The sequence below is a fragment of the Zafaria sp. Z1313 genome, from assembly GCF_050563205.1.
GTDB lineage: Bacteria > Actinomycetota > Actinomycetes > Actinomycetales > Micrococcaceae > JAZDCJ01.
On sequence record NZ_JBNWUK010000004.1, the window covers coordinates 1 to 111709 of the forward strand.

The 111709-nt window shown below is 72.5% G+C and carries 95 protein-coding genes and 2 pseudogenes (1 of these 97 cut by a window edge); 48 read left to right on the plus strand and 49 right to left on the minus strand.

The window, feature by feature from the left end; translation table 11 throughout:
* On the minus strand, window positions 1–1159 hold a 1159-nt coding region (locus ACQ3I4_RS05805; protein ID WP_430633170.1), incomplete at its 3' end, for an IS256 family transposase.
* Window positions 1160–1234: 75 nt separating this feature from the next.
* Here ACQ3I4_RS05805 and ACQ3I4_RS05810 point away from each other — a divergent pair.
* The 3 genes from ACQ3I4_RS05810 (at window position 1235) to ACQ3I4_RS05820 (ending at window position 2183) form a co-directional block, all read left to right on the plus strand.
* Entirely contained in the window at window positions 1235–1636 is a 402-nt protein-coding gene (locus ACQ3I4_RS05810) for a hypothetical protein (RefSeq protein ID WP_430633070.1), read from the plus strand.
* An 80-nt stretch (window positions 1637–1716) separates the two neighbouring features.
* Window positions 1717–1866, plus strand: a complete 150-nt coding sequence (locus tag ACQ3I4_RS05815; protein ID WP_329863580.1) for a hypothetical protein — start codon at window positions 1717–1719, stop codon at window positions 1864–1866.
* A complete protein-coding gene (locus ACQ3I4_RS05820) occupies window positions 1866–2183 on the plus strand; it encodes a hypothetical protein (RefSeq protein ID WP_329863582.1) in 318 nt (105 codons plus the stop codon). Before ACQ3I4_RS05815 ends, ACQ3I4_RS05820 begins: the two co-directional genes overlap by 1 nt.
* Before the next feature lie 36 nt (window positions 2184–2219).
* Here ACQ3I4_RS05820 and ACQ3I4_RS05825 read toward each other — a convergent pair whose 3' ends face one another.
* Complete coding sequence (locus ACQ3I4_RS05825; RefSeq protein WP_329863584.1) at window positions 2220–4109, minus strand: ABC transporter ATP-binding protein; 1890 nt, start codon at window positions 4107–4109, stop codon at window positions 2220–2222.
* Between the two features lie 180 nt (window positions 4110–4289).
* Between ACQ3I4_RS05825 and ACQ3I4_RS05830 the strand changes: the two genes are divergently transcribed.
* A complete protein-coding gene (locus ACQ3I4_RS05830; protein WP_329863586.1) occupies window positions 4290–4547 on the plus strand; it encodes a hypothetical protein in 258 nt (85 codons plus the stop codon).
* A 10-nt stretch (window positions 4548–4557) separates the two neighbouring features.
* Window positions 4558–5025 carry a MarR family winged helix-turn-helix transcriptional regulator gene (locus ACQ3I4_RS05835; protein ID WP_329863588.1) on the plus strand — a complete coding sequence of 156 codons (468 nt, stop codon included), beginning with the start codon at window positions 4558–4560 and terminating at the stop codon, window positions 5023–5025.
* 24 nt (window positions 5026–5049) lie between these two features.
* Here ACQ3I4_RS05835 and ACQ3I4_RS05840 read toward each other — a convergent pair whose 3' ends face one another.
* The 5 genes from ACQ3I4_RS05840 to ACQ3I4_RS05860 form a co-directional block, all read right to left on the minus strand.
* Entirely contained in the window at window positions 5050–6345 is a 1296-nt protein-coding gene (locus ACQ3I4_RS05840; RefSeq protein ID WP_430633071.1) for a glycosyltransferase, read from the minus strand.
* 68 nt (window positions 6346–6413) lie between these two features.
* Window positions 6414–8654, minus strand: coding sequence for a glycoside hydrolase domain-containing protein (locus tag ACQ3I4_RS05845; RefSeq protein WP_430633072.1), 2241 nt, complete (start codon window positions 8652–8654; stop codon window positions 6414–6416).
* Between the two features lie 59 nt (window positions 8655–8713).
* Window positions 8714–10606, minus strand: a complete 1893-nt coding sequence (locus ACQ3I4_RS05850; RefSeq protein WP_430633073.1) for an SIP domain-containing protein — start codon at window positions 10604–10606, stop codon at window positions 8714–8716.
* A 2-nt stretch (window positions 10607–10608) separates the two neighbouring features.
* Window positions 10609–11652: a FecCD family ABC transporter permease gene (locus ACQ3I4_RS05855; protein WP_430633074.1), complete on the minus strand. Its 1044-nt coding sequence runs from the start codon at window positions 11650–11652 to the stop codon at window positions 10609–10611.
* Complete coding sequence (locus tag ACQ3I4_RS05860; protein ID WP_430633075.1) at window positions 11649–12644, minus strand: FecCD family ABC transporter permease; 996 nt, start codon at window positions 12642–12644, stop codon at window positions 11649–11651. Before ACQ3I4_RS05860 ends, ACQ3I4_RS05855 begins: the two co-directional genes overlap by 4 nt.
* 26 nt (window positions 12645–12670) lie before the next feature.
* Here ACQ3I4_RS05860 and ACQ3I4_RS05865 point away from each other — a divergent pair, with 26 nt between their 5' ends.
* Window positions 12671–13438: an MBL fold metallo-hydrolase gene (locus tag ACQ3I4_RS05865; RefSeq protein WP_329863598.1), complete on the plus strand. Its 768-nt coding sequence runs from the start codon at window positions 12671–12673 to the stop codon at window positions 13436–13438.
* Here ACQ3I4_RS05865 and ACQ3I4_RS05870 read toward each other — a convergent pair.
* The gene (locus ACQ3I4_RS05870; protein WP_430633076.1) at window positions 13435–14469 is read right to left on the minus strand and encodes an ABC transporter substrate-binding protein; all 1035 of its coding nucleotides are present in this window, start codon (window positions 14467–14469) and stop codon (window positions 13435–13437) included. The genes ACQ3I4_RS05865 and ACQ3I4_RS05870 overlap by 4 nt on opposite strands.
* Before the next feature lie 147 nt (window positions 14470–14616).
* Between ACQ3I4_RS05870 and ACQ3I4_RS05875 the strand changes: the two genes are divergently transcribed.
* Entirely contained in the window at window positions 14617–15525 is a 909-nt protein-coding gene (locus ACQ3I4_RS05875; protein ID WP_430633077.1) for an SDR family NAD(P)-dependent oxidoreductase, read from the plus strand.
* 538 nt (window positions 15526–16063) lie between these two features.
* Here ACQ3I4_RS05875 and ACQ3I4_RS05880 read toward each other — a convergent pair.
* The 6 genes and pseudogenes from ACQ3I4_RS05880 to ACQ3I4_RS05905 form a co-directional block, all read right to left on the minus strand.
* Window positions 16064–17368 (minus strand): annotated as a pseudogene (locus tag ACQ3I4_RS05880) (S8 family peptidase); the annotation flags it as partial.
* 219 nt (window positions 17369–17587) lie between these two features.
* Window positions 17588–18343, minus strand: a complete 756-nt coding sequence (locus tag ACQ3I4_RS05885) for an ABC transporter ATP-binding protein (RefSeq protein WP_430633078.1) — start codon at window positions 18341–18343, stop codon at window positions 17588–17590.
* Window positions 18340–19386 carry an iron chelate uptake ABC transporter family permease subunit gene (locus ACQ3I4_RS05890; RefSeq protein ID WP_329863607.1) on the minus strand — a complete coding sequence of 349 codons (1047 nt, stop codon included), beginning with the start codon at window positions 19384–19386 and terminating at the stop codon, window positions 18340–18342. The genes ACQ3I4_RS05885 and ACQ3I4_RS05890 overlap by 4 nt, the downstream gene beginning before the upstream one ends.
* Window positions 19379–20362 (minus strand): ABC transporter permease, encoded by a 984-nt coding sequence (locus ACQ3I4_RS05895; protein ID WP_329863609.1) that lies wholly within the window; start codon window positions 20360–20362, stop codon window positions 19379–19381. The genes ACQ3I4_RS05890 and ACQ3I4_RS05895 overlap by 8 nt, the downstream gene beginning before the upstream one ends.
* A 91-nt stretch (window positions 20363–20453) precedes the next feature.
* On the minus strand, window positions 20454–21443 hold the full coding sequence (locus ACQ3I4_RS05900) for a siderophore ABC transporter substrate-binding protein (protein WP_430633079.1): 990 nt from the start codon (window positions 21441–21443) through the stop codon (window positions 20454–20456).
* Between the two features lie 293 nt (window positions 21444–21736).
* Window positions 21737–22864 (minus strand): mechanosensitive ion channel family protein, encoded by a 1128-nt coding sequence (locus ACQ3I4_RS05905; protein ID WP_430633080.1) that lies wholly within the window; start codon window positions 22862–22864, stop codon window positions 21737–21739.
* 299 nt (window positions 22865–23163) lie between these two features.
* Here ACQ3I4_RS05905 and ACQ3I4_RS05910 point away from each other — a divergent pair, with 299 nt between their 5' ends.
* The 6 genes from ACQ3I4_RS05910 to ACQ3I4_RS05935 all read left to right on the plus strand — a co-directional run bounded on the left by ACQ3I4_RS05910 (window position 23164) and on the right by ACQ3I4_RS05935 (window position 29400).
* The gene (locus ACQ3I4_RS05910) at window positions 23164–23709 is read left to right on the plus strand and encodes an AMIN-like domain-containing (lipo)protein (protein WP_430633081.1); all 546 of its coding nucleotides are present in this window, start codon (window positions 23164–23166) and stop codon (window positions 23707–23709) included.
* 98 nt (window positions 23710–23807) lie between these two features.
* Window positions 23808–24809: a PhzF family phenazine biosynthesis protein gene (locus ACQ3I4_RS05915; protein WP_430633082.1), complete on the plus strand. Its 1002-nt coding sequence runs from the start codon at window positions 23808–23810 to the stop codon at window positions 24807–24809.
* A gap of 20 nt (window positions 24810–24829) precedes the next feature.
* Window positions 24830–26341, plus strand: a complete 1512-nt coding sequence (locus ACQ3I4_RS05920) for a DHA2 family efflux MFS transporter permease subunit (protein ID WP_430633083.1) — start codon at window positions 24830–24832, stop codon at window positions 26339–26341.
* A gap of 56 nt (window positions 26342–26397) precedes the next feature.
* A complete protein-coding gene (locus ACQ3I4_RS05925; protein WP_430633084.1) occupies window positions 26398–27342 on the plus strand; it encodes an amino acid-binding protein in 945 nt (314 codons plus the stop codon).
* Complete coding sequence (locus ACQ3I4_RS05930) at window positions 27339–28079, plus strand: TetR family transcriptional regulator (RefSeq protein WP_430633085.1); 741 nt, start codon at window positions 27339–27341, stop codon at window positions 28077–28079. The genes ACQ3I4_RS05925 and ACQ3I4_RS05930 overlap by 4 nt, the downstream gene beginning before the upstream one ends.
* Window positions 28080–28152: 73 nt before the next feature.
* Entirely contained in the window at window positions 28153–29400 is a 1248-nt protein-coding gene (locus ACQ3I4_RS05935; RefSeq protein WP_430633086.1) for an acyl-CoA dehydrogenase family protein, read from the plus strand.
* On the opposite strand, the gene ACQ3I4_RS05940 is transcribed toward ACQ3I4_RS05935, so the two are convergent.
* The gene (locus ACQ3I4_RS05940; protein WP_329863627.1) at window positions 29390–30175 is read right to left on the minus strand and encodes an alpha/beta fold hydrolase; all 786 of its coding nucleotides are present in this window, start codon (window positions 30173–30175) and stop codon (window positions 29390–29392) included. The genes ACQ3I4_RS05935 and ACQ3I4_RS05940 overlap by 11 nt on opposite strands.
* 59 nt (window positions 30176–30234) lie before the next feature.
* On the opposite strand from ACQ3I4_RS05940, the gene ACQ3I4_RS05945 reads away from it, so the two are divergent.
* The 3 genes from ACQ3I4_RS05945 (at window position 30235) to ACQ3I4_RS05955 (ending at window position 33542) form a co-directional block, all read left to right on the plus strand.
* Window positions 30235–31443 carry an acetyl-CoA C-acyltransferase gene (locus ACQ3I4_RS05945; protein ID WP_329863629.1) on the plus strand — a complete coding sequence of 403 codons (1209 nt, stop codon included), beginning with the start codon at window positions 30235–30237 and terminating at the stop codon, window positions 31441–31443.
* Window positions 31444–31646: 203 nt separating this feature from the next.
* Window positions 31647–31847: a hypothetical protein gene (locus tag ACQ3I4_RS05950; protein ID WP_329863630.1), complete on the plus strand. Its 201-nt coding sequence runs from the start codon at window positions 31647–31649 to the stop codon at window positions 31845–31847.
* A gap of 231 nt (window positions 31848–32078) precedes the next feature.
* Window positions 32079–33542, plus strand: a complete 1464-nt coding sequence (locus ACQ3I4_RS05955; RefSeq protein ID WP_430633087.1) for a DUF5129 domain-containing protein — start codon at window positions 32079–32081, stop codon at window positions 33540–33542.
* A gap of 28 nt (window positions 33543–33570) precedes the next feature.
* Here the strand turns inward: ACQ3I4_RS05955 and ACQ3I4_RS05960 are convergent, their stop codons facing one another.
* Window positions 33571–33783, minus strand: coding sequence for an MmcQ/YjbR family DNA-binding protein (locus ACQ3I4_RS05960; protein ID WP_430633171.1), 213 nt, complete (start codon window positions 33781–33783; stop codon window positions 33571–33573).
* 196 nt (window positions 33784–33979) lie between these two features.
* Between ACQ3I4_RS05960 and ACQ3I4_RS05965 the strand changes: the two genes are divergently transcribed.
* The gene (locus tag ACQ3I4_RS05965; protein WP_430633088.1) at window positions 33980–35383 is read left to right on the plus strand and encodes an NAD-dependent succinate-semialdehyde dehydrogenase; all 1404 of its coding nucleotides are present in this window, start codon (window positions 33980–33982) and stop codon (window positions 35381–35383) included.
* A gap of 37 nt (window positions 35384–35420) precedes the next feature.
* Here ACQ3I4_RS05965 and ACQ3I4_RS05970 read toward each other — a convergent pair whose 3' ends face one another.
* On the minus strand, window positions 35421–35732 hold the full coding sequence (locus ACQ3I4_RS05970) for an META domain-containing protein (RefSeq protein WP_430633089.1): 312 nt from the start codon (window positions 35730–35732) through the stop codon (window positions 35421–35423).
* A gap of 107 nt (window positions 35733–35839) precedes the next feature.
* Here ACQ3I4_RS05970 and ACQ3I4_RS05975 point away from each other — a divergent pair, with 107 nt between their 5' ends.
* The 5 genes and pseudogenes from ACQ3I4_RS05975 (at window position 35840) to ACQ3I4_RS05995 (ending at window position 42414) form a co-directional block, all read left to right on the plus strand.
* Window positions 35840–37099: an AI-2E family transporter gene (locus ACQ3I4_RS05975; protein ID WP_430633090.1), complete on the plus strand. Its 1260-nt coding sequence runs from the start codon at window positions 35840–35842 to the stop codon at window positions 37097–37099.
* A 359-nt stretch (window positions 37100–37458) separates the two neighbouring features.
* Window positions 37459–38100, plus strand: a pseudogene (locus ACQ3I4_RS05980) (NAD(P)-dependent oxidoreductase); the annotation flags it as partial.
* A gap of 175 nt (window positions 38101–38275) precedes the next feature.
* Window positions 38276–39409 carry an L-talarate/galactarate dehydratase gene (locus tag ACQ3I4_RS05985; protein WP_430633091.1) on the plus strand — a complete coding sequence of 378 codons (1134 nt, stop codon included), beginning with the start codon at window positions 38276–38278 and terminating at the stop codon, window positions 39407–39409.
* 87 nt (window positions 39410–39496) lie between these two features.
* The gene (locus ACQ3I4_RS05990; RefSeq protein ID WP_430633092.1) at window positions 39497–40231 is read left to right on the plus strand and encodes a FadR/GntR family transcriptional regulator; all 735 of its coding nucleotides are present in this window, start codon (window positions 39497–39499) and stop codon (window positions 40229–40231) included.
* A gap of 161 nt (window positions 40232–40392) precedes the next feature.
* Window positions 40393–42414 (plus strand): DUF222 domain-containing protein, encoded by a 2022-nt coding sequence (locus ACQ3I4_RS05995; protein WP_430633093.1) that lies wholly within the window; start codon window positions 40393–40395, stop codon window positions 42412–42414.
* An 86-nt stretch (window positions 42415–42500) separates the two neighbouring features.
* Here ACQ3I4_RS05995 and ACQ3I4_RS06000 read toward each other — a convergent pair whose 3' ends face one another.
* From ACQ3I4_RS06000 to ACQ3I4_RS06015, 4 genes are read right to left on the minus strand one after another with little or no spacing between them, the layout of a single operon-like run.
* Window positions 42501–42902 (minus strand): universal stress protein, encoded by a 402-nt coding sequence (locus ACQ3I4_RS06000; RefSeq protein WP_430633094.1) that lies wholly within the window; start codon window positions 42900–42902, stop codon window positions 42501–42503.
* Window positions 42899–44416 carry a tripartite tricarboxylate transporter permease gene (locus tag ACQ3I4_RS06005; RefSeq protein WP_430633095.1) on the minus strand — a complete coding sequence of 506 codons (1518 nt, stop codon included), beginning with the start codon at window positions 44414–44416 and terminating at the stop codon, window positions 42899–42901. Before ACQ3I4_RS06005 ends, ACQ3I4_RS06000 begins: the two co-directional genes overlap by 4 nt.
* Window positions 44417–44440: 24 nt before the next feature.
* Window positions 44441–45001, minus strand: coding sequence for a tripartite tricarboxylate transporter TctB family protein (locus ACQ3I4_RS06010; protein WP_430633096.1), 561 nt, complete (start codon window positions 44999–45001; stop codon window positions 44441–44443).
* A gap of 44 nt (window positions 45002–45045) precedes the next feature.
* The gene (locus tag ACQ3I4_RS06015; RefSeq protein WP_430633097.1) at window positions 45046–46044 is read right to left on the minus strand and encodes a tripartite tricarboxylate transporter substrate binding protein; all 999 of its coding nucleotides are present in this window, start codon (window positions 46042–46044) and stop codon (window positions 45046–45048) included.
* A 132-nt stretch (window positions 46045–46176) separates the two neighbouring features.
* Between ACQ3I4_RS06015 and ACQ3I4_RS06020 the strand changes: the two genes are divergently transcribed.
* From ACQ3I4_RS06020 to ACQ3I4_RS06040, 5 genes are all read left to right on the plus strand, one after another.
* Window positions 46177–47061 (plus strand): LysR family transcriptional regulator, encoded by an 885-nt coding sequence (locus ACQ3I4_RS06020; protein WP_430633172.1) that lies wholly within the window; start codon window positions 46177–46179, stop codon window positions 47059–47061.
* 130 nt (window positions 47062–47191) lie between these two features.
* Window positions 47192–48166, plus strand: a complete 975-nt coding sequence (gene kdgD, locus ACQ3I4_RS06025; protein WP_430633098.1) for a 5-dehydro-4-deoxyglucarate dehydratase — start codon at window positions 47192–47194, stop codon at window positions 48164–48166.
* A gap of 27 nt (window positions 48167–48193) precedes the next feature.
* The gene (locus ACQ3I4_RS06030; RefSeq protein WP_430633099.1) at window positions 48194–49807 is read left to right on the plus strand and encodes an aldehyde dehydrogenase (NADP(+)); all 1614 of its coding nucleotides are present in this window, start codon (window positions 48194–48196) and stop codon (window positions 49805–49807) included.
* A gap of 4 nt (window positions 49808–49811) precedes the next feature.
* The gene (locus ACQ3I4_RS06035; RefSeq protein WP_430633100.1) at window positions 49812–51140 is read left to right on the plus strand and encodes an enolase C-terminal domain-like protein; all 1329 of its coding nucleotides are present in this window, start codon (window positions 49812–49814) and stop codon (window positions 51138–51140) included.
* A gap of 103 nt (window positions 51141–51243) precedes the next feature.
* A complete protein-coding gene (locus ACQ3I4_RS06040) occupies window positions 51244–52191 on the plus strand; it encodes an AEC family transporter (RefSeq protein ID WP_430633101.1) in 948 nt (315 codons plus the stop codon).
* Window positions 52192–52321: 130 nt separating this feature from the next.
* On the opposite strand, the gene ACQ3I4_RS06045 is transcribed toward ACQ3I4_RS06040, so the two are convergent.
* Entirely contained in the window at window positions 52322–53602 is a 1281-nt protein-coding gene (locus tag ACQ3I4_RS06045; RefSeq protein WP_430633102.1) for an ABC transporter substrate-binding protein, read from the minus strand.
* Between the two features lie 278 nt (window positions 53603–53880).
* Complete coding sequence (locus ACQ3I4_RS06050; RefSeq protein ID WP_430633103.1) at window positions 53881–54912, minus strand: LacI family DNA-binding transcriptional regulator; 1032 nt, start codon at window positions 54910–54912, stop codon at window positions 53881–53883.
* Window positions 54913–55057: 145 nt separating this feature from the next.
* On the opposite strand from ACQ3I4_RS06050, the gene ACQ3I4_RS06055 reads away from it, so the two are divergent.
* The 5 genes from ACQ3I4_RS06055 to ACQ3I4_RS06075 are packed head-to-tail and all read left to right on the plus strand — an operon-like array spanning window position 55058 to window position 61595.
* Window positions 55058–56224 (plus strand): Gfo/Idh/MocA family protein, encoded by a 1167-nt coding sequence (locus tag ACQ3I4_RS06055; RefSeq protein ID WP_430633104.1) that lies wholly within the window; start codon window positions 55058–55060, stop codon window positions 56222–56224.
* Window positions 56221–57459, plus strand: coding sequence for a dihydrodipicolinate synthase family protein (locus tag ACQ3I4_RS06060; RefSeq protein ID WP_430633105.1), 1239 nt, complete (start codon window positions 56221–56223; stop codon window positions 57457–57459). The genes ACQ3I4_RS06055 and ACQ3I4_RS06060 overlap by 4 nt, the downstream gene beginning before the upstream one ends.
* Window positions 57456–58343: a sugar phosphate isomerase/epimerase family protein gene (locus tag ACQ3I4_RS06065; protein WP_430633106.1), complete on the plus strand. Its 888-nt coding sequence runs from the start codon at window positions 57456–57458 to the stop codon at window positions 58341–58343. Before ACQ3I4_RS06060 ends, ACQ3I4_RS06065 begins: the two co-directional genes overlap by 4 nt.
* A gap of 49 nt (window positions 58344–58392) precedes the next feature.
* Window positions 58393–60426, plus strand: coding sequence for a DUF6807 family protein (locus ACQ3I4_RS06070; protein ID WP_430633107.1), 2034 nt, complete (start codon window positions 58393–58395; stop codon window positions 60424–60426).
* Window positions 60423–61595: a M24 family metallopeptidase gene (locus ACQ3I4_RS06075; RefSeq protein WP_430633108.1), complete on the plus strand. Its 1173-nt coding sequence runs from the start codon at window positions 60423–60425 to the stop codon at window positions 61593–61595. The genes ACQ3I4_RS06070 and ACQ3I4_RS06075 overlap by 4 nt, the downstream gene beginning before the upstream one ends.
* Here the strand turns inward: ACQ3I4_RS06075 and ACQ3I4_RS06080 are convergent.
* From ACQ3I4_RS06080 to ACQ3I4_RS06095, 4 genes are read right to left on the minus strand one after another with little or no spacing between them, the layout of a single operon-like run.
* Window positions 61582–62505, minus strand: coding sequence for an NAD-dependent epimerase/dehydratase family protein (locus ACQ3I4_RS06080; protein WP_430633109.1), 924 nt, complete (start codon window positions 62503–62505; stop codon window positions 61582–61584). The genes ACQ3I4_RS06075 and ACQ3I4_RS06080 overlap by 14 nt on opposite strands.
* Window positions 62506–62514: 9 nt before the next feature.
* Window positions 62515–63912, minus strand: a complete 1398-nt coding sequence (locus ACQ3I4_RS06085) for a Gfo/Idh/MocA family protein (RefSeq protein WP_430633110.1) — start codon at window positions 63910–63912, stop codon at window positions 62515–62517.
* Window positions 63913–63970: 58 nt separating this feature from the next.
* Complete coding sequence (locus ACQ3I4_RS06090) at window positions 63971–64951, minus strand: carbohydrate ABC transporter permease (RefSeq protein WP_430633111.1); 981 nt, start codon at window positions 64949–64951, stop codon at window positions 63971–63973.
* Entirely contained in the window at window positions 64944–65873 is a 930-nt protein-coding gene (locus tag ACQ3I4_RS06095) for a carbohydrate ABC transporter permease (protein WP_430633112.1), read from the minus strand. The genes ACQ3I4_RS06090 and ACQ3I4_RS06095 overlap by 8 nt, the downstream gene beginning before the upstream one ends.
* Before the next feature lie 292 nt (window positions 65874–66165).
* Here ACQ3I4_RS06095 and ACQ3I4_RS06100 point away from each other — a divergent pair, with 292 nt between their 5' ends.
* Entirely contained in the window at window positions 66166–67365 is a 1200-nt protein-coding gene (locus ACQ3I4_RS06100; RefSeq protein ID WP_430633113.1) for a mandelate racemase/muconate lactonizing enzyme family protein, read from the plus strand.
* A gap of 3 nt (window positions 67366–67368) precedes the next feature.
* Here the strand turns inward: ACQ3I4_RS06100 and ACQ3I4_RS06105 are convergent, their stop codons facing one another.
* The 4 genes from ACQ3I4_RS06105 to ACQ3I4_RS06120 form a co-directional block, all read right to left on the minus strand.
* Window positions 67369–68811, minus strand: a complete 1443-nt coding sequence (locus tag ACQ3I4_RS06105) for a rhamnulokinase (protein WP_430633114.1) — start codon at window positions 68809–68811, stop codon at window positions 67369–67371.
* 4 nt (window positions 68812–68815) lie between these two features.
* A complete protein-coding gene (locus ACQ3I4_RS06110) occupies window positions 68816–70852 on the minus strand; it encodes a bifunctional aldolase/short-chain dehydrogenase (RefSeq protein WP_430633115.1) in 2037 nt (678 codons plus the stop codon).
* A gap of 77 nt (window positions 70853–70929) precedes the next feature.
* Window positions 70930–72102, minus strand: a complete 1173-nt coding sequence (gene rhaI, locus ACQ3I4_RS06115) for an L-rhamnose isomerase (protein ID WP_430633116.1) — start codon at window positions 72100–72102, stop codon at window positions 70930–70932.
* Window positions 72099–72503: an L-rhamnose mutarotase gene (locus ACQ3I4_RS06120; RefSeq protein ID WP_430633117.1), complete on the minus strand. Its 405-nt coding sequence runs from the start codon at window positions 72501–72503 to the stop codon at window positions 72099–72101. The genes rhaI and ACQ3I4_RS06120 overlap by 4 nt, the downstream gene beginning before the upstream one ends.
* Before the next feature lie 202 nt (window positions 72504–72705).
* On the opposite strand from ACQ3I4_RS06120, the gene ACQ3I4_RS06125 reads away from it, so the two are divergent.
* A complete protein-coding gene (locus ACQ3I4_RS06125) occupies window positions 72706–73749 on the plus strand; it encodes a LacI family DNA-binding transcriptional regulator (protein WP_430633118.1) in 1044 nt (347 codons plus the stop codon).
* A gap of 33 nt (window positions 73750–73782) precedes the next feature.
* Here the strand turns inward: ACQ3I4_RS06125 and galK are convergent, their stop codons facing one another.
* The 7 genes from galK to ACQ3I4_RS06160 are packed head-to-tail and all read right to left on the minus strand — an operon-like array spanning window position 73783 to window position 84712.
* Window positions 73783–74967 carry a galactokinase gene (galK, locus tag ACQ3I4_RS06130; RefSeq protein WP_329862027.1) on the minus strand — a complete coding sequence of 395 codons (1185 nt, stop codon included), beginning with the start codon at window positions 74965–74967 and terminating at the stop codon, window positions 73783–73785.
* Entirely contained in the window at window positions 74964–76112 is a 1149-nt protein-coding gene (gene galT / locus ACQ3I4_RS06135; protein ID WP_329862028.1) for a galactose-1-phosphate uridylyltransferase, read from the minus strand. Before galT ends, galK begins: the two co-directional genes overlap by 4 nt.
* A 54-nt stretch (window positions 76113–76166) precedes the next feature.
* Window positions 76167–78284: an alpha-galactosidase gene (locus ACQ3I4_RS06140; protein ID WP_329862029.1), complete on the minus strand. Its 2118-nt coding sequence runs from the start codon at window positions 78282–78284 to the stop codon at window positions 76167–76169.
* Complete coding sequence (locus ACQ3I4_RS06145; protein ID WP_329862030.1) at window positions 78275–81520, minus strand: glycoside hydrolase family 2 TIM barrel-domain containing protein; 3246 nt, start codon at window positions 81518–81520, stop codon at window positions 78275–78277. Before ACQ3I4_RS06145 ends, ACQ3I4_RS06140 begins: the two co-directional genes overlap by 10 nt.
* 11 nt (window positions 81521–81531) lie before the next feature.
* Window positions 81532–82422 carry a carbohydrate ABC transporter permease gene (locus tag ACQ3I4_RS06150; RefSeq protein WP_430633119.1) on the minus strand — a complete coding sequence of 297 codons (891 nt, stop codon included), beginning with the start codon at window positions 82420–82422 and terminating at the stop codon, window positions 81532–81534.
* On the minus strand, window positions 82419–83324 hold the full coding sequence (locus ACQ3I4_RS06155) for a carbohydrate ABC transporter permease (protein WP_329862032.1): 906 nt from the start codon (window positions 83322–83324) through the stop codon (window positions 82419–82421). The genes ACQ3I4_RS06150 and ACQ3I4_RS06155 overlap by 4 nt, the downstream gene beginning before the upstream one ends.
* 23 nt (window positions 83325–83347) lie before the next feature.
* Window positions 83348–84712, minus strand: coding sequence for an ABC transporter substrate-binding protein (locus tag ACQ3I4_RS06160; RefSeq protein ID WP_329862033.1), 1365 nt, complete (start codon window positions 84710–84712; stop codon window positions 83348–83350).
* 219 nt (window positions 84713–84931) lie between these two features.
* On the opposite strand from ACQ3I4_RS06160, the gene ACQ3I4_RS06165 reads away from it, so the two are divergent.
* From ACQ3I4_RS06165 to ACQ3I4_RS06175, 3 genes are all read left to right on the plus strand, one after another.
* Window positions 84932–85813, plus strand: a complete 882-nt coding sequence (locus ACQ3I4_RS06165) for a DeoR/GlpR family DNA-binding transcription regulator (RefSeq protein ID WP_430633120.1) — start codon at window positions 84932–84934, stop codon at window positions 85811–85813.
* Window positions 85810–86967: a CdaR family transcriptional regulator gene (locus ACQ3I4_RS06170; protein ID WP_430633121.1), complete on the plus strand. Its 1158-nt coding sequence runs from the start codon at window positions 85810–85812 to the stop codon at window positions 86965–86967. The genes ACQ3I4_RS06165 and ACQ3I4_RS06170 overlap by 4 nt, the downstream gene beginning before the upstream one ends.
* 106 nt (window positions 86968–87073) lie before the next feature.
* On the plus strand, window positions 87074–88345 hold the full coding sequence (locus ACQ3I4_RS06175; RefSeq protein ID WP_430633122.1) for a glycerate kinase: 1272 nt from the start codon (window positions 87074–87076) through the stop codon (window positions 88343–88345).
* Here the strand turns inward: ACQ3I4_RS06175 and ACQ3I4_RS06180 are convergent.
* Window positions 88333–90435: an SH3 domain-containing protein gene (locus tag ACQ3I4_RS06180; RefSeq protein WP_430633123.1), complete on the minus strand. Its 2103-nt coding sequence runs from the start codon at window positions 90433–90435 to the stop codon at window positions 88333–88335. The two genes, ACQ3I4_RS06175 and ACQ3I4_RS06180, sit on opposite strands and share 13 nt — an antisense overlap.
* A gap of 190 nt (window positions 90436–90625) precedes the next feature.
* Here ACQ3I4_RS06180 and ACQ3I4_RS06185 point away from each other — a divergent pair, with 190 nt between their 5' ends.
* Window positions 90626–91009 carry an RNA-binding S4 domain-containing protein gene (locus ACQ3I4_RS06185; protein ID WP_430633124.1) on the plus strand — a complete coding sequence of 128 codons (384 nt, stop codon included), beginning with the start codon at window positions 90626–90628 and terminating at the stop codon, window positions 91007–91009.
* A gap of 107 nt (window positions 91010–91116) precedes the next feature.
* Here the strand turns inward: ACQ3I4_RS06185 and ACQ3I4_RS06190 are convergent, their stop codons facing one another.
* Window positions 91117–91620, minus strand: a complete 504-nt coding sequence (locus ACQ3I4_RS06190; protein WP_329862039.1) for a ferritin — start codon at window positions 91618–91620, stop codon at window positions 91117–91119.
* 157 nt (window positions 91621–91777) lie between these two features.
* Between ACQ3I4_RS06190 and ACQ3I4_RS06195 the strand changes: the two genes are divergently transcribed.
* Window positions 91778–93475 (plus strand): ABC-F family ATP-binding cassette domain-containing protein, encoded by a 1698-nt coding sequence (locus tag ACQ3I4_RS06195; protein WP_329862040.1) that lies wholly within the window; start codon window positions 91778–91780, stop codon window positions 93473–93475.
* 33 nt (window positions 93476–93508) lie between these two features.
* Here the strand turns inward: ACQ3I4_RS06195 and ACQ3I4_RS06200 are convergent, their stop codons facing one another.
* Window positions 93509–94924: an NAD(P)/FAD-dependent oxidoreductase gene (locus ACQ3I4_RS06200; RefSeq protein ID WP_329862041.1), complete on the minus strand. Its 1416-nt coding sequence runs from the start codon at window positions 94922–94924 to the stop codon at window positions 93509–93511.
* 69 nt (window positions 94925–94993) lie between these two features.
* On the opposite strand from ACQ3I4_RS06200, the gene ACQ3I4_RS06205 reads away from it, so the two are divergent.
* Window positions 94994–95557: a DUF1697 domain-containing protein gene (locus ACQ3I4_RS06205; RefSeq protein ID WP_329862042.1), complete on the plus strand. Its 564-nt coding sequence runs from the start codon at window positions 94994–94996 to the stop codon at window positions 95555–95557.
* Here the strand turns inward: ACQ3I4_RS06205 and ACQ3I4_RS06210 are convergent.
* Complete coding sequence (locus tag ACQ3I4_RS06210) at window positions 95554–96807, minus strand: CynX/NimT family MFS transporter (protein WP_329862043.1); 1254 nt, start codon at window positions 96805–96807, stop codon at window positions 95554–95556. The genes ACQ3I4_RS06205 and ACQ3I4_RS06210 overlap by 4 nt on opposite strands.
* 3 nt (window positions 96808–96810) lie before the next feature.
* On the minus strand, window positions 96811–97362 hold the full coding sequence (locus ACQ3I4_RS06215; RefSeq protein ID WP_329862044.1) for a TetR/AcrR family transcriptional regulator: 552 nt from the start codon (window positions 97360–97362) through the stop codon (window positions 96811–96813).
* 88 nt (window positions 97363–97450) lie between these two features.
* On the opposite strand from ACQ3I4_RS06215, the gene ACQ3I4_RS06220 reads away from it, so the two are divergent.
* Window positions 97451–99067: an MFS transporter gene (locus ACQ3I4_RS06220; RefSeq protein ID WP_329862045.1), complete on the plus strand. Its 1617-nt coding sequence runs from the start codon at window positions 97451–97453 to the stop codon at window positions 99065–99067.
* A 28-nt stretch (window positions 99068–99095) separates the two neighbouring features.
* Here ACQ3I4_RS06220 and ACQ3I4_RS06225 read toward each other — a convergent pair whose 3' ends face one another.
* From ACQ3I4_RS06225 to nirB, 4 genes are all read right to left on the minus strand, one after another.
* Window positions 99096–100622 (minus strand): HNH endonuclease, encoded by a 1527-nt coding sequence (locus ACQ3I4_RS06225; RefSeq protein ID WP_329862046.1) that lies wholly within the window; start codon window positions 100620–100622, stop codon window positions 99096–99098.
* A 114-nt stretch (window positions 100623–100736) separates the two neighbouring features.
* On the minus strand, window positions 100737–101921 hold the full coding sequence (locus ACQ3I4_RS06230) for a uroporphyrinogen-III synthase (RefSeq protein ID WP_430633173.1): 1185 nt from the start codon (window positions 101919–101921) through the stop codon (window positions 100737–100739).
* A gap of 47 nt (window positions 101922–101968) precedes the next feature.
* A complete protein-coding gene (gene cobA / locus ACQ3I4_RS06235; protein WP_430633174.1) occupies window positions 101969–103009 on the minus strand; it encodes a uroporphyrinogen-III C-methyltransferase in 1041 nt (346 codons plus the stop codon).
* Complete coding sequence (gene nirB / locus ACQ3I4_RS06240) at window positions 103009–105672, minus strand: nitrite reductase large subunit NirB (protein WP_329862049.1); 2664 nt, start codon at window positions 105670–105672, stop codon at window positions 103009–103011. The genes cobA and nirB overlap by 1 nt, the downstream gene beginning before the upstream one ends.
* 393 nt (window positions 105673–106065) lie before the next feature.
* Between nirB and nirD the strand changes: the two genes are divergently transcribed.
* The 3 genes from nirD to cspE all read left to right on the plus strand — a co-directional run bounded on the left by nirD (window position 106066) and on the right by cspE (window position 107707).
* Window positions 106066–106476 (plus strand): nitrite reductase small subunit NirD, encoded by a 411-nt coding sequence (gene nirD / locus ACQ3I4_RS06245; protein WP_329862050.1) that lies wholly within the window; start codon window positions 106066–106068, stop codon window positions 106474–106476.
* Window positions 106473–107255 (plus strand): sirohydrochlorin chelatase, encoded by a 783-nt coding sequence (locus ACQ3I4_RS06250; protein ID WP_329862051.1) that lies wholly within the window; start codon window positions 106473–106475, stop codon window positions 107253–107255. Before nirD ends, ACQ3I4_RS06250 begins: the two co-directional genes overlap by 4 nt.
* Window positions 107256–107503: 248 nt before the next feature.
* Window positions 107504–107707 (plus strand): transcription antiterminator/RNA stability regulator CspE, encoded by a 204-nt coding sequence (cspE, locus tag ACQ3I4_RS06255; protein ID WP_329862052.1) that lies wholly within the window; start codon window positions 107504–107506, stop codon window positions 107705–107707.
* A gap of 95 nt (window positions 107708–107802) precedes the next feature.
* Here the strand turns inward: cspE and ACQ3I4_RS06260 are convergent, their stop codons facing one another.
* Both ACQ3I4_RS06260 and ACQ3I4_RS06265 read right to left on the minus strand, forming a co-directional pair.
* Window positions 107803–108120: a hypothetical protein gene (locus ACQ3I4_RS06260; RefSeq protein ID WP_430633125.1), complete on the minus strand. Its 318-nt coding sequence runs from the start codon at window positions 108118–108120 to the stop codon at window positions 107803–107805.
* A complete protein-coding gene (locus tag ACQ3I4_RS06265; protein WP_329862054.1) occupies window positions 108117–108779 on the minus strand; it encodes an ArsR/SmtB family transcription factor in 663 nt (220 codons plus the stop codon). Before ACQ3I4_RS06265 ends, ACQ3I4_RS06260 begins: the two co-directional genes overlap by 4 nt.
* 146 nt (window positions 108780–108925) lie before the next feature.
* On the opposite strand from ACQ3I4_RS06265, the gene ACQ3I4_RS06270 reads away from it, so the two are divergent.
* The 4 genes from ACQ3I4_RS06270 to ACQ3I4_RS06285 form a co-directional block, all read left to right on the plus strand.
* Window positions 108926–109930 carry an LLM class flavin-dependent oxidoreductase gene (locus tag ACQ3I4_RS06270; protein WP_329862055.1) on the plus strand — a complete coding sequence of 335 codons (1005 nt, stop codon included), beginning with the start codon at window positions 108926–108928 and terminating at the stop codon, window positions 109928–109930.
* A gap of 138 nt (window positions 109931–110068) precedes the next feature.
* Window positions 110069–110614 (plus strand): hypothetical protein, encoded by a 546-nt coding sequence (locus tag ACQ3I4_RS06275; protein ID WP_329862056.1) that lies wholly within the window; start codon window positions 110069–110071, stop codon window positions 110612–110614.
* Between the two features lie 36 nt (window positions 110615–110650).
* The gene (locus ACQ3I4_RS06280; RefSeq protein WP_329862057.1) at window positions 110651–110956 is read left to right on the plus strand and encodes a hypothetical protein; all 306 of its coding nucleotides are present in this window, start codon (window positions 110651–110653) and stop codon (window positions 110954–110956) included.
* A 117-nt stretch (window positions 110957–111073) separates the two neighbouring features.
* Window positions 111074–111709, plus strand: partial view of a LysR family transcriptional regulator gene (locus tag ACQ3I4_RS06285; RefSeq protein ID WP_329862058.1) — the 5' portion only. It continues 285 nt past the right edge of the window; the window shows 636 of its 921 coding nt (coding positions 1–636); it begins with the start codon at window positions 111074–111076; the stop codon falls past the right edge of the window.

Consider the following 111709-nt stretch of genomic DNA (forward strand, 5'->3'; position numbering starts at 1 on the left):
GCCCCGTCGGGTCAAGCGACCGGGTCACGAGATACAGGCATTTCAGCGCGGCAGCGTCGTTGGGGAAGTGCCCGCGGGCACGGACGGCGCGCCGGTAGCGGGCGTTGAGCGACTCGATCGCGTTCGTGGAGCAGATGATGCGGCGGATCTCGACGTCGTAGTCCAGAAACGGGATGAATTCCGCCCATGCGTTCTCCCAGAGCTGCCGGATCGCGGGATACATGGTGCACCACTTCTCGGCGAACTCCTCGAACCTGGCCCTCGCGACAGCTTCGTTGACGGCGGTATAGACCGGCTTGAGGTCGCGGGCGATCTGGTCCCAGTACTTCCGCGACGCGTATTTGAACGTGTTGCGGATCAGGTGGATGATGCATGTCTGCACCGTCGTCAGCTCCCACGTCGTGTTGATCGCGTCCGGGAGGCCTTTCAGCCCGTCGCAGACGACGATGCAGACGTCCTCGACGCCGCGGTTCTTGATCTCGGTGAGCACGCCGAGCCAGAACTTCGCGCCCTCACCACCGTCGCCGGCCCAGATCCCGAGGATGTCGCGTTCCCCGCCCGTGGTGACGCCGACGGCGACGTAGAACGGTTTGTTGCGCACCTGCCCGTCCCGCACCTTCACGACGATCGCGTCGATGAACACCACCGGGTAGACGCGGTCCAACGGACGGTTCTGCCACTCGGTCATCTCCTCGATCACCTTGTCGGTGATCTTCGAGATCGTGTCCTTCGAGACGCTGGCTCCGTAGACATCGTCGAAGTGCGCCGCGACCTCACCGGTCGTGAGCCCGCGCGCGGTCAATGACAGCACGATCTCGTCGATCCCGTCCAGCCGACGCTGCCGCTTGCGCACGATCCTCGGCTGGAACGACCCCTCACGATCCCGGGGAACGTCGATCTGCACTGCACCGACCTCGGTCATCACGGTCTTCGCCCGCGTCCCGTTACGGGCATTCTCGCCGGTGCTGGGCTGGTGCTTGTCATAACCGAGGTGCTCGGTCATCTCGACCTCGAGCGCAGTCTCCAGCACCCGCTTCGTTAGCCCGGCGAGCAGCCCGTCCGGGCCGACCAGGCTGACGCCCTTCTCCTTCGCTTCCGCGAGCAGCTGCTCCGCGATCTGCTGCTGATCGATGATCTCTCCCGTCACAGGATCAATCATCTCGATGACATCGGTCATCGCCTTTCCTTTCGGTCAGGCCAGGACCAGATACACCGTTCGTCTGACACTCCCGGCTTGGCAGCCGCTGCAGCAGTATTCATCCCAGGGATCGGATGGGTTATCGGAGGATTGGTAGCCGCAGCGGGCATCACTTCTTGGATTCTCAACTACCACCAAAGAACAGGTTGGTGGCCTGGTCAACGAGGGGTGATGAATCGCTTCGCGAAGATCACCGCCGTAACTGCCAGCGCGTACATCTGGCTGGCCAAGGCCAAAAAGACAACCAAACCGTCCGGTAAAGAGACGGCAAATAACGTCCCGAGCTGGGCTGTTGGCAAGAGGCGACTTCCGGGAGAGACACCTAGCCAAGCGGCCTCACGTATCGTCAAGCAGTATGGACCCAAGCACGCGACATCGGCGGCTACGAAGTCCTACATTCAGCAAATCAAGAAGCATCTCTCACGGACCGGAAAGTAGGTGGCACCTTGCAGATGTGGATTGCCGTGCACAGATACTTGAGCAGGTACACGTACGGGAGCGATGCGAGGAACACGCACATGCTGGGCTACTTCACCAGCCGGGAGCTCGCCGAGCGTGCCGTGGCCAACCGCCGAACTGAGCCCGGCTTTCGAGACTATCCGGACGACTTCGAGATCGTACAGGTCACACTGGACTCGATCATCGACCCACCGATCAGGATGAGCTGATGCCCGGGAAGACTTTCGAATCCACTGAGACCGGTCAGCGGTCTGAGCGTGTGTGGTGTCTCAAGCTCGTGCAGAAGGAACACAACCGGTTGAACGGCCACCCGGAAGCGCTCTACGGAGTCTTCTCCACACGCGAGAAGGCCGTGGAGGCGCGAGACATCCTGATCCGAAAGAAGGGGCGCAGACCGGGCAAGTTCCGAATCGTCATGGAGGATGTCGACTCCGAATACGACGAAGGCGGCTTCTTCGAGTACGTCATGACGCCGCCACCCGGCCGGCGGGGCAGGAAGCTGTTCGCAGAAATCAAATGGGACTAGAGCCGGGTTCCACCGTCACCTCCGCACGAGGGCCTCCTACGCGGAGACGGGCTCGCGCCGCCCCGCCAGCCGGGCGTAGCGTCCGCCCGCCGCGAGGAGCTCCTGCGGCGTGCCGCGCTCGGCGATCCGCCCGTCCTCGAGGACCACGAGCTGGTCCGCGTCCTCGATGGTGGAGAGCCGGTGGGCGATCGTCAGGGTCGTGCGGCCCTCTGCGAGCCGGTCCAGCGCCGCCTGCACCTCCGCCTCGGTCGAGTTGTCCAGGGCCGAGGTGGCCTCGTCGAGGACGAGGACCTTCGGGTTGCGCAGCAGGGTGCGGGCGATGGCCAGGCGCTGCTGCTCGCCGCCGGAGAAGCGGTGGCCGCGGGCGCCGACCACGGTGTCCAGCCCTTCGGGCAGCGAAGCCACGAGGGAGGCGATGCGCGCCGCCGCGAGGGCGTTCCACAGCTGCGCCTCCGTGGCGCCGGGCGCGGCGAGCAACAGGTTCTCGCGGATCGAGGCGTGCTGCAGGTAGGACTCCTGGGAGACGACGCCGACGATTCCCGCGAGGTCGTCCGGGTGCAGCTCCCGCACCTCCACCCCGTCGATCGACAGACGGCCCGCGCTCGGGTCGAAGAGCCGCGGCAGGAGGGCGCCGAGCGTGGACTTGCCGGATCCCGTCGGCCCGACGACGGCCGTCGTGGTCCCGGCCCCGAGGACCAGGTCGATGCCGCGCAGGACCGGGGCCCCGTCGTCGTACGCGAAATCCACGCCCTCGAAGCGGACCTCGCCCCGCACGGCGCGCGGATCCAGCCGCACGGGGCGCACGGGAGGGGCGACGTCCGGGACCAGGTCGAGGTACTCGAAGATGCGGCTGAAGAGCGCCATCGCGGTGACCCACTGCACGCCGACGTTGAGCAGTCCCATGATGGGACGGAAGATCGCGCCCTGCAGGGCCGTGAACGCCACGAGCGTGCCGATCGTCATGCCGCCGGAAACGGCCGGGAATCCCGCCGCGAGGTAGATGACCGCGGGGATCGCCGCGAAGACGATCCCCATGGTGGCCATGCGCCAGCGGCCGGCCAGCTGCGAGCGCAGCTCCAGGCCGATGAGCCGCTCGGAGGACTCCGCGAAGCGCGCGGCGTCCCGGCCCGTGGTCCCGAGGGTCTTCGCCAGGCGGACGCCGGAGACGGAGAGCCCCTCCTCGACGAAGGTGTGCAGGCCGGCCAGCTCGCGCTGGCGCTCCGCGGTGATGTCGCGGCGCAGCAGGGCCACGCGGCGGCTCAGGTAGATGGCCGGGGGCAGGACCAGGAGGGACAGCAGGCTCAGCTGCGGGGAGAGGGCGATCATCGCGACGGCGGTCGCGACGGCGGTGGTCAGGTTCGAGGCCACCGACGTCGCGGTGCTCGTCACGACGGACTGCATGCCCGAGATGTCGTGGGTGAGCCGGGATTGGACCTCGCCCCCACGGGTCCGGGTGAAGAAGCCGAGCGATTGGCGCTGGACGTGGGTGAAGAGCGCGGTGCGCAGGGCGTGCATGACGCGCTGGCCCATGCGCGTGGCCATCCAGGTCTGGACGACGCCGATCACGGCGGTCGCGGCGGCGACGGCCACGAGCCCGCCGGCGAGCCAGGCCAGGAGCGCGGTGTCCTGGTGCGGCAGCGCGTCGTCGATGATGGCCCGGACCAGGAAGGGCTGGGCGAGGCCGATCACCGAGGACGCGCTGATGAGCAGGACGACGACGGCGAGGGTGCCGCGGTGGGGGGAGAAGAGCGCCGCGATGCGGCGCAGGCTGACCGGGTGGCTCGTGAGCTGGCTGCGGTCGGCGGGGTCGACGCGTGCGGGGCCGCGGCCGCCGGACGCGCCGGGAAGTTCGGGACCGTCCTGGCTGCGACCGCCGGATCGGCGGGAGCGGGACGGGGTGGCAGCGGAATGAAGGGTCGCTGTCATGGGACACCACCTCCAGTGGGTGACGGGTGCGGGTTCCGCACCGGGTAATACCGAGGTTACCTCACAATGTGGTTGCAGGTCAAATGTTCAACCTCCGCGCGGGGTCCCTCCCGGCACCCGGAACCTAGAATGGAGGTGACGGGAAACCCCCGCCCACGGCAGGAAAGCCAGGTGGTCGCCATGGCCCGCGCAATCGAACACCCCTCCGAGAACCCGATCGGCCCCATGCAGCGCCACGGCCCCTTCACGGCGCACGCCGCGGCGGACAGTCCCGGTCAGCCGCACCTCGCCGGAGCGCAGATCCCCGGCCCGGGAGCGGGCCGGCTGCTCGCCGGCCAGGACGGACGTTTGCCGGACGACGCCGCCGATCCGCTCGAGCGCGAAGGCCACCTCCCCGGCGCCCGCGGCTTCCTGAGCCGGCTGACGCGGCGCCGATAGACTGGGGCGCATGTCCGCCTCGCCGTCCGACTCCCCAGACCTGGGCGAGCTGTTCCACACCGCCTTCCGCGGCCTGCGCCGGCTCTGGGCCGAGCAGCTGGCCCCCTACGGGCTCACGCCGCACCAGTGGCGGGCCCTGCATGCGGTCGTCGGGCACGCCGACGACGCCGGGGCCGCGCCCGGAGTGCGCCTCAAGGACCTCGCCGCCGCCCTCCGGATCGCCCCGCGCTCGGCCACCGAGGTCGTGGACCTCCTCGAGGCCCAGGACCTGGTCCGGCGCCGCCCCGACCCCGTGGACCGCCGGGCCGTCCTCGTCGACGTGACGCAGAAGGGCGCGCGCCTCCACGCGGCCGTGAGGGAGTCGCGGCGCACGAGCAGCGACGAGTACTTCTCCCGGCTCGACGCCGCCGACCGCCGCGAGCTCGCCCGCCTGCTGGCCGGCCTGCGCTCGGCCTCCGACGACCAGGCGCCCGCCTGACCGCCGGGGGCCGGCCGCTCGCGGCTAGGCGCTCATGGCCCGCACCGCGAGCCCTGCCCGCGTCATGAGCGCGTCGAAGACCCGCATCCGCCCGAAGCGCAGGGCGTAGCCGCGCGCCCGCGCCGCGCGTTCCGCCCGTTCCCGCCCCGTGAGCGTCAGCGCGGCGTCAAGGGCCCGGGCGATCGCCGCCGGATCGCCCGGGGGCACCACGAGCGCGGTGTCGCCGACGGCTTCGAGCGTGCCGCCGACGTCCGTCGTGATCACGGGGCCGCCACCGGCCAGCATGGACTCGGCGAGCGTGATGCCGAAGGTCTCCACGAACTCCGGCAGCGGCTTGGTCGCCAGCACGTAGGCCGCGCTGCCCGCCATGATGTGGGGCTTCTCGGCGTCGTCGACGTCGGTCAGGAACGTGATCCGCTCCGCGGCCGGGGAGGCGGCGGCGACGGCGCGCAGCTGCTCCTCCCCCGGGCCGCGTCCGACGACGACGAGCCGCGTCCCGGCCGCGGCGCGGCTCGCGGCGAATCCCGCGATGAGGTCGTCGATGCCCTTGGCCGGCATGAGCCGGGACAGGGACAGCACGTATCCGCCGGGTTCGAGCCCGCGCGCGTCCAGGACCCGGGCGGTCTCGGCCGGGTCCAGGGTGGTCCACGCCGCGGTGTCGATGGCCGGGTAGGAGACGCCGACGCGCTGCCGGCACGCCGCGGCGAAGCGCGTGCCGTGGCGGATATCGAGCTCTGCCGCGGCCTCCACGATCGCCTCGATCGTGTACCGGGAGACGGCCACGCACTGGTCCTGGGAGAGGTAGGCGGACAGCAGGCGCGCGGCCGCGCCGAAGTCGTCGGCCGCCACGGCGGCCCGCACCACGTTGGTGATGTCGCTCCCGACGGCCTCGGCGATCGTCGTGACGTTGACGGGCAGTCCCGTGGCCCGCGCCGTCGTGAGCGCATCCGCGACGGCGAGGGTGTGCGGCATGAGGTACAGGCTCATGGCCACGGTCGGCACGCCGTCGGTGAACAGCTCGACGAGCCGGCCCGTGAGCGCCGTGAGGTGGCGCCCGTCGGGGATCTTGTAGTCGCCGACGGGCTCCGGCCGCTCGACCGTGATCCCGTGCGAATACCCCAGGATGCGGTCCGCCGGCTTGAGCGGCAGGCCCGTGGCCTCGAGCAGCCCGATCGGCCACGTGAGGATCCGCACGTCGTCGAAGCCGCGCAGCAGGGCGGCCTCGGCGAGGTTGCGGGCCTCGACCGAGTGGCCGCAGATCACGGGGTCGGCGCGGACCACGATGACGAGGCGCCGCGTGGGGAGGGTGCTGCTGACCATGGCGGTCTCCTTCTCTTCCGATGCCGGCGGCGCCTCGTGGCGCCGCCGTGTGGTGCCGTGGCGGGGGTCTAGCCGGGCGGGACGAGGAATACGGATCCGGAGGGCGGGCGCTCCCGCACGCCCCAGGACCCGGGGCGGTCGCCGAGGCGCAGTTGAAGGCTCCGCGCCGCGGCCAGCTCGGTGGACGTGGTCCAGGTGCGTTCCAGGGGCCGGCCGTCGAGCCGGGCCTCCTGGACGTACTGCACGGGCCCGCCCGGCTCCGGGGCGCGGAAGCCCAGCGTCTCGATCGACAGCCCGCCGCCGGGGACCTCGAGCCGCGCGGAGCGGAACGACGGCGGGCCCAGCAGCACGATCCCCTGCCCGGCGACGGGGAACAGGCCCAGCGCCGCCCAGACGTACCAGGAGCTCAGTCCCCCGGAGTCGTCATTGCCGGGCAGCCCGCCGGGACCGGTGCCGAACTGGTTCATCACGGCGGCGTGCACGACCTCGGCCGTCCGGTCGGGGCGGCCGGCGTAGTGGTAGGCCCACGGGGCGTCCAGGTCCGGCTCGTTGTTCAGTCCCTCGAAGCGCCCGAGCGCGTACCCGGCCTCCATCTCCGGCGCCCCCGGGCGCCGGCCGGGCTGGCGCACGGCGGAGGCGCCGAAGCCGAAGAAGCGGTCCAGCAGCCGGGTGAAGGCCGCGTCGCCGCCCGCGAGCGCGATCCGGGAACGCATGTCCGGCAGGAGCCGGAACGAGTAGTTCCACGCGCCGCCCTCGTAGTAGGTCGAGGGGCGCAGCAGGCCCGTGGAGGGATCAAAGGCGTTGCGCCACCACGTCGCCGGCTCGTCGAGCTCCGCCGCCAGGTGGTGGTCGCCGACCCGGCGGGCGATCTGCGCCGCGCACCAGTATCCGACGGCGAGGTCCAGCGTGTGGCTCAACGGCTCGGCGGAGCCGTGGAGGAGGAAGTCCTCGCCGTAGCCGCGGCGCAGGTCGTGGTGCAGGTGGACGAGGGCCCGGTCCCAGTCCAGCCCGGGCAGCCCGCGCGCACAGAGCTCGGCGAGGAAGGTGTGGGCGAGCGCGCTGCCCTGCCGGGAGAAGCGGTCGGCGCCGCGGGCCATCCGGTAGCCGATCGGGAAGTTGCCTTCCTCCTCGCAGATCGTCACGAGGGCGTTGGCGAGCTCGACGGCGCGGTCCGGGAAGAGGAGCGCCAGGAGCGGCAACTGCGTGCGGTAGATGTCCCACAGCGTGCACAGGTCGAACGCGAACGCCCCGTGCCCGGGCCAGAACGGGCTCTCGTCGGGCGCGAACGCCGGCTTGACGAGCGAGTGGTAGAGGGCGGTCGAGAACACGGTCTGACGTCCGGCGTCGTCCGCGTCCACCCGCACCGCGCCCAGGTGCGCGTCCCACGCCGCCCGGGCCGCCCCGGAGACCCGGGCGAACGCGCCGGGGCCGGATCCCCCGTCCCGCTCGAGGTTGGCCCGCGCCTGCTCGGGGCCGCGCAGGGAGAAGCCGATCCGCACCTCGACGGGCGCCTCGGGCGCGGCCGCCCCCGCCCACAGGAGCCCGAAGCCCCGCAGCGTCGTGGGCCGGATCGCGTCGAAGTCGAGCCGCGAACCGCCGCGCATCAGGCGGCGGTCGTACCAGAGCATCTGCTGCCAGCCCAGGGCGTCGCACTCGATGTGCACGGAGAGCGGGGCGCCCTCGACGACGATGCGGCCCTGGGCGACGCCCGGCGCCACGAGCTCCAGGTGGGCGCGCAGCGGCACCGTCTCACCGTGCGGGATCGCGAGCCCGCCCTGGGAGAAGTCGACGACGATCCGCGCGTCCTCGTGGCGCGGGAAGACGTAGCGGTGCACGACCGACTTGGGCCCCGCGACGAGCTCGGCCCGGACCCCGGAATCCAGCGTGGCCGCGTAGTAGCCGGGGACCGCCCGCTCGTCGCCGAGGCCGTAGGCGGTGCCGAGCGCGTCGAGCGGCTGGAGCATGGGCGTGACGCGGAAGTAGTTGTAGTACTTGCGGATCGCGCCCGTGCCCGATTGCTGGAAATGCGTGAAGCCGCTCGCCTCCTGGCGGGACCGGATCTCCTCGGGCACGCCCTCCGTCGCGAGCCCGTACCGGCCGTAGCCCGTGGGATAGGCGCCCGAGTACGCGCACGCCGAGACCATGCCGAACGGGTAGGCCGCGCCCGGGTGCGTGTTGCCGATCTGCGGCTTGGGAAACCACCACGTCGCGGCCAGGCCCACGGGCTCCGGCAGAGCCGTGGGGGCGGTCCCGATGAACGGATCGACCGCCGCCGCCGGGCCCGCCGCGCGGGGCGCGTGCTCTTCCATGGCCCCACGCTAGGCGCGGGACGTGTCGCCCCTGTTTCGCGCCGGTAAAGCCGCGGAGACTAGCCTTCCGCCTTGCCGCGGCGCCAATAGCCCATAAAGGCGACCTGCTTGCGGTCGATCCCGACGTCGCGGACGAGGTAGCGGCGCAGCTCCTTGATCACGCCCGCCTCGCCGGCGATCCACGCGTAGAACGGCGCCGAGGTGCCCTGCGTGGTCTCCCACAGGATCGTCGCATCCACGTCGACGTCCTCCGGCTCGGCCGGCGCGCCGGCGGCGCCCTCCGCGCCCGCCTCCGGCGCGCGGACGGCCTCGCGCACCGCGGCGTCGAGCAGCTCGCCGTGGGCGCGGCCCTCGCGCGGGAGCCAGCGCACCGCGACGCCGGAGCGGCTCGGGCCGTCCAGGACGTCCGCGGCCGTCGGGACCTCGATGAGCGCGTCGCCCGTGAAGCCGGCCGGGAGGGCGTCGAGGATGGAGCAGATCGCCGGCGCGGCGGTCTCGTCGCCCGCGAGCAGGAGGCGCCGGGCGGCGCCGGGACGGAACTCGATGCCACCGTAGTCCGGACCCGTCAGACGGCCGTTGGGGCCGAGCAGCGTCAGCGGGTCCCCGGCCACCGCGCCGGCCGCCCACACGGACGCCGGACCGCCGACGAGCCGGCCGTCCTCCTCGTGGACGTGCATGACGAAGTCGATGTCGATCTCGGGCCCGTCGCCCAGGTTCCCGGGGTGGCCCGCGGCGCGGTGCGCGCGGATCGTGTAGGTGCGCATGGAGCCGCGGACCGCCGGATCCAGGGCGAGCCACGCGCGGTACCAGCCCGCTGCCTCGTCCTCCGAGATCGTGCCGTCCGGGCGCAGTGAGGCGAACGGGTCGTCCCCGCCGGCCGGGGCGCCCTCGGGCGGGATGATGGCCTTGACCCGCACGTCCAGCGGGTGCCCGCCGACGCCGAAGTGGGCCAGGTCCTCCCCCGTGAAGGTGATGCGGCGGAAGCCCGGGCCGAGGTCCTGGACCGCGCCGACCGTGAGGCGGTAGGCGAGGGTCGGGCAGACCTCGGCGGAGGGGCGCGCGGACGGCGCGGCCCCGGCGTCGTCCGCGGCATCCGCGGCGTCGCCGGCCTCCGCGGCGAGCTCCGCCATGGCCTGCGCCGCGTCCCCCGCCGAGCCGGGCTCGACGACGCGGTTGCGCCCGATCGGCAGCACGAGCGGCGTGCCCGCGACCGGGTCCGGGATCACGCGGCACTCCATGCCGAACACGTCGCGCACGACCTCTTCCGTGACGACGCCGGCCGGGGAGCCCTCGGCGACGATCCGCCCCTTCTTCAGGGCCACGAGGTGGTCGGCATAGCGGGCGGCCAGGTTCAGGTCGTGGAGCACGATCGCCACGGTGGTGCCGCGGCTGCGGTTCAGCTCGGAGACGACGTCGAGCACCTCGAGCTGGTGGGAGACGTCGAGGAAGGTCGTGGGCTCGTCGAGGAGGAGCAGCTCGGTCTCCTGCGCGAGCGCCATCGCGATCCAGACGCGCTGGCGCTGGCCCCCGGAAAGCTCGTCGATGGGCCGCTCGGCGAGCTCGGCCGTGCCCGTGGCGGCGAGGGCGCGTTCGACGGCGGCGTCGTCGTCCGCGGACCAGCGGCGGAACCAGCCCTGGTGCGGGTAGCGGCCGCGGCCCACGAGCTCGGCGACCGTGATCCCGTCGGGCGCGATCGGCGACTGCGGCAGCAGCCCGAGCACGCGCGCGACCTCGCGGGCGGGCTCGGTGTGGATGTCCTTGCCGTCGAGCAGCACGGTGCCCCCGGCCGGCTTGAGCAGCCGCGAGAGCCCGCGCAGCAGGGTCGACTTGCCGCAGCCGTTGGCGCCCACGATCATCGTGATCTTCCCGGCCGGCAGCTCGAGGGTCAGGTCCTCGACGATGCGGGCGTCGTCGTAGGACAGCGTCAGTTCGTTCGCCTGCAGGGTGGTCATGGTCAGCCTCCGGTTCCTCGGGAGTTGGAGCGCACCAGCAGCCAGAGGAGGAACGGTGCGCCGAGCGCGCCGGTCACCACCCCCACGGGCAGGCTGGTTGCGCCGAATGCGTTGGAGCCCGCGAACTCCGCGCCGAGCACCAGGACGGCGCCGGTGAGCGCGGAGCAGAGCAGGCTGGGCCGCCCGCCGCAGAGCATGCGGGCGATCGGGCCGGACAGGAACGCGACGAACGCGAGCGGTCCGGTGACGGAGATCGCCGCGGCGCACAGGGCCACGCCGATGACGACGATGCCGAGCCGCGTGGCACGGACGTTCAGTCCCAGCGCCGCGGCGGAGTCGTCGCCGAGGGCGAGGATGCGCAGCCGCGCGGAGGCGAACGCCGCGAGCGGGAAGAGCACGGCGAGGGCCGCGGCCAGGATCCCGGCGCGCTCCCACGTGCTCGTGTTGAGCGAGCCGACGAGCCAGTGCAGGGCCTCGCCCGCCGTGCGCACGTCGGTCCGGGTCAGCAGGTAGTTGATGACGGCCTGGAGCATCGCGGCGAAGCCGATGCCCATGAGGATGAGCCGCCCGCCCGTGTGCCGGCCGGAGTCCGCGAGGGCGTAGAGGGCCAGCGCGACGGCGAGGCCGCCGAAGAACGCGAGCGCCCCCAGCGCGGGACCCTGCAGGGAGAAGACGAGGATGCCGACGACGGCGGCGGCCGCGGAACCGTAGCCGACGCCGATCACGTCGGGGCTCGCGAGGGGGTTGCGCAGGAGCGTCTGGAACGTCGAACCGGACGCGCCGAATGCCGCGCCGGCGAGGATCCCGACGACGGCTGCCGGCAGCCGGTCGTCCATGACGATGAAGCTCACGCCCGGGATCGTCCGGCCGCCGAGGACGGCGAGGAAGTCCGGCAGCGACACCACGAAGGTGCCGAGGAGGACCTTGCAGAAGAAGAGGACGACGACGGCGCCCGCGAGGGCGGCGGCGACGGTGCGGGTGCGGCGGCGCGAGGCGTGGCCGGGGGCCGGGACCGCGCGCTCGGCCCGGGTCGCGGGGGCGCTCACAGGGTCACCTGCTTCCGGGTGCGGATGAGCCAGATGAAGACGGGGGCGCCGATGACGGCCGTCATGACGCCGACCTGGACCTCCGACGGCGGCAGCAGGACGCGGCCCGTGACGTCGGCGAGCAGCAGCAGGACGGGCCCGGCGAGGAGCGAGAGCGGCAGCACGGTGCGGTAGTCGCCGCCCGTGAGCGCGCGGACGGCGTGCGGCACGACGAGGCCGACGAAGGCGATCGGCCCGGCCAGCGCCGTGGCGCCGCCGCAGAGCAGGACGATCCCGAGACCGGAGACGAGACGGGCGCGGCCGATGCGGATCCCGAGGCCGCGGGCGGCGTCGTCCCCGAGAGCGAGGGCGTTGAAGAGGCGGGCCGAGCCGAGCGCGATCAGCGCGCCGACGGCGAGGAAGCCGGCGACCTGGGCGGCGTCCTCGAGCGGGCGGGCGGCGAGCGTGCCGACCTGCCAGAAGCGGAAGCCGTCCAGCGCGGTGCGGCTCGTCAGGAGCACGGCGTTCATGAGGCTCGTGAGCCCCGCGGCCAGGGCGGCGCCCGCGAGGGCGAGCTTGACCGGCGTCGCACCCTCCCTCCCGATGCTGGCGACGAGGTAGACGACGACGGCGCCGAGGGCGGCGCCGGCGAACGCGAACCAGATGTACCCGGTGAGGCTTCCGATCCCGAAGAAGGAGATGCCCGCGACGACCGCGAGCGCCGCGCCGGCGTTGATGCCGAGGATCCCCGGGTCGGCGAGGGGGTTGCGGGTCACGCCCTGCATCGCGGCGCCGGCGAGGCCCAGGGCGGCGCCGACCATGAGCCCGACGACGGTGCGGGGAATGCGCGTCTGGACCACGACGTGGTCTCCGTTCTCCGGGTCCGTCGCCGTGAGGGCCTCCCAGACCGTGGACAGGCTCAGGGGCCGGGCCCCCACCGCGATCGAGAGGAAGACGGCGGCGACGAGCACGGTGAGCAGGACGGCGCCGAGCAGGGGTGCCTTGGCCCTCATGCCGTGCTCCTTCCTAGACTGGGGCCATGCAGCCCGAGATCACCGTGTTGACCGCCCCGAACCCGGGTCCCATGACCCTGGACGGAACCAATTCCTACATCCTGCGCGCGCCGGGCTCCGGCTCCACGGTGGTCGTGGACCCCGGGCCGGACGAGGCCGGACACCTCGCCGCGCTCGCGGCGGCCGGCCGCGTCGAGCTCGTGCTGATCACCCACCGGCATCCCGACCACACGGCGGGGATCGACGCCTTCCACGCGCTGACGGGCGCGCCCGTGCGCGCCGCGCTGGACGGGTTCTGCCGGGACGCCGGGCCGCTCGCCGACGGCGAGGTGCTGCGTGCGGGCGGCCTGGCCCTCCAAGTGGTCGCGACCCCGGGGCACACCTCCGATTCGCTGTGCTTCTTCGCCGCCGACGACGGCCCGGGGTCGATGCTGACCGGGGACACCGTCCTGGGCCGCGGGACCACGATCCTGGACTTCCCGGACGGGACGCTGGCCGACTACCTGGCCAGCCTCGACGTGCTCGACGGCTTCGCCGAAGCGGCCCTGCTCCCCGCCCACGGGCCGGCGCATCCGGCCCTGGGCCCCGTCGTCGCCGCCTACCGGGAGCACCGGCTTGAGCGGCTCGAGCAGGTGCGCGCCGCCGTCGCATCCCTCCAGGCGGCGGGCGGCCCGGCCGCGCCGGGCGTCGCCGAGGTGGCCGACGTCGTCTACGCGGACATCGACCCCTCGGTGCGCGGCGCGGCCGAGCATTCCGTGGCGGCCCAGCTGGCCTACCTCTTCGGAGACCGCTAGTTCTTCGCGGCCTCGGCCGCCTCGACGGCGAGCGGGACGAACTCGTCGAGGGCCCACACGAGGCTCAGCGGGTTGGACGCCGAGATCGCGAGCGTGAGCTGGTCATCGCTCGTGGCGATCAGCCCGCCGTTCTTGATGCCCGGGATCTGCCCGATGAGCGGATCGGCGGCGATGGCCTCGTTCGTGGTCCCGGCCGGGACCCAGGTGAAGAAGACGTCCGACTCGAGCTCGTTGGCCCGCTCGGCGGCCCACGGGAAGTAGAACTGCCCCGACGGCGTGTTCTCCTCGACGACCGGCGCCTGCGTCATGCCGAGCGCGGTGAGGAAGCGGGGGCGGTTGTCGCCGCCGGCGTAGACGCTCAGGCTGCCCTCGGTGACCGTGAGGTCTCCCGCGATGAAGGTCGTGTCCTGGAAGACGGGGTTCGCGTCGGCGGCCGCGGCGATCTTGGACTCGACGTCCGCGATGACCTGCCCGGCCTCGGCCGACTTGCCGAGGGCCTCGCCGATGGCCTGCGTGGAGTCCTGCCACTGGGCCGTGTAGTTCTCGGCGAGCGGGCCCACGACGGGGGCGATCCTCGAGAGCTTGTCGTACTCCTCCCGCGTCAGGCCGGAGTAGGGGGCCAGGATGACGTCCGGGGCGACCTTGGCGATCTCCTCGAAGTTGATGCCGTCGGTCGGGTCGTACTGGACCGGGGCGTTCTCCGAGCCGATCGGGGCGCCGAGCTCCTCGAGCCTGGCGTCCTTCCAGTCGGTCGAGCCGTTCTCGTTCTGTCCCCAGATGTCCAGGTCCATGCCGGCGGGAACGACGCCGAGGGCCAGCGCGATGTCCGCATTGACCCACGAGACCGTGGCGACGCGCTCCGGCTGGGCCTCGATGACGGTCTCGCCGTAGAGGTGCTCGATCGTCACGGGGAAGGCGTCGGCCGCGGGCGCGGTCGTGCCGGGATCGGCGTCCGTGGAACCGCAGGCGGAGGCGCCGAGGACGACGGCGGCTGCGGCGGCGATCAGGGACGCGCGGCGGGTGATCTTCATGGGAGTCCTTTGGGTGTTGGGGTGGGTCGGAACGCGAACAGGGAATGACCCGCTCGGTAAGGTTAGCCTTGCAGAACCTCATGACGCAAAGGTCTCCTACCGTATTGTGGCGCGCGCAACACCCGGCGGCGCGTTACAGTCGGCATCATGACGATCCGCGAGCGGCATCCCGAAGCACACTTCACCCACGTTCCGCAGGCCACTGCGCTCGTCACGGGCTCCACGGCGGGGATCGGCGCGGAGTTCGCCCGGCAGCTGGCCTCCCAGGGCCACGCCCTGGTCCTCGTCGCCCGCGACGCCGCGCGCCTCGAGTCCTCCGCCGCATCGCTGCGGAGCCGCTTCGCCGTCCCGGTCGAGACGATCACGGCGGATCTGCTGACGGACGACGGCGTGGAGGCGGTCGCCCGGCGCCTCGCCTCGGTGGACTCCCCCGTCGCGCTCCTGGTCAACAATGCGGGTCACGGACTGCGCGGCAATTTCGCGGACAACGAGCTCTCCGACGAGCTGGACCTGCTGCGCATCCACACGCAGGCCCCGCTCGTCCTGGCCCACGCCGCGCTGCGCGCGATGGGCGCCGCGGGCGGCGGGCGGATCATCAACGTCGCGTCGATGGCGGCGTTCACCCCGCACGGCACCTACTCGGCCGCCAAGGCGCTCATGGTGTCCTTCAGCCGCTGGGCCAACGAGTACTACCGCCCCCGCGGCATCACGGTCACCGCGGTGTGCCCGGGGTACGTGCGCACCGAGTTCCACGAGCGGATGAGGCTCGAGCACCTGCGCGTCCCCCGCTTCGCGTGGCTGCAGCCGGACGAGGTCGTCCAGGCGGGGCTCGCCGACGCGGCGGCCGGCCGCGCCGTCTCCATCCCGACCCTGCGCTACAAGGCGGGAGCGGTCCTGGCCCGGCTCCTGCCCGACGCGCTGCTGGCCCGGGTGGGCCGCGGGTGGCGGCCCACGCAGGAAAAGTCCCCCGTCCCTCACCAACCGTCAGCGAGGTGTCGTCGATGCGGAACAGCGTGGCGAGCGAGCCGTCCTCGACGCCGCGGAAGCGGATGGTGACCGTCTGGCCCTTGTAGGCGTTCAGGTTCACGGTCTTGAGCGAGTAGCCGCTGGACTTGTCCAGGTTGGAGAAGGCCGCGACGGTCGTCGTCGTGGATCCGGAGACGACCTGCACCGAGAGGGTGTCGTACTTCATCGACGCCGTCGTCTCATTCGAGAGCACGTGCAGGTGGAAGCCGAGCTGCGCGGTGCCCGTGCCGGACGGGACGGCGACCTGCTGGTCCAGGGTGTAGGTGTTGGCGTTGCCCCAGCCGTTCAGGCCCGCGAAGCGCGTGCCGGTGCGGGCGGCCGAGCCGGACTCGAAGGTGTCGGCGTGACTCGAGGTCCAGCCGGTGGAGCCGGACTCGAAGCCCGGGTTCTGCAGGAGCTGGCCGGCGCCCGGAGTGGGGTTGCTCCCGCCGCCCAGGGCGTTCATGACCTTGGCGGCGTCGACCAGGCCGGCGCCGCAGCCGATCGTGCAGCCGCCCGGCATGGCGCGCGTCCCGTTCTTGAGGGCCGTCTCGACGGCGGCCGGGGTGAGCGAGGGGCTCTTGGCCTTCATCATCGCCACGATGCCGGCGACGTGCGGGGTGGCCATCGAGGTGCCCTGGTAGAAGGCGTAGCCCTGGCCGGCCGGCACGGTGGAGCCCGTGTTCACGGTGGAGAGGATGCCGCCTCCGGCCACGCGGGTGTCCCCGCCGGGCGCGGTGACGTCGATCGCCGACCCGAAGTTGGTGAAGTAGGACGGGCCGCCGGAGGGGTTGGAGGAGGCCACGGTGACCACGTTGTTGCAGTTGGCCGGACGGACGTTGGCCGCGTTCTGCGCCTCGTTGCCGGCCGCGACGACCACGGTGGTTCCGCGCGAGACGGCGCCGTTGATCGCGTTCTGGTAGGTCGTGCCGCAGGCCCCGCCGCCGCCCAGGGACATGTTGATCACGTGGGCCGGGTTGGGGTTGGCGGGGACGCCGGAGACGGCGCCGCCGGAGGCCCACGTGATGGCGTCGGCGATGTCGGAGAGCATGCCGCCGCACTTGGCCAGGACGCGGACGGGGACGATCTTCGCGTCGGGGGCCGTGCCGGCGACGCCCGTGGAGTTGTTGCTCACGGCGGCGACGGTGCCGGCGACGTGGGTGCCGTGCCACGAGGAGGAGCCGCCCTGCGAGGATCCGCACTCGCCGGCGTTGTACCAGTCGCCCTCGTCGAGGGGATTGTTGTCGCGCCCGTTGCCGTCGCGGGCCGCGGCGGGATCGGAGACGAAGTCGTAGCCGGGCAGGACGTTGGCGTTCAGGTCGGCATGGGAGGTGATGCCCGTGTCGAGCACCGCCACGACGCTGCCGGCGCCGCGGGAGACGTCCCAGGCCGCCGGCATCCGCAGCCCGTTCGCCCCGTGGTAGCCCCACTGCTCGCCGTAGCGCGCGTCGTTCGGCGTCCAGGAGATGGTCATCCGGGCGTCCGGCTCGACCGATTCGACGAGCCCGCTCGCGGCGAGCTCCTGCATGAACTCCTTCGACGCGGCGGCGTCGAGGGGCTTGTCCGCCTTGATGACGAACCCGCCCGTGGACAGGGCCCGCAGCTCCTTGACCGAGGTGCCGGCCCCGCGGGCGGCCTTGCCCCAGGCCTTGGCGCGGCCTTCCCTGGCCGCGGAGGACGGCGCGTCCTTGTAGTTGACGATGAACTGCTCGTAGCTCTCCCCGGGCTCGACGGCACCGAGGGCGACGCCGGCCGGCGCCGCGGCGACGGGGAGGGTCGGGGCGGGTGCGGCGGCCGCGGGGGCGAGGGCGCCCGACGTCAGGCCCGCGGCGCCGACGACGGCTGCCGCCGACAGGGCCAGGGCACGGGTGAAGCGAGTGGCATTCGATGCCATGGTGCACTCCTTGAAGGTGTCGATGGATGACGGCCGACCGGACGGTGATCAGGCGCCGGAGGGCGCGTACTACGGATCGTAGCCATCGATTGACAGGAATTGAAAGACTTCTCAAGGAAGTATTTGAGAAATTTTGAACGCTTCGGTCGATGTTCCACATAGTTCATCAAGGCAACCGAAGTCCTCGCTTCAGGAGGTGCGCAGGCGGCGTTCTGCCGGCTAGTAGTAGACGGCCAGCGCCCCGTTCGGCCCGTCGATGACGTGCACCGGGGTGTCGAAGACGCGGGTCAGCACGTCGTCGACCATGATCTTCTCCGGGGGCCCGAACTCGACGACCCGGCCGTCCTTGACCGCGCAGATGTGGTCCGCGTAGTGGCCGGCGAAGTTGATGTCGTGGATGACGATCACCACGGTCTTGCCGAGCTCGAGCGCCGCCTGGCGCAAGTGCCGCATCATCTGCACCGAGTGGCGCATGTCGAGGTTGTTCAGCGGCTCGTCCAGGAGGACGTAGTCGGTGTCCTGGGCCAGCACCATGGCCACGTAGGCGCGCTGCCGCTGCCCGCCGGAGAGCTCGTCGAGGTAGCGGCCCTCCAGCCCGGTGAGGTCCAGGAAGTCGATCGCCCGGCTCACGACGGCCTCGTCCTCGCGGGTCAGCCGGCCCTTCGAGTAGGGGAAGCGGCCGAAGCCCACGAGCTGGCGCACGGTCAGGCGCGTGATGAAGTGGTTCTCCTGGCGCAGGATCGAGACGATCCGGGCGAGGTCCTTCGAAGCCGTGGAGACGACGTCGTACCCGGCGATGGTGATGGTCCCCTCGTCGAGCCCCAGGAGCCGCCCGATCATGGTCAGGAGCGTGGACTTGCCCGCCCCGTTGGGCCCGACGAGGGCCGTGACGCCGCCGGCGGGGATCTCGAGGTCGACGGGACCGATCGCCACGTCGGTGCCGTAGTTCTTCCTGACCTTGCTGAGCGTGATCACAAGCGGCCCTTTCGGAGGATGACGTAGAGGAACACGGATCCGCCGACGAGCTCGATGATGATCGAGACGACGCCTTCGGCGTAGAAGACGTTCCGCATGATGAAGTAGGCGCCGGAGAGCACCACGAACCCGGTGAGGAACGCGATCGGGAAGACGTAGCGGTGGTCGTAGGTATCGGCGAATTGGTAGGCGAGGGTCGCGACGAGGAAGCCGAGGAAGGTCATCGGCCCCACGAGCGCCGTCGAGACGGCCATGAGGATGGAGACGAGCAGCAGCACGCGGATCGTCTCGAAGCGGTGGTTGAGCCCCAGGTTCAGGGTCGCGTCCTTGCCGAGGCCGAGGACGTTCAGGCGCCGCGCCCCGAGGAGCAGGAGCCCGCCGGCCGCGACGCACAGCGGGATCGCGATCGGCAGGTAGTCCGCGTCGGCCTTGGCGATCGAGCCGAAGAGCCGGGCGGTGAGCAGGTCGAACTCGCTCGGGGTGAGGAGGCGCTGCATGAAGGTGGAGACGGAGCCGAGCCCGCCGCCGATGATGATGCCGATCAGGAGCATGATCTGCAGGTTGCCGTAGCGGCCGGAGAGCAGCCAGCCGTAGAGCAGGAGCGAGAGCCCCACCATGAGCGCGACCTGCAGGACGAACTGCCCCGTGCCCCGGAAGGCCACGAGCCCCGCCGCGCCGAGCGCGTAGACGGCCGTGGTCTGCACCGCGACGTAGAGCGACTCGAAGCCCATGATCGAGGGCGTGATGATGCGGTTGTTGGCGACGGTCTGGAAGGAGACGGTGGCGACGGCCTGGCAGAAGGCCACGACCGCCATGACCACGACCCCGAGCGTGCGCCGCTCGGCGATCCGCCAGAAGCCGTCGCTGCCGAACGGCATCGGATTGGCCCAGGCCAGGAGGCCGAACGCGAAGCCGACGGCGAGGACGGCCAGCACGCCGAGGACGATCCAGTAGCGCCGCCGGGCGCGGTGGTCCGGGAACGGCCCGGAGGCGCGTTGCGGTGCGGGTCCGGCCGGGGCCGGCAGGGTGCGCGCCTCAGCCACGGCGGCGCTGCCTCAGCAGGAGGGCGATGAACACGACGGCCCCGACGATCCCGAGGACCAGGGAGACCGGGACCTCGAACGGCATGATGATGGTCCTTCCGACGAGGTCGCAGACGGTCGTGATGGCGATGCCGAGCAGGCAGACCCACGGCAGGTTGGAGCGCAGGTCGTCGCCGCGGAACATCGAGACGATGTTCGGCACGATGAGCCCGAGGAAGGGCAGGTTGCCCACGACGACGGTGACGACGCCGGTCGCGACGGCGATCAGGCCCGTGCCCATGAGGATGATCCGGTTGTAGTTCAACCCGACGTTCGTGGAGATCTCCTCGCCGAGGCCGGCGACGGTGAGCCGGTCGGCGAGCACGAACACGGCCACCCCGACGAGCAGCACGATCCACAGGACCTCGTACTGCCCGCGCAGCACCGACGTGAAGCTCCCGGCGAACCAGATCCCGAGGCTCTGCAGCATGTCGGTCTGCAGGGCGAAGAAGGTCGAGACGGAGCCGACGACGGCGCCGAGCATGATCCCGACGATCGGCACGATGAGCGAGGAGCGCAGCGAGACGCGGCGCAGGAAGAGGAAGAACACCATGGTCCCGACGAAGGCGGCCGCGATGGCGCCGGACATGCGGGCCAGGATGGACGCCCCGGGGAAGAGCACCATGACGGTCAGCAGGCCGAGGCCCGCCCATTCGGTGGTGCCGGTGGTCGTGGGCTCGACGAAGCGGTTCTGGGTCAGCAGCTGCATGACGAGGCCGCACATCGCCATCGCCGCGCCGGCGAGGACCAAGGCGATGGTGCGGGGGATGCGCGTGATGGCGAACATCTCGTTGCCGTCCTCGGCGCCGAAGACGTCGTAGACGCCGGTCGCGAGGGACAGGGCGAGCAGTGCGGCGACGCCGAGGACGCCGAGCAGCAGCTTGACGTCGAAGAGCCGCCCCTTGGCCTGGGCGCGGGGCGCGGTGCTGGTGGTCACGGTGGGGCCGTCCGGGTTCGGTGGGTGCGCGGACGGCCGGCGGCGGGCCCGTGGGATGCGGGCTCCGCCGCCGGCCGGCGGCCGGGCGTGGCTAGTTCTTCGCCTCAAACGCGTCGGCGACGGCGTTGAAGAACTCGGTGTAGGTCTGGATGCCCTCGTTCGTGTAGGTGTCGGCGGGCATGTAGACGATGTTGCCGTCCTTGACCGCGTCGACGTTCTTCAGGGCCTCGGAACCCGCGAGCACCTCATTGGCGGGCACGTAGGCCCCGTCCTCGCTGCCGACGGCGGCGTCGCGGTCCATGGCCAGGATCCAGCCCGGGTTCGAGTCGGCGATGGCCTCGACGGAGATGTCGTCGCCCTGGTGGTCCGTGCTGGACTCGGAGACCTCGAGGGCCGGGGTCAGGCCGAGGATGTCGAAGACCGGGCCGAGGGTGCGGCCGACGGAGGGCGCGGCGTAGCCGATCTCGCCGCCGGAGGTGATGACGGCCATGACCGTATCGTCGGCCTGGTAGGCGGCCTTGGCGCGCTCGATGGCGGCCTCGAAGTCGGCCACGAGCTGCTCGGCCTCGGCCTGCTTGCCGAAGATCTCGCCGAGGACCGTGGTCTGGCGCTTGAGCTCGGCGTCGAACGGCTCGCCGTCGCGCGGGTCGAGGTTGATCACCGTGGCGTCCGGGACGAGCTCGCCGAAGTCCTTGGCGTAGTCGGCGAACCGCTGGCCGTTGATGATGAGGTCCGGCTCGACGGCGACGACGGACTCGAGGTCCGGCTCGCGGTGGTTGCCGAGGTCGACGATCGAGGCGTCCTTCGTGTAGGCGATGGTGTCCGGCATGAGGGCGACGGCGGCGGCGCTCAGCTCGATGCCCCAGTCGGAGAGGGTCTCGAAGGTACGGTTGTCGGTCGCGACGACGGAGGAGAACGGCGGGGTCAGCGTGTGCGTGCCGGTGTTGTCCTGGACCTCGATCGCCGCGGCGGCGCCGGCATCCTGCGTGGATTCGGTGGCGGGGGCCTGGCCGCCGCAAGCGGCGAGGGAGAGGGCGAGGACGCCGGCGACGGCGCCGAGGCGGAAACGAGAGGCGTTCATGATGTCCTTATCAGCGAGCGGGGCCATTTAGGCACGAAAGCCTTTCTAAATGGCGAAGGCAAGACAAACCTAAGCGTGCCTCCGTTGAGACTTCAAGTGCATCCCTCGACGCCCCGGAGGGCCGCGGCCGGACGCCCCAGGCGACTCCGGAGCCGCGGAATCCGCGCCATCCCGCGGCTGTGGCGACCCCGTCGCGGGGGCCGCGCCCCGGCGTCGTTCCCCGACGGCTGTGGGCCATCTCACGCCTGTTACCGGCCCCGGCCGGGGCTACTGGCGGGTCGGGCGCCCCGGCGCTAGGCGGGCGGCCGGGGACCGACGGGCTTCGGCAGCGCCTCGGGGTATTTTTCCTGGAGCTCGGCGACGAGCCGCTCGCGCAGCTCGCCGCGCAGGGAGGCGAGGTCGGCGGCGTTGCGGGCGCTGACGAAGATGCTGATCTGCATCATGCCGCCGGCGGCGTCGGCGACGGTGACGGATCCGTGGCGCCCGTCCCAGAGCTCGCTCGCCTCGAGCAGCTGGGAGACCCGGGCGCGCAGCCGCTCGACCGGCGCCTGCCACGTCAGGTCAAGCAGGATCGAACCGCTGAGCTCCGTGGAGCCGCGGGACCAGTTCTCGAACGGGTTCGTCGTGAAGTGCGTCGAGGGCAGGATCAGGCGCCGTTCGTCGGCGAGCAGCACGACGACATAGGTCAGCGTGATCTCTTCGATGCTTCCCTGTTTCCCTTCCACGAAGACGACGTCGTCCACCCGGATCGCGTCGGTGAAGGCCAGCTGGAGGCCGGCGAACACGTTGGAGAGCGTGCCCTGGACGGCGAGGCCCGCGACCACGGAGATCAGGCCGGCCGAGGCCAGGATGCCCGCACCGAGCGCCCGGACCTGGGGGATGAGCAGCAGGATGCCGGCGACGGCGAGGGTGAGGACGACGGCGGTCGCGACCCGGCGCAGCAGACTCACCTGGGTGCGGAGCTTGGAGAGCCGGCGCGGGTTCGGACTCTCGCGGCGGTACTTGGCCAGGAGCGAGTTCTCGACGAGGTGCAGCAGGACGGTCGCGAGCCACGCGATCGCCCCGATGAGGCCCACGAACATGAGGAAGTCGGAGGCCTCGCGCCACGACGCGTCCGGCGCCGTGGCCTGCAGGGCGCTGAGCGCGCCGGCGAAGGACAGCACGAGCGTCGTGGGGATGCGGCAGCGGTTGATGTCCGAGCGCAGCACGGGATGCCGGCTCAGGATCCGGTTCACGATGAACGCGGCGACGTAGCTCACGACGACGGCGGCGAGGACGGCCACGCCGACGGCGATCCACGGCAGCGCCTCGGCGGGCACGCCGCTGGCCTCGACGGAGTCCGTGATCGCCTCGAGCGGTTCGCTTCCCGCGCCGGGGAGCGACGGCAGGGAGGACGGCACCAGGGTCGGGATGTAGGGCATGGCTCCAGCGTTCCACATCGTCGCGGCACTCGGCGAGGAGCGCGGTGGCACCCGTTCCGTGACCTCGGCCACCGCTCCGTGACCGCGGGCCGCCCCGGAGGGCCCGGCGCACCCCGTTCCGCAACCTTCGCGCGCCCCCGTCCGCGACCTGCGCGGCGCCGCGCCCCGCCGTCGTCCGGGGGCACGCCGTGACCCACGGTCACGAAAATGCGGCACTTGGAAATACCTCTGGCGCGGGACGCGCAGCGGGCGCACCATGGGCACGTCACACCAACCACCCCCTGAGGGAGATGAGCATCATGAAGACCCTTCGAGCCGGAATCGCCAGCGCGCTGCTGGTGGCCGGCCTCGGGCTGGCGCCCATTGCGCCGGCCGCCGCCGCACCCTATTGCGGCATCACGTGGGGATCGCTCGCGGAGACCCGCGCCGCGATGTCCACGGCGCAGCTCACCGGCGTCCGCGCCGGCCGCCACGGCTGCTTCGACCGCCTCGTGTTCGACCTGCGCGGCAAGGCCCGGGGCTACGACGTCCGCTACGTCACGGCCGTCTACACCGAGGGCGAGGGCCGCCGCGTTCCCCTGACGGGAGCCGCCGACCTGCAGATCGTCGTCCGCGCCCCCGCCTACACCCCGGCCGGCCGGCCCACGTACCTGCCGGCGAACCGCAACCAGGCCGTGCCCGTGGCCGGCTACTCCACCTTCCGCCAGGTGGCGTTCCTCGGCAGCTTCGAGGGACAGACCTCGTTTGGGCTCGGCGTCCGCGCCCGCCTGCCGTTCCGCGCGTTCGTCCTGGACGGGCCGGGGACCGGATCCCGGCTCGTCGTGGACGTCGCCCACCGCTGGTAGGCCGCCGACGACGGACCGCACCGCGGCCCGGGCCCCACGCGGGGCCCGGGCCGCGTCATGGAGGTGCCGTGGCGCGCCGGGCGTGCCACGATGCTCCTATGAGCTCCCGCCCGTACCTGCAGGTCGACGTCTTCACCGCCGCCAAGTACCGGGGCAACGCCCTGGCCGTGGTGCTCGACGGCACGGGACTGGACCCCGCGGCGATGCTGGGATTCGCGGCGTGGACCAATCTCGCCGAGACGACGTTCGTGCTGCCGCCCACGGCTCCCGGCGCGGACCTGCGGGTGCGCATCTTCACGACCACGACCGAGCTCCCCTTCGCCGGCCATCCCGTCCTCGGAACCGTCCACGCGTGGCTCGAGTCCGGGGGTGTCCCGGCCCGGCCGGGCGAGGTGGTGATCGAGTGCGGGGCCGGCCCCGTCCCCGTGCGCCTCGGCCAGGATGCGGACGGCGAGCGCGTGCTGTCCTTCCAGGCGCCGGCGTTGCGGCGCACGGGCCCGCTGGATCCGGACGTCCTCGAGTGGGCGGTGGCCGGTCTGGGCCTGTCTCCCCACGACGTGCTGGCGCACCAGTGGGTCGCCAACGGGCCGAACTGGGCCGGCCTGCTCCTGCGCGACGCCGAGGCCGTGCTCGGACTCGAACCGGACTTCGCCGCGCTCGCGGGCCTCGAGGTCGGCGTCATCGGCGCCTACGGGGCGCCGGGCAGCGCCGCCGGCTCCTATGCCGGGACGGCGTACGACGACGGGGCGCGCCCCGGGCGTCCCAAGGGCGCCCGGGCGGAGCTCGAGCCGCTCCCGGCGTCCCCTGGTGAAGCGGCCGGCGGGGCCTTCCAGGCGGCCGTCGCCTCGGCCCCGGCCGACTACGAGGTCCGCGCGTTCTGCCCGGGCGAGGGACTCCCGGAGGACCCCGTGACGGGAAGCCTCAATGCGGGCCTCGCCCAATGGCTCATCCCCAACGGCTTGGCCCCCGAGCACTACACGGTGCGCCAGGGCACGCGGCTGGGCCGGACGGGCCAGGTCGGCGTGGCCCGCGACGCGGAGGGGATCTGGATCTCCGGCCGCGCCGTCACGTGCATCACGGGGAGCGTCGAGCTGCCCTGAACGGGAGTACGCTTCCTCCAGTGAGCACAGCCCCCTCCCCCGCGCCGGCCACGGAGCGCGAATCCTGGACCGCCCTCTGGGCGCTCGTCATCGGCTTCTTCATGATCCTCGTCGACTCGACGATCGTCTCCACGGCGATGCCGGCGATCATGCGCGGCCTGGACACCGACATCAACGGGGTCATCTGGGTCAACAGCTCCTACCTCCTGGCCTTCGCCGTCCCCCTGCTCATCACGGGCCGGCTCGGGGACCGCTTCGGCCCCAAGAACGTCTACCTCCTCGGGCTCGCCGTCTTCACGGCCTCCTCGCTGTGGTGCGGGCTCGCCGCGGACGTGGGGACGCTCATCGCTGCCCGCGTCGCCCAAGGGCTGGGCGCCTCGCTCATGACCCCGCAGACGATGACGTTCATCACGAGGATGTTCCCGGCCGAGCGGCGCGGCAGCGCGATGGGCCTGTGGGGCGCCGTGGCGGGCATCGCGACCTTGGCCGGCCCCATCCTGGGCGGCGTGCTCGTCGACACGCTCGGCTGGGCCTGGATCTTCTTCGTCAACGTGCCCGTGGGGCTCATCGCGCTGGCCCGCGTGTGGACCAAGGTGCCGCAGCTGCCGCGGCACAGCCACCGCTTCGACCTGCCCGGCGTCGCGCTGTCCGCGGTGGCGATGTTCCTGATCGTCTTCGGCATCCAGGAGGGCAACACCTTCGGCTGGGGCGAGATCGCCCGGGGCGTCACGGTGTGGCACCTCATCGGCGCGGGCGTCGCCGTGCTCGCCGCGTTCCTTCTCTGGCAGCGGCTGAACCGGCACGAGCCGCTGCTGCCGCTCGGGCTCTTCCGCGACCGCAACTTCTCCCTCGCCAACGTCGCGATCGCGTGCATGGGGCTCGCGATCACGGCCATGAGCTTCCCCATGATCCTCTACCTCCAGTCCGTCCGCGGGCTCACGCCGACGCTCTCGGCCCTCATGATCGCGCCCATGGCCGTGCTCGCCGGCGTCCTGGCCCCGCTCGCAGGCCGCCTCGTGAACCGGCTCGACCCGAAGCTCCTCGCGGTGCCCGGATTCCTACTCTTCGGCGGCGCGATGCTCTGGTACGGCGCCGTCATGGGCCCCGCGACGCCCTACTGGCTCCTGCTCCTGCCTCCCGTCGTGATGGGGCTCGGCAGCGCGCTGATCTGGCCGTCCGTCTCGCTCACGGCGACGCGCGACCTGGGCCCCGCGGAGGCCGGTGCCGGCTCGGGCGTCTACAACACCACGCGCCAGGTCGGCGCCGTGCTCGGATCGGCCCTCATCGCCGCGCTCATGCAATTGCGCATCACGGCGGAGAGCGAGGCCGCCGTGGCCGCCCTGCGGCAGGACGCCGCGGACGGCGCGGCGTCCGTCGTCGTCTCCGCCGAGGGACCGCTCGGGCAGTCCGTCCCGGAGTTCCTGCACGCGGCCTTCAGCACGGCGTTGGGGCAGTCCCTCTTCCTGCCGGGCCTCGTCGCGGTCGCCGCCGCCCTGGTCTGCGTCTTCTTCCGCCGCCCCGGAACGATCTGACACGGGCGATACGCCGCGGAAACGCGTGCGTGACATCGGCGGGCGATGCTGGGTCCATGGTGAGACTCACGGGCCGTTCGGGCCTCAAGCGCCGCGCGTCACCGGCCCATCCCCTGGCCTGCTCCGAGTGCGGGCAGCTGCCCGAGCCGGAACGCGCCCGCCGGACGGTCGCGCTCGTCGCCGCCGTGCTGCCGGTCGAGCTCGCGGTCCACGCGGCCCTGCTGCACCTGCACCTGCCCTTCACCGCCAAGGTCCTGCTGCTCACCATCACGGCGACGGCGCTCGCGATCTGGGTCGCGGAACCCTCGGCGGCGCGGCTGCTGCGCGGGTTCCTCCACGCACCGCACGTGCGCCGCCACGAGGAGCTGCACGCGGCGCAGGCGCTGTGGCGGCTGCGCTTCGGGCTCCCCGACCGGGCCGGGGCGCTCGAGCGGGTGACCCACGAGCTCGCCGTGCTCGACGCCAACATCCTCTCCATCCACGTCCACCCGCTCGCCACCGTGGGGGGCGAGGTCCTCGACGAGCTCGTCGTCTCCGCACCCGCGGGGCTCGCGGAGGCGGAGCTGCTCGCGGCCCTGCGCACCGCGGGGACCCGGCACCCGGCGGCCTGGCCCACGACGCCGCTCTCGCTCGCGGACGCGCAGACGCGCAGCCTGGGCCTCGCGGCACGCGTCGCGGCGGACCCGGACGTGCTGCCCGAGGCCGTGGCCGAGCTGCTGTCGGCGCGCGTGGCGCACGCCGGGACGATCCGCTGCGCCGATCCGGCGTGGGACGGCCGCCCCACGGGCCCGCCCGGCTCCTTCGCGGCGGACGCCGCCGACGGGGAGGTCCTGCGCCTGCCCACGGCGACGGGCGCCCCGCTCACCGCCTACCGGCCGGGCGAGCCGTTCACGCCGGCCGAGTCCTCCCGCGCCCACCGCCTCGCCGAGCTCGCCGAGGCCGTCGCACACAGCCGCGGCGGGCGTCCCGGGGCGGGGGGCGTGCTAGATTCTCGGGCATGACGGCCCCCTCCGCGATCCCCGAAGACGCCTTGCGCCTGCTCGTGGAGCAGGGTTTCGATGCCACGAGCGTCGACCAGCTCGCGGCCGCGGCGGGCATCAGCCGCAGCACGTTCTTCCGCCGCTACGGCACCAAGGAGGACATGGTCTTCGCCGACCTGGAGTCCGTCCTCGCCGAGCTCGAGCGCACGCTCGCGGCGGCCGGGCCGCACCCGGGCCACGCGGCCGTCGCGGGGGCGCTCGGCGTCTTCGACCACCACGCGGCCCGCCCCGAGGCGTCCCTGCTGCGCCACCGGCTCCTGCAGGAGGTCCCGGCGCTGCGCGACCGCGAGCTCGTGAGCACGCACCGCTACGAGCGCGCCTTCCGCCACGGCCTGGCCGGTGCGTTCCGGCCCGTGGCCGCCGCGGCGGGCGAGGCCGTTCCCCCGGCCTGCATCGCGTTCTGCGCGGGCGTCGTCGCCGTCCACAACGCCTACCTGCGGCGCTGGCTCTCGACGCGCGGTGCGGGCCTGCGGGCCGAGCTCGAGGGCGAGCTGCGCGCGCTGGCCGGCCTCTTCGCCCCGTACTTCGCGGTCCCCGGCTCCGGGGGCCCGGGCTCCGCCGGAACGGCGCCGGACGCGCCGGCGGGACCGCCACCGGGAACGACGCCGGGGCGGGGCCCCGTCGTCGTCACCGTCCTGGACCCCGGCGCGGGGAGCGAGGACATCGTCGCCGAGGTCCGGCGGGCCCTCGGCGTGTGACACCGCGTTCCTTGACGTGAAACGCAGTGTCATGGATGCTGGTGGGAGGCAACCCCACGACGAAGGACCCTCCATGACCTCCTCCCCCGCGACCGGTACGCGCCCCACGGCCCCCTTCCCCGACGGCACGGTCGAGCCCGGATACGAGCTCTGGGGCGATGTCGACGTCGACCCCGCGGGCGTCTTCGACGACGTCCCGGAGGCCGACCGCGCCTACTGGGACCGCGCCCGCCGCTTCAGCCTCGAGGAGGTGCGGCCCGTCATCGACGACTACTGGAACCGCGCCGACTACCCGTTCCACCTCGCCACGCGCCTCGGCGAGCTCGACCTCCTGCGCGACGGCGTCGACGTCGACGGCTACCCGCGGATGTCCCCGCTCGCCGCGGGACTCGTGAACATGGAACTCAGCCGCGGCGACGGCTCGGTGGGCACGATCGGCGCGGTCCAGGCCGGACTCGCCCTGCGCTCCGTGGCGCTGTGCGGCTCGGCGGAGCAGATCGGGCAGTGGGTCCCGAAGCTCGCCCGCGCCGAGGTCCTCGGGGCGTTCGCGCTCACCGAGCCGACGCACGGCTCCGATTCCGTCTCCCTCGAGACCCGCGCGACGCGCGTGGACGGGGGCTACGTCCTCAACGGCGAGAAGAAGTGGATCGGCAACGGCTCCACGGGCGGCATCACCGTGGTGTGGGCGCGCGACGACGAGGGCGACGTGCGCGGCTTCATCGTCCAGCAGGAGTGGGAGGGCTACACCGGCACGACGATCGAGAACAAGCTGAGCCTGCGCGCCATCTGGCAGGCCCACATCCGCCTCGAGGACGTGTTCGTCCCCGACAGCCACGTCATGCCGGGCGCCCGCACGTTCAAGGACACCTCCAAGGTCCTCTTCGCGACCCGGCTCGGCGTCGCCTGGTCCGCCGTCGGCCACGCCATGGCCTGCTACGAGACGGCCGTGCAGTACGCGGGCCAGCGGATCCAGTTCGGCCGCCCGCTCGCCGCGAGCCAGATCATCCAGGAACGCCTCACGCGCATGCACTCCGAGCTCGCGACGATGCAGCTCATGGTCCGGCAGATGACGCGCAGCGAGGAGGCCGGGACCCTGAGCCCCGTGCAGGCCTCGCTCGCCAAGTACACGTGCACGCGCACGGCCCGGCAGATCGCCTCCAACGCGCGCGACCTGCTCGGCGGCAACGGGATCCTGCTCGACAACCGGATCGCCCGCCACTTCGCCGACCTCGAGGCCATCCACACCTACGAGGGCACCGAGACCGTGCAGGCGCTTATCATCGGGCGCTCCATCACGGGGCACTCGGCCTTCACCGGTTGAGCAGGAAGGGACGCAGATGCCCCAGGACCTCGTCCGCCGGGAAGAGCGTGGACGCGTGCGTGCGGCCGGGCAGCTCGGCGAAGCGGGCCGCGGGCATGAGCTCCGCGGCGCGGCGGGCATCCTCGAGGCGCCCGCGGTCGCGGCCGCCGGCCATCAGGAGCGCGGGCAGCTCCAGGCGGGCCAGCTCCTCCTCCGGCAGCCCCTCCTGGACCTCCGTCCGCTCGAAGTAGGCCACGAGCGCTTGCGGGTCGTTGGCCAGGAACGCGGCCCGCGTGGCCGGATCAAGCGGGCGCCCGGCGGCCGCGAAGCCGTCGACGAACGCCTGCATGCCGCCGTCGCGCAGGGCATCGAGGTAGCCGTCGAAGAAGATCCTCTCGACCTGTCCGGCGGCGGAGCGGAAGGTCCCGCCCAGGCTCGCGATCCGCTCCACGCGCTCCGGAGCGCCGGCGGCGAGCGAGAACGCGGTGCGTCCGCCGAAGGAGTACCCGACGACGGCGGCGCTGCCGATCCCGGCCGCGTCCATCGCGGCGAGCACGTCCGAGGCGACGAGCTCCATGGCGTACGCGCCCGGATCGTGCGGCTTGCCGCTGCGGCCGTGGCCGCGCAGGTCGGCCCGCAGGACGGTGAAGTCCTCCTTGAGCGCCTTGACGTAGCCCAGCCCGCGCCAGATCGCCCGGGACAGCGCCGAACCGTGCAGCAGCACGACGGCGGGGCCCCGGCCCTCGACGTCGAAGGACACGCGCGTCCCGTCCAGTGGATTCGTGGTCTCGGCCATGCCTCCACCCTATCCACCACCCCGTCCCCGGCCCCCACCCGCTCCCAGGAGGGAACACCATGAGCCACGCCACCGACGGCGACACCCCCGTCATCCTCGCCGGGGCCCGCACGCCCTTCGGCCGCTTCCGCGGGGCGCTGTCCCCGCTGACCGTCAACGAGCTCGGCAGCCACGCCATCCGCCACGCCCTGCTGCGCGCCGGGATCGGGCCCGAACGCGTGGGCCACGTGATCGTGGGCCAGGTCGTCCTCGCCGGGGCCGGGCAGGGACCGGCGCGCCAGGCGGCCCTCGGCGCCGGGATCGGCTGGAACGTGCCCACCGTGACCATCAACAAGCTGTGCCTGTCCGGGCTCACGGCCGTCATCGACGCGGCGCGCCTGATCCGGACCGGCGAGGCCGCGTTCGTGGTCGCGGCGGGACAGGAGTCCATGTCCAACGCACCGCATCTGGCCCCGGGGCTCCGCTCCGGCGTCGTCATCGGCGAAGCGCCGCTGCGGGACTCGCTCCAGCACGACGGCCTGCAGGACCCGTTCACGGGCGAGCTCATGGGCGCGGCGACGGACCGCGGCAACGCCGAGCGCGGGATCGGACGGGCCGGGCAGGACGCCTTCGCGGCCCGGTCCCACCAGCGCGCCGAGGCCGCGCGCGCCCTGCTCGCCGAGGAGATCGCGCCCATCGAGGTTCCGCAGCGGCGGGGCGCGCCCATCGTGGTCGCCGAGGACGAGGGCATCCGCCCCGGGACGACGGCGGAGCAGCTCGCCGGGCTGAAGCCCGCCTTCTCCACGGCCGACGACGCGACGATCACGGCCGGCTCCAGCTCGCCGCTCTCCGACGGCGCGGCGGCGGTCGTCGTCGCCTCGAAGCGCGCCGCCGAGGCCGCGGGACTGGCCTGGCTGTGCGAGGTCGGAGCGCACGGGCAGACGGCGGGCCCGGACGGCTCGCTGCACTCGCAGCCGAGCGACGCCATCCTGGCCGCCCTCGCCCGCGAGGGCCTCTCGCCCGGGGACCTCGACGCCGTCGAGGTCAACGAGGCCTTCGCCTCCGTGGTGCTGCAATCGGCCGCCGACCTCGGACTCGACCCGGAATCCATCAACCGCGAAGGCGGCGCGATCGCGCTCGGCCACCCCGTCGGCGCCTCCGGGGCGCGGCTCGTCCTGCACCAGGCGATGGCGCTCGCGCGCACGGGAGGAACCGGCGTCGTCGCCCTCTGCGGCGGAGGCGGCCAGGGCGACGCCCTGGTGCTGCGCTCGATTCACAGTGCGTTGTGACCCATTTTTCAGGGAACGCCAAGCTTCGGGCCCTAGTTTTATAGATACCTCATGAAGGTGCGAGTGATGAGAGCACCGGCCGGATATCGACATCCCCCCAAAGTCGACCGGCCGGTGCTCACCCCTTTAAGCGGACCCCTCGACACCTCCCCGCATCGGGGACACACTGGGATCATCAGGCACGCCGAGACCAGGAGCCCACCATGAGCGCACACCACGGCGACGTCCCCGGCGAGGACGAGGTTCCGCTGCCCGGCGACGTCGAGAACATCGACGCCATCGCGAAGGCCGAGGAGGCCGCGGCCCAGGACGCCCTGGTCCGCAAGCACGACCACGACGAGGAGCTCGTCGAGGAATGGGAGGACGAGTCCTTCCCGGCCTCCGATCCGCCGTCGAACTACTAGGGCCCGGAGGGCTCCCACCGTCCTCCGACCGCACGCACAGCGGACTCCAAGAAAGGGCCCCTAGGCTGAAACCACCTTCTCAAGGTGCGAGTGATCAGAAGCACCGGGTATCCGCGGTTTGTCGCCTCCTTGTCCGCGGACGCCCGGTGCTTCATTCGTTTCCCGGGTCCGGCCGGACCGGGGCCCTGGTATAGCGTGGAGATGGACAAATCCGCACCGAGGAGGACATCCATGCGTTCCACCATCCAGCGGCTCGCCCTCGCCGCCGTCGTCGCACTGGCCGCGCTCTTCGGCCTTGCCCCCGCGGCCTCCGCCGCCCCGCCCACCGAAGTCGTCGTCGAGGACACCGCCGGGGTGCTGGACCGTGCGACGCTCGACCCGGCCCTGGCCGAGGTCGACTTCTACTCGCCGACGAAGGTCGTCGTGTTCACGCAGGAGGGCCGCGGATCGGACAACTTCAACGAGCGCGTCCTCGCCTACGCCCGCGAGCACCATCCCGAATGGCTCAGCGCCGACGGCCAGAAGTGGGCGGACGGGCTCTACCTCGTCGGGCTCGACCCGGTCGGGCGGCACATCGGCACCTACATGGGTGACGACCGCGCCATCCCCCTCTCCCAGCGCGAGGACATCCAGGAATCCACGTTCGACCTGCTGCGCGACGCCCAGTGGACCGACGGCATGATCAAGGCGGTCGAGGAGGGCGCCCAGCGCATCGACCGGCCTTGGTACCGCTCCCCCGCCCTCTACGTCGCCGCCGGCAGCGTCGGCGGCGTCGCCCTGATCGGCGGAGGCGGAGCGCTCGCGGTCCGCGCGTCGTACCGCCGCCAGTTCGGGGCGGCCCTGGAGCGGGGCGATGCGAGCTACCGCAACGTCACCCTGGACCTCGAGGCCACGGAGCTGCACGCCCGCACGATCCCGGATTCGTCCCGCTACGGGGCACTCGTGCTGGAGCGCTACCGGGACTTCCACGCGAAGTACGACTCGGTGCACGCCCGTCGCGGGGAACTCACGGCCAGGACTCCCCAGCAGCGCTCCACCAAGAAGTCGGTCAACCAGGCCAAGGCCTGGGCCGACGACGCCGTGACGCTCGACGGCCTCGACGACGCGATCCGCGACACCAACGACCTGCTGAACAAGAACTCCCGCTGGGCCGAGGCCTGGCGGCGGCAGGCGGAACCGTTCTCCGACGAGCTCGAGACGATCGACACGCTCTTCACGGGAGACAACGCAGAGCTCCGCGGCTCGGCGACGGGAGTGGCCCTCACGGGCTTCGCCCTGCGCTCGCTCCAGCTCGTCGAGGACACGGGGGCCGAGCTGGCCGAGGACCGGATCACGCCGGACGACGCCCTCGACCGGCTGCGCGACGCCCGCACGGAGCTCTCGGAGCTGCTCTCGTCCCACGCCGAGGCGGTCATCGAGCAGTACACGAAGTCCTCCTCGGAGGCGGAGACCATGCGCCAGGAAATGGACAAGGCGCAGAAGAGCGCCTCCCGGACGCCGCGGCGCAGCGGCGTCGGCATCCTGGACACCGCCTACCCGGGACACGTGTACTACTCGCTCCCGGCCTTCTCGCTCGGCTACCAGTCGGGCACGCAGCAGGTCGACTCGAGCCGCGTCTCCGCGTCCTCCTCCAGCACCGGCTACGGCTCCAGCGGCGGCAGCTTCTCGGGCTCGGGCAGCTCCTCGCGGTTCTAGCCCCCTGCACCGGGGAGGCCCGGTGTCCTCACGCGCCGCGGACCGCGCCGGCGATGCGGTGCGATTCGTCGAGCAGTTCCTCCAGCTCGGAGGGATCGACGCGGTCCAGGCGGACCAGGACGAGCGCCGGCGAGCGCTCGTGGTGCGGCGTCCAGAAGAACGTCTCCGGGTCGGAGGCCGCCAACGCCTCGCGCTCGGTGGTCTTCACGGTGAGGACCCCGTCCTCCCACATCCGGGCCATCAACGTGCGGGCGAACCAGGCCGGCTGCCCCCAGCGTGGCACCACCCCGGGATGCCGGCAAGGCCCTCCGTGATGCGGTTCACTTTTGCCGCGAATCGCGACATGATGGGGTTTACCGTGGCATTTCAACCGTTGCGCCACGGGCATGCCCCGAACCACCAAGCAGCCAGAACACCCCAGCAGAAGGAGACCGGCCGTGAGCTCCACCGCCACCGCATCCACCGAACCCGGGTACCGAGTCGTCAACCCCGCCACCGGTGAGGTGGTGGAGACGTTCCCGACCGCCTCCGACGCCGAGGTCCAGGAGGCGCTCGCCGCCTCGGCCGACGCCTTCGACGCCTGGCGGGGCCGCCCGCTCGCCGAACGCGCCGCGATCGTGTCCCGCATCGCCGAGCTGTTCACCGAGCGCGCCGACGAGCTCGCCGCGATCATCACCGAGGAGATGGGCAAGCCGCTCTCGCAGTCCAAGGGCGAGGCCGAGTTCTGCACGGACATCTTCAACTACTTCGCCACCGAGGGGCCGGGCCTCGCCGCGGACCAGCCGATCAAGACGTTCTCCGGCGGCCAGGCCGTGGTCCAGAAGCTGCCCGTCGGCCCGCTGCTGGGCATCATGCCGTGGAACTACCCGTACTACCAGGTGGCCCGCTTCGCGGCCCCGAACCTGGTCCTCGGCAACACGATCATCCTCAAGCACGCCGAGTCCTGCCCGCGCTCCGCGCTCGCGATCCAGCAGATCATGGACGACGCCGGCGTCCCGGCCGGCGTCTACCAGAACGTGTTCGCCTCCCACGCGCAGATCGCCGACATCATCGCCGACGAGCGCATCCAGGGCGTCTCGCTGACCGGCTCCGAGCGGGCCGGCGCGATCATCGGCGAGCTCGCCGGGAAGAACCTGAAGAAGGCCGTGCTCGAGCTCGGCGGATCGGATCCCTACGTGGTCCTCGACGCCGACGACGTCAAGGCCGCCGCCGCGGCTGCCTGGGAGACCCGCATGGAGAACACGGGCCAGGCCTGCAACTCCAACAAGCGCATGATCGTCATGGAGGACATCTACGACGAGTTCGTCTCCGAACTGACCTCCCTCGCCTCCGCCATGAAGCCCGGCGACCCGGCCGCCGACGAGGACGGCGCCTACGGCCCGCTCTCCTCGCGCGCCGCCGCCGAGGGGCTGGCCCGGCAGGTCCGCGACACCGTCGAGCAGGGCGCCACCCTGCACGTCGGCGGCACCATCTCCGACGGCCCGGACGCCTACCTCGCCCCCGCCGTCATCACGGGCGTCACCGAGGGCATGCGCGCCTACTCCGAGGAGCTCTTCGGGCCGGTCGCCGTGGTCTACAAGGTCGCCTCCGACGAGGAGGCCCTCCGGCTCGCCAACGACACCCAGTACGGCCTCGGCGGCGCCGTCTTCAGCACGGACCCGGACCGCGCGCGCAAGCTCGCCGAGCGCCTCGACGTCGGCATGAGCAACGTCAACGCCGCCGCCGCCGAGGGCGCCGAGATGCCGTTCGGCGGCGTCAAGCGCTCCGGCTTCGGCCGCGAGCTCGGTCCGCTCGGCATGGACGAGTTCGTCAACAAGCGCCTGCTCTACATCGCCGAGTAGGCGGGCGCCGGCTTGGCCGGGACGCGCCCCTGCCCAGCTAGGCCGGGATCGGCTGGGCGGGGAGGGACCCAATCAGGGAGGATCCGGCGTCGTACACCTCCAGCGCGTCCACGAGGACGCGGACGGTGGCGATGCCCTGGAGCCACGTGTCGACTCCCTCGCAGTACATCATCGTGGACGCCATGGGCCCGACGGCCACCGCATCGCCGTCGGCCCGTTCCCAGCGGCCCATGAGCCGGTTGCAGCCGTCGGATCCGTACGCGCGGCCGTCCGCCTCGAAGCGGAGCCAGGGGCTGCCGCGCTCGTCGGAGCCCCACTGGAACGTGGTCAACGTGGTCTCTGCGTCCATGGGGCCACGGTACGGGCGCCGCGGGATGCGCGCTACCCCGGCGGAGCCTGCCTCCAGGCGGGCCGGGCGCCGTTAGAGTGGGGGAAAGTCCATCCACAAGGAGAACCATGACGTTCCGCCCCTTCCGCAAGCGCCGTACCCGCCGCGCCGCCCGCGCGCTGCACTATGACGCCGCGGCCCCCGTCGCCGCCGGCCGGGCCGCCGTCGCGACGCGCGCCGGTGCCGCGCCCGACGCGGCGGGCGACCCCTTCTCCGGGATCGCCCCGCCCCCGGAGCGGGTGGCGCGGCTGTGGAGCGACAACCTCGGGCGGACCGCCACGCGCGCGGCCCAGATCCTGCTCGTCCTCGCCCTCGCCGCCGTCGGCGTCGCCGGCCTGCTGCAGGTGACCCTCGCCGCGCTGCCCGTGCTGATCGCCCTGATCCTCGCGAGCGCCCTCTGGCCGCTCGTGTGGCTGCTGCGCAAGGCGATGCCGGCGATGCTCGCGGCCTGGACAGTGTTCCTGGGCTCGCTCGTGGTCCTCGGGGGGATCGGCACGGCCCTGTTCTTCGCGGTCCGCGCCGAATGGCCCACGCTCCTCGAGCAGGGCATCGCGGGCTTCAACCAGCTCATGTCCCTCATCGAGGACCTGCCGTTCACCATCACGCAGGAGCAGATCGACGAGGCGCTGGAGACGGCCACGTCCTTCCTGACCAGCAGCCAGTTCGGCGCCGGCGCGTTCGCCGGGCTCTCGGCCGCGACGAGCTTCTTCGCGGGGCTCGTGCTGCTGCTCGTGATCCTGTTCTTCTTCCTCAAGGACGGCGACCGGATCTGGGAGTTCTTCCTGTCCTGGATCCCCGCCGAACAGCAGCCCAAGTGGCGCGACTCGGGCCACCGGACCGTCGAGACGCTCGGCGGCTACATCCGCGGCACGGCGACCATCGCGGCCGTCGACGCGGCCGGCATCGGCATCGCGCTCGCGATCCTGCAGGTGCCCCTCGCCCTGCCGCTGGCCGTGATCGTGTTCATGACGAGCTTCATCCCGATGGTCGGCGCGACGTTCGCCGGCATCCTCGCGACCCTCGTCGCGCTCGTCGCCAACGGGCCGGTCATCGCGCTCGTCGTGCTCGGCGTCGTGATCCTCGTGAACCAGCTCGAGGGCAACTTCCTGCAGCCCGTGGTCATGGCGCAGGCCCTGAACCTGCACGCGCTCGTCATCCTGCTCGCCCTGACGGTCGGCACCGTCCTCGGCGGCCTCGTCGGCGCCGTCCTGGCCGTTCCGCTCACGGCCGTGGCCTGGGCCGTGATCAAGATCTGGACCGGGCGGGACCGCGAGGAGCTCGAGGCCGGGAAGCGGGGCGGGGAGGGCCGGAAGAGGACGACGGCGTAGCCCGGCTCACGTCGCCTGCCCTGCCGCCGGGCGGGTCCGGCGGCAGGTGAGGCCGCCGCGGGGCGGCTTCCTCCATGCCGCCCCGGCATCCTCCGATGCCGAGACGGTGTTGGACGCGGCCGGCCGCTCGTCCCTAGTGTTCAATCATGGACACTTCCGCCACGCCCCTGGCCTTTGAGGCAACCGCCATCCTGCGCGTCGGCGCCGTCAATCCCGCCGTCGCGAACGCGTTGGACGGGGAGTTCGGCGCCTTGGTGCTCCCCGACGATCCGGCGGAGCGCGACGCCTTCCTGGACCGGCACGGCGCGGACGTGCGCGTCGCGGTCTGCTCGGGCCGGGCGGGCGTGGACGGCCCCCTCATGGCGCGGCTGCCCGCGCTCGAGGCGATCGCCAACTTCGGCGCGGGCTACGACGCCACCGACATCGCGCAGGCCACCGACCGCGGGATCGTCGTCTCCAACACCCCGGACGTGCTGACCGATTGCGTCGCGGACACGGCGATCGCCCTCTACCTCGACACGCTGCGCCGCTTCAGCGCCTCGTCGCGCTTCCTCCGCGAAGGCCGGTGGAACCAGGGGTCCTACCCGCTCTCTTCCCGCGCCACCGGGCGGCGCGTCGGGATCCTGGGCCTGGGGCGGATCGGGCGGGCGGTCGCGGACCGGCTCGAGGCCTTCCGCTGCGAGATCCACTACCACAACCGCCGCCCCGTGGACGGCTCGCCCTACACCTACCACGCTTCGGTCCACGAGCTCTGCGCCGCCGTCGACGTCCTCGTCGTGGCCGCGGCCGGGGGGCCGGATTCCGTGGGCCTCGTGGATGCCCGCGCGCTCGAACTGCTCGGCCCCGAGGGGCACCTCGTCAACATCGCCCGCGGCACCGTCGTGGACGAGGACGCGCTCGTCTCCGCCCTGGCCGGCGGCCGGCTCGGCGGCGCCGGGCTCGACGTCTTCGCCCGCGAGCCCGACGTCCCCGACGAGCTGCTGGGACTCGAGTCCGTCGTCGTCCTCCCCCACGTCGGCAGCGCCACGCGCGAGACCCGGCAGGACATGGCGGAGCTGACGCCTGGCCAACCTGCGGAGCTTCCTCGCGAGCGGCCGGCTGCTGACGCCCGTGAACGCCTGAACCCACTCCCGCGAACCACTTGTAGAATAAGTTGGCTACTTATACTATTGGTTCATGAGCTACTCACCCGACACCATCCGCCACGTCAAGCTGTCCACCGCGACGCTCCCGCTGGCCACGCCCATCTCCGATGCCAAGGTCTTCACGGGCCGCCAGAAGCCCATGACCGAGGTGGTCTTCCTCTTCGCCGAGATCACCACCGAGCAGGGCCACGAGGGCCTCGGCTTCTCCTACTCGAAGCGCGCCGGCGGCCCGGCCCAGTACGCCCACGCCCGCGAGGTCGCCGAGACGATGATCGGCGAGGACCCCAACGACATCGCCAAGCTGTACAACAAGCTGCTGTGGGCCGGCGCCTCCGTGGGCCGCTCGGGCGTGGCCACCCAGGCCCTCGCCGCCCTCGACATCGCGCTCTACGACCTCAAGGCCAAGCGTGCCGGCCTCCCGCTGGCCAAGTTCCTCGGCGCGCACCGCGACTCCGTGCGCACCTACAACACCTCCGGCGGCTTCCTCAACGCCACGATCGAGGAGGTCAGGGAACGCGCGAGCCGCTCGATCGAAGAGGGCATCGGCGGCATCAAGATCAAGGTCGGCCTCCCGGACGGCGCCGAGGACCTGCGCCGCGTCGCCGCCGTCCGCGAGCACATCGGACCCGACGTGCCGCTCATGGTCGACGCCAACCAGCAGTGGGACCGCGCCACCGCGCTGCGCATGGGACGCAGGCTCGAGGAGTTCGACCTCGTCTGGATCGAGGAGCCCCTCGACGCCTACGACGCCGAAGGCCACGCCGCCCTCGCCGCCGCGCTCGACACCCCGATCGCGACCGGCGAGATGCTCGCCTCCGTCGCCGAGCACGAGCGCCTCATCGCGGCACGCGCGTGCGACATCATCCAGCCGGACGCCCCGCGCGTCGGCGGCATCACCCAGTTCCTGCGCCTCGCGACCCTCGCCGACCAGGCCGGGCTGGACCTCGCCCCGCACTTCGCGATGGAGATCCACCTGCACCTGGCCGCGGCCTACCCGCGCGAGCCCTGGGTCGAGCACTTCGATTGGCTCGATCCGCTGTTCAACGAGCGCCTCGAGACCCGCGACGGCCGCATGATCGTCCCCGACCGCCCCGGCCTCGGCTTCACGTTCAGCGAGCAGGCCCGCGCCTGGACCACCGACACGGTCGAGTTCGGCACGCGCTGACCCCGAGCACCCCGGACAACGGCGGGGCGCGGCTCCCGGCGGCGCCCCGCCGTCGTCCTCCCTTCCCCGTATGACAACCTAGGATCCATGGCTTCGAATCTGACCACCCGGCTCGTCGAGACCCTGCGCGCGCGGATCGTCGAGGGCGAGATCGCGCCCGGCGACAAGCTCCCCAGCGAGAGCACGCTCATCGCAGAGCACGGCGTGAGCCGCACGGTCGTCCGCGAAGCGATCTCCAGGCTCCAGGTCGAGGGACTCGTCCATACTCGCCGCGGCTCCGGCAGCTTCGCCCTGACCCCGCCCCCCGAACCCGGGGCCAGCGGGACGCGGCCGGCGCGTTCCCTGGAGGAACGCCTCGAGCTCCTGGCCTACCGGGCGGCCATCGAGTCCGAGACCGCGGGACTGGCCGCCCGGCGCTCCACCGAGGCGGGGCTTCAGGCCCTCCGGCTCGAGCTCGAGGCCTTCGACGCCGCCGCGGACAGCCCGTCCGACGCGCTCGCCCACGACTTCGCCTTCCACCGCGGGATCGCGGCGGCCGCCGGCAACGCGTACCTGCTCGATGCCGTCGACGCGCTCGGAGCGCAGATGATCGCGATGCCGCGGCAACGCCTCGAGGGGGCGCCGACCGGCGGCCGACCCCCCGCCGCCGGGCGTACGGTGGGACCCGCGGACGGGCCGGCGACGAGGCACGCGAGCGTGGCGTCCGAGCACGCCGCGATCCTGGCCGCCTTGGAGGAAGGCGACGCCGCGGCCGCAGCCGCCGCCATGCGCACGCATCTGGCCAACTCGGGGCGGCGCCTGAAGGGATCGAGCGGGCTGTAGACCGAACGTGGCACGGAGAGAGCGCGGCAGCAGGGCGGTCACTTCGGCTCGGCCACCCCTGCATTCCCTCATTGGCCCTCCACAACGGTGATGGGAACATTCTTTCCCACAGTCTCGATGATTCTACCCATTCTGTCGTATGTGGGTTCTAGTGTTGTTGCATGTTCAGCTACCGTTTCTGGATCGAGGGCGCGGACCCGGCCACGCTCGGCGTAGACGAGGATCCCGCCGACACCGCCGCCGGCGCGCCCGAGGGCGCGGGTGAGGGCACGGCGGCGCGGATTCCGGTGGACGGGGTGTATCCGCTGCCCGGGATCGACCGGACGGTCGCGGGGTACCGCAACGGGCGGATCGTGGTCCTGGACGAGGACCGCTTCACGGCCACGCACGGCAGGATCCTCGCCACCGGGCTGGCCCGGGCCCGCGCGGCCGTGGAAGCCGAGACCGTGAAGGTCCTGGCGTTGACCGCGGACGCGTTCGCCCGCACCACGCCCGCCCCGGGCTGGGAGGCCTCGCTGGCCGGATCCGAGATCGCCGCGGCCACCGGACAGGACGAGGGCCCGGCCACCGGCCGGATCCACGAGGCCCTGCAGTTGCGCGGGGAGCGCCGGGCGAGCCTGCGGGCCCTGGAGGACGGACTCGTCAGCCCCGAACACGTGCGCACCATCCTGCGCGCCTGCGAGGGCCTCCAACCCCTCCCCGTCACCGCCCCCGCCCCCGGGGCCGGGGAACACGCGTGGGAGGCCTACCGCAGCGCCCGCGCCGCGGCCGGGGAGAAGGCCGCCCGGGCCAGGGACAGGATGGAGGCCGCGCTGCTCGCCCACGCCCCCGGGCGCCCCCCACGCCTGCTCGCGGCCAAGGCCCGCCGCCTGCGCCCGAGCCTGGACGAGGTCGCCCCGCCCGAACGCGCCCGCCGCGCGCAAAGACACCGCCGGACCTGGCTCGCCCCCGAGGACGACGGGATGTGCACCCTCGGGATCCGCCTCGACGCCGTCTCCGCCCACGCCATCCACGACCGCCTTCACCGCATCGCCCGCTCGATGCGCAACCAGCCCGGCGAAACGCGCACCATGGACCAGCTCCGCGCCGACGCCGCGACCGAGCTCCTCCTGTCCGGCACCGGCACCACCCCCGGCACCGCCGCGATCCGCCCCGAGATCATGATCATCCTGCCCCACACCGCCCTCACCGCCCTACCCCCCAACCACGACAACAACACCAACCCCGCCGGCCCTGGAGTCCAGGCGCCGCCGGGCGGGCTGGCCGGGAACGGGCTCGTGGCCGGATGCGCGGAACTGGCCGGCTACGGCCCGATCGACCTCGAGACCGCCCGCGCCTACGCCGCCCGCGCCCGGACCTGGGAACGGCTCTACGCCGCCCCCGACGGCACCTCCCTCGTCGCGATGGGCCGCAGCAGCTACCGGCCCACCAAGGACCAACGCCGCCTGATCGCCGCCCGCACACCCCTGTGCACCCACCCCGGCTGCACCCGCCCCGCCCTCCAATCCGACACCGACCACGTCACCGAATGGCAACACGGCGGAACCACCGACCTGGACAACCTCTCCCCCGCCTGCCCCAAACACCACACCTACAAGACCATCGGCGCCTGGCGCACCACCCTGCACCCCGACGGCACCACCACCCACACCTCACCCACCGGAACCACCTACACCACCACCCCCGCCATCCCCTGGACCACCACCCCAACCCCGGCCCCGACATCGGCGGCGGCACCACCGGCGTCGGCGACGGAGGGGACCTCAGCGGAGGCAGCGGCACCAGCGTCCGGGACACCATCGACACCAACGGCATCAGCACCAGCGCCGACGTCATCGGCATTACCCGCGACAACGGAGCCGGTCGAACCCTCGGAGAACGCCAATCACCACGACGCCGACGCCGACGACGGGCCCGGGCTCCGCCACGACGAACACGACATCGCCCCGCTACGCCAAGCCATCAACGACAACCCCGCCAAACTCCCCGACACCCCTCCACCGGACCAGACGCCACCACCCGCCACGGCGTCGATCCCCGGCACCACGACCTCCTCGACACAGCCGAATCCCGACGTCACCGGCGGCGCGACTCCGCCGACCGAGACTCCGGCCGAAACCCCGACGGACGCCGGCGCCGACGCGCCGTACACGCCGCCAACCCCCGAGGAGCCACCCTTCTAACAACGTCGGCCCGACACACGAAAGGGCCGGCACTGGAAACATCCAGCACCGGCCCCTGGTAGGGCCCCGAAGCGCCTTCTGGCGATTCAGCGCCTCGAGTTCGCCTTCACGGCCAACACGGGCCGATCTGCCTGGAGCAGGATCCGCTGGGCATGGGAGCCCATGATGAACTTGCCGACCTGGCTCCTGTGCCGCAGCCCGATCACGATGAGCGAGACGGCATGCTGTTCCGCCAATTCGAGGATCTCCTCCGCCAGATCGTCACTATGCGTCGAGGACAGGACCTGCAGGTCGACGCCTGCCCCGCGAGCCGCGGCCTCGACACGGCCGAGGTCCTCCGGACTCGCAACGGCCTTGTCCACGAGTGCGCCTTCGCGCTGGGAGTTGACGAGCAGCAGCGCTTCGCCGCGCAGCTTCGCCTCTGCGATGCCGGCGTCGACGGCGGCCTCGCCGGCCGGCGTGGGAACGTATCCAACGAGGATGCTCATGCGTTTTCCTTTTCAACGATGGGGGCTGCGGCCTTGCGGCGGCGCAGCGCGGACTGAACGAGCGGCATCACGGCCACGATGACGAAGAGCACGAGCAGCGTCGCCGAGATCGGCCGGGTCAGGAACCCGGTCAGGTCGCCCTCGAACACGAGGAGCGAGCGGCGGAGGCTGGCCTCGAGGAGCGAACCCAGGACGAACGCCAGGACGAGCGGGCCGGGTTCGAAGCCGGTTTTCTTCATGAGGTACCCGACGGCCCCGAAGAACACCACGAGGACCACATCGAACATCGAGTTGTTGATCGTGTAGGCACCCAGCATCGTGATCAGCACCGTGACCGGGGCCAGGATGGCGGCCCGCACGCGGAGGATCCGGACGAAGATCCCGATGAGGGGAATCGACATGATGAGCAGCAGGATGTTGCCGATGTACATCGAGTTCACGACGCCCCAGAAGAGGTCCGGGTGCTGTTCAACGAGCTGCGGGCCCGGGGTCACCCCCTGGATCAGCAGGGCGCCGAACATCAGCGCCATGGTGGCGTTCGCGGGAATGCCGAGCGTCAGGAGCGGAATGAACGAGCTCGTGGCGGCCGCGTTGTTGGCCGTCTCGGGACCGGCCACGCCCTCGATCGCCCCCTTGCCGAAGCGCGAGGGGTCCTTGGCCCGCTTCTTCTCCATGGCGTAGGCGGCCATCGAGGAGATGGTGGCTCCGCCTCCGGGCAGGATGCCGAGGAAGAAGCCCAGGACGGAGCCGCGGCCGATCGCGCCTCTGGACTCGCGCAGGTCCTTCCGCGACGGCCACACGTTGGTGACTTTCGACGGCGCCTTGGCCGCACGGTGGCGTTCCTCGAGGTTGTAGAGGATCTCACCGAGGCCGAAGAGGCCCATCGCCACGGGAACGAAGTCGATGCCGTCGGCGAGGCTCAGGTTTCCGAACGTGAAGCGCTCGGCCCCCGTGAACACGTCCCGGCCCACCGTCGCGAGGAGCAGCCCCACCGCGGCCGCGATGAGCGCCTTGATCCGGGCGCCGTTGCTGATCGTGGCGACGAGGAGGATGCCCAGCAGCGCGAGGGCCGCATACTCGGCCGGGCCGAAGTCGAGGGCGAATCCGGCGACGAGCGGCGCCAGGAATGTCAGTCCGACGATCGCCACGGTGCCGCCGATGAAGGAGCCGACGGCGGCGATGCCGAGGGCCGTCCCGGCCCGGCCCTGCTTGGCCATCATGTAGCCGTCGAAGACGGTGACCACGGAACTGGCTTCGCCGGGCAGCCTCAGGAGGACGGACGTGATGGTTCCGCCGTACTGGGCGCCGTAGAAGATGCCGGCGAGCATGATGATCGCCGTCACCGGCTCGATGCCGTAGGTCAGCGGCAGCAGGATGGCGATCGTCGCGGCCGGGCCAAGCCCGGGAAGGACGCCGATCAGCATGCCGATGACGACGCCGATCAGGCAGTAGAGGAGGTTGGTGGGGTCGAGGACGACGCCGAAGCCGTCGAGGACCGGTTGCAGGGAATCCATGCCGTTTCCTTGGTCTCGGGTGCGTCAGAAGAGGTGGGGGATGGTGGTCCCCAGGGCGAGGATGAAGATCGCATAGAAGCCGGCGACGACGAGGAGCGAGTACAGCACGGCCGCACGCCACGTCTCCCCGCCCAGGAGCTTCATCCAGACCAGGCACAGGAGCAGCGAGGGGATCTCGAAGCCGATCACGGGCATCAGCAGGACGAGTCCGATGAGCGTCGCGAATCCGGCCGCGGTCAGCCAGGACAGCTTGGAGAACTTCTCGCCGTCCCCGCCGTGGCGGCCCACGACGATCTGCACCGCCCCGAAGACGACGATCGCCAGCGACATCACGAACGGCCAGAGCCCCGGCCCGGGAGCGGCGGGTGTCCCCAGACCGAGCCCGGCGGCGAGGGCCATCCCCGCGCCGCCGAGCGCCGTCGCGAAGAGGGAGGAGATCAGGTTGGACAGCCCTCCGGCCGGCGGTGGGGCTTCCTCCTCCCACAAGGCGGCGAGCTGTTCCGGGGTCAACGGATCCGGTTCCGCCGCGGACTCCACGGGATCGTTGGACTGGGGGCCGGGGCCCTCGTGGATGGTCTGGTTCATGGTCTTCTCCTGCCCTGGGGGCTGCGCCGGTCGCCGGTCCCTGCTCAGTTCCCGGTCAGGGAGATGCCGTGCTCCTCGGTGAGGGCGCGGTACTTGTCCGCCAGCTCGGTCCACTCCGTGACGACCTCGTCGCCGGAGATCTCGTGCGGGGTCAGCAGGTTCGACTCGTTGAAGCTCTTGTAGGCGTCCTGGCCGACGGCCGAGTCGACGGCGGCCACGAGCTTGTCCTTGACCTCCTGCGGCAGTCCCTTCGGTGCCGCGAGGGCGCGGAACTGGGAGACGGGGACATCGTAGCCGGACTCGACGGCGGTCGGGACGTCGGGGAGGAACTCGTTCCGTTCGGCGGAGAAGACGACGAGCGGGGTCACCTTGCCGGCGTCGATCTGGGCCTTGGCCTCGCCCAGCTGGACCGTGGCGACCTGGACCTGGTTGCCCAGGACGGCGGTCAGCGCGGGCGCGCCGGAATCGAACGGGACGGCAGTGCCCTTGATCTCGGCCTGCTCGAAGAGGACGGCCTGGGCGAGCTGCGAGCCCGTTCCGACGCCGGTGGTGCCGTAGGTGACGGAGCCCGAGGCCTCCTTCAGGTCGTCGAGCGACTCGAAGCCGGACGCGGTGCTCGCGACGAGGACGTAGTCGTCCTGGGAGAGGCCCTTGATGACGTCGAGCCCGTCGAGGTCGACGGCCTCGTTCTCGCTCACGGCCAGCGGCGTGATGGTGATGAGCGAGGCGTTGAGGAGGACGAGGTTGTACCCGTCGGCCGCCTGGCCGGCGGTCTCCTTCGTGGCGAGCGCGCCGTTGGCACCGGGCTTGTTCAGGACGGGGACGGCGACACCGAGCTCGCTCGAGATGCCATCGGCGATCGAACGCGCGATCAGGTCGGTGGAACCACCCGCGGCCTGGCCCACGGTGATGGTGACGGGGCCGGTCGGGAAGTCGGCGGCGTCGGCGCCGCCGCCCCCGACGTTGCCGCCGCATGCCGTGACGGCGAGGACGGCGGAGGCGGCGGCAAGGGAAAGAACGGTCCTACGGGAAGGGAACTGCATCGTTGGGCTCCTTGGCTGTGGGGGTCCGTGACCTGTGAGCGTCGTCACGAACTGTTCGCGGATCGAGCCTAGAAAGCGATTATGATGCATGTCCAAGCCCATTACTGCATTGACTAATACCCGGAGGGCATGATGTTCACCCTGGACCAGGTCCGCAGCTTCATCGCCGTGGCCGAAGAGCTGCACTTCGGGCGCGCGGCCGAACGCCTGAACATGACCCAGCCGCCACTGAGCCGACAGATCCAGAAGCTCGAGAAGGCGGTCGGGGTGGAGCTCCTCGAGCGCGACAACCGCAAGGTCTCGCTGACCGCGGCGGGACTCGCCTTCCTGGCGGACGCCCGGCGGCTCGTCGTCTCCGCAGACCAGGCGCCGCTCACCGCCCGCCGGATCGCCGAGGGTCAGGCCGGCGTCGTCCGGATCGGCTTCACCGCCGCCACCGGCTTCAGCCTGCTCGGCCCCCTGCTGTCGCAGATCTCCGACGAGCTGCCCGGGATCGACGTCGACCTGCGCGAACTCGTGACGGGTGAGCAGGTCCAGGCCCTGCAGAACGGCGAGCTCGACCTCGGGCTGGCCCGCCCGCCCTTCGACACCGAGCTCTTCCAGTCGCGACTCCTCCTCTCCGAATCGCTCCTGCTCGCCGTTCCGGCAGGCCACCCCCTGGACCGCCTGCGCCGCCCCGTCGGCGAGGGCGACCTCGGCGACGTGCCGCTCATCATGCACTCCCCCACCAAGGCCCGGTACTTCTACGATCTCGCCGTGCGCCACATGCCGGTCCAGCACGGCAACGTGGTCCACACGGTGAGCCAGATCCTCACCATGGTCGCCCTCGTGGCCGCCGGGCGCGGCGTCGCCTTCGTCCCGGAGTCCGCCCGGCTCCTGGGGATCGACGGCGTCTCCTACCTCCGGCTCGAGGGCGACGAGCGGGACGTCGTCCAGCTGCACGCGATCTGGCTCAAGGGATCGCGCAACCCGGCACTGCAGCGGCTCCTCGGACTCCTGGCCCGCCCCGTCGACTGAAGCCAGTCGATGCCGTGTGGGTATCAATCCATACAAAAAGGGGCTTGGACAGGCATCATGTGCCGTTCCTAGGGTGGAGCACGAACCCATCCGATGCCGCGCACGGCACCAGATCAAAGGAAGATGCACCGTGGCCCAGTACACGCCCCAAGAGCTCGCCGATCGTCTCAAGGACGGACTCCTGTCCTTCCCCGTCACGGCCTTCACCGCCGAGCTGCAGGTGGACGAGGCGGCCTACCGCCGCCACCTGGACTGGCAGTCGAGCTTCGACGTCGCCGGGCTGTTCGCCGCCGGTGGCACCGGGGAGGGCTTCAGCCTGAGCCCGGCCGAGTCCGCCGCCGTCGTCCGCATGGCCGTCGAGGAGGCAGGCGACCGCGTCCCCGTCCTCGCCTCCGCCGGAGGGGCCACGAACCAGGCCGTCGAGAACGCCCGCGCCGCGGCCGAGGCCGGGGCCGAGGGCCTGCTGCTGCTCCCGCCCTACCTGACCGAGTGCGACCAGGCCGGGCTGGAGGCCCACGTGTCGGCCGTCTGCGAGGCCTCCGACATCGCCGTCATCGTCTACAACCGCGCCAACGCCATCTACTCCGCCGACACGGTCGCCCGTCTCGCCGAGCGCCACCCGAACTTCATCGGCTTCAAGGACGCCACGGGCGACATCGAGCACGTCACGCGCGTCGTCGCGAAGAACGGCGACCGCCTGTTCTACCTCGGCGGCCTGCCGACCGCCGAGACCTTCGCGCTGCCGATGCTGCAGCTGGGCATGAGCACGTACTCCTCCGCGATGTACAACTTCGTCCCCGAGTTCGCCCTCGAGTTCTACGCCGACGTGCGCCGCCTGGACCGCGCCGCCGTCACCGAGAAGCTCAACCGCTTCGTCCTTCCCTACCTCGACATCCGCGACCGCGTGAAGGGCTACGGCGTCTCGATCGTCAAGGGCGGCCTGATCGCCGTCGGACGCGACGCCGGCCCCGTCCGCCCGCCGCTGCAGGACCTCACCGAGGCGGACATCGCCGACCTGTCCGCGTTGATCGACGCCGCGGGCATCCGCCCGGACGCGGCCGACGGCCTCCCGGCCGTCCTGAGCGCCGCCGCCCCGACCGCCTGACCCGGATTACCCAGCAAGGAGCAGCACATGCCCACCACGCAGGCCACCCTCGCCGGCCACTCGATCATCGCCGGCACCGAGACGCCCGGCACCAACGGGACCGTCAACGGCTTCGACCCCGCCACCAACGAGGCCCTCGAGCCCGCCTACACGCTCATCGATGCTTCTCAGCTGGCCCGGGCGACCGCGGCCGCCGAGGAAGCGTTCGAGTCCTTCAGCACGCTCGACCCGGAGACGCACGCCGCGTTCCTGGAGCGGATCGCCGACAACATCGAGGCCGTCGGCGACGAGCTCGTCGCCCGCGCCATGCAGGAGACGGGGCTGCCGCAGGCCCGCCTCACCGGCGAGCGCGGACGCACCACGGGACAGCTGCGGCTCTTCGCCGCCGTCGTCCGCCAGGGAGACCACCGCGGGGTCCGGATCGACCCCGCCCGACCGGACCGGACGCCGCTGCCCCGTGCGGACATCCGGCAGCGCAAGATCCCGCTGGGTCCCGTCGCCGTGTTCGGGGCCAGCAACTTCCCGCTCGCCTTCTCCACGGCGGGCGGCGACACCGCCTCGGCCCTGGCCGCCGGCTGCCCCGTGGTCTTCAAGGCCCACAACGCGCACCCGGGCACGAGCGAGATCGTCGGCCACGCGATCGCCGACGCGGTCCGCGATCTGGAGCTGCACCCGGGCGTCTTCTCCCTGATCTACGGCCCCGGGGCCAGCGTCGGCCAGGCCCTCGCGGCCGATCCCGTGATCAAGGCCGTCGGCTTCACGGGATCCCGCGGCGCGGGCACGGCGCTCATGTCCACGGCCGCCGCGCGCCCGGAACCGATCCCGGTCTACGCCGAGATGAGCTCGATCAACCCGGTGTTCTTCTTCGACGGGGCGCTCGCGGGCGACCTCGACGCCCTCGCCACCGCCTACATCGGCTCCGTCACCGGGTCCAGCGGCCAGCTCTGCACCGCGCCGGGGCTCGTGTTCGTGCCCGCGGGCGCGCGGGGAGACGCGTTCGTGGAGGCCGTCGGCCGAGCCATCGCCCCGGCCCCCGGACAGACCATGCTGACCCGCGGCATCGCCGGTTCGTGGACGGAGGGAGTCGACGCGCTCGGCGCCCAGTCCGGCGTCGGACTCGTGGGCCGCGGGACCGAAGGAGGGACGGAGAACGCCCCGGCACCCGCGGTCTTCGGGGCCGACGTGCCCACGTTCCTGGCGAACGAGGTCCTGCACGCCGAGATCTTCGGCGCCGCATCGCTCATCATCCGCTACCGGGACGCCGCCGAGCTCGTCGCCGCGGCGCGCCGCCTCGAGGGCCAGCTCACCGCCACGCTGCACCTGACGGATGAGGACCACGCCGTGGCCGCACCGCTGCTGCCCGTCCTCGAGCGCAAGGCAGGCCGGATCCTGGCCAACGGCTGGCCGACGGGCGTCGAGGTGGGCCACGCCATGGTCCACGGCGGCCCCTTCCCGGCCACCTCGGACTCGCGGACGACGTCGGTCGGCACCCTCGCGATCGATCGATTCCTCCGCCCGGTCGCCTACCAGAACCTCCCCGACGCCCTCCTGCCCGAACCGCTGCGCGAGGCCAACCCCTGGGGGCTGAACCGCCGCGTCGACGGCACGGTCGAGGTCTCCGCCGAGAACGAGGGGCGGTAGCGGCATGGCGCAGGCTCCCGTCGTCGCCGGCGTCGAGGTGGTGCCCGTCGCGGGGCACGACTCGATGCTGCTGAACCTCTCCGGCGCCCACGGCCCCTTCTTCACGCGGAACATCGTGATCGTCACGGACTCCGACGGCCGCACCGGGCTCGGCGAGGTCCCGGGCGGCGAGAAGATCCGCTCCACGATCGAGGAGGCCGGCGCACTCGTCGCAGGACGCCCCGTGGCCCGGTTCCGGTCCCTGCTCCGCGAGGTCGCCGCGGCCTTCGCCGACCGCGACGCGGGCGGGCGCGGGCTGCAGACCTTCGACCTGCGCACCACGGTGCACGCCGTGACGGCGCTCGAGTCCGCCCTGCTGGACCTGCACGGGCAGTTCCTCGGCGTCCCCGTCGCCGAGCTGCTCGGCGACGGCCAGCAGCGGGACTCCGTGCCGATGCTCGGCTACCTCTTCTACGTCGGGAACCCCGACGCCACGGACCTGCCGTACCTGCGGGAGCCGGACGGAGCCGACGCCTGGGAACGCGTGCGCCGCGAGGAAGCCATGACACCCGAGGCCATCGTCCGGCTCGCGGAGGCCGCGCAGGCACGCTACGGCTTCCAGGACTTCAAGCTCAAGGGCGGCGTCCAGTCCGGCGACGCCGAGGTCGACGCCGTGACGGCGCTCAAGGAGCGCTTCCCCGACGCCCGGATCACGCTCGACCCCAACGGCGGCTGGCTCCTCGAGGAGGCGATCCGCTTGGGCCGGCGCATGCAGGGGGTCGTCGCGTACGCGGAGGATCCGTGCGGCGCGGAGGGCCGCTTCTCCGGCCGTGAAGTGGTGGCGGAGTTCCGCCGGGCCACCGGGCTGCCGACCGCGACCAACATGATCGCCACCGACTGGCGCGAGATGGCGCACGCCGTCCGCGCGGGAGCCGTCGACATCCCGTTGGCTGATCCGCACTTCTGGACCATGGCCGGCTCCGTCCGCGTCGCCCAGCTGTGCAAGGAGTTCGGCCTGACGTGGGGCTCGCACTCCAACAACCACTTCGACGTCTCCCTGGCGATGTTCACGCATGTCGGCGCCGCGGCCCCGGGCGAGATCACCGCACTGGATACCCACTGGATCTGGCAGGACGGGCAGGGTCTCACGCGGGATCCGCTCCGCATCGAGGGCGGCGAGATCCGCGTCCCGGACGCCCCCGGGCTGGGGATCGAGCTGGACCGCGAGCGGCTCGACGCGGCGCACGCGCTCTACCTCGAGCACGGCCTCGGCGCCCGCGACGACGCCGTCGCCATGCAGTACCTGGTCCCGGACTGGCAGTTCGACCCGAAGCGGCCGTGCCTGGTGCGCTAGGAAGAACACCCTATACGCCACGCCCCGTCCCCGCAGATCCGCGGGGGCGGGGCTTCGCCGGGTCCGGCTCCTTGCCGAGGCCCCGAGCCGAGAGGAAAGCGCCATGGACGGAGTGCTCATGGGATTCGGGGTGGTCCTGTTCATCGTGCTGGCAGGCTTCGCGGCGGCGGCGCTCGTGCCGTCCCGGGCGGCCGCCATGCAGGAGGGCATGACGCCGGCGGTCTACTACATCACCAATCCGGCCCTCATGCTCATGCTCATGGCGGAGACGGACCTGGCCTCGGTGGCCGGCGTCTACACGCCGATCGCCCTCGCGACGGCCGCGACGGCGGGACTCGCGTACGCCGTCGTCTCCCGGTTCGCCCTGAGGCGCCCGGCCGAGCGGACCGCCGTCGGCGCGATGGCGGCGTCCTACGTCAACGCGGGCAACATCGGGCTTCCGATCGCCCTCTATGCCGTCGGCAGCGCCGCGCCCGTGGTCGCCGTCCTGCTCGCCCAGCTGCTCGTCGTCGCGCCGGTCTACCTCGCGGTGTTCTCCTGGTGCGCACGCCGTTCTCCGGAGGCGGACGACGCCGGACGGGGAGCCCTGTGGGGCAGCCTCGCCCGGTCCTTCGCGAACCCCGTGACCGTGGCGACGGCGGCCGGCGTCCTCCTGTCGCTGTCCGGGTGGCGCCTCCCGGACGTGGTCTGGACGCCGGTGCAGATGCTCGGCAACGCCTCGATCGTGATGCTGCTGCTGATCTTCGGCATGAGCCTGCGCGGCCAGGCGCCCCTCTCCCAACGCTCCCTCGCAGCCGACGTCGCATTGGCCACCGTCGTCAAGCTCGCCGTCATGCCGCTCACGGCCTGGCTCCTGGCCCGGTTCGCGTTCGGCCTCGACGGCGTGGAGCTGCTCGGCGTCGTCGTGATGGCGGCCCTGCCGACGGCGCAGAACGTGTTCCTGTTCTCCGCGCAGTTCCGGATGCCGACCCTGCTCGCCCGCGACGTGATCCTCCTCAGCTCCCTGCTCGCCTTCCCGGCCATCCTGCTCGCGGCCTTCCTGCTCTCGTAGGCCGCACAGGCCAAGGGCCGGTTCCCGGGGGAACCGGCCCTTGGCCTACCGGAGGGACCCGCCGCGGCGGTGAGGGGTGCGAACCAGCCAAGGCCGCCGCGCCGGGTCCCGGGTTGGGGGTTTCCGCGGATCAGGAGAGCTCGGAGCGCATCTCGTTGATCATGTTCTCGGCCGCCTGCTCCGGCGTCTGCCGCTTGAAGAACACCTCGAGCTCGTAGCGGTAGAGGATGTCCTGCAGCCCGCTGAAGCCGATCGGCGGGATGGCCTCGGCCTCGCCGACCTCGTCCTCGATGTCCGCGATGAACTCGGCGGAGCGGGCGTCGGCGCCCTCGAGCGTGGCCACGACCTTCTCGCGGACCTCGAGGTTCGACGGCAGGCCTCGGTCGGCCAGGTTCAGCATGGCCGCTTCCTCGGAGTTGACCATGAAATCGATGAACTTCTTGACCTCTTCCGGATGCCTGGTCCGGTTCGTCGCGGACATGAACATGGAGGACTTGTAGAAGATGTCCGCCCCGCCGGGTTCGCCGGAGATGCCCGGGAAGCGCAGCGGGACGAGTTCCTCGCCCGAGGCGCCGGAGAGCGCGTTGAGCTGATTGGTCCACCACATGCCGAGCGCCGCCACGCCGGTGCCCGTCAGGGACTGGTCCGGTCCCGGGGACTGGTCCTCGGCGATGCCGGAGGCCGACGGGGTCGAACCGTTCTCCATCAGGCCGAGCAGCATCTCGAGGTAGGAGACGGCCTCGGGGGCCTCGAAGCCGAGCTCGCCCTCCGCCGTCGTCAGCGACTTGCCGTGCTGGCGCAGCCAGAACTGGAAGCCCGCGGGCTCGTTGGGACCGGTGGCGCCGTACTTTCCGTCCACGTTCTCGGTGATCTGGCGCGTGATGTCGGCGAAGTCGTCCCAGGTCCACGTCTCGTCGTCCGGAAGCGGAACGCCCGCGGCCTCGAAGATCGCCGGATTGGCGACCATGGTCATGGCGTTGATGCCTGTCGTGATGCCGAACAGGCCCTCGTCGGTGCGGCCGTTCTCGATCGCCGCCTCGTCGAACTTGGAGACGTCGACGCCCTCGAGGTCCAGGAGCGCGCCGCGGTCGGCGTACTCGCGGAGGTACTTGTCGTCCATCTGGATGATGTCGGGGGCATCGTTGGAGGCGACCTGGGTAGCGAGCTTGTCCCAGTAGCCGCCCCAGTCGCCGAACTCGCCCTTGACCTTGATGCCCGGGTTCTCGGCTTCGAAGGCCTCGATGATCTTCTGCGTGGTCGCGGCGCGGGACTCGGAGCCCCACCAGGAGAAGCGCAGGGTCACCTCGCCATCGGCCGAGGGCGTGCCGCCTCCGCCGCCACAGGCCGTCAGGGCCAGCGCCGAGGCCGCCGCCACGGCGGAGATCCTGGCCAGTCGAGTGAAAGTCTTCATGGGTTCCTCTTCGTTGAGTTCATAGCGTGCGGGGTGGTCGTCGAGCGCGGGACCGAACGGTGCCGGACGCCTTCCCCGGCCGGGCGTCGCACCGAGCTGGGAAAGCGGTTTCCAACAATGTAGATGTGACCGCCATCACGGGTCAAGCGTTCAACCCCCTCCACCCCGTTACCTTTTGTGCATCGAGCGATCCACGCCGCGACTCGCACCCCGGCGTGCCGCGCCGAAGCCGTCGCGGCACCCTCCGCCGTCCACCGCGGGCGCCACGGCCACCGGCGTCAGGCCGTGGCGCGCCGCTCGACGCGGGCGGTGCTCTCCCGCAGGACGGGCTCGCCGACGACCACCGAGCGCTCTCCGACTCCGGCGACGGCCAGGATCAGCTCGCCCGCGGACCGCCCCATCTCCTCGAGCGGGAGCCGGACGGTGGAGATCGACGGATGCATGTCGGCGAGCGTGGGGATGTCGTCGAAACCGGCGATCGCCACGTCGTCCGGCACCCTGAGGCCCGCCTCGCGGAGCGCGGTCAACGCGCCGAGCACCATGACGTCGTTGGCGCAGAACACGCACAACTGCTCCGCACCGGCCCCCACGGGCAGGGCCTCGAGCAGTTCCCGCAGGGACGCATGGCCGCCGTCCCGCGTAAAGGCGCCCTCGAGCACCGCCTCGGGCTCGAACCCGGCCTCCCGCAGGCGGCCGACGAAGCCCTCGACACGGTCCCGGGCCGTGACGAGCGAGGAATCTCCCGCCAGGACGGCGAAGCGGCGGTGCCCGAGCCCGAGCAGCTCGTCGGCCAGCAGCCCGGCGGCCCCGGCGTTGTCGACCTCGATGCCTCCCGCGCCGGGCAGCGGCTGGCCGATCATGGCCACGCGTCCGCCGTTGTCCTGGTAGCGGCCGATCGCGGCGGCCAGGACGTCGTCGTCCTCGAGCCCGCGCGAGCCCGCGAGCAGGATGCCGTCCGTGCGGTGGGACATAAAGGCGCGGACCGCGGCGAGCTCGGCCTCGCCGTCGCGGTCCGTGCTCGAGAGCAGCAGCTGGTAGCCCGTGCCGGCCAGTCCATGCTGGACGCCGCGGGCGATGGAGGAGAAGTAGGGGTCGGCGATGTCGTGCACGATCAGGCCGACGAGGCCGGCCGAGCTGCGGGCGAGCGCCTGGGCCTGCGCGTTGGGGAAGTAGCCGAGTCGCTCGGCGGCCTCCCGCACGCGGTCGGCGATGACCTCCGCGGGCTTGCGCGAGGATCCGTTGAGCACACGCGAGGCCGTGGCCTGGGAGACCCCGGCCTCCTTCGCGACGTCGGCAAGACGCACGACCATGGCAGAAACCGCCTTCCGGCCCACCGAGGCGGACCCACTCGTCCCGTTTGTGACAGTTGACACATCGAACCTCTCGAGATTACCGTGGAAAGCGCATTCCCACCTATTTCCCCATTCTATTCCACTCGTCGTAGGAGTCCCCACCATGCCTGAGAACCGCGTTCTCCGCATCGCCATGAACGGCATCACCGGCCGCATGGGATACCGCCAGCACCTGCTCCGCTCCATCCTGCCGATCCGCGAGCAGGGCGGCATCACGCTGGCCGACGGCTCCGTCGTCCAGGTAGAGCCCATCCTGATCGGCCGCAACGAGGACAAGATCAAGGAGCTGGCCCGCCTCCACAAGGTCGAGCACTGGAGCACCGACCTCGACGCCGTCATCAACGACCCCACCGTCGACATCGTCTTCGACGCCTCGATGACGAGCCTGCGCCACGCGACCCTGTCCAAGGCCATCGCCGCGGGCAAGCACCTCTTCACCGAAAAGCCCACCGCCGAGACCCTGGACGAGGCCGTCGACCTGGCCCGCCAGGCCCGTGCCGCCGGCGTCACGGCCGGCGTCGTCCACGACAAGCTCTACCTCCCGGGCCTCGTCAAGCTGCGCCGCCTCGTGGACGAGGGCTTCTTCGGCCGCATCCTGTCCCTGCGCGGCGAGTTCGGCTACTGGGTCTTCGAAGGCGACGTCCAGTCCGCCCAGCGGCCGTCCTGGAACTACCGCCTCGCCGACGGCGGATCGATGACCACCGACATGTACTGCCACTGGAACTACGTCCTCGAGGGCATCATCGGCCAGGTCAAGACCGTCACCTCCCACACGGCGACCCACATCCCGGTCCGCTGGGACGAGCAGGGCAACGCCTACGAGGCCACGGCCGACGACGCCGCGTACGGCATCTTCGAGCTCGAGACCCCGGCCGGGGACCCCGTGACCGCGCAGATCAACTCCTCCTGGGCGGTGCGCGTCTACCGCGACGAGCTCGTCGAGTTCCAGATCGACGGCACCCACGGATCCGCCGTCGCCGGCCTGAACAAGTGCGTCGCCCAGCAACGCGCCCACACCCCCAAGCCCGTGTGGAACCCCGATCTTCCGGTCAACGAGTCCTTCCGCGAGCAGTGGCTCGAGGTCCCGGCCAATGAGGACCTGGACAACGGCTTCAAGCGGCAGTGGGAGGAGTTCCTGGCCGACGTCGCCGCCGGCCGCGAGCACCGCTTCGGCCTGCTCTCCGCGGCCCGGGGCGTCCAGCTGGCCGAGCTCGGGCTTCGCTCGGCCGCCGAGCGCCGCACCTTCGACATCCCGGAGATCGTGCTGTGACCGCCGCGACCGCCACGACCGGGCTCCCCACGCTGCTCCTGCCCTCGGCCGACGGCGCACCCCGCAGCTACCGCCTCTCCGCCCCGGGTGAATGGACCCGGCCCACCGCGCCGATCACCTCGCGCAACGTCTACGCGGCGGCCCACGTCGTCCCGCGCATGGACGCCGAGAACACCCCCGGCTCCCCGGCCGACCTCGACTGGGACGCGACCCTGGCCTACCGCCACGAGTTGTGGTCCTACGGGCTCGGCGTCGCCGACGCCATGGACACAGCCCAGCGCGGCATGGGCCTGGACTGGACCGCGACGCGGGAGCTCATCCGGCGCTCCGCAGCGGAGGCCGCGGCGGTCGTCGCCGAACGCCGCCCCGAGCTGGAGGGCAAGTCGGTGCGCGACCTGGTCTCCTGCGGCGCCGGGACCGACCAGCTCGACCCCGCCGGCATCACGCCGGGCGCGGACGGGCTCCGCGCCGTGGCGGACGCCTACCTGGAGCAGCTCGCCGTCGTCGAGGAATCCGGAGCCAAGGTCATCCTCATGTGCTCCCGGGCCCTCGCCCGCGCGGCGTCGACCCCGCAGGACTACCTCGACGTCTACGGCCGCCTGCTGCGCGAGGCCTCCCGGCCGGTCGTCCTGCACTGGCTCGGCACCATGTTCGATCCCGCGCTGGCCGGGTACTGGGGTTCGGAGGACACGGCCGCGGCGACCGCGACGTTCCTCGACCTCATCCGCGATCACGCCGAGAAGGTCGACGGTGTCAAGGTCTCCCTCCTCGACGCGGGGCACGAGGTCGAGCTGCGCGCCCAGCTCCCGGCCGGCGTCCGGCTCTACACGGGCGACGACTTCAACTACCCGGAACTGATCCACGGCGACGGAACGCACCACTCGGACGCCCTGCTCGGCATCTTCGCGGCGATCTATCCCGCCGCGTCGACGGCCCTGCAGGCGTACGACGCCGGGGACGCCGAGCGCGGGCGCGCCATCCTGACCTCCACCCAGGACCTGGGTCGGCAGATCTTCGCCGCACCGACCTACTACTACAAGACCGGCGTCGCGTTCCTGTCCTGGCTCAACGGCCACCAGTCCGGCTTCCAGCTCGTTGGAGGCCTCCACGCCGGCCGCTCGCTGCCGCATCTGGTCCGCGTGTTCACGCTGGCGGACCAGGCCGGGCTCCTGCTCGATCCCGAACTCGCCGCCCGCCGGATGGGCGCCCTGCTGGAAACCGGAGGAGCCGCATGAGCTTCGAACTGTCCCTGAATACCGGTACGACGCCGAACCTCACCCTCGCCGAGGCCGTCCGCCACACCGCCGAGGCCGGGCTCGGGCACATCGGCGTCTGGCGGCACCTCGTCGCCGACGCCGGGGGCGCCGAGGCCGCGGCGCGGATCGTCTCCGCCGCCGGGCTCACCGTGTCCACGCTGTGCCGGGGCGGCTTCCTGACGGCATCGGACCCCGCCGGCCAGGCGGCGGCCCTCGAATCCAACCGCGCGGCCATCCGCGAGGCCGCGGCGCTCGGCACCTCCGAACTGATCATGGTCGTCGGCGGGCTGCCCGCGGCGGCCCACGTCCTCGGCGGCGCCGGGGACCGGGAGGACCGCGGCCTCGACGCGGCGCGGGAGCGCGTCGCCGACCGGATCGCCGAGCTCGTGCCCTACGCGGCCGAACACGGCGTGCGGCTCGTCCTGGAGCCGCTCCATCCGATGTACGCGGCGGACCGGGCCGTGCTGAGCACGCTCGGCCAGGCCCTGGACCTCGCGGCTCCGCACCCGGCCGAGACCGTCGGCGTCGTCGTGGACACCTTCCACGTGTGGTGGGATCCGCAGCTGCGCGGGCAGATCGCCCGGGCCGGGGCGGAGGGGCGCCTGGCGAGCTACCAGGTCTGCGACTTCAACCTCCCGATCGCCGCGGACGCCCTGAAGTCCCGTGGAATGATGGGCGACGGGTACATCGACTTCGGCCCCGTCTCGGCGTGGGTCGCCGAGGCCGGCTACCGCGGCCCCGTGGAGGTGGAGATCTTCAACGAAGAGGTCAACACCCAGGACGCCGCGCTGACCCTGGCCACGATGCGCGAACGCTACGCGGAGCTGGTCCTGCCGGCCCTGCACGCGGCCGTCCCGGTCTGACCCGCCCGCCCCGACCGACCCCTCGGCCCCCGAACCGGAAGTGGAACCCATGAGCGAGACCCCCGCCCCCGCCGTCGTCCTGGTGGGCCTGAACGGCTTCGGCCGACAGCACCTGGCCAATCTGCACCGCCTGGCCGGCGAGGGCCGGCTGCGCTTCGCCGCCGGGATCGACCACCGCGATCCCGGGCCGGAGGTGGTGGGCGAGGGCGTGCCCGTCTTCGCCTCCCTCGGCGAGGCCGCGGTGGCGGGGATCCACCCCGACGTCGTCATCGTCTCCACGCCGATCGCGACGCACGCCGAACTCGGCCACGAGGCCCTCGCGCTCGGGGCGGACCTGCTCGTGGAGAAGCCGCCGACGGCGACGCTCGAGCAGTTCCATGCCCTCGAGCGGGCGGCCGCGGACGCCGGCCGCCTGGTCCAGGTCGGGTTCCAGTCCCTCGGCTCGCACGCGCTGCCCGCGATCGCCTGGCTGCTCGCCTCGGGCCGGATCGGGACGCTGCGCGCCGTGGGCGCCACGGGGGCCTGGCTGCGCACCGAGGGGTACTACGCGCGCGCGCCCTGGGCCGGCAAGCGCGTCCTGGACGGCGTGCAGGTGGTCGACGGCGTCGCCACGAATCCGCTGGCCCACGCCGTGCAGACGGCCCTGGTTCTCGCCGGCGCCCGCGGGCCCGCGGACGTCGAGGAGCTCGAGCTCGAGCTGTTCCACGCGCACGCGATCGAGGCGGACGACACCACGACGATCCGCCTGCGCACCGCCGCGGGCATCCCGCTCACGTGCGCGCTCACGCTCTGCGCCCCCGTGCAGGAGGACCCGTTCATCACGCTCTTCTGCACCGAAGGCACCGCCGTGCTGCACTACACGCGCGACGAGCTCACGGTCACGGGTCCCGACGGCGCCGTAGAGACCACGGCCTACGGCCGGACCAACCTGCTCGAGGACCTGCTCGACGTCCGCGCGGGCCGGTCCCCCGCGCTGTTGAGCCCCCTGGCCTCCGCGGGCGCGTTCATGCGCGTCCTCGAGGCGATCCGCACGGCCCCGGACCCGTCCCCGATCGCGGCGGAGCACCTCGAGCAGCACGGCGAGGGAGCCGAGCGCCACCCCGTCGTCCCCGGGATCGCGGGGTACCTGGACCGCGCCGTGAAGTCCCAGGCCTCCTTCGCCTCGCTCGGCGCGCCCTGGGCGGGCCCCGCCGCCGTCTCGGGGTCCCTCGAGGTCGCCGGAACCGTCGTCGCCGAGGTGCGCACGGGCGCCGATATCGCCCCCACGAATTCGCCCCGCCCCTTCCTGCACCCGGTCCGCACCCTCGCCGGCACCGTCGTGACCGCGCAGCAGCCCCTCGACCACACGTGGCACCTCGGCGCCGGCGTGGCCCTTCAGGACGTCGACGGGAGCAACTACTGGGGCGGACGGACCTACACGCGCGCCGCCGGCCGCTACGTCTGGCGCGCCGACCACGGCCGCATCGCCACCGAGTCGCAGTCCATCGCCCCGTTCGGCGGCGGGTCCCGGCTCGCCGCGCGGCTGCGCTGGGACGGGTACGACGGCGGGGCGCAGCTGGCCGAGGAGCGCACCGTCACCGCGGTGCCGGCCGCGGGAGGCTGGGAGTTCGGCCTGGACTTCGCCCTGTCCCCCGCAGGGACAGGGGCCGTGTCGCTGGGAAGCCCCGGATCCAACGGCCGCGATCGCGGCGGCTACGGCGGGTTCTTCTGGCGGCTGCCGGAGCTCGAGGACGTGGAGGTCTTCACGGCGCAGGACTCCGGCGAGGACGCGGTGCACGGCAGCGTGGCCCCCTGGCTCGCGGTGAGCGCCGTGTTCCGGGGCCCGGATGGTCCCGGCTCCGGCTCCGGCTCCGGCTCCGAGGCGACGCTCGTGTTCGCGGCGCCGGACGACGACCCGTGGTTCGTCCGCTGCTCCGGCTACCCGGGGATCGGCCGCTCGATCGCCTGGGAGGAGCCCGTCGTGGCCTCCCCCGGCGCACCCGTGTCCCGTTCCGTGCGCGTCCTCGTGCTCGACGGGCGGCTGGATCGCGCCGCGGTCGAGGCGCTCGACTGGTCCGGCGTCGCCGCGGGGGCCCGGCGATGAGCGCCGAGGCCACGACGGACCGTGCCGGGACGACCCGGGACCGCGTCGCCAAGCACGCCCGCATCACGGCCCTCCTCGACGCCCGCGGGGCGGAGGCGATCGAGCTGGCCTCACCCGCGTCCCTCGCCTGGTACCTCGACGGGGCGCGCACGCACGTGAGCCTCGCCGGGCCGCCCATCGCCCGCCTCGTGGTGCATCGCGACGGCGCCGAGCTGGGGGTCTTCGCCAACGAGGCCGGGCGGCTGGCGGGCGAGGAACTGGGAGGAGGAGAGCTGGAAGGAGTCGAACTGGCGGGCGGGTTCCCGCTGTCCCTGCACCGCATCCCCTGGCACGGCTCCCTGGATCCCGCGGCCTGGTGGCCTGGTTTCGAGGCCTCCACGACCGGCCGGCACGTCACCGGTCCGGACCGTGCCGGCCGGCGCCTGATCGCGGAGGAGGACGCCGCCGTCGAGCTGCGGGCCGCCCGCGCCGTTCTGCTTCCCGGCGAACTGGCCCGCTACCGCGCCTTGTGCCGCGACGCCGCGGAAGTACTGACGGACGTCCTGAGCGGCGTGGGCCCGGACACCACGGAGCGCGCGGTCGCGGCGCGCCTGGGCGCCGGCCTCATCGAGCGCGGGGCCGATCCCGTGGTGCTGCTCGTGGCCGGAACCGAGCGGCTCGCCCACCGCCACCCGCTGCCCACGGACGGCCCGCTGGGCCGCCGGGCCATGGCCGTGGTCTGCGCCCGCCGGGCCGGACTGATCGCCAACGTCACGCGCTGGGTCGCCTTCGGCCCCACCGTCGCGCGCGAGGAAGAAGCGGACGAGGCCATCCTGCGCGTCGAGGCCGACGTCTTCGCCGCCCTGGCCCCCGGCGTTCCCCTCGCCTCCCTGCTGGACGTGCTGCGCGCAGCCTACCCCCGGCACGGCTTCGCCGACGACGAGTGGACCCGGCACCACCAGGGCGGCGCCGCCGGCTACAACGGGCGCGATCCGCGGCTGGCCCCGGGAGTGGCGGACGTCGTCGCCGCGGGGCAGGCGTTCGCCTGGAACCCGTCGGCGCCCGGCGCCAAGGTCGAGGACACGGTCCTGCTGGGAACGGACGGCATCGAGGCCCTCAGCGTCGATCCGCGGTGGCCCGTGGTCGACGTCGAGGGCCTCGCCCGCCCGGCCGTGCTCAGGAATCCCTGACGGAGGCGATCGCGAGCTCGGTGCGCCAGCTGCGCTTCGGCTCCCAGCCGATGACGCGGCGGGCCTTGTCGATGCTGAAGGCCGGCGAGGTGCCGCCGAGCCCCGCGGCGACCTCCGCCAGCTCGGGGAAGAGCTCCGGCACAACCTCGTTGAGCGGCCGGCGGGCCAGGGCGTCCGCGGCCCCGACGAAGAACGTCTCCCCGTTCTCGATGAGGTGCATCTTCTCCAGCAACAGCAGGAGGAAGTCGGTGACGTCGCGCGCGTCGACGTAGTTGAAGAGCGCGGGCGCCGCGAGCGACGGGTCGTCGAGGCGCTGGGCGACGGTGTGGCCCTGCTGGGTCGGAGCACCCCGCCATTCCTCGGGTGCGATCACGTAGCAGGGCCGGAAGGACGCGAAGCGGATGGCGTCCCCGTGGGCGGCGGCGAACATCGCCGCGACCTGCTCGGCGACGTGCTTGGACAGGCCGTAGGCATGCCAGGGCCGCGGGACGACGTCCTCGTCGAGCGGGAGCCGGGGCGGAACCCAGCCGGCCGGCGAGCCGTAGCCCATGATGGACGGGCTGCTGGCGACGACGACCTTGGAGGCGCCCGCGGCGACGGCGGCCGCGGTGACGTTGTGGGCGATCCCAGCGTTGGTCTGCAGGATCACCGCCTCGGGCGCGCTGAACGGCACCGCGATCGCGGCGAGGGAGACGACGGCTGACGGTGCCGCCGCCGTGAAGGCCGCCACCGTGGCGTCGGCGTCCAGGAGGTCGACGTCGAGGTATTCGACGCCGTCGACCGGATCGGCCGGCGCCGCGCGGTCGACGCTGAGGACGTCATGGCCCGCCGCGGCGAACCCCGCGACGACGCTGCGGCCGAGCCGGCCGGACCCTCCGGTGACCAGGATCCTTCCAGTGCTTGTCGGCATCTCGTCCTCCTAACGGGCGGCGACGGATGCGGCCGCGGGAACGGCGAGCCGGTCCAGGCCGAGATCCGCGATCGAGACGGGCAGCCGCGTCGCGAGCGATTCGTTGCCCGCGATGCCGACGGCGATCGCCGCGACGCCGTCCGCGAGCCCGGCGGGACGGCGGAAGGGATCCAGCCCGGGGCCCCGGAAGAGGTCGGCCAGCAGCAGCCGGTCCCCTCCGCCGTGGGAGCCCTCGCCGTTGACGATCTCGAGCTCGCGCGCTTCTTCCCAGTGCCTGTGCAGGACCAGGCGCTCTCCCCGGGATCGGACGCGCCCGTCCTGGCCGTCTTCCGTGACGGACGGGTCCACGGGAGAGCCGCCGGCGGCGGGAAGCACGGCGGCGCGCTCGACCACCTCGAGCTCGAGCCGGCCCTCCGTTCCGTTCACGGCCACGCGGTAGCCCTCCCACGGGCTGTGGGCGTTGAGGGAGTAGCTGAGGACGGCACCGCGGGCGTAGCCGACCGTCAGCGCGAGGTTGTCCTCGATCGTGATGCCCTCGGAAAAGACGTTCAGGTCCCGCCGGTAGCCGTCGTGGTGCTCGTTCTCCAGGTACAGCCCCGCCAGGCGGGCGTCGCTGCGCAGGTCCAGGGCGAACGGATCGGCGTCGGACCCGTCGCGGGTGCCGCGCCCGGCCCCGGGGTCCACGCCCCGGGCGGCCGCGTTCTCCGCGCCGTAGAAGCGGAGGCCGCCTGCGGCGTAGACGCGGTCCGGGGCGTCGTCGAGCCACCAGTTGACCAGGTCGAAGTGGTGGCTGGACTTGTGCACGAGCAGGCCGCCCGAGTTCTCCTTGACCCGGTGCCAGCGGCGGAAGTAGTCCGCGCCGTGGACCGTGTCCAGCATCCAGGAGAAGTCGATCGAGGTGACCTCGCCGACCGCGCCCTCGAGCAGCGCGGCCTTCAGGGCGGTGTTCCTCGGGGAGTAGCGGTAGTTGAAGGTCACGGTCACGCGGCGCCCCGTGCGCTCCACGGTCTCGGCGATGCGTCGCGCCTGGACGGCCGTGGTGGTCAGCGGCTTCTCGACGATCGCGTCGGCGCCGGCCTCCAGCGCCGTGCAGACGAGGTCCGCGTGGGTGAAGTCCGGGGTCGTGATGACGACGGCGTCGATCCCGTTCCCGCGGACGTAGGCCGCCAGTTCCGCGGGATCGAACGAGCCGATCGTGGCGCCGTGGGTCTGCTCGATGACGTCGGTGTAGTACTCGACGCGTCCGGGGTTGGTGTCTGCGAGCGCCACGAGCTCGGCGACGTCGGCGTGTTCGCCGAGGATGGCCTCGATGTACATCTGGCAGCGGTTGCCGGTGCCGACGATCACGTAGCGGGTGCGGCGCTCACCGGGGGTCGGCACGGCGCGGGGGGTCTCGGTGGGGCTCACGGTGGAGGGATCCTCTTCTGCTGGACGGGCGGGGCGGAGTGGGAGGGCGGGACCGGGCCTACTTGATGCCGGTGGTCGCGATGCCCTTGACCAGGAACTTCTGGCCGATGAGGAAGGCGATGAACACCGGCAGCAGGGTCACGATCGACATCGCGAACAAGGCGCCCCAGTTGGATTCGCCCGTGGCGTCGACGAAGGTGCGCAGGGCGACGGGCACGGTGAACATGTCCGGGTCGGTCAGGTAGATGAGCGAGGAGAAGAAGTCGCTCCAGGTCCAGATGAACGTGAAGATCGTGGTGGTGGCCAGGGCGGGGACCATGAGCGGCAGGATGACCTGCAGGAAGGTGCGCGGGTGGCCCGCGCCGTCGATGCGGGCAGCCTCGTCCATCTCCTTGGGGATGCCGCGGATGAACTGCACCATGAGGAAGATGAAGAACGCGTCCGTCGCGAGCAGCTTGGGGACGATGAGCGGCAGGAAGGTGTTCACCCAGCCGAGCTGGCTGAACATGATGTACTGCGGAACGATGATCACGTGGATCGGCAGCATGATCGTCATGAGCATGAGCGCGAAGAAGGTCTTCTTGAACCGGAACTCGAGCCGGGCGAACGCGTAGGCCGCCATGGAGCAGGAGACCAGGTTGCCGAGGATGGAGCCCAGGACCACGATCGCCGAGTTCAGCATGAAGTGGCTGAAGGGGTGGGACAGGGCGTTCCAGCCGTCGGTGTAGTTCTCCCACTCGAACGTCTGCAGGAAGAGCCCGGGCTCGCGGAAGATGACGTCGGAGGGCCGCAGGGAGCTGACCACCATCCACAGCAGCGGGTAGATCATCAGGGCGCCGGCGGCGATCATCACGGTGTGCTTGACGATCGAACGGACGCGGGCCTTGGCGGCGTCGGTCTTGCGCTGGCGCTCCTTGAGCGCATCTGCGGCGGGATCCGTGCGGCGGCCGGAGCCGCCGTCGAACCCTGTGGCGGCGGACGCCGCGAGGGCGGCGTCGGACGCGGACGTGGTGGCGGGGATCGCGGTCTGGTTAGTCATCGTAGAACACCCAATACTTGGAGGCGAGGAAGTTGATGGCGGTGAAGGCGCCGACGATCAGCACGAGGAGCCAGGCCATGGCGGAGGCGTAGCCCATGTCGAAGCGGCCGAATCCCTGCTGGTAGAGGTACAGGGTGAAGAACATCGTGGAGTCGCTCGGGCCGCCCTTGCCGCCGGAGATGATGAACGCCTGCGTGAAGGACTGGAAGGCTCCGATGATCTGCAGGACCAGGTTGAAGAAGATGATGGGGCTCAGCAGCGGCAGCGTGATCTTGAAGAACTGGCGCACCTTGGTGGCGCCGTCGATCGAGGCCGCCTCGTAGTACATCGAGGGGATCTGCCGCAGCCCGGCCAGGAAGATGATCATGGGCGAGCCGAACGTCCACACGTGCAGCAGGATGAGCGTGCTCAGCGCGGTGTCCGGGTTGGAGATCCAGCCGGGTCCCTCGATCCCGAGCATGGCCAGGAACTGGTTCACGAGTCCCGTGGTGCCGAAGATCTGCTTCCACAACACCGCGATGGCCACGGAGGAACCGAGCAGCGAGGGAAGGTAGAACACGGAGCGGTAGAGGGCCAGGCCGCGCATGCCGCGGTCCAGCAGGAGCGCGATCGCGAGGGCCGCGACGAGCTGCAGGGGTACGCCGACGAGGACGTAGACGAACGTGACGCGCAGCGAGTTGTGCAGGCGCGCGTCCTCCATCATGCGGATGATGTTCTCGAAGCCGATCCACTGCGGGGCCTGCAGCAGGTTGTAGTCCGTGAAGGACAGGTACAGCGACATCAGCATGGGCCCGAGCGTGATGGCGACGAGCCCGATCAGCCAGGGCAGCAGGAAGAGGTAGGCTGCCTTGTTGTCCTTGTGCTTGACCGGGCCGGCGCCCTTGCCGGTGCGGAGGCGGGACAGCTCGCCGACGACGCTCACGACGCCGCCCTTCGGACGGCGGCGCGGCCGTGCCGCGCAGCGTCCTGTGTAGTGGTCTGGATCAGCATGGGCTGGTCTCCTCGGGTGGGACATGCCGTGTCCGGCATGATGGGAAAGCGGTTTCCAACGGGTTGCATCCAAGGTATGTGACGCAGGCCTATGACGTCAATCACTTTATCCGGGGCCGCAGGATGCCGTTTGGGTATCACCCCATGCCGCTTCGGGCTTGGACTCCCCCGAGGAGGGCGTCATAGGGTCGGGGCACCCTCCCCGCCACCTCAGGAGCCCCGCCGTGCCCCACGCCTCCGCCGAACACCACGACTCCGACGCGCCGCATGCGCAGGGCACCTTCCACGCGCCCGCCATCACCGGCGTCGAGCTCCTCCTGGTCTCGCTCCCCTTCTCGGCGGGGCGCCGGCACGGCCCGGGCCACGAGAGCGTCGACGCGTTCAACGCCTCCTCGCAGGCCTTCACGCGGATGGAGTCGCTCATGGTCCGCGTCGCCACGGCGGACGGACGCAGCGGCTGGGGCGAGGCGTTCGGGCACAAGGTCAACCCCGCGAGCTGGGCCGCGCTCGAGGAGCTCGTGGGACCCTTCGCCCTCGGGCGGTCCGCGGCTCCCGCCACCGTGCACCGCGCCGCCGAGCGGGCCTTCCACGCGTTCGGCCGCACCGGTCCCGTGCACTACGCGCTCTCCGCGCTCGACACGGCCCTGTGGGACCTTGCCGCGCAGCGCGCCGGCGTCCCGCTGCGCCGCCTGGTCGACCCGGCGGCCCGGGACCGGATCGGCGCCTACGCCTCGCTCGTCCACTACGGCGAGGATCCGGTCGAGGTCGCGCACCACGTGGGCCGCGCCCGTGCGGCCGGGTTCGGCGCGTTCAAGCTCCACGAGTCCACCCCCGCGGCCGTCGCCGCCGCGCGGGAGGCGGCCGGGCCCGCGGCGCCGCTGATGGTCGACGTGAACTGCCGCTGGGACGAGGCCGGCGCCGCCCAGGCGCTGCGGGACTTCGCGCCGAGCGGCATCGCGTGGCTCGAGGAGCCCGTGTTCCCGCCGGACGACGCGGCCGCGCTCGCCCGGCTCAACCGCGCCCACGGCCGGATTTCCGCCGGTGAGAACGCCTCCGGGGAGTTCGGCCTCGTGGCCGCGATGGAGGCGGGCGCGCTTGCGGTGGCGCAGCCGAGCGTCGGCAAGATCGGCGGGATCACCTCGCTGCTGCGCGTCGTCGAGGCGGGGCGGCGGCTCGGCGTCGACGTCGTGCCGCACTGCTTCTACTACGGTCCCGCGCTCGCCGCGACGGCGCAGCTCGTCGCCACCCTCCCGGAGCACGTGCGCCTCGAGGTGCCGTTCCTCGATTGGCCCGAACGGCTTCATGCGCTCCACGGAGCCGGGCCGGAGATCGCGCTGCCGGACGCCCCCGGCCTCGGCTTCACGCCGGACGAGGACGTCCTGGCCCGGCACCTGGTCCGACGCCGGACGGTCGCCTCGGGCTGAGGCTCACCCCGGGCTGTAGCACACGGGCTCGATCGAGTCCCGCACGACGCGGCGCAGCGCGGCCAGGCCGCCGCCCAGGACCCCGTCCGCCCGGGCCTGGACCAGGATGTTGCCCATCGCCGTCGCCTCAACGGGCCCCGCGAGCACGGGCAGTCCCGTGGCGTCCGCCGTGAGCTGGCACAACAGGGCGTTCTGGGATCCGCCGCCGACGATGTGCACCACCTCAGGCCGCACGCCGGACAGCCCGGCCGCCCGGGCGATCGTGCGCGCGTAGGCGGCCGCGAGCGAATCCAGGATGCAGCGGACGACGGCGGCCGGCGCGGGATCCAGGGGCGGGGCCCCGGCGTCGTCCCCCGGATCTCCCGCACCCCGGGCGGCCGCGGCACGGATCCGCTCCACCATGCCGCCCGGCGCGATGAACCCGGCGTCGTCCGGGTCGACGAGCGGCCCGCCCGCCGGCAGGGCCGCGGCCGCGGCCAGCAGCTCCGGCAGCGGCGGGACGTCAACGCCGTCGGCCGCCCACTGCCGCAGGCTCTCCGAAAGCAGCCAGAGCCCTCCGACGTTGCGCAGGTAGCGGATGGTCCCGTCGACGCCGCGCTCGTTGGTGAAGTTCGCGGCCCGGCCGGCCTCGGTCAGGACGGGCGCCTCCAGTTCGACGCCGACGAGGGACCACGTGCCGGAGGAGACGTAGGCGAACGGCCCGGAACCGGCCGGGACCGCGGCCACGGCGCTGGCCGTGTCGTGCGACCCGACGGCGACGACGGCGGTGCCCTCGGCCAGGCCCGCGGCCGCGGCGGCCTCCGGGAGCAGTCCTCCGTACGCATCGCCGGGATCGATGAGCGGCGGGAAGAGGGACTCCGGGATCCCGAGCCTCTCCATGAGCCCGGCGGCGAAGCGCCCCGTCGCGGCCTCCAGCAGCCCCGTGGTGCTCGCGTTGGTGGACTCGGTCCGCGCCCGGCCGGTCAGCCGGTAGGCCAGCAGATCGGGGATGAGCAGCGCGGTCAGCCCGTGGAGCTCCGGCTCCGCGGCGAGCTGGTAGAGCGTGTTGAACGGCAGGAACTGCAGCCCGTTCACGGCGTAGAGCTCCGCCGGGGGAACGCGCGCGTGCACGGCCGCGACCGCGGACTCCGTGCGGGGATCGCGGTAGGCGTGCGGCGGCGCGGTCAGGCGCCCGCCGCGGTGCAGGCCGTAGTCCACGGCCCACGTGTCGATCCCGATGCTGCGGATCCGCCCGCCCGCCGCGGCGGCGGCCTCCCCCGCGCGCCGCAGCCCGGCCAGGACCTGCGCGTAGAGCTCCTCGAGGTCCCAGCGGAGGGAGCCCCCGCGCTCGACGACGCCGTGGGGGAAGCGGTGCACGACCTCCAGGGAGGCGGTGGCGCCGACCCGGCCCAGGACCACCCGGCCGGAGGAGGCGCCGATGTCGACGGCGGCGTAGAGGGCCTCCACGGCGCTACCGCAGGAACGCGGCGGCGACGCCGGCGTCGACGGGGACGTGCAGGCCCGTGGTGTGGGACAGGTCCGCCGAGCAGAGGGCGAACACCGCGTTGGCCACGTGTTCCGGGAGCACTTCGCGCTTGAGCAGGGTGCGCTGGGCGTAGAACGCGCCGAGCGACTCCTCCTCGACACCGTAGACGGCGGCACGCTGGGCACCCCAGCCGCCGGCGAAGATGCCCGATCCGCGCACGACGCCGTCGGGATTGATCCCGTTGACCTTGACGCCGTGCTCGCCGAGCTCGGCGGCGAGCAGGCGCACTTGATGCGCCTGGTCCGCCTTCGTGGCGGAGTAGGCGATGTTGTGGGGGCCGGCGAACACGGAGTTCTTGGAGGAGATGTAGACGATGTCCCCGCCCATCCCCTGGGCGATGAGGACCCGGGCGGCGGCGCGGGAGACCAGGAAGGAGCCCTTGGCCATCACGTTGTGCTGCAGGTCCCAGTCCCGGACCGTGGTCTCCAGGAGCGGCTTGGACAGGGACAGGCCGGCGTTGTTGACCACGAGGTCCAGGCCCCCGAAGGCCAGGACGGCGGCGTCGACGGCGGCCTCGACGTCCTCCTCGCTCGTGACGTCCGCGCGGACGCCGACAGCGGTGTCGGGGCCGCCGATGCCGGCCGCTACCGCCCGGGCCTTCTCGAGGTCGAGGTCCGCGATCACGACGCAGGCTCCCTCCGCCGCGAGGCGTTCGGCGATGGACTTGCCGATGCCCGAGGCCGCGCCGGTCACGAGCGCGATCCGCGTTGCGAGCGGCTTGGGCCGGGGCCTGCGGGCGAGCTTGGCTTCCTCGAGGGACCAGTATTCGATGCGGAATTTCTCCGCCTCGTCGATGGGGGCGTAGGTGGAGAGCGCCTCCGCCCCGCGCATGACGTTGACGGCGTTGAGGTAGAACTCGCCGGCGACGCGGGCGGTCTGCTGGTCCGGGCCGTAGCTGAACATGCCGACGCCGGGGACCAGGACGATCGCCGGATCGGCGCCGCGCATCGCGGGCGAGGATTCGTCGGCATGGCGGGCGTAGTACGCGGCGTAGTCCTCGCGGTAGGCGGCGTGGAGCTCGCGCAACCGCGCGATGCTCTCCTCGATCCCGGCGTCGGCGGGGAGGTCGAGGACGAGCGGCTTCACCTTGGTGCGCAGGAAGTGGTCGGGGCAGCTCGTGCCGAGCGCCGCGAGCCGCGGGTGCTCGGCACGGGCCAGGAAGTCCAGGACCTCCGGGGCGTCGCTGAAGTGGCCGAGCTGCGGCCGGTCGGTGCTGGCCAGGCCGCGGATCACGGGGGCGAGGGCGGCGGCCTTGGCGCGGCGCCCGGCCTCGGGCAGCGCGGCGTAGCCCGGGATCCCGGGACCGAACGGATCGGGCCGGCCGTGGGCCTCGATGTGCCCGGCCGCGGTCTCCACGATCCACCGCGAATTCTCCTCGCACTCCTCGCTCGTCGCGCCCCAGGCCGTGATGCCGTGCCCTCCGAGGATGCAGCCGACGGCCTGCGGATTGGCCTTTTGGAGCGCGGCGATGTCCAGGCCGAGCTGGAAGCCGGGGCGGCGCCACGGCACCCAGAGGACCCGGTCCCCGAAGATCGTCCGGGTCAGTTCCTCCCCGTCGGCGGCGGTGGCGATCGCGATCCCGGAATCGGGGTGCAGGTGGTCCACGTGCGCGGCGTCGACGAGCCCGTGCATCGCGGTGTCGATCGACGGCGCCGCGCCGCCCTTGCCGTGCAGCGCGTAGTCGAACGCCGCGACCATCTCGTCCTCGCGCTCGACGCCGGGGTAGACGTCCTGGAGGGCGCGCAAGCGGTCCAGCCGGAGGACGGCGAGGCCGTCCTCAGTCAGCGTGCCGAGGTCTCCACCGGAGCCCTTGACCCAGAGGAGTTCGACGTCGGATCCGGTCACCGGGTCCTTCGCGGTGCCCTGGGCCGAGGTGTTGCCGCCCGCGTAATTGGTGTTCGCGGGGTCGGCGCCCAGGCGGCGGGAGCGGGCGATGAGGGCCTCGACGGCGGGATGGGTCATGGGTGTGTGTTCCTTGCGTGGGAGGGAGGTCACGGTGGGTTCGGTGGCGGTCACGGGATCGTCCGCGCGGGTGCCGCTCAGGCGCCCCAGCCGGCGGGGGTCCCACCGACGCGCGTCTCGACGAGCCGTTCCTGGTAGCCGGAGGCGAAGAACGCGGCGAGGGGATCGGCCGGCAGGCCGCGCTCCTCGCGCCAGGCCGCGAGCGCTGGGCGGATGTCGGTGTGGAACGCGTCCATCAGGATCGCGTGGGCGCCCAACACGTCGCCGGCCGCCTGGGCGGCGGACAGGGCGTCCCGGTCCACGAGCAGGGCGCGGGCCGTCATCTCCTGGACGTTGAGGACGCTGCGGATCTGGCCGGGGATCTTCTCCTCGACGTTGTGGCACTGGTCGAGCATGAAGACGACGCCGTTGGCCGGGTCGAGCCCGCCGCCCCGGACCACTTCGGTCATGATCCGGAAGAGCTGGAAGGGATCCGCGGCCCCGACGATCAGGTCGTCGTCGGCGTAGAAGCGCGAATTGAAGTCGAACGATCCGAGCTTTCCGAGGCGCAGCAGCTGCGCGACGATGAACTCGATGTTCGTCCCCGGCGCGTGGTGGCCGGTGTCGAGGCAGACGGCGGCCTTCTCCCCGAGCGCGAGCGTGTGGACGAACGCCGTGCCCCAGTCGGGGACGTCCGTGTGGTAGAACGCCGGCTCGAAGAACTTGTACTCCAGGACGAGCCGCTGCCCGTCGCCGAGGGCGTCGTAGATGGTGCGCAGGGACTCGGCGAGGTGGTCCTGGCGTGAGCGCAGGTCCGCCTGTCCCGGGTAGTTGCTGCCGTCGGCGAGCCAGATCTTCAGGTCCTGCGAGCCGGTCTGCTCCATCACCTCGAGGCAGCGCACGTGGTGCTCGACCGCCTGGCGGCGGATGGCCGGGTCGGAGTTGGTCAGGGAACCGAACTTGTAGGCGTCGTCCTGGAAGGTGTTGGAGTTGATGGTGCCGAGCCCGACGCCGAGGTCCTCGGCGTAGCGCCGCAGGGCGCCGTAGTCGTCGACCTCGTCCCACGGAATGTGGAGGGCGACCTTCGGCGCGAGCCCCGTGTGGGCGTGGACCGTGGCGGCGTCGGCGATCTTCTCCTCGGGGGTACGCGGGGTTCCGGGCGTGGCGAAGACCTTGAAGCGGGTGCCCGAGTTCCCGTAGGCCCAGGAGGGGACCTCGATGGCCTGGAGCGCGAGCTGCTCCTGGACGGCGGCGGGGAGCGTGGCGGTCATGGGGTGTCTCCTGACGTGGGGTTGGCATGGTGGGTGGACGCAACGGCGGCGAGCTGGTCCTGCAGGTGGAAGACCTCGGTGAGGCGGACGAATCCCTCGTCGGGCGGGACGTCGAGGTCCTCGAAGAACCCGGACATGCCGGCCTGCCAGCGGGCATTGACCTCGGCGGACGCCATGGCCGCCCGCGCCGCTGCCAGATCCGGGGTCTCGAAGTAGCCGATCAGCAGGCCGTCCGGCCGCAGGAAGAGCGAGTAGTTCTCCCATCCGGCCTCCTGCAGCGCGCGGAGCATGTCCGGCCACACCGCGGCGTGGCGGCGCGTGTATTCGTCGACGAGTCCCGACTTGACCTGGAGCTGGAAGCAGACGCGTTCGCGGGCCGGCCGGGATGCGCGGGGGCTCATGGGGGACTCCTCGGTGGAACGGCGAGCGGTGGAAGGCAGGTTTTGAAACGTTTCAATCCGTGGTGATGCGTCGATCGTAGGCGTCCGTCGATTCCGCCGTCAAGGGGTCCTCGGCGATCTAGACTGGTGTTTTGATTCGTTTCAAGGTCCCGCGCACGCTGGCGGGCCGCGAGCGGCGGCAGGCGACGGGAGGGCTCGGGGGATGACGACGACGAGCGTCAAGGACGTCGCGCAGCTCGCCGGCGTCTCGGTCGGCACGGTCTCCAACGTCTTGAACCACCCGGAGCGCGTCTCGGCCCGGACCATCGAGCGCGTCAACGACGCCATCGGGAGGCTGGGGTTCCTGCGCAACGCGGCGGCCAGCCAGCTGCGGGCCGGCCTGAGCCGCAGCGTCGGCCTGATCGTGCTCGACGCCTCGAACCCCTTCTTCGCCGACCTCGCGCGGGGAGCGGAGGACCACGCGGCCGCCCACGGCATCAGCGTGCTCGTCGGCAACAGCGGCGGGGACGCCGCGCGCGAGGCGGGCTACCTCGACCTCTTCGAGGAGCAGCGCGTGCGCGGCGTCCTGCTCTCCCCCGTGGGCGACTCCTCCGCGCGGCTCGAGCGGCTGCGGGAGCGGGGCATCGCCGCCGTGCTCGTCGACCGGGCCACGGACGGTGCCCCGTTCTCCTCGGTCGCGGTGGACGACGTCGCGGGCGGCCGCGCCGCGGCCGGGCACCTGGCCGAACGCGGCCGGCGGCGGGTCGCGTTCGTGGGCGGCCCCTTGCACTTGCGCCAGGTCGCCGACCGCCTCGAGGGCGCCCGGCTGGCCCTCGGGGAGGCGGGCCTCGAAGGCCCCGAGGTCATCGAGACCCCGGGGCTGTCCATCACGGCCGGACGCGAGGCGGGCCTCGCCCTGGGCCGGCGCATCGCAGCGGCCGGAGGTTCCCGCTCCGGCTCGGGCCCGGCGAGGCCAGATGCCCCGGATGCCGTGTTCGCGGCCAACGACGTCCTGGCCCTCGGCCTCCTGCAGGGACTGATGCTGGGAGGCGGCGTCCGCGTCCCCGAGGACGTCGCCCTCGTGGGCTATGACGACATCCCCTTCGCGGCCTCAGCCATGGTGCCGTTGACGTCCGTGCGGCAGAACGCAGCAGAGCTGGGCCGCACCGCCATGGAGCTCCTCCTGGAGGAGGCGGGCCACGGCCCCGGCTTCACGCACCGCCAGCTCGTGGCGCCCCCGGGCCTCGTGGTCCGCGCCTCCAGCTAGAGGCAGGGCAGCACCCCGAAGGCCGGCGGGCGCTCAGACGAGCCGTCGCGCGCCCGGCCCCGGGACCACGGTGAAGACGTCGGGTGCGCCGTAGCCCGCCGCGTCGAACGCCGTCCTGACGGCGGCCTCCACGGCGGCCGCGTCGCCGGCGCGCACGAGCGCCACGGCCGATCCACCGAATCCGCCGCCCGTCATGCGCGCCCCCGCGGCCCCCTGGGCCAGGGCCGTGTCGACGGCGAGGTCGAGCTCGGGGCAGGAGATCCCGAAGTCGTCGCGCATCGACGCGTGGCTCGCCGACAGCAGGGCGCCGATCGCCGCCAGGCCGGCCCCGTCCTCCAGGCCGCCGTCCTCGAGCGCCGCCACGGTGTCCAGCACGCGCCGGTTCTCGGTCACGATGTGCTTGACCCGGCGGAAGACGTCCGGGTCGAGCCGCGAGGCCGCCGTGGCGAGGTCCTCCTCGGCCACGTCCCGCAGGGCCGGGACGCCGAGTTCCGCCGCGCCCCGCATGCAGGCGGCGAAGAGCTCCTTGTATCCGCCGGTCTCGTGCGCGTGGCTCACGCGCGTGTCGATCACGAGCAGCGCCAGCCCCGCGCCCGCGAGCGGCAGCGGCACGGACCGGGCCTCCCGGGTCCGGCAGTCCAGGAACAAGGCGTGGTCCGCCTCGCCGAGCAGGGCGGCGGACTGGTCCAGGATGCCGGTCGGCGCCCCGACGAAGTCGTTCTCCACCTCGCGGCACAGCAGCACGAGCTCCTCGCGCGACAGCCCGGCGCCGAGCAGCTCGTTCACGGCGAGTCCCACGGAGCATTCGACGGCGGCCGAGGAGGAGAGCCCCGCCCCGATCGGAACGTCCGAGTCGAGCAGCACGTCGAAGCCCGGTGACGGAGCCCCGCGGCGGGCGAACGCCCACGGCACCCCGGCGATGTAGCGGGCCCAGGAGGGCAGCTCGTCGGTGTCGAGCCCGTCGAGGGCGACCTCGAGCACCTCCTGGCCGGCCGCCCCCTGCAGCCCCGCGAGGCGCAGCCGCCCCGAATCGGTCCTCCGGACGGCCACGCGCGCGCTGTGGGGGATCGCCAGCGGGAGGACGAATCCCTCGTTGTAGTCCGTGTGCTCCCCAATCAGGTTCACGCGTCCCGGCGCGGCCCAGACCCCCTCCGGAACGGCCCCGAACCGTGCGTTGAAGGCGGAGGCCAGCGCCCCGGCGTCGTACGACCCGCTCATGCGGCACCTCCCGCGGCGCGGCCCGCGGCTCCCGCGGTGGGGCCCGCCTGGACGGTGACGCTCCGCACGGCGGCGCGCAGCCGCTCGGCCGTGGCCTCCGGCATCACGTCGCCGATGAACGCGCCCATCGCGGCCTCCGAGCCGGCCAGGTACTTGAGCTTGTCGGCGGCCCGCCGGGGGCTCGTGAGCTGCAGGTGCAAGCGGTACTCGCCCGCGTCCGGATGCCCGATCGGCGCCTGGTACCAGGCTGCGATGTACGGCGTCGGCGTCGGATAGAGCGCGTCGAGGCCGCGCACGAGGCGCAGGTAGACGGCGGCAAGCTCCGCACGTTCCCCGTCCGTCAGCCCCGTGAGGTCGCCCACGTGGCGGTTCGGCACGACGTGCACCTCGATCGGCATGCGGGCCGCGAACGGGACGAGCACCGTGAAGTGCTCGGAGCGCTCCACGATCCGGGAGCCGTCGGCGACCTCGGCGGCGAGGACGTCCTCGAAGAGGTTCCCGCCCGTGTCCTCGCGGTGGGCGACGGCAGCCCGGAGCTGCGTCAGCGTCCGCGGGGTCGTGTACGGGTAGGCGTAGATCTGCCCGTGCGGATGGTGCAGGGTCACGCCGATCTCCGCCCCGCGGTTCTCGAACGCGAAGACCTGGCGCACCCCCGGCAGCGCGGAGAGCTCGCGCGTGCGGTGCGTCCACGCCTCGACGACGGTGCGGGCGCGCTCGATCCCGAGATCGCCGAAGGAATCCGCGTGGCCGGCCCCGAAGGCGATGACCTCGCAGCGGCCGTGCGCCGGGTGGACGGCACCGAGGCCCGCCCCGAGCTCCTGCGCGTGCTGTTCCGGGCCGAAGGAGGGGAAGCGGTTCTCGAACACCACGACGTCGTAGTCCTCCGCGGGGATCTCCGTCGCCCGGCCGTCGCGGCTCGGGCAGAGCGGGCATTCGTCCGCCGGCGGCAGGTGCGTGCGCTGCTGGCGGTGGGCGGCGAAGGAGACCCAGTCCCCCGTGAGCGGATCGTAGCGGAGCTCGGAGGCCCCCGGCCGCCCGGGCAGGTCCCGGGAATCACGGGGCACGGCGGGCGCGGGACGGCCCGCATCCTGGAAGTAGAGCAGCTCCCGGCCATCGGCGAGGGCGGTACGCACGGGTTCAGTCATCACGGTTCCGTTCAACGGGGAGGGGCGCTCCGGCATCGCCCGGCTGGCCGCCGCTCACCGCACCCGCTCCACGTGCAGCAGCAGCGCCCGCTCCGGGTTCAGTGCCGGCATCGGCAGTCCGACCGTCCCGAGGTAGCCGCCCGGAAGCTCGAGCGGCTCCGCGAGCCAGGCCGGAGGCCTCCGGTGCCCGAACGTCCCCGCCTCGCCGCCCGGCACGATCGCGCTCACCCGGTAGGCGGACGCCGGATCGAGGCCGGGCACGGCCACGGTCCCCGGGGACTCGTCGTCCGACGCCGCGAGGCACGCGAGGGCGAACAGGGCCTCGCCGCCGTCCTCGGCCACGGTGCCGTAGAGCTCGAACGCCTCGTTCCCCAGGTCCGCCCGCACGGAGGTGCCGGAGTGGAGCAGCCCGCGGTGGCGCCGGTAGAGCGCGATCAGCCCGCGCAGCGTCTCCCGGTCCGCCCCCTGCGCCTCGCGGATGTCCCACTCCATGCCGAAGTGGCCGAAGAGCGCCGTGATGCCGCGGAACCCCAGCGCGTGGGTGCGCCCCGAGGTGTGGGCCGTGGCCGGGCCGATGTGCTGGCCGACGAGCTCCGGCGGCAGGACGCGCTGCGTCCAGTGCTGGATGCCCTGCCGGTTGAGGGCATCGTTGGAATCGGAGGCCCAGACCCGGTCCGTGTGCTCGAGCACGCCGAGGTCCACGCGTCCGCCGCCCGAGGAGCAGGACTCGATCTCGAGCCCGGGATGGCGCTCCTTGAGCGCGTCCATGAGCGCGTAGGCGGCGAGGGTCTGGGCGTGCTGGGAGGGCGCGCCGGCGCTGGAGACGTCGGCGAGGTCCCGGTTCTGGTCCCACTTCAGGAAGGAGACCGGGTGCCCGGCATCGCGGGCGCGGGACAAGACGGCGTCGAGCGAGTCGCGCACGTGGGCGAACGCGGCGGGGTTCGCCAGGTCGACGACGTGCTGCTGGCGCCACGTAGGGGCGAGCCGGTCCGCGCGCGCCCGACACAGCCACTCCGGGTGGTTCCGGGCGAGCTCCGAGTCGGGGTTCGCCATCTCCGGTTCGACCCAGAGCCCGAACTCCATCCCGAGGCCGCGCACGTGCGCGATGAGCGGCTCGAGCCCGTCGGGCCAGGCCTCGGGCGAGACCTCCCAGTCGCCGAGCCCGGAGGTGTCGTCCCGCCGCGAGCCGAACCAGCCGTCGTCGAGCACGAACCGCTCGACGCCGAGCTCCGCCGCGGTGTCGGCGAGCTCCTTGAGCACGCCCAGATCGTGGTCGAAGTACACGGCCTCCCACGTGTTCAGCACGACCGGCCGCGGAGTGCGCGGGTGGTTCGGGCGCGAGCGCAGGTAGCGGTGGAAGCGCTCGGTGATCCCGTCGAGGCCGGCCGTGGAGTGCGCGGCGTAGAGCCACGGGCTCGTGTGCGCACCCCCCGGCTCCAGCACGAGCTCGCCGGAACCGGGCAGCTCCCCGGCCCCCAGCAGTCGCTGCGGGGTGGAATGGCGCTCGGCGAACACGCCGTAGTTGCCGCTCCAGCCGAAGTGCACGGCCCAGACCTCGCCGGAGCGGTTGCCGAAGCCCGTGGTTCCGGCGGCGAGCAGGAGCGGGGAGTCGTGCCCCGTCCGGCCATGGCGCCCGTCCCGCCGCCAGGTGCCCTGGCGGAACGGCAGCCGCTGCGGGTGGCGTTCGCGCGTCCAGCGCCCGGTCGTGTCGAGCAGTTCGACGGCGGCGGGCCCGGCCGGCACCACGGCGTTGAGCGCGTCGATCCGGTACGGGGCCGCGCCCGTGTTGGCGAGCGTGTGGCGCAGGCGCAGCAGCCCCCCGGGGAGCAGCTCGATCCGGGTCGCGAGCCGCAGCCCGGCCTCGGCGTCCTCGGCGGTGAGCGTCAGGCCGCCGTCCTCCTCCTCGACCCGCGGGTGGGTGAAGACGGCGGAGGCGTCGCGGCCCTCGCGGCTGCCGGTCAGCAGAGGGGTCCCGGACCAGCCGTGGGCGGCCTGCGGCCACAGCGGGAAGACGTGCGGGGTGTCGTAGCTCGAGTGCAGGACGGAGCCGGCGGGGACGGTGCCGGGCAGGGGGCCGGGATCGGCGCCGAAGTGGACGACGGCGGGGCCGGACTCCGTGCCCGGGTCCAGGACGAGGGCGGTTCCTTCGCCGGCGAGGCGGATCAGGGCCACGGGGTCTCCTTCACGATGGTGCGGGATTCGGGGGTGGTGCGGGAGCCGGGGGTGGTGTGCGTCAGGGTGAACGCCAGCACCAGCCTTGCACGGTCCGCGGTCAGGGCGTGCCGCGCGGGCACGTCGACGCCGCAGGAGCGGCTGCCGAGGCCGTGCTGGCCGGCGTCGATCACCAGCTCCCAGGACGACGGCGCCGGCAGCGCGTGCGGGTGCGTCGCCGCGGCGAGCTCGGCCTGGCTCCACGGCGAGAGCGTGAAGCCGGCGTCGTCGGGGCCGTCGAGGACCTCGATCCCGAGCGTCGTCCCGCCGGCGAGGGCCAGGCTGAGCCGACGCAGCCGGCCGCGGCGGCCGTTGGCCTGCGGCCGGGGGTAGTCGGTGCGCAGCGCGCCGGCGGGCAGGGCGTGCCGGCCGAGGCGCTGGGCGGAGCACGAGTCCGGGTAGGACTCCCCCGGCCCGGCCCCGTACCACTCGACGGCGGAGGCGTCGTCGAGCGCGTCGTGCGGGAGCGTGAAGGCGAGGCCGAGCTGGGCCAGCGGGAACCCCGGGTCGGCGAGCGCCTGGAACTCGGCGTCGAGCACGAGCGCGTCTCCGCGCCGGCTCCACGCGCACCGTGTTTCGAAGCCGAGCGGCAGGGCGGGCGGGGCCCAGCGGTGGACGGCCGTGACGGCACGCCCGGCATCGGCAGGCTCCACGGACACCGTCCGGCGCTGTAACACATGCAGCCCGGCGGCCTTCCAGCGCTCGGCCAGCGGGGCCGGATCGGCCGGATCCGTGCCGGCGTGGGCGTCCCAGTCGAAGCCCTCCGGCGCGTGGGCCTCGACACCGACGGCCCCGACCCCTCCGGGGCGCAGGTCGCGCGTGGGCTCGATCGATCCGGCGTCGTTGTCCGTGGGGGCGCGGAAGAGCTCGAGCCGCGGGCCGGAGATCTCCACGGCCCCGAGCCCGGCCAGGAGTCCGGCGGGGTCGAAGCGGGGCGCGCCGGAACGCGCGGGCGGCGCTTCGACCACGGCATCCGGCGTCCCCGCCGCGGCCGCGTCCGGCGTCGCACCGGGCGCCCCGACGACGGACTGGCCCCACGCCACCTCGTGGCCGGCCGCGGCCCACCAGGTGTCCCGGGCCAGGCGGGCGGAGACGGTCAGCACGCCGCCCGTTGCCGCGCCTCCCGTTTCCCCGAGGGCCGACACCTCGGCCGGATCGGGAACCCGCACGGCGGTCCGCGGGGCCACGGGCGGGACGTCGAGGACCCCCGAGGCGAGCTCGACGCCGTCGTGCCCGGCGAGGCTCCAGGTGAACGTGAACGCGGAGAGGTCGACGAAGTCCTGCCGGTTCAGCACCGTCAGTCCGCCCCCGGCTCCGGCTCGGGCTCCGGCATCGACGTCGCTGGTGATCCGCACGGGCTCGATCACCTTGGCGTACTCGAGAAGCCCCGGGGTGGGCGTGCCGTCGGCGAAGACGAGTCCGTCGAGGACGAAGTTCCCGTCGTGCACCGGCTCGGCGAAGTCGCCCCCGTAGGCGTGGACCTCGCCTCCGTCCGGGGCCGCGGCGAGCAGGCCGTGGTCCTTCCACTCCCACACGAAGCCGCCGGCGGCCCGGGGGTAGGCATCGAAGAGGGCCTCGTAGTCCGCGAGCCCGCCGGGCCCGTTGCCCATGGCGTGCGCGTACTCGCACAAGACGTACGGCTGGGCGGCGATCCGCGCGGCGCCCTCGGCGCTGGCCGACGGCACCGGCTCCCCGCGCAGGAGGGACTCCGATTCGGCCGGCGTGGCATACATGCGCGAATACACGTCGGTGTAGGCGGCGTCGTGGTCGCCCTCGTAGTGGATCGGCCGGGACGGATCGTGTTCGCGCAGCCAGGCCGCCATGGCCGCGAGGTTCTCCCCCGTGCCGGACTCGTTGCCGAGGGAGAACATCACGACGCTCGCGTGGTGCGCGTCGCGGCGCCACGTGCGCTCGATCCGGTCCAGGTACGCCTCGCGCCAGGCCGGGTCGGCGGACGGGTTGCCCGCCCAGTGCGCCGCGGCGAAGCCGTGGGTCTCGAGATCGCACTCGTCGACGATCCAGAAGCCGAGCTCGTCCGCGAGCTCGAGCAGGTGGTGGTCCGGCGGGTAGTGGCTCGTACGGATCGCGTTGATGTTGTGCCGCTTCATGAGCGCCAGCTCGCCGCGCGTGAACTCCTCGGTGACCGCCCGCCCCGTGCGCGGGTGGAACTCGTGCCGGTTCACGCCCTTGAAACGCACCGGGGCGCCGTTGACCATGAAGACGCCGTCGACGATCCGCACGCTGCGGAAGCCCAGCCGCAGGCGCACCGTCTCGGTGGCGGAGGCGAGCTCGGCGGCGTAGAGCCGCGGGGTCTCCGCGGTCCAGCCCTGCACCGCGCCCACCTCGAGCTCGATCCGTGCGGTCGTGTGCCCAAGCGCCCCTGCCTCCCCGGGCGCCTCGAGGACGTGCTCGATCCCGAGCTCGGGGATCCGCAACGTCAGCGGGAAGGACCCCGGCGCGGCGTCCGCCTCGAGCGCCAGGCGCCCCGCCCCGGCGTCGTACTCCGCCCACGCGCGCACGTCCCGGATCCCGCCCGCGGGCTCGGCGATCAGCGTGACGTGGCGGAAGATCCCGGGCAGCCACCACTGGTCCTGGTCCTCGAGGTAGCTCGCCGCGGAGAAGCCGTGCACGCGCACCACGAGCCGGTTCTCCTCCAACGGCGCCAGCAGGGCCGCGGTGGCGTCGAACTCATGGGTCAGCCGGCTCCCGGCGGCGTGGCCGAGCTCCGTGCCGTTGAGCCACACGCGGAAGGCCGACTCGACGCCCTCGAACCGCAGCAGCACACGCGCCGAGCGCTCGAGGACATCCCGCGAGAAGCCGAGCTCCTCGAGCGTAAAGGCGCGCAAGTGGTCGCCCACCCCGTCCGCGTCCGGGACATACGGGGGATCCAACGGGAAGGGGTAGGCGACGTTCGTGTACCAGGGCGAGCCGAAGCGGTTCCGCTGCCCGAGGACCAGGGGCCCGTTCGCGGCGTCGAGCACCCAGTGCCCCGGGACCTGGACGGTGTCGCCGAAGACGGCGTCCGGCGCGGCCGGATCCGCCACGGCGGTGGAGCGGGAGGACGCGTAGCGGAAGCCCCAGGCGCCGTCGAGGGACGCCTCCGGACGGTCCGAATCGAGGTGCGCGCGGGCCGGCAGGGCGCCGTGGCCGGGCGACGGATCGAGGTTCCAGGGCAGGGCGGGGGAAGCGGTCGTCATCACACGGGCTCCTACTTATTACTGCCGAGCGTCAGGCCGGCGACGAAGTGCTTCTGCAGCACGATGAACAGGGCGATCGTGGGGATGGCGATCATCACCGCGCCCGCGGCGACCAGGTTGTTGTCCGTGAAGAAGGCCCCCTTGAGGTTGTTCAGGGCGGAAGTGACGGGCATGGCGTCGCCGTCGCGCAGCAGCACGAGGGCCCAGAAGAAGTCGTTGTAGATCCACGCGAACTGCAGCGTGCCGAGCGCCGCCATCGCGGGGCGGGTCAGCGGGAGGATGATCTGGAAGAACTGCCGCCAGATGCCGGCCCCGTCGACTTGGGCCGCCTCGCCGAGCTCGTCCGGCAGGGCCTTCATGAAGTTGCTCAGCACGAACACGCAGAAGCCCATCTGGAACGCCACGTTGATCAGGATGATGCCGAGCTGGGTGTTGTACAGGCCCAGGGAGAGGAACATCCGGTACAGCGGCGTGATGATGACCTGCTGCGGCAGCAGGTTCGCGGCCGTGAAGAACATCAGCATCGGGATGTTGAACCTGAAGCTGAAGCGGGCCAGGACGAACGCGGCCATCGCGGAGAGGAACAGCACGAGCACGACCGCCGGGATGGCGATGATGAGCGAGTTCACGAAGTACTTCGGCAGCTCGGCCTGCGTCCACGCGGTGACGTAGTTGTCGAAGTTCAGCGTGTCCGGCCAGGAGACGTAGCCCTTGACCGCCGTCTCCTCATAGGGGCGCAGCGAGGTGTAGACGGCCCACAGCAGCGGGACCATCCAGGCCACCGCGCACGTGATCAGGACCGCGTGCAGGAGCACGCGTGCCGGCGGGACGGGGCGGCGCCGCAGCGGGGGCACCGGCGCGGCGGTGCGGGCGGTGCGGGCGGTGGTCGCGGTGGTGCTCATCGCGCGTCCTTCCGGAAGGTCTGCCACAGGTAGCTGATGATGAAGCCGAGCGAGATCACCAGGAGGATCACGGCGATCGCCGAGCCGAAGCCGATCCGGCTGGCCTCGCCGATGATGTTGTTGGTGATGAGCACCGAGAGCAGCTCGAGACCGTTGGTGCCCTTGTTGATGATGTAGACGATGTCGAACGCCCTCAGGCCCTCGATCACGGTGACCACGAGCACCACGATGTTGATGGGCTTGAGCGTGGGGAAGACGACCTGGAAGAACGTCTGCACCTGGTTGGCCCCGTCGATCTGCGCGGCCTCCTTGATGGAGGGGTCCACGCCCTTCAGGCCCGCGAGGTAGAGGACCATGATGTAGCCGACGTGGCGCCACGCGGCGGCCACGAGGACCGCTCCGAGGTTGATGTCCGGATCCCCCAGCCAGTTCACGTTGGCGCCGGAGAGCTGGTTGATCAGGCCCTGGTCCTGCGAGTAGATGAGCGTCCAGATGAAGCCCACGAGCGCGAGCGAGAGGACCACGGGCAGGTAGAAGACGCCCTGGTAGAACCGCGTGGCCCGCAACTGCTTGTCCAGGACGACGGCGAGCAGCAGTCCCAGCGGCGTCGCGATGAGCGCCAGGACGGCGAGCCAGATGACGTTGTTGCGCAGGGCGGGCCAGAACGGCGGGTAGATCGTGACGATCTGCTGGTAGTTCTGCAGCCCGATGAACTCGATCGGCGTGACGCCGTTCCAGCGGGTGAAGGAAAGGAAGACCGAGGCCATCGCCGGCCCCCAGACCAGTCCCATGACCACGAGCGTGGGGACCCCCAGCATGACGGCGAGGGCCACCCGGTCGCCCGTGGAATGGCGGCGGATCCTGCGCGTCGCGGGCGGGCGCGCGGTGTTCGTCTGGCTCATCGGTCTTCCCTTCCCCTCTCCGCCTAGCCGGCGAAGATGGCCTTCTTCTGCGCTTCGATGTCCGCCAGGACGGAATCGATGTTGCCCGGTTCGCGGATGAACGCCTGCAGCGAGGGGATCATCACGGTGGAGGCGAAGTCCGGGCGCGTGTCGCGGTCCAGGAACTGGGCGATGTGCGCCGCCTCGCCGACGACCTCGGACGCCTTCTGCTGCAGGGCCGTGTAGCCCGAGGTGTCCATGCCGTTCACGGGGGCGACGAGGCCCTTGTCCGCATCGGTGTTGACCTTCTGCGCCTCGGGCGTGCCGAGGAACTCGAGCAGGGCCTTGGCCGTGCCGGCGTTCTGGGTCTGCGCGCTCATCATGAAGCCGTCGATCGGGGCGTCGATCGAGTCCGTGCCGTGCTCCGGGTTGACCTCGGGGAAGGTGAAGAAGTCGAGGTCCTCGAGGGCCTCTCCCCCCTCCGCGTCCTGGAACTGCTGGGAGACGAACATGCCCAGCAGGTAGGTGCCGGACTTCTTCTGCAGCAGGCCCTGGGCGGCCTCCTGCCAATCGCGGCCGAGCGCGCCCTCCTGGTGGTAGGGCAGGAGCCTGGCCCAGGTGTTGAAGACCTCCTTGACGGGATCCGTCTCCCAGGACTCCTCGCCCGCGAGGAGCCGGGTGTGGAAGTCGTAGCCGTTGATGCGCATGTTCAGGATGTCGAACGTGCCCATGGCCTCCCAGCCGCCCTTGTCGGCGAAGCCGATCGGGGTCAGGCCGTCCGACTTCATGCCCTCGGCCAGTTCGATGTACTCGTCGAGGGTCGTGGGGACGGAGTAGCCGTTCTCCTCGAACACCGACTTCCGGTAGAAGACGGCCCACGGGTAGTAGGAGACGGGGACGAAGTACTGCTTGCCGTCGGAGCCCGTGGAGGCCTCCTTGAACGACTCGTTGAAGTTGCCGCCGATGTTCTCCCAGACGGAGCTGATGTCCCCCGCGAGGCCCTGATCGGCGAAGAAGCGCATGCGGTACCCGGCGAACCACGTGAAGACGTCGTCGGGGTCGCCCTGCAGGTAGGAGTTGATCTGCTCCTGGAAGGTGTTGTGGTCCACCGTGTTCACGCCGACCTCCGATCCCGAGGCCTCGATGAAGGCGTCGACGATCTTCTGGTAGGCGGCCTTGGGGACCGCGTCGGACTGGTTGGAGCCGAGGGTGATGGCGCCGGTGCCGTCGCCGGCGGCGGCGCCAGAGCCGCCACCGCCACAGGCGCTGAGGGCCGCCATCACGGACAGCCCGAGGCCGCCTCCGAGGACGGCGCGGCGGCTGACGGGGACGCTCGCGTGCCGCCCGAGCCCGAGGGGGCGGGGCGAGAGCGGGGCGCCGGACATGCGTGGGTCGAAACGGGGTGCCACGAGAACTCCTTTGTTGTGCCTGGATCCAGGTCGTGGAGGGTGCATTCCGTGGCGTTGATAAAACCACTCATGTTCGATCAAAACCGCTCGAAATGCGACGTGTGTGACACTATGCCATTCGTCACAACACAACACAAGAGTTCAGCCCCGCACAAAATATTGCATGACTCGGGCCGGGCCCGGACGACCCGCGTCCGGCGTCGCCTCCACCCTCCCCGCGTGGCCTCCATCGAGCGGCCCGGCCTGTACTTCCGCGGATTCTCCGCTACTGTGGAGCCCAACAACGACCCCGGCCCAGGACGGATGCAGCGCATGACCGAAATGCTCCCCCCGCAACGGCGGCGTCACATTCTCGAACAACTGAACAAACATGGACAGGTCCGCGTCACCGAGCTGTCGCAGAAGCTCGGTGTGTCCGAGATGACCGTGCGGCGGGACCTGAACCAGCTCGCGGCAGAGGGATCGGCGACGAAGGTCCACGGAGGCGCGACCCGTGAGGCCAGCGCGACGAGCGCCGAACCCGGATTCGCCAAGAAACTCGGTCTGCAGTCGGGCCCCAAGGAGCTCATCGCCACCGCGGCATCCGCCCTGGTGCGTCCCGGCATGTCCCTCGCCCTGAATTCCGGGACCACGACGTTCACGCTCGCCCGGCACTGCACCTCCATCAACGACCTGATGATCATCACCAACTCGCCGCGCATCGCCGCCGAGTTCTACGCAGCGGACAACACGAGCCAGACCGTGATCCTCACGGGCGGCGTGCACACGCCCTCCGATGCGCTCGTCGGCCCGCTCGCGGTCGCCGCCCTGGGCCAGCTGCACGTCGACGTCGTCTTCATGGGAGTCCACGGGATGACGGTCGAGAGCGGCATCACGACCCCCAACATGCTCGAGGCCCAGGTCAACCGGGCGCTCATGGCCAGCGCGGCGCGCACGATCGTCCTGGCCGACCACACGAAGTGGGGCGTGACCGGGCTGTGCCGCATCGCCGACCTCGCCGAGGTGGACCTGCTCATCACCGACCGCGACCTCGACGCGTCCGCGCGGGATGAGCTGCGCGAGCACGTGGACGAGCTGCTCGTGGCGGACGCCGCCTCGTGAGCGCGGGCGCACCCGCGCTGGACGCGGCCCTCGCCCAGCGGATCGTGGACCACGTCGCCCCGAGCCTGGAGCAGAACGTGAACATCATGGACCCGACGGGCCTGATCGTCGCCTCCCGCGAACCCGGCCGCGTGGGCCGGCTGCACCACGCCGCCCGTCGCGCCGCCCGGACCGGGGAGGCCGTCGCCGTCCATCCGGGCGAGGCACGCGGCGGGGAGCAGCCCGGCGTCAACGTGCCGCTCGTGTTCGACGGCGGCCTCCTCGGTGTCGTCGGCATCACGGGCGAACCCGCCCGCGTGGGGCCCCTCGCGGACCTGCTCGTCCTGGCGATCGGCCTCCTGCTGGCGCGCGAACGCGAGGCGGACGACGCCGCCCGCCGCGAGGCCCTCGACCGCGAGCTGCTCTCCCGACTCGTCACGGCACCGACGGACCCGGAGGCCGCGGCCGCAGCGCTCGCCGCGGTCCACCCACGCCTCGCCGCCCCTTGGTTCCTGGCCGCGGTGCTCGAGGCGCCGGACCGGATGGAGGGCCACGAGGCCGCCAGCCCGGGCAGCCGCGCCGCTGCCACCCCGGGTCCGCCCCGGCAGGCCGGCGCGATCTCGCGGGCCCTCGCTCCCACCGGCCGCTTCCGCACGGCCGTGTTCCTCGGCGCCCTGTGGGTCCTGGGCTCCGCGACGGACGCGGATCGGGCACTCCTGTGCCGGACCGCCGGGGCCCACGGGGGCCTCGTGCTCCTCGGCGACCCCTGCCCCGACGCCGCGACGCTGGGCGGCTCGGCCAAGGCCCTCGGCGCGCTGTGCGCGCGGCCGGCCGTCCTCCCGCAGGCGGACGGGACCCCGCCGAACGTCCTCCACTTGCGGCACCTCACGGCCGAGCTCGCAGTGGCCGCGCTGGATCCCGAGGCGGCCCGGCACCTCGCCGCCCGGTGCGAACCGCTCGGACGGCAGCACCTCGAGACGCTCGCCGCCTATCTGGAGTGCGGCGGCTCGGCCTCGGGAGCCGCCCGCGCTCTCTTCGCCCACCGCAACACGGTGCTGCAGCGGCTCGAGCGGATCACGACCCTCACCGGCCTGGATCCGCGCGATCCCCGGGAGGCGCTGACCCTGCGGCTCGCCCTTGCCGCCGCGCGTGATGGGACTCCGGAGCCCTCATGACCGCATGACCGCATGTGCAGCCTGCCCACGACTACTGCCGTCTCGAGGCGGAATCCCGGGCGGTCTACCCATATCCGGCGGTCGGGCGCCGACGTAGAGTCGACCCATGTCCTCGCCGCACGCCACACAGCCGTCGTCCCACAACGCACCGTCGTCACCCCGCCCCACCCCAGAGCCGTCCGGGCCGCGCATTCTCGCCGTTCCGGATTCCTTCAAGGGCAGCGTCTCCGCCGCCGAGGCCGCGGCCGCCCTGGCCCGTGGCGCCCGCGCCGTCTTCGGCGCCGGCGCGCGGATCCGCGAGCTCCCGTTCGCCGACGGGGGCGAGGGCACCCTCGACGCCCTGCTCGCCGCGTGGGGGACCCCGGCGCTCACGGTCGCCGCGTCGGACGCCCTCGGCCGGCCCCGCGAAGCCCGCTACGGGATCTCCTCCGACGGGCGCACGGGGCTGATCGAGGCCGCCGAGGGCAACGGCCTGCCCCACGTCGCCGACGTGCCGTTGCAGCCGCTGCGCGCGGACAGCCACGGCGTGGGCCTGATCGCGCGCCGTCTCCTGGACGACGGCGTCGGGGAGGTCCTCCTGTGCATCGGCGGCTCCGCGAGCACCGACGGCGGGACGGGCCTCCTGCGCGCGCTCGGCGCACGCTTCACGGACGACGCCGGGGCCGAGGTCCCGCCCGGAGGCGCCGGGCTCGCACGGATCGCCGCGGTGGACCTCGAAGGGCTGCATCCGCGGGCGCGCGGGGTCCGGTGGCGGATCGCGGTCGACGTCGAGAACCCGCTGTGCGGCGAACGCGGGGCGGCCGCGGTGTTCGGACCGCAGAAGGGCGCGGGGCCCGGCGAGGTCGAGGCGCTCGACGCGGGGCTGGCCCGCTTCGCGCGTGTCCTCGCCCGGCACGGGGGACTCGACGGACACGCGGGAGACGCGGAGGTGGAGGCGTCCGGCTTCCTCGAGGCGCCGGGCTTCGGTGCGGCCGGCGGCCTGCCGCTCGCGCTCGTCGCGCTGCTCGGGGCGGAGACCGTCCCCGGCGCGGAGCTCGTCGGCGACGCGGTGGGACTGCGCGGGGCCCTCGCCACGGCGGACATCGTCCTGACGGGCGAGGGCTCCTTCGACGAGCAGTCGCTCGGGGGAAAGGTCGTGGACGCCGTGCGGCGCCACGCCCCGGAGGCGGCGTCCGTCGTCGTCATCGCCGGGACGGTGCGGCTCTCCGCCGCCGCATGCCGCCGGGCGGGGATCACGGCCGCGCTCTCGATCGCCCGCGGCCCCGCGGAGCTCGCGGCGCTGCAGGCGGACGCGGCGGAACTCATCGAGGACGCCGCGGCCCAGGCCTGCGCGCTGCTCGCGCCGGCCCGAACGGGGGCTCCCGGCTACTTCAGGTAGTCGCCGTGGACCCAGCCGGTGCGCGTGCCGTGGACCACCTGGAACCACACGCCCTTGCTGGCCTTGACCGTGACCTTGGTGTTGAGCGGGAGCACGGCGAGGGAGGCGAAGTTCGTGCCCGCCCCGGCGCGGAAGTTCACGCGGGCCGTCGTCGTCTTGCTCGCCGCCGGCTTCGCGGCCGGGGTCGCGGGCTTGGCCGGTGCCGCGGGCACGGCCGTCAGCTGGCTCGCCGGAACCCAACCGGTCACACCGGAGGCCACGACGCGCCGCCACGAACCCGAGCTGCCCGTCACGGAGACCGTCGCGCCCTTCGCGAGGACCTTGAGGACCGGCTGGTTGTCCGCCGCGCCCCTGCGGACGTTGACCTGCACGGTGGTGCGGTAGTTGGCCGGCGTCAGGTTCGTGATGGTGCTGCCGCCCGTCGCGGCCTTCTTGGCGAGGTACTGCGAGGAGACCCACCCCGTCGTCGTGCCGGCCTTGACCTGGATCCACGTCCCGTTGGCCGCCACCTGCGTCACCGCGGTGCCCTTCGCGAGGACCTTGAGGACCCTGTGGCTCGTGCCCGCACCCGCGCGCAGGTTCAGGTTCGCCGTCGTGGTGTGCGTCGTCGCCGCGGGAGCCGGGGTCGCGGGCTTCGGCGCGGGGGTGGCCGGTTTCGGGGCCGGGGCGGGCGTGGCGGGCTTCGGCGCCGGGGTCGCGGGCTTCGGCGCGGCCGCCGCGGCGGCCTTCTTCAGGTACTGCGAGGAGACCCACCCCGTCGTCGTGCCGGCCTTGACCTGGATCCAGATTCCACTCACCGCGAGCTGCGTCACCGCGGTGCCGTTGGCGAGGACCTTGAGGACCTTGTGGCGCGTGCCCGCACCCGCGCGCAGGTTCAGGTTCGCGGTCGTGGTGTGCGTCGTCGCGGCGGGAGCCGGAGTGGCCGGCTTCGGCGCGGGGGTGGCCGGCTTCGGGGCCGGGGCGGGAGTGGTCGGCTTCGGGGCCGGCGCGGGCGTGGTGCCCGTCGCGGCGAGGTAGCTCGAGTAGACCCAGCCCGTGGAGCCGGAGTAGCTGAGCTTGTACCAGCCGTTGCTCTCCTCGCTCACGGTGACCACCGCGTCCTTCGGGAGCACCCGCAGCACGGGGGAGGAGGTCGAGGCCGCCTGGCGGATGTTGACGGCCGAGATGGCCTTGTAGTTCGCCCCGACGGGCTTCACCGTGCCCACGGGCGCGAGGTCTCCGGCGTCGGGGACGGACGGCGCCGGCGTCGTACCGGTCTTGACCTTGATCGGCGAGACGGCGGCGTGGGGCACCCAGCCCTTGACGCCCGCCGCGGTGACGCGGACGAATCCGTTGGCCATGTCGCCCGGGACGCCGGTCATGGCGGTGTTCACGGGCAGGTTCTTCAGGACGGTCGACGTCGAGCTCGCGGCCGCGCGCAGGGTCGTGGCGGTCGCCGCGAAGTAGCCGCACGAGGTCGGCCGCAGGTCAGGGTAGATCAGGCTCGCGTTGGCGGCGAGGTCGACGCCGCGGGACTTCAGCCAGGCCGTGGGGTCGAGGTGCTTGCCCGTGTACCAGGCTCCCTCCCAGACCTCGAAGTGCAGATGCGGCCCGGTGGAGGGGCCCGAGGAGCCGACGAGGCCGATCTGCTGCCCCGCCTTGACCGTGCTCCCGGCCTTGACGTGGGTCGTCGCGTTCCACATGTGCACGTAGACGGTGTGGAAGGTCCGCCCGCCGATCACGTGCTTGACCACGATGTAGCCGCTCGAGGCGCTCGTGCCGTTGTTGGTGCGGGTCACCGTGCCGTCCGCGACCGCGTAGATCGGGTCGTTGTTGGCGGCGCCGAGGTCCTGGCCCAGGTGGTTCGTCGAACCGCCGATCGTCGGGATGCAGCGCGCCCCGTAGCGGGAGGAGAAGCGGTAGCTGCCGGCCTTGAGCGGCAGCACCGTCTTGGCGGCGGCCGGGGCCGCGGGCAGGGAGGCCGGCAGGGTTCCCGGCGGGCCCGGGACGAGGGCGAGGGCCGGGGCGGCCTGCGCGGCGGGAGCCGCCAGCAGCGCGACGGCGAGGGCCGAGGTCGTGGAAACGGACAAGGCACGGCGGGCTGAGGCCATGTCGAATCACCCTTTTGAGTTGGGGCCGGATCGGGTCCGGTCGCGGTCGGAACGTGGGCCCAACCCCCCACAGAGCCGACCCAGAACCCAGAGTAGCTGAAGAAACATGCTTCACATAAGTGTCGTTCCACAACTTTCTTCCCATCAGCCCCAATAATTCGCCCTGGGCTCCCGATAGGATCGACGCACCATGACTCCGGCAGCCTCTTCCACCCGCGTCGACGCCTGGCTCTGGGCCGTTCGCGCCTACAAGACCCGCTCGGCGGCGACGGCCGCGTGCCGCGCCGGGCACGTCCGCGTCAACGACCGCCCGGCCAAGGCCGCGCAGACGATCGTCCCCGGCGACGTGCTCCGGGTCCGCCAGCACGGATTCGACCGGATCCTCGAGGTACGGCAGCTGATCTCCAAGCGCGTCGGGGCCGAGGCCGCGGCCCGCTGCTACGCCGACCACACGCCCGAACGGCCCCGCGAGGTCGTGCCGATGGTCCCCGTCCGCGACCGCGGGACGGGCCGGCCCACCAAGAAGGACCGCCGGGAGATGGAGCGGCTCCGGGACACGATCCGCAAGGCGTAGGCCTGAGCGCGGTCCGGTGAGCGGCCGGCATCCCGGTGGACGGCGAAGGGCCGCCCCGCACCGAAGCGCGGGGCGGCCCTTGCGGGTCGTGGGACGGACCTGTCCGGTTACGGCCCCTCGGCCGGGCGGGAGCCCAGCTCCGAGTCGAGGCGCAGCAGTCCATTGCCGTCCTCGCCGATGAGCTTCACGCGGCCGATGATCTCGGAGACGGTGGCCTCCTCCTCGACCTGCTCCTCGACGAACCAGTTCAGCAGCGGCAGGGCGTCGATGTCGCCCTCGGCCTGCGCCAGCCGGTAGAGGTCGCGGATCGCCTCGGAGACCTTCTTCTCGTGGGCCAGGGAGGCCTCGAAGGCGTCGAGCACGGACTTCACCGCGACGTCCGGGGACTTGATCGCGCCGATCTCCGGGTGCGCGTCGCGGTCGGTCATGTGGGAGATGAACTTCTCCGCGTGGACGATCTCCTCCTGCGACTGGGCGCGGAACCACGCGGCGATGCCCGGGAGGTCCTTGACCTCCATCTCGATCGAGAGCTGCCGGTACACGACCGACGCCTCGATCTCCAGCGTTACCTGCTTGTTGAATGCTTCTTCAAGTTTTCCTGTCAGCTCCATGGCCCCAAATCTACGACTGGAACTCAATTAAGTCATCAAAGTTTGGCCTAACTGACCGTGTCCTGCGGAGGATACGTCACGCTCCGCTGCCGCGCCCGGCGAAAGCGAGCCTGACCTCACCGCGGGCGTCCCGGGCCGGTGCGCCTAGGATGGCCGGATGGGCCATATCGACGTCTCCGCCATCGACTACTTCCTCTCCGACGGGACGCAGCTGCTGAACGCGGTCTCCTTCAAGGTCGCCGACGGCAGCAAGACGGCCCTCATCGGCCCCAACGGGACGGGCAAGACGACGCTGTTCAAGATCATCGCGGGCGACCTCGCCGCCGATGCCGGCACGGTGGGGCGCTCCGGGACCATGGGCGTCATGCGCCAGTTCGTCGGCCAGGTCCGGGACGAGTCCACGGTGCGCGACCTCCTCGTCTCCGCCGCCCCGCCCGCGATCGCCGCGGCCGCCGCCGAGCTGGCCGCCGCGGAGGACGCGATGATCGCGGACCACGCCTCCCCCGAGGCCGAGGAGAAATCGCAGATGCGCTACGCGCAGGCCATCGTCGACTGGGGCGACGCCGGCGGCTACGAGCAGGAGACGGTGTGGGACGAGGTCTGCTCGGCGGCCCTCGGCGTTCCCTACGAGCGCGCCCAGCACCGGGCGGCCTCCACGCTCTCCGGCGGCGAGCAGAAGCGCCTTGTCCTCGAGGCGCTCTTCGCGGGCCCCGACGAGGTCCTTCTCCTCGACGAGCCGGACAACTACCTCGACGTTCCCGGCAAGCGCTGGCTCGAGTCCCAGCTGCGCGCCTCCCCCAAGTCCGTCCTGTTCATCAGCCACGACCGCGAGCTGCTCAACCAGGCCGCGGAGCGGATCGTGACCCTCGAGCCGGGGATCAACGGCGCCTCGGCGTGGATCCACGGCGGCGGCTTCGGCAGCTACGTCGGGGCCAGGGCCGACCGCAACGCCCGCTTCGAGGAGCTGCGCAAGCGCTGGGACGAGGAGCACGCCAAGCTCAAGGAGCTGGTGAACATGTACAAGAACAAGGCCGCGTTCCGTTCCGACATGGCCAACCGCTACCACGCCGCCCAGACGCGGCTCGCGAAGTTCCTCGAGGCCGGCCCGCCGGAGGCGCTGCCGATCGAGCAGAACGTGAAGATGCGGCTGCGCGGCGGGCGCACGGCCAAGCGCGCCGTCGTCGCGCAGCGGCTCGAGCTGACCGGGCTCATGAAGCCCTTCTCGACGGAGATCTGGTTCGGCGACCGCGTCGGCGTCCTCGGCTCCAACGGCTCGGGAAAGTCCCACTTCCTGCGCCTGCTGGCCGCCGGCGGCACGGATCCGGAGCGGGAGCACCTGCCGGTGTCCGACGTCGTGCTGGCGCCCGTCCCGCACGAGGGGACGGTCAAGCTCGGCGCCCGGATCCGCCCCGGCTACTTCGCGCAGACCCACGTGCGCCCCGACCTGGCCGGCCGCAGCCTCCTGGACATCCTGCACCGCGGCGACGAGCACCGCTCGGGGCTGGGCCGCGAGGCGGCGTCCGGCGCCCTCGACGGCTACGGGCTCGCGGGCCAGGCGGAGCAGGCGTTCGACTCGCTCTCGGGCGGGCAGCAGGCGCGCTTCCAGATCCTCCTGCTGCAGCTCTCCGGCGCGACCCTGCTGCTGCTCGACGAGCCCACCGACAACCTCGACCTGCACTCCGGGGAGGCCCTCGAGCGGGCGATCGACGCCTTCGAGGGCACGGTGCTGGCGGTGACGCACGACCGCTGGTTCGCCAAGTCGTTCGACCGCTTCCTCGTGTTCGGCTCCGACGGGCGCGTCTACGAATCCGAGGAACCGGTCTGGGACGAGGCGCGGGTGCGCCGGGAGCGCTGACCCGGCAGGACGGGTACGACGCCGGGGCCCGCCTCAGCGGCCCGCGACCCGGTCGGCGACCCGCGCCAGGAGGGACGTCGGGCCCGCGGCCCCGGCCCGGGCCTCGCGGCGGTCGGCCCAGCGGTAGGCGGCGTAGAGCCCGTGCACGGCCGCGAAGCGCAGCGGCTCGGGCTCCCAACGGCGCTGCGGCCGGTTCACCCACGGCATCGCCGTGAGCTCCGTGGAGCGCCCGAGCACGAGGTCGGCCAGGGTGCGCCCGGCCAGGTAGCTCGCCGTGACGCCCGTGCCGACGTAGCCTCCGGCCGAACCCAGGCCCGTGCGCGGATCGTGCCGCACGGAGGCGTGCCAGTCCCGCGGCACGGCCAGGACGCCGGACCACGAATGCTCGATCCGCGCGTCGGCGGCGTCGGGGAACATCCCGGCCAGCACGGAGGCCAGCTGCGCCGCCGTGCGCCCGGCCGTCACGCCGTCGGCGTCCACGCGCGAGCCGTAGCGGTAGGGGACGCCGCGGCCGCCGATCGCGATCCGCCCGTCGGCCGTGCGCTGCAGGTACACATACGCGTGGGCGAGGTCCTCCACCGTCTCGCAGCCCGCCCAGCCGATCCGCTCCCACACGTGGTCCGGGAGCGGCTCGGTGACGATCATCGAGGAGTTCATCGGCAGCCAGAGCCGGTGCAGTCCCTTCAGGTCGGCTGTGAACCCCTCCGTGGCGCGCAGCACGTGGCGCGCGGTGACGCGCCCGCGCCCGGTGAGCGCGGCAGGGAAGGAGGGCCCCGGCGTCGTCCTCCCGCCCGCGCCCGCCCCGACGATCTCCCGCACCGGCGTGTCCTCGTAGATCCTCACACCGAGCCGCTCGACGGCGTCCGCGAGGCCGCGCACGAGCCGTGCGGGCTGGATCCGGGCGCAGTGCGGGAGGTGGAGCGCGCCGAGGGCCCCGGAGATCCGCAGCCGCCCGGCGGTCTGTTCCGCATCGAGACGGACGGCCCCGTCCTCCGGCCACCGGGCCTCCTCGCGCTCCAGCTCGTCGAGCCGGGCCAGCTGCGCCGGGTTGCGGGCCACGAGGAGCTCGCCGCCCTTGACGGCGTGCGCGTCGATCCCCTCCGCGGCGGCGGTCGCGATGACGTCGTCGACGGAGGCGTTGAGCAGCTCCTGGAAGCGGCCGGCGAGCGCGCGGCCGTGCGAGGCCGCGTAGCCGTTGCGGTCGCCCGTGATGGTGTTGGCGAGCCAGCCGCCGTTGCGCCCGGAGGCCCCGAAGCCGGCGAAGCGGGCCTCGAGCACGGCGACGTCGAGCGACGGATCGGCGCGCTTGAGGTGGTAGGCCGCCCAGAGGCCCGTGTAGCCGGCGCCGACGATCGCGACGTCGACGTCGAGATCCCCCGGAAGCGCCGGCCGCGGCGCGGGCAGGCCCGTCCCCGCGTACCAGAAGGACACCCGCCCGTGAGTGGTCATGGCAGCAAGCTACCGCCGGGCGGGCGGCGCGTCCACGCGCGCCCGGGCCGGATGCGGCAGACTGGTGCCATGTCCGCACCCGTGCAGCACCGCTACGCCGTCTTCCTGCGCGGCATCAACGTCGGCGGCATCCGGATCAAGATGAAGGACCTCGCCGCCGCGCTCACCGCCGCCGGCTTCACCGGTGTCGCGACGTTCCTGGCCTCCGGCAACGTCGTGCTCGGCTCGGACGCCGATCCGGCCGACGGCGGCGCGGAACACGTGAAGTCCGCCGTGGAGTCCACCCTGCGGGAGGCCTTCGGCTACGAGGCGTGGGTCGTGGTGTTCACGCCCGGGGAACTGACGGAGATCGTCGACGGCTACCCCTTCGAGGCGCCGTCCGACGGCGTGCCGCACCACGACTACGCGGTCCTCACGACGGGCGAGGACGTGGCCGCGGCGCTGGCAGCCGAGATGGTGGAGCCCTCCCCCATCGAGCGCGTCGCGACCGGGCGCCTGGCGCTGTACTGGCAAGTGCCGAAGGGCGCCAGCCTGGAGACCGCGGTGGCCAGGGCCTCGGCGAAGTCGAAGCTCGCCACCCGGACCACGACGCGCAACCTCAAGACGCTGCGCAGGGTCCTCGCCGCCTGCTAGCGCCGCGAGAGCGGGCCGTCCTCGATGCGGCGCGGGCCGTTGATCATCACGGCCCCGGCGAGCATCACGAGGATGCAGCCGCCGAGCATCGCGAACGACGCCGCCCAGCCGCCCGTCGCGTCGTGGACGACGCCGAAGACGAGGGGGACCAGCGCGGCTCCGGCGTAGCCGAGACCCTGGCTGAAGCCGGAGAGCACGCCGGAGCCGTAGGTCGTGCGCGAGCGCAGGTTGACCATCAGCAGGGCGGTCGCGAACGTGCCCTGGCCGAGGCCGGAGAACGTCATCCACACGAGCGTTCCCTCGAGCGGGGAGAAGAACAGCCCGGCGTGGCCGACGATCCAGCACGCCGTGAACAGGCCCACCGCGACGATCGGGTGGCGCAGCCGCGGGACCCACAGCGGGACGAGCAGGCTCACCGGGAGGCCGAGGATCGCGAAGTAGGCCAGCGCGCTGCCCGCCGTCCCGGCGTCGACGCCTTGGGAGGACAGGTACGGGGGCAGCCACGTGAAGTAGACGTAGGTCTGGGCCGAGTTCCCGGCCAGGAAGATGGCCAGCCCCCAGGCGACGGGGTGCTTCCACGGGTTGAGCCTGCTCCCCCGGGGCACGGGGACGGCGACGCCCGGGACTCCGGTGCCGCGTCCGGCGTCGTTCCCTTCCGCCCGGCGCTCGGCGCGGTCGCGGAGCAGCTGCACCGCCCAGGGGAAGAGGACGACGGCGGAGGCGAGGGTCCAGAACGTGATCGAGCCGCGCCAGCCGAACGCGCCCGCGAGAGGGACGGCGAACTGGGGGCTCATGGCCGTGCCGATCGCGAGCATCGTGACGTAGCCGGAGGTGACGACGCCGAGCCGGTCCGGGAAGTAGCGCTTGACGAGCGGCGGCAGCACGACGTTGCCGATCCCGTAGCCGGCCATCGTGACGGCGGACAGTGCCAGGAAGGCCGGCACGGTGTCGACGAACGCGCGCGCCAGCTGGCCGGCCATCGCGAGGCCGACCGCGAGCAGGAGCGTGCGCTCGAGGCCGAACCGGGCGATGAGCCGGGGCGTGCCGAGGCCGGCGACCGCGAAGATGCCGGGCGCGAGCATGGCCAGGACGCCCGTCGTCGCGGACGTGAAGCCGAGCTCGGGGCCGATCTCGCCGAGCAGCGGGGGCACGGCGACGACGGCGGCCCGGAGGCTCAGCGCCATCAGCAGGATGCCGAGCAGCGCGCCGATGCGGCCACGCCATGGCCGGCGCGGGAGCGTGAACGCCACGGCTCAGCCGGCCTTGAGGCGGTCGACCTGGAGCAGGAGCTGCTCCATCGAGCCGCCGAAGCGGCTCGCGCTGGACTGCGGGTCCTCGGCGCCGGGCATGATGGCGTGGTAGTAGAGGCCTTCGCCGATCAGCATGATGGCCGCGGCGGCGTGCGGGTCCCCCACCTCGTCGGCGATCAGGCCGAGCCACTGGCCGTGGACGCGCTCCAGCGCCTCGCGGGCCGGCTCGTGGTTGGCGGAGGCGAGGCGGACGACGGCGGCGAAGTAGGCGTCGAGCTCGGTCCCGACCAGGACGGAGCTGCGGACGAAGTGGCGGCTGGGGCCCTCGGCCGAGGTGGCCATGGATACGAGGTCCTCGTCGACGATCTCGAGCAGGCGCTGCACGACGCCGTCCGCGAGCGCGTCCTTGGACTTGAAGTGGTAGAGCAGGCCGCCCTTGGAGACGCCGGCCAGCTGGGCGGTGGCGTCCATCGTGGCACCGCGCTCCCCGTCCCGCCTGAGCAGGTCTCGGTACGCCTCGAGGATCTTCTCCCTGGCGGCTGGTGGTCGCGGCATGAGTAGCACTCTAGCGCTTGGGGCTGTGGTGGAAGTCATCGGTGTGACGGCTCGCCAACTGAACCGTCCAGCCGGTACAGTTATCGGCATGGAACAGCTTGATCCCGTGCGCGGGGCCGCACCGCGCATCACCGCCTCGGCCACTTCCGCCACGGCCACCGCCGCCGCGCGCCGCTCCGCGGCCGGGACCACGACCGGCCGCGGAGCCGGCCCGGGCGCCGGCCGCCGCTGGGCGGCGCTGGCCGTGCTGATGTTCCCGGTCCTGCTCGTGGCCGTGGACAACACGGTGCTGAGCTTCGCCGTTCCCGCGGTGTCGGCCGCGCTCGAGCCGAGCGCGCAGCAGCTGCTGTGGATCATCGACATCTACCCGCTGGTCCTGGCCGGACTCCTGGTGCCCATGGGGAGCCTGAGCGACCGGCTGGGGCGGCGCCGCATGCTCCTGATCGGGGGCGCCGGCTTCGCAGTGGTCTCCGCGGCGGCCGCGTTCGCGCCGCATGCCGAGGCGCTCATCGCCTCCCGTGCCTTGCTGGGCTTCTTCGGCGCCATGCTCATGCCGGCCACCCTGTCCCTGATCCGCAACATCTTCGAGGACCCCTCCGAGCGCCGCACCGCGATCGCCGTCTGGGCCGCCGGCTTCTCCGGGGGCGCGGCGCTGGGGCCGATCCTGGGCGGGTGGCTCCTCGAGCACTTCTGGTGGGGCTCGGTGTTCCTCCTCGCCGTTCCGGTCCTGGTCCCGCTCCTGGTGCTCGGCCCGTTCCTGCTGCCCGAGTCCCGGGACCCGTCGCCCGGGCCCGTGGATCCCGTGAGCATCCTGCTGGCCACCATGACGCTGCTGCCGCTCGTCTACGGCATCAAGGCGGCCACGACGGCCGAATCGCCACTGGTTCCCGTCCTCGCCGCCGGGCTCGGTCTGGCCTGCGGCGCCGTGTTCGTCCGCCGCCAGCTCGCCCGCAGGAGCCCGATGCTGGACGTGAGGTTGTTCCGCAACCCCGTCTTCAGCGGGGCCCTCTCGGTGAACCTGCTGAGCGTGTTCGCGTTCGTCGGCTTCATCTACTTCCTGGCCCAGCACCTGCAGCTGATTGCGGGCCTGACGCCGATGCGGGCCGGGATGATGATGCTCCCGGGGCTCGGCCTGACGGTGCTGTTCGGATTCCTCGCGGTCCCCCTGGCCCGGCGGCTGCCCGTCTCGCGGCTCGTGGTCGCGGGGCTGGGGCTGAACGCGGTCGCCTACGGGATCGTACTGGCGTGGGGCCACACGGGTTCCGTCGTGGCGCTCATGGCGGCGTTCAGCGTGCTGGGCGCGGGCGTGGGCCTCGCGGAGACGCTCTCCAACGACATGGCCCTCTCGGCCGTTCCTGCCTCGAAGGCGGGCGCGGCGTCGGCGATCTCGGAAACCGCCTACGAGGTGGGCTCCGTGCTCGGGACGGCGGTGCTGGGAAGCATCCTCAATGCCGCCTACTCGCGCAACCTCGTCGTCCCGTCGATCGTGGAAGCGGGCGACGCGGACCGCGCCACGCAGACCCTCGGCGGCGCCCACCAGGTGGCCGGGGAGCTCGCGGCGCAGGAATCGGCCGCGGCCGCCCGCCTGCTGGAGTCCGCCGCCCACGCCTTCGACTCCGGCGTCACGATCACCGCCGGCATCGCGATCGTCGTGACGCTCGTCGCCGCCGTCGTGGTGTCCCGGGCGCTGCGCGGGAAGGCCTGACCGGGAGGCCCGCTTCGCCACCCGCGGACTACGCCGCACCGCGCCGGCGGCCATGCCGGGGCGTGATGTCGAGGACGAGGTCGGCGGGAAGTCCGTTCACCGGGGTCCCCGGCAGGGGCGGAGCCACCGAGGTCGTGGCGGGGCCGCCGGGCCTCGTCGTGACCACCGCGTGGCGCCCCGCCTCGGCCTCCGACACGGTCTCCTCGGACCATCCTTCGGCCTCCTTGTCGTAGTTGCAGGCCTCGCAGAGGCCCTGCCCGTTGTCGGTTGACGTCGCGCCACCGGCCGCAAAGGCCACGACGTGGTCGATGTGGCGGATCGGGGCGTCGCACCACGGCGTACGGCACGTGGCATCCCGCGTGGTGATGAACTTCTTCATCAGCGTGGGGAACGCCCTGGCACGGGAGTCCATGGCCATGAGCTCTCCGGAGCCGGGAGCCGTGTACAGGCGCCGCAGCCAGACCCGGGCGGCCTTGTCGCCCGGAGGAGCATCGGGGGCCCCGGGCGGCTCGCCGCCGACGTCGCCATCGTCACCGTCCGCGTCGCCGTCGACGACCACTCCGGACGACCCGGGGATGAACGTGCATCCCACCAGGGACCGTGCCCACTGGGCGGGAACGACGCCGTAGCCATTCAGTAAGGCCGGCTCGGCGTCCCCCTGGAACAGCGTCCTGTCGGTCATGACGAGTTGGATCTCGAGGTCGACCGGTGCCCGTGCGGGACGGCCGGTGACGCGTTCGACGAGCGTGTCGGCCATGATCTGCCCCCGGGAGCGGCGGTCGCCGGAGGCCCGGCACCGCTCGGCCTCCTGGGAGAGCGCCGCGACGACGGACACGCCGGCGGCGACCGGCAGCAGGGCCGTGACGTTGACCATCGTGTCGGGGGCGGGCCGCGAGGTCACGCGGCGCTCGGACTCGGCCTTCGCGGCCCGGGCCACGACCGAGTGCGGATCCAACGCCTGCGCCAGTTGCTGGGCCCGCGCCGCGAGGGCGCGGGGCCCGAGGCCGTCGACGCGAACCAGGTCCGAGCACATGTCCTCGTCGATGCGCCGGCGGTCGTCCAGCGCGAGGCAGGCGGTCTCCCGGGCCAGAAGCGTCGCTCCCCACTCGTCCAGAACGCCCTGGGACAACGCCCTGAGCGTGTGGGGCATCTCCGTCACGAGGATCTTGCCCAGACCGAGATGCCTCTTGCCCCGATGCGGGGACTCCCTGCGGGCGATCGCGAGCTGGGCTGCGACGCCCTGCCCCTGCCGCTCGGCCGGGACGCCCCGCGCGGCACGGTCCGAGCGCACGACGTGGTCGAATCCGGCGGCGAGCCGGGCCTGTGCCGCGCAGGCCGCCGACTTGAGGACTTCGAGCTCCCTGAGCATCTCGAGCGCTTCGTCGGCCGAGTGGTCCGGCAGGCCGGAATCCGGGTCGAACAACGCGGCCGAGCCCACGAGCGCCGCAAAGGCCGCGACCCGACGGGCGCTCAACCGCAAGGCGGGTTCGGCAGGGGCACCGAGCATGTCTGGAACCGGCCCTCCCGGCGGCTCCAACATCGATTCTTCGAACATGTGTACTACTCTACGGACGCGCCCCGACACTTTGCCCCGGCACCCCGGCCCCGTGGACAACCCCGCGGAATCCAGCGCTGTGGAGGGCGGCTCGCCCACGATCCACGCAACGCATCACACGTTCAGCCGGTACCCCCGTTTGATGACCGTCGCGACGAGCGCGGCCGCCGGCAGCGCCTGCCGCAAGCGGCTCACGGCCATGTCGAGCGCGTGCTCCCCGGGCGACTCGGGCAGCAGCCCCATGAGCTCGGAGCGCGGCAGCACGGCCCCCTGGGCGTCGGCGAGCGCGCGGAACATCGCCAGCTGCGAGGCCGTCAGCTCGGTCTGGGCCCCGCCGAGCTCGACGGTGTTCCCCCGCACGACGCACTCCCCCAGCGTCGTCGCATAGCGTTGCGTCCCGCGGTCGCCGAGGAACTCGACGACCTGCCGGATCAGCGCACCCATCCGGTACCGCTCGGGCACGAGGGGTTCGATCCCGGCGTCGTACAGGGGTTGCGCGGTGACGGGCCCGACGGCCGCCGCGGTCAGCGTGGTCTGGAACGCCTGGACGAGCTCCCAGTACCTCCCGCGTTCCTGGGCCGCGCTCCAGAGCGCGTCGACGGCCGGCGCGGAGGTGAAGGTGACGACGTCGAGCCCACCCCCGCAGGCGGCGTCGATGAGCCGCTCGACCTTCTCCTCGCTGTCCTGCGGCACGACCCAGCGGTAGGGCGAGACGGTCAGGACGCGGGCGCCGGCCGCGCTCAGCCGGGCGATCCCGTCGAGGTCGGTATGCCCGTGCAGCTGCAGGGCCACGGTGCGCCCGTCGACGCCGCGCTCGATCACGGCGTCGACGAGGGTCGCGGTCCGCTCGTCGTCGCTGATGCCGTCGTCGGTGAACCCGGCGGCGCGGACGGCGCCGCGCGCCTTGGGTCCGCGCACGTGGATGCTGGCGGATTCGAGGACCTCGGCGAGCGCCTCGCCGTGCCCGTGGGCCTCGGCGGCGTCGATCCAGCGCCGCATCCCGTAGGCGGTGGTGACGAGGAGGTAGTCGGGCCGGGCCTCGATGATGCGCCGCGTCTCCTCGACGAGCTCGGCGTCCTCCGCGATGGGGGCGATGCGCAGCACGGGGGCGTGGAGGACGCACCCGCCGCGGCGCTCGAGCGCCTCGATGAGCTCGGTGGAGCGCCGGTCGGAGGTCACGCCGATCCGGAAGCCGGCGAGCGGGGCGGCGGGCGCCGCCGAAGCGGGGGAACCCTCGGCGGGGACCGGAGGGAGGACGACGCCGGGGCCCGGGCCGGGTGCGGAGCCCTCCTGGGGCACGGGGCCGGCCGCGGGGCCGGGTCCGGGCTCCACGCACACGCGGCGCGTCACGGGCCCACCTCCAGGGCCGCGGGAACGGCCGCGGACATCCGGGCGGCCTGCGCGATCCAGTCGGACCCGAGGGCCACGACGTCGCCGATGACCACAACGGCCGGGGAGGCGCAGCGGGCGCGCGCCGCGGTGGCCGCGAGGGCGTCGAGCCGGGCGGTGGTGGTGCGCTGGGTGTCGCTGTAGCCGCGCTCGATGACGGCGGCGGGCGTCGAGCCCGCGAGGCCGTGGCGCAGCAGGCCCGCCGTGGTCTGCGGCAGGGTCGCGACGCCCATGAGCACGACGATCGTCCCGCCGAGCCCGGCGAGGTGGCGCAGCTCGGCGTCGGAGAAGGGCTCGTGGCCGGAGACCACGGTGAACATCTTGGACACGCCGCGATGGGTCACGGGGATTCCGGAGGAGGCGGGCACGGAGACGGAGGACGTGATGCCGGGGATGACGGTGACGGGGATGCCGGCGGCGGCGCACGCGGCCGCCTCCTCGCCGCCGCGGCCGAACACGAACGGATCGCCGCCCTTGAGCCGCACGACGGCCTTGCCGGCCAGCGCGGCCTCGACCATGCGCTCCTGGATCCGCTCCTGCGGGACCTTGTGGTGCCCGGGCGTCTTGCCGACGTCGACGAGTTCGGCGCCGGGGGCGAGCTCCGAAACCGTCCCGCGGGGCCCGAGCCGGTCGTAGAAGACGATGTCCGCCCCGGCGAGCGCGCGCACGCCGTCGACGGTCAGCAGCCCGGGCGTCCCGGGGCCTCCGCCGACGAGCGTCACGGTCCCGGCCGCGCCGGCGCCCTCCTCGCGGAGCAGGGGGATCCGGCGCTCGCGGGAGAGGGCCGGCAGGAAGCCCCAGCGGGCGTCGCCGTCCTCGACGGCGACGATCAGGCTCGCGCGCCCCAGGACGGGGCCGAGCGCGGCGAGGTCGGAGGGTGCGACGGCGGACATCACCTCGGCGCCGAGGGTGCGGTAGCGGGCCCGGGCCCGGCGGGAGGCCTCGAGCGCGCCGCAGACGACGACGGTGTGGCCCTTCAGGTCCAGCGTCCCGGGGATCACCGGGCACCTCCCGCGGGGGCGCCGACGGGGATCGTGCCGCCGAGCGGGACGGGACCGGCGGGGCGGCGCTGGCCGCGCTCCTCGACGTAGGAGAGCGAGTCGTCCTTCTGGTTCGGCGCGTTGACGAAGGAGCGGAAGCGGCGCAGCCGCTCGGGGTCCGCGAGGGTCGCCGCCCATTCGTCCTCGTAGGTATCCACGTGGCGGGCCATCGCGGCCTCGAGCTCCTCGCCGAGGCCGAGGGAGTCCTCGACGACGACGGAGCGGACGTGGTCGATCCCGCCGTCGAGGGCCTCCATCCAGTGCGCGGTGCGCTGCAGGCGGTCCGCGGTGCGGATGTAGTACATGAGGTAGCGGTCCACGTACTTCACGAGCGTGGCGTCGTCGAGGTCCTGGGCGAGCAGCTGGGCGTGGGCCGGGTTCGCGCCGCCGTTGCCGCCGACGTAGAGGTTCCAGCCATCGGCCGTCGCGATGACGCCGACGTCCTTGCCGCGGGCCTCGGCGCATTCGCGGGCGCAGCCGGAGACGCCCATCTTGAACTTGTGCGGCCCGCGCAGCCCGCGGTAGCGCAGCTCCATGGCGATCGCCATGGCCACGGAGTCCTGCACGCCGTAGCGGCACCAGGTCGAGCCGACGCAGCTCTTCACGTTGCGCAGCGACTTGCCGTAGGCCTGCCCGGATTCGAAGCCGGCCTCGACGAGCTCCTTCCAGATGTCCGGGAGCTCCTCGAGCCGGGCGCCGAACATGTCGATCCGCAGGGCGCCGGTGATCTTGGTGTAGAGCCCGTACTTCTGCGCGACGGCGGCGATGACGCCGAGCTTCTCCGGGGTGATCTCGCCGCCGGGGATGCGCGGGACCACGGAGTAGGTGCCGTCCTTCTGCATGTTGGCCAGGGCGCGGTCGTTGGTGTCCTGCAGGCCGCCGAGCCCGCCGTCGAGCACGTAGGCGGAGTGCTGGGAGGCGAGGATGGAGGCGATCGCGGGCTTGCAGATGTCGCAGCCCAGACCCGTGCCGAAGCGCTCCATGACGGCCTCGTAGGAGTGCAGGCCGGCGAGCCGGACGGCTTCGAAGAGCTCGGCGCGGGAGAACGCGATGTGCTCGCACATGGCGCGGGAGACCTCGACGCCGGACTTGACGAGCTCGCGTTCGAGGAGCTTCTTGAGCATCGGCACGCAGGAGCCGCACTGGGTGCCGGCGCGCGTGCAGGACTTCAGCGCGGGAAGCTCCTGGACGGGTTCGCTGCCCTCGCACGTCCCGCAACCGCCGACCGCGTCGCGGATGGCGCCCGCGGTGACGTTGTTGCAGGAGCACAGCACGGCGTCGTCCGGAAGCTCGGACTCGGGGGCCTCTCCCCCGCCAGCGGCGGAGAGGTAGGCGCCGGGCTCGCCGGGCAGCTCGCGGCCCAGGAGCGGGCGCAGCGAGGTGTAGGGGGCGGCGTCGCCGACGAAGATGCCGCCGAGCAGCGTCCTCGCGTCGTCGCTGACCACGAGCTTCTGGTAGACGCCGCGGGCCGGGTCGGCGTAGACGACCTCGAGCGCGCCCTCGGAGCGGGCGAACGCGTCGCCGAAGCTCGCCACGTCGACGCCGGAGAGCTTGAGCTTCGTGGCGGTGTCGAAGCCGCCGAACTCGGCGTCGCCGCCGTTGAGCCGGTCCGCGACGATCTCCGCCATGGTGTTCGCGGGGGCGACGAGCCCGATGCACATCCCGTCGAAGTTGGCGACCTCGCCGACGGCCCAGACGTGCTCGACGTCGGTGCGGCACGCGGCGTCGATGACGATCCCGCCGCGGGCGCCCATCCGGAAGACGGGAGCGTCCTCGGTGCCGAGGCGGGCGTTGACCGTCCGAGCGATCTCGTCGCGCGGGCGGACCCCGATGGAGACGACGACGAGGTCCGCGTCGATGACCCGCCCGTCGGCCATCTCGACCCCCGTGACGCGGGCTCCGCCGTCGTCCTCCGCGGTCAGGACGGCGGCGGGGAACACGCCCCCGTGGACGGTGAGGCCCTTGCCCGCGATGAGCCGGCCCATCGCCTGGCCCGCGCCCTCGTCGAGCTGGGTGCCCATGAGCCACTTGCCGCCGTCGATCACGATCGGCTCGGCGCCGAGGGACTGCAGGCCCGCCGCGGCTTCGAGGCCCAGCAGGCCGCCGCCGATCGTCACGGCGTTGATCGTGCGGCCGTAGCGCTCCGTGAGGACCGCGACCTGTTCGTTGATCGTCCACACGTCCTCGAGGGTGCGGTAGACGTGCGTGTGCTCGTTGCCGGGGATCGGCAGGGTCGCGGCGTTGGAGCCGGTGGCCAGGACCAGCTCGTCGTAGCCGAAGCGGCGGCCGTCCTCCGTCAGCACCTCGCGGGCGTCGAGGTCCAGGTCGACGGCGCGGGCCCCCGTGACGAGCTCGATGCCGGGCGTCTCCCAGAGGCCCCGCTCGCCGAGGGTGAGATCGACGTCCGTCTCGGTGAGCGCCTTGGAGAGGGCGACGCGGTCGTAGGGGACGTGGGCCTCCTCCGTCAGGACGGTGACGGTGCTGCCGTCGAGGCCGCGGGAGGCCATGGCCTCCGTGAAGCGGTGGGCCGCGGGGCCGCCGCCGATCACGACGACGCGGCGGGGCGACGGGGCGCCCGCGGCACCGCTGGCGGCTTCGGGGATGCTGTGGTGGCTGCTCATGGTGGGTCCTCGCTTGGTTCGCGCCGTGGTGGGCAACGCGGTGGTGCGGCCGGAGGGACGCCGTGGCGTGCACCCCTCCGTGGTGCTGTGGATCCAGCCTAGGAAGCGGGTTTTGCCCCGTGGTGTCCGAAGTGTTTCGGCGGCGCAACGTTGTCTTCCTGCACCCCCGGAATCCCGGTGAGCCGGGCGAAACCTGCCGGAAACATGGGCGCCGGGCGCCGCCAACCGGCGCCTCACGCGGTGCCCGGGACCGGCGTGAGAGCGGATTTACGGCAGGGAAACGGGCGCGGAACCGGACCCGTAACACGGCGCTGACAGGCTGGCCGCCAAGACACCGACACACGGGACCGACACACCGGACCCCCGACGCACCGAACCCCTGAGGAGCACACCATGACCATCCTGATCGACGAGGCCCGCACCCTCTCGTCCGCCACGTGGCGTCCCGCCTGCCGCTTCGACGACCTCGAGCCCGGTTGGGGCGAGGCCGCCTGGATCGACGGCACGCAGGTCGCCCTCTACCGCTTCGCCGACGGCATCGTCCACGCCGCGGGCCAGCGCTGCCCCGCCACGGGGGCGCAGGTCATGGCCCGCGGCATCATGGGCAGCCGGATGATCGACGGCACCCTCGTCAAGACGATCGCGAGCCCCCTGCACAAGCAGGTGTACCGGCTCGACGACGGCACGTGCCTCGGCGAGCCGGGCCTCGCGCTCCCGGTCTATCCCGTGCATGTCGATGACGAGGGCCGGGTCTTCGTGGACCTGGACGGCACGGAGCGCGCCGGGACGGAGGCCTCGGCATGAGCACGGGCCTGCTGATTCCGACCCCGCCCGCGTCCGCCCCGGCGTCGAACGCCGCGTGGTCGGGGTGGGAGCCTCCCGTCGTCGCCGGCACCCTCGTCGCCGCGGCCCACGGGACCTCGAGCCCCGCGGGCCGGGCGGCGGTCGGCGCCCTGGTCGAGGCCGTCGCCGCGGCCCGGCCCGAGCTGTCCGTCCTCCCGGCGTTCGTCGACGTGCAGGAACCGGACGTGTCCACGGTGCTGCGCCTCGCCGGGCGCAACCCGCGGATCGTGCCGCTCCTGCTCTCCGCCGGCGTGCACACCCGGCGGGACCTCGCCGGGGACGCGGGCCGGTTCCCGGGCGCGACCGTGGCGCGGGCCCTCGGCCCGGACCCGCGCATCGCCGAGGTCCTCGGACAGCGCCTCGAGGAGGCGGGCCTGCGCCGCGGAGACCACGTCGTGCTCGCGTGCGCCGGATCCAGCGATCCGCAGGGCGTCGCCGATTGCCGGGTCATGGCCCGGATGCTCTCCGAGCACCTCTCGCGCCGCGTGGAGCCGGCGTTCGTCTCCGCCGCCGAGCCCTCGATCGCCTCGGCCGTGGAACGCGCCGCCGAGCGTTCGCGCCGCTCCTGGTTCCGCGGCGGGCGGCTCGTGCTCTCCAGCTACCTCCTGGCGCCCGGCCACTTCGCGGCCCGCGTGGCCGGCGCGGGGGCAAACGTCGTCACGGCCCCGCTGCTGGCGGCGGGGCGGCCCGTTCCGGAGCGGCTCGTGGAGCTCGTGCTCGAGCGCTACACCCAGCCGTAGGGGTTAATACGGGGTAACCCGGGGGCGAACTTTTCCACCCGATCCGGGGACCCGGTAGGTTCTGGGCGTGAAGTCGCGTATCGTTGCGTGTGTAGTCGTAGTTTTCTCGCAGTAAATTCAGTGCCAAGTCCCCGTCAGCGGGGCGTGTCTCTTTGTGACTCGCGGTAAATCTCGTAGCTGCATGCGGCCACCACGTCCGGTGGCTGCTCCCCTACGTCCCCTGCGGACAGTCTCGAAAGGACACCAACATGGCAACCGGCACCGTTAAGTGGTTCAACGCCGAAAAGGGCTTTGGCTTCATCGCCCCCGATGACAACTCCGACGACGTCTTCGCGCACTACTCCGCGATCCAGTCCAACGGCTTCCGCTCCCTCGAAGAGGGCCAGCGCGTTGAGTTCGAGGTGACCCAGGGCCAGAAGGGCCTGCAGGCCACCGACATCCGCGCCCTCTAGGCAGCAGTCGCACACAGAAGGCCCCGGACCGATTGGTCCGGGGCCTTCGTGCGTCCGGGGCAGAGTTCCGGGCGCGGGGGCCGGGACTCCCGCTGCTACGGCAGGAGCCCCGAGTGGCCGCGGGCGGCCGCCGTGCGGCGGGCCTCCTCGTGGCGGGCCAGGACCGCTGCGCGGGCGGCGCGGCCCGGCGTGCGGAGGGCGGCGTGCCGCGCCGCACGGCGGGCGGCGTGCCGCGCCGCACGGCGGGCGGTGAGGACGTCGCCCCAGTCCTGCAGCGCCGCTCCGGCGCCGATGAGCGCGTGGGCGAGCACCGACGTCGTGCCGTCCCGGGGGACCGAGCGGAGCGGACGGGCGGGGGTCTCGAGTGCGGTGGACGGAGTGAGGGGCCGGGGGGCAAGCGTGCTGGTGGTCATGGCCGGGATCCTTCGGCGGGAGGTTCTTGCGGTGGCGCGGGAAGCCGGTCGCGGGCGTCCGGATGGGACGGGTCGACGAGCGGGAACGCGTTGAAGTGCAGCTGCACGGGGCGGGCCTCGGGGCCGCCCGTGCCGCGGTATTCCTCGACGAGGTCGGCGAGGAAACGGACGACGCGCTGGGAGAGCTCTTCGAGCCGGGCCGCGTCGAGGCGCAGGTTGGAGGAGTTCAGCACCGAGCTCTGCATCCATTCCTGGGGCAGGCGCTCGTCGCCGAAGCGGATGAAGTCGTCGAGGGCCTGGGCCCTGTTCTGCTCGAACTGCCGGGCGACGATCCGGGCCGCCGCGAGGGCCGCGCGGTCGTCTCCGTCGTCCGGAGGCGAGATGTTGATGGCGCCGGGAGGCCTCTCCCACCACCGTTCGCGGGCCGAGCCCTTGCCCTCGACCTCGCGGACCAGATCGTGCTTGGCCAGCTGGCGGAGGTGGTAGCTCGTCGAACCGCTCGACTCGCCGATCCGCGCGGCCAGCCCGCTCGCCGTCTGCGCTCCGTAGCGGGAGAGCATCTCCAGCAGCTGGAGGCGGATGGGGTGGCTCAGGACCTTCAGGGCCGCCAGGTCCAGCTGGCGGCTGCCGTACCGTTCGGCGTGGTCGTCGGGGTTCATGCTGGAAGACTACGCTTGCAAAAGAATCTTTGCAAGCATTTCTTTGCAACGGGATCTTTGCACTTGGCGGCCGCCCGTCGGGGCAAGCGATGCTCCTCACGGATCCCGGCGGGAATGCCCCGCGCCTCCCGGCGGTTGCCGCCTACGTGAGCATCCCCCTTTCGGTCCTCGACCTCGCCCCCGTGCCCGTCGGCGGTTCCGCCGCCCAGACCTTCGCCGAGTCCGTGGAGCTCGCCCAGACCGCGGAAGCCGCCGGATACCGGCGGATCTGGTACGCGGAGCACCACAACATGGAGCGCATCGCCTCGAGCGCCACCTCGGTGCTGATCGGGCACATCGCCCACCACACCTCCTCGATCCGGCTCGGGGCCGGCGGGATCATGCTGCCGAACCACTCGCCGCTCGTGATCGCCGAGCAGTTCGGCACCCTGGCCACGCTCTTCCCGGACCGGATCGACCTGGGACTCGGCCGCGCGCCGGGCAGCGACCAGCTGACCTTCCGCGCCCTGCGGCGCGATCCGGCCGCCGCCGAGGCGTTCCCCCACGACGTCCTCGAGCTGCAGGCCTACCTCGGCGACTCCTCGCGGATCAACGGCGTCAACGCCTACCCCGGACAGGGCACCCGCGTGCCGCTCTACCTCCTCGGCTCGAGCCTCTTCGGCGCGCAGCTCGCGGCCCAGCTGGGCCTGCCGTACTCCTTCGCCTCCCACTTCGCCCCGGATGCGCTGACCCAGGCCGTCGCGCTGTACCGGGAGCGCTTCGAGCCCTCGGAGCAGCTCGCCGAGCCCTACGTCATCGCCGGCGTCAACGTCGTCGCCGCCGAGGACAACGCCACGGCCCACCGGCAGCTCGAGCAGCTCAAGCGGGACCGCGTCGCCGCGTTCCTCGGCCGCGGCCGCGCCGTGCCCTTCACGCCGGAGGAGACCGAGATGCTCCTGGAGTCCCCGGCGGGCGAGAACATCCTGGCCATGCTCAAGTACACGGCCGTGGGCACGCCCCAGGCCGTGCGCGAATACCTCGAGGGCTTCGCCGCGCACGCCGGCGCCGACGAGCTCATCACGGTCCACGGGGCGAGCGGTCCCGGCGAGCGGCTGGCCTCCGTCCGGCTCGCCGCGCAGGCGATGGGGCTCGTCCCGGCCCGCGCGTCCTGAGCGAGGACGGAGTTCCGGGCGCCCGGTGGAAGCCGGGCCCTGTTCCCATCCCGCCCCGCGGGTCCTACGCTGTGCATCAAGGGGGACGGCCGGCCGGCCGCCGCCACGCTGAACGGCACGCGGAACAGGAGAGGCACCATGGGCAACCCCTACCTCGAACCAGCGGGAGAGCCCCGGCAGGGCTTCCCCCGGAGCGTCAAGGACGCCCTGCCGGCCGGTGGGTTCTCCGGGATCTTCAAGGCCGCCGAGCTGCCGACCGAGCTCAAGGTCTCCTACTACATCTGGGTGATCGGCGGCCTGCTCGGGCTGGTGTTCGGCCTCCTCGGCTTCTTCGGGATGCTCTTCGCGCTCGGCCTGTTCGCCGCGGCGGGGGCCGGTGGCCTGGGCGTGCTGGCGCTCGTGCTGATCGTCGTCTCGCTCGGCCTGGCCGCTGCGCAGGTCCTCATGGCCATGAAACTCAAGGAGCGCGAGCTGTGGGCGCGGACGGGCCTGACCGCGATCGCGGTGCTCTCCCTGCTGCTGGCCTTCTGGTCGGCGGGTGCCACCGCGGCGATCGGCAATGCGGCGGGCGGGAACTGGTTCGGAGTCCTCGTCGCCGGCACCGCGACGGTGCTGATGTGGCTGCCGAACTCGAGCGCCTGGCTCGCCGGACGTCCCGCCTCGGGGACCGGAAGGATGCTCTGACCCGGGCCGCGGCCCACCACACGACGGGAGGACGAGATGAGCGACTACTACGACGACACGGTGTTCGACGAGGAGGCCGACGACGACCTGTTCCCGGGCGAGGACGGACGCGACGGCCAGCCCTACGGCGGGTCCTCCGACGCCCCGGAGACCATGGCGGCCCTCGACCCGCTGCGCAAGCACGCCTACCTGACCGACGACGACCTCGAGAAGCCCGAGGACCTCGACAACGAGGACGACGGGCACGACAAGGACGAGGACGCCGAGTGGCCGGAGGAGGACGACGGCTTCGGCGACGACGAGCGCGTGGACCTCGAGGACGAGGACCGCGACAGGGACTGAGCGGGCGACCGGGACTGAGCGGGCGACGGGGACTGAACCGGCGGCAGCTGGGCCAGCCCGCGCTAGCATGGACCAGCGGCACCCGCCGCCCGGCACCGTCCAGCGCAAGGAACCTTGATGGTCAATCCCGTCCACTTGCGGACCCTCCTCGAGGTCCTGCGCCTGGGCTCCTTCGCATCCGCCGCGACGTCGCTCGGCTATACCGCCTCCGCCGTCTCCCAGCAGATGGCCGCGCTCGAGCGGGACACGGGCGTCGTGCTGTTCCGCCGCTCGGCCCGGGCGATCGAGGCCACCGAGGCGGCGTCCGTCATCGCCCGGCACGCCCGCCGCGTCCTGACCGACCTCGAGGCCCTTACGGCGGCCGGAGCCACGGCCGCGGCCGGGCAGGGCGGGAGCGAACTGCGGATCGGCCTCTTTCCCTCGCTCGCGAGCCACGTCCTGCCGCGCCTGCTCGCCGATGCCGCGTGGCAGAGGCTGGGCCTGTCCCTGCGGCTGAGCGTGGGCGAGCCGCACCAGACGATCCACGCCCTGCAGCAGGGCGGCGAGCTGGACGTCGCGCTCGTCTTCCAGGTGGGCCAGGCGGGGCTCGCCTGGCCGAGCAGCCTCGAGCGGCAATGGCTCGGCGACGACCCCTTCCGCGTGGTCCTCCCCGCCGCGTGGGGGATCCGCTCCGGCGCCGAGGTGACGGCGGACCAGCTCGCGAACATGCCGTGGCTCCTGCACCATCCCGGGACCCCGGACGCCACCGTGATC

Excerpts from the sequence above, each read along its gene's own strand:
- ACQ3I4_RS05815 (WP_329863580.1), top strand. The coding sequence starts at position 1,717 with ATGCTGGGCTACTTCACCAGCCGGGAGCTCGCCGAGCGTGCCGTGGCC.
- ACQ3I4_RS05820 (WP_329863582.1), top strand. The coding sequence starts at position 1,866 with ATGCCCGGGAAGACTTTCGAATCCACTGAGACCGGTCAGCGGTCTGAG.
- ACQ3I4_RS05825 (WP_329863584.1), bottom strand. The coding sequence starts at position 4,109 with ATGACAGCGACCCTTCATTCCGCTGCCACCCCGTCCCGCTCCCGCCGA.
- ACQ3I4_RS05830 (WP_329863586.1), top strand. The coding sequence starts at position 4,290 with ATGGCCCGCGCAATCGAACACCCCTCCGAGAACCCGATCGGCCCCATG.
- ACQ3I4_RS05835 (WP_329863588.1), top strand. The coding sequence starts at position 4,558 with ATGTCCGCCTCGCCGTCCGACTCCCCAGACCTGGGCGAGCTGTTCCAC.
- ACQ3I4_RS05840 (WP_430633071.1), bottom strand. The coding sequence starts at position 6,345 with ATGGTCAGCAGCACCCTCCCCACGCGGCGCCTCGTCATCGTGGTCCGC.
- ACQ3I4_RS05845 (WP_430633072.1), bottom strand. The coding sequence starts at position 8,654 with ATGGAAGAGCACGCGCCCCGCGCGGCGGGCCCGGCGGCGGCGGTCGAT.
- ACQ3I4_RS05850 (WP_430633073.1), bottom strand. The coding sequence starts at position 10,606 with ATGACCACCCTGCAGGCGAACGAACTGACGCTGTCCTACGACGACGCC.
- ACQ3I4_RS05860 (WP_430633075.1), bottom strand. The coding sequence starts at position 12,644 with ATGAGGGCCAAGGCACCCCTGCTCGGCGCCGTCCTGCTCACCGTGCTC.
- ACQ3I4_RS05865 (WP_329863598.1), top strand. The coding sequence starts at position 12,671 with ATGCAGCCCGAGATCACCGTGTTGACCGCCCCGAACCCGGGTCCCATG.
- ACQ3I4_RS05870 (WP_430633076.1), bottom strand. The coding sequence starts at position 14,469 with ATGAAGATCACCCGCCGCGCGTCCCTGATCGCCGCCGCAGCCGCCGTC.
- ACQ3I4_RS05875 (WP_430633077.1), top strand. The coding sequence starts at position 14,617 with ATGACGATCCGCGAGCGGCATCCCGAAGCACACTTCACCCACGTTCCG.
- ACQ3I4_RS05900 (WP_430633079.1), bottom strand. The coding sequence starts at position 21,443 with ATGAACGCCTCTCGTTTCCGCCTCGGCGCCGTCGCCGGCGTCCTCGCC.
- ACQ3I4_RS05905 (WP_430633080.1), bottom strand. The coding sequence starts at position 22,864 with ATGCCCTACATCCCGACCCTGGTGCCGTCCTCCCTGCCGTCGCTCCCC.
- ACQ3I4_RS05910 (WP_430633081.1), top strand. The coding sequence starts at position 23,164 with ATGAAGACCCTTCGAGCCGGAATCGCCAGCGCGCTGCTGGTGGCCGGC.
- ACQ3I4_RS05915 (WP_430633082.1), top strand. The coding sequence starts at position 23,808 with ATGAGCTCCCGCCCGTACCTGCAGGTCGACGTCTTCACCGCCGCCAAG.
- ACQ3I4_RS05925 (WP_430633084.1), top strand. The coding sequence starts at position 26,398 with ATGGTGAGACTCACGGGCCGTTCGGGCCTCAAGCGCCGCGCGTCACCG.
- ACQ3I4_RS05930 (WP_430633085.1), top strand. The coding sequence starts at position 27,339 with ATGACGGCCCCCTCCGCGATCCCCGAAGACGCCTTGCGCCTGCTCGTG.
- ACQ3I4_RS05935 (WP_430633086.1), top strand. The coding sequence starts at position 28,153 with ATGACCTCCTCCCCCGCGACCGGTACGCGCCCCACGGCCCCCTTCCCC.
- ACQ3I4_RS05940 (WP_329863627.1), bottom strand. The coding sequence starts at position 30,175 with ATGGCCGAGACCACGAATCCACTGGACGGGACGCGCGTGTCCTTCGAC.
- ACQ3I4_RS05945 (WP_329863629.1), top strand. The coding sequence starts at position 30,235 with ATGAGCCACGCCACCGACGGCGACACCCCCGTCATCCTCGCCGGGGCC.
- ACQ3I4_RS05950 (WP_329863630.1), top strand. The coding sequence starts at position 31,647 with ATGAGCGCACACCACGGCGACGTCCCCGGCGAGGACGAGGTTCCGCTG.
- ACQ3I4_RS05955 (WP_430633087.1), top strand. The coding sequence starts at position 32,079 with ATGCGTTCCACCATCCAGCGGCTCGCCCTCGCCGCCGTCGTCGCACTG.
- ACQ3I4_RS05960 (WP_430633171.1), bottom strand. The coding sequence starts at position 33,783 with ATGGCCCGGATGTGGGAGGACGGGGTCCTCACCGTGAAGACCACCGAG.
- ACQ3I4_RS05970 (WP_430633089.1), bottom strand. The coding sequence starts at position 35,732 with ATGGACGCAGAGACCACGTTGACCACGTTCCAGTGGGGCTCCGACGAG.
- ACQ3I4_RS05975 (WP_430633090.1), top strand. The coding sequence starts at position 35,840 with ATGACGTTCCGCCCCTTCCGCAAGCGCCGTACCCGCCGCGCCGCCCGC.
- ACQ3I4_RS05985 (WP_430633091.1), top strand. The coding sequence starts at position 38,276 with ATGAGCTACTCACCCGACACCATCCGCCACGTCAAGCTGTCCACCGCG.
- ACQ3I4_RS05990 (WP_430633092.1), top strand. The coding sequence starts at position 39,497 with ATGGCTTCGAATCTGACCACCCGGCTCGTCGAGACCCTGCGCGCGCGG.
- ACQ3I4_RS05995 (WP_430633093.1), top strand. The coding sequence starts at position 40,393 with ATGTTCAGCTACCGTTTCTGGATCGAGGGCGCGGACCCGGCCACGCTC.
- ACQ3I4_RS06000 (WP_430633094.1), bottom strand. The coding sequence starts at position 42,902 with ATGAGCATCCTCGTTGGATACGTTCCCACGCCGGCCGGCGAGGCCGCC.
- ACQ3I4_RS06005 (WP_430633095.1), bottom strand. The coding sequence starts at position 44,416 with ATGGATTCCCTGCAACCGGTCCTCGACGGCTTCGGCGTCGTCCTCGAC.
- ACQ3I4_RS06010 (WP_430633096.1), bottom strand. The coding sequence starts at position 45,001 with ATGAACCAGACCATCCACGAGGGCCCCGGCCCCCAGTCCAACGATCCC.
- ACQ3I4_RS06015 (WP_430633097.1), bottom strand. The coding sequence starts at position 46,044 with ATGCAGTTCCCTTCCCGTAGGACCGTTCTTTCCCTTGCCGCCGCCTCC.
- ACQ3I4_RS06020 (WP_430633172.1), top strand. The coding sequence starts at position 46,177 with ATGTTCACCCTGGACCAGGTCCGCAGCTTCATCGCCGTGGCCGAAGAG.
- ACQ3I4_RS06030 (WP_430633099.1), top strand. The coding sequence starts at position 48,194 with ATGCCCACCACGCAGGCCACCCTCGCCGGCCACTCGATCATCGCCGGC.
- ACQ3I4_RS06035 (WP_430633100.1), top strand. The coding sequence starts at position 49,812 with ATGGCGCAGGCTCCCGTCGTCGCCGGCGTCGAGGTGGTGCCCGTCGCG.
- ACQ3I4_RS06040 (WP_430633101.1), top strand. The coding sequence starts at position 51,244 with ATGGACGGAGTGCTCATGGGATTCGGGGTGGTCCTGTTCATCGTGCTG.
- ACQ3I4_RS06045 (WP_430633102.1), bottom strand. The coding sequence starts at position 53,602 with ATGAAGACTTTCACTCGACTGGCCAGGATCTCCGCCGTGGCGGCGGCC.
- ACQ3I4_RS06050 (WP_430633103.1), bottom strand. The coding sequence starts at position 54,912 with ATGGTCGTGCGTCTTGCCGACGTCGCGAAGGAGGCCGGGGTCTCCCAG.
- ACQ3I4_RS06055 (WP_430633104.1), top strand. The coding sequence starts at position 55,058 with ATGCCTGAGAACCGCGTTCTCCGCATCGCCATGAACGGCATCACCGGC.
- ACQ3I4_RS06065 (WP_430633106.1), top strand. The coding sequence starts at position 57,456 with ATGAGCTTCGAACTGTCCCTGAATACCGGTACGACGCCGAACCTCACC.
- ACQ3I4_RS06070 (WP_430633107.1), top strand. The coding sequence starts at position 58,393 with ATGAGCGAGACCCCCGCCCCCGCCGTCGTCCTGGTGGGCCTGAACGGC.
- ACQ3I4_RS06075 (WP_430633108.1), top strand. The coding sequence starts at position 60,423 with ATGAGCGCCGAGGCCACGACGGACCGTGCCGGGACGACCCGGGACCGC.
- ACQ3I4_RS06080 (WP_430633109.1), bottom strand. The coding sequence starts at position 62,505 with ATGCCGACAAGCACTGGAAGGATCCTGGTCACCGGAGGGTCCGGCCGG.
- ACQ3I4_RS06090 (WP_430633111.1), bottom strand. The coding sequence starts at position 64,951 with ATGACTAACCAGACCGCGATCCCCGCCACCACGTCCGCGTCCGACGCC.
- ACQ3I4_RS06110 (WP_430633115.1), bottom strand. The coding sequence starts at position 70,852 with ATGACCCATCCCGCCGTCGAGGCCCTCATCGCCCGCTCCCGCCGCCTG.
- rhaI (WP_430633116.1), bottom strand. The coding sequence starts at position 72,102 with ATGACCGCCACGCTCCCCGCCGCCGTCCAGGAGCAGCTCGCGCTCCAG.
- ACQ3I4_RS06120 (WP_430633117.1), bottom strand. The coding sequence starts at position 72,503 with ATGAGCCCCCGCGCATCCCGGCCGGCCCGCGAACGCGTCTGCTTCCAG.
- ACQ3I4_RS06125 (WP_430633118.1), top strand. The coding sequence starts at position 72,706 with ATGACGACGACGAGCGTCAAGGACGTCGCGCAGCTCGCCGGCGTCTCG.
- galK (WP_329862027.1), bottom strand. The coding sequence starts at position 74,967 with ATGAGCGGGTCGTACGACGCCGGGGCGCTGGCCTCCGCCTTCAACGCA.
- galT (WP_329862028.1), bottom strand. The coding sequence starts at position 76,112 with ATGACTGAACCCGTGCGTACCGCCCTCGCCGATGGCCGGGAGCTGCTC.
- ACQ3I4_RS06145 (WP_329862030.1), bottom strand. The coding sequence starts at position 81,520 with ATGACGACCGCTTCCCCCGCCCTGCCCTGGAACCTCGATCCGTCGCCC.
- ACQ3I4_RS06150 (WP_430633119.1), bottom strand. The coding sequence starts at position 82,422 with ATGAGCACCACCGCGACCACCGCCCGCACCGCCCGCACCGCCGCGCCG.
- ACQ3I4_RS06155 (WP_329862032.1), bottom strand. The coding sequence starts at position 83,324 with ATGAGCCAGACGAACACCGCGCGCCCGCCCGCGACGCGCAGGATCCGC.
- ACQ3I4_RS06175 (WP_430633122.1), top strand. The coding sequence starts at position 87,074 with ATGTCCTCGCCGCACGCCACACAGCCGTCGTCCCACAACGCACCGTCG.
- ACQ3I4_RS06180 (WP_430633123.1), bottom strand. The coding sequence starts at position 90,435 with ATGGCCTCAGCCCGCCGTGCCTTGTCCGTTTCCACGACCTCGGCCCTC.
- ACQ3I4_RS06185 (WP_430633124.1), top strand. The coding sequence starts at position 90,626 with ATGACTCCGGCAGCCTCTTCCACCCGCGTCGACGCCTGGCTCTGGGCC.
- ACQ3I4_RS06190 (WP_329862039.1), bottom strand. The coding sequence starts at position 91,620 with ATGGAGCTGACAGGAAAACTTGAAGAAGCATTCAACAAGCAGGTAACG.
- ACQ3I4_RS06195 (WP_329862040.1), top strand. The coding sequence starts at position 91,778 with ATGGGCCATATCGACGTCTCCGCCATCGACTACTTCCTCTCCGACGGG.
- ACQ3I4_RS06200 (WP_329862041.1), bottom strand. The coding sequence starts at position 94,924 with ATGACCACTCACGGGCGGGTGTCCTTCTGGTACGCGGGGACGGGCCTG.
- ACQ3I4_RS06205 (WP_329862042.1), top strand. The coding sequence starts at position 94,994 with ATGTCCGCACCCGTGCAGCACCGCTACGCCGTCTTCCTGCGCGGCATC.
- ACQ3I4_RS06215 (WP_329862044.1), bottom strand. The coding sequence starts at position 97,362 with ATGCCGCGACCACCAGCCGCCAGGGAGAAGATCCTCGAGGCGTACCGA.
- ACQ3I4_RS06220 (WP_329862045.1), top strand. The coding sequence starts at position 97,451 with ATGGAACAGCTTGATCCCGTGCGCGGGGCCGCACCGCGCATCACCGCC.
- ACQ3I4_RS06225 (WP_329862046.1), bottom strand. The coding sequence starts at position 100,622 with ATGTTCGAAGAATCGATGTTGGAGCCGCCGGGAGGGCCGGTTCCAGAC.
- nirB (WP_329862049.1), bottom strand. The coding sequence starts at position 105,672 with ATGAGCAGCCACCACAGCATCCCCGAAGCCGCCAGCGGTGCCGCGGGC.
- nirD (WP_329862050.1), top strand. The coding sequence starts at position 106,066 with ATGACCATCCTGATCGACGAGGCCCGCACCCTCTCGTCCGCCACGTGG.
- ACQ3I4_RS06250 (WP_329862051.1), top strand. The coding sequence starts at position 106,473 with ATGAGCACGGGCCTGCTGATTCCGACCCCGCCCGCGTCCGCCCCGGCG.
- cspE (WP_329862052.1), top strand. The coding sequence starts at position 107,504 with ATGGCAACCGGCACCGTTAAGTGGTTCAACGCCGAAAAGGGCTTTGGC.
- ACQ3I4_RS06260 (WP_430633125.1), bottom strand. The coding sequence starts at position 108,120 with ATGACCACCAGCACGCTTGCCCCCCGGCCCCTCACTCCGTCCACCGCA.
- ACQ3I4_RS06265 (WP_329862054.1), bottom strand. The coding sequence starts at position 108,779 with ATGAACCCCGACGACCACGCCGAACGGTACGGCAGCCGCCAGCTGGAC.
- ACQ3I4_RS06275 (WP_329862056.1), top strand. The coding sequence starts at position 110,069 with ATGGGCAACCCCTACCTCGAACCAGCGGGAGAGCCCCGGCAGGGCTTC.
- ACQ3I4_RS06280 (WP_329862057.1), top strand. The coding sequence starts at position 110,651 with ATGAGCGACTACTACGACGACACGGTGTTCGACGAGGAGGCCGACGAC.